This window comes from Pandoraea anapnoica, assembly GCF_902459765.1.
Lineage (GTDB): Bacteria > Pseudomonadota > Gammaproteobacteria > Burkholderiales > Burkholderiaceae > Pandoraea > Pandoraea anapnoica.
The window spans coordinates 108,652-223,994 of the sequence record NZ_CABPSP010000009.1; the positions used below are offsets into that span (position 1 = coordinate 108,652).

Genomic DNA, 115,343 nt, shown 5'->3' on the forward strand with positions numbered 1-115,343 from the left:
CGACGTGACTTCGCCATTCGTCTCGAACTGCCAGTTGCCGTCGCCCTGCGTGCCCGTGTCGTCGGAGGTCAGCGGGTGTGCAGCGAACGCGCTGAGCGGGCAGGACAGCGCGAGATACATCAGTTGCTTCTTCATGAGTCGTTCTCTTTTTTCGTATGCCGTCCCGGGCGGCACGTCAACGCATGCGCCGGGACGAAAGTGTGTGGAGGCAGCGCCCCCGCCCTATCCGGGCGGGTGGCATTGCAACTGCAATGTGTGAGGCAAGCTTTCAGGCTTCGCTCATGAATCAGAACCAGCGGCCGAAGCGGCGGATGTAGACCGTCTTCACCATCTGCGCCAGCGCAATGTACCCAAGCATCGTTGCCACGAGCCAGTAGAAGTACGAGAACGGCAGGCTGACGAAGCCGAACGCCTCGGCGAACGGCGAGTACGGCAACCAGCAAGCGATCGCAATGGCGACGGACGTCGAGAGCATGATCGGCAACGCAGGCGTGCTTTGCAGGAACGGAATCTTCTGCGTGCGCAGCAAGTGCACGACCAACGTCTGCGAGACGAGCCCTTCGATGAACCAGCCCGAATTCATGATGACCTGACCGGCATCGCCACCATGAGCGTGATACAGCGCACCCGCACCGAAGACCGTCCACATCAGCGCATAGGTCGTGATGTCGAACACCGAGGAGGTCGGCCCGATCCACAGCATGAAGCGGCGGATGTTGCTGGCGTCCCACTTGCGCGGCTTCTTCAGGAACTCCGGATCCATGCGGTCCCACGGCAGGAACATTTGCGAGATGTCGTAGATCAGGTTCTGGATGAGCAACTGCATCGCCAGCATCGGCTCCCACGGCAGGAACGCGCTCGCCACCAGCACCGAGAACACGTTGCCGAAGTTCGAGCTGGCCGTCATGTTCAGATACTTGAGGATGTTGCCGAACGTCTCGCGGCCCTTGATCACGCCCGCTTCGAGAACCATCAGGCTCTTTTCCAGGAGGATGATGTCGGCGGTTTCCTTGGCGATGTCCGCACCCGTGTCTACCGAGATGCCCACGTCGGCATCGCGCAGCGCCGGGGCGTCGTTGATGCCGTCACCGAGGAAGCCCACCGTATGGCCGTTGGCCTGCAACGCCTTGACCACACGCGCCTTGTGCAGCGGGGCGAGCTTGGCGAACACGGTCGTGCGTCCCACGACTTCGCGCAGCGTGGCGTCGTCCATCGGCTCGATGTCGGCACCGAGCAGCGGCGTGCCCGGTTCCAGCCCGACCTGACGGCACACCTTGATCGTGACGATGGGGTTGTCACCCGTGAGCACCTTGACCGTCACGCCATGCTCGCGCAGCGCGGCAATCGCCGGGGCGGCGGAATCCTTCGGCGGATCGAGGAAGGTCAGGAAACCGCACACCGTCAGCTCACGTTCGTCGGACGTCTTGTACTGCGTCTTCGTCTCGCCCGCCGGGATGTCGCGGGTGGCCACGACCAGTACACGGAAGCCGTCTTCGTTGTAAGCCTCGGCGCGCGCAATCAGCATGGCGCGGGCCGTGTCGTCGAGCGCACGCACGCCCTGCGGGGTCTTCACGTGCGTGGCCACGGACAGCATTTCTTCGACAGCCCCCTTCGTGATCATCTGATGCTCGCCGCGGTCGTTTGCGACCACGACAGACAGACGGCGACGCACGAAATCGAACGGCAGTTCGTCGATCTTGGCAAACGCGCGCGGCTGCACCGATTCGCCGATCTCGTTGGCGCGACGGATGATCGCCACGTCGATCAGATTGCGCTGGCCGCTCTGGTGATAGCTGTTGAGCCAGCCCAGACGCAGCACATCTTCCTGCTCGTCGCCCGCCACATCCAGATGCTGTTCGAGAATGATGCGGTCCTGCGTGAGCGTGCCGGTCTTGTCGGTGCACAGCACGTCCATCGCACCGAAGTTCTGAACCGAGTTCAAGCGCTTGACCACCACCTTGCGGCGCGACATCGCCAAAGCACCGCGTGCGAGGTTGGCGCTCACGATCATCGGCAGCATTTCGGGCGTCAGTCCCACGGCCACGGCCAGTGCAAACGTCAACGCGCTGACCCAGTCGCCTTTTGTGAGGCCGTTGATCATGAAGACGATCGGCACCATCACCAGCATGAAGCGGATCAGCAGCCAGCTCACACTGTTCACGCCACGGTCGAAGCTCGTCTCCACGCGCTTGTGGCTGACGACGTTCTTCGCCAACGCGCCGAAATACGTGTCGCCACCGGTGGCGACGACCACGCCCACGGCCGTGCCGCTCACGACGTTCGTCCCCATGAAGCAAACGTTGGACAGGTCGAGCAGGTTGGCATTGCCCTCGCCCGCAGCAATCGACGCCGACTTCTGAGCGACAGCACCGAGTGTGTCGTACTTCTCGACGGGCAACGCCTCGCCGGTCAGCACCGCCTGACTGATGAACAAGTCGCGCGATTCGATCAGACGCAGATCGGCCGGGATCATGTCCCCTGCCTGAAGCGTCACGATGTCGCCCACGACCAACTCGCGCATGGCGACCTCGTGACGCTCAGACTTGCCCGATGCCGACAAGCGGCGGCGCACGCTGGCCGTGGTGCGCACCATCGCCTTGAGCTTCTCGGCCGCCAGCAGCGACCGGAACTCGGAGAAGAAGCGCAGGAGACCGCTGATCGTCACCATCGTCGACAGGATGATGATGCCCTTGTAATCCTGATCGCCCGGATCGGCGAAGTAGACGTCGGTAAAGAAGCTGATCGTGACGAGCGCGAGCAGCACGAAGACAAACGGATTATTGAAGGCGCTGACGAGCTGACGTGTCCAGTGCGGCGGCTTGTCGTGCGCGATTTCGTTCGGCCCGTAGCGCGTCTGGCGCTGACCGACGTCGGCGAGCGGCAGGCCGCTGACATCGGTGCCGAGCGTGTGCAGAACCTGTTGTAGTGGTTCGGTCGCGAGACGTGCGACGACTTCGGGGCCCGAGAGCGGCAGGTCGGACGCTGTGGCGTTGTCGACGAAGCCGCGCTGCTTATGGCGGGAGCGGTGGTTATTTGTCATGACGATTTCCTGGCGCGACTTACGCTTGCCCTGAGGGGCGGAGCGGCCGGCCGGTCTCGTCAGTCGCTACCGAAGGTCATCTCTCCGGAAAAAAGCGCGAACGCACCCAGCCGCGCCGCGCAGCGCGCGGTCGGTGAAAGCAAAAAACTACGTGGATCTGGCATCGGATCGCCCGCCGGGAAGCCATACGTCAGAGGCATGGTCCCGACGGGCCACATTCGGCTACTTTCGTCTTCCATTTCGGACTCCTTATGTTCGTTGATTCGTTACGCGGGAAAACGCGCGTGGCGTCATCCGGCAGTGAGGGGTCGAATCGGTCGGCCGCGCGGCACTAGGCGTGCGCGGGCATCCCGCGAGTAGCCGCACGACGCGAGGCGTCGTCGGACCAGAACACGCGGCGCACGCTGCGCTCACCCGACAGCCGCATGACGAGCGACGTGAGCGAAGCGCGCGAACCCTGCGGGCAGTCGAGGGTGACGGTGGCGGACGCCTCGTCGCGGTCGCTCCAGCGGGTGATGCTGACGTGCGTGGCGCGCAGGCCGAGCGCGGTGAGATCGATGAACATCTGCTTGCGCAAGGCCCCGAGGGCCTCGGCCAGACAAACGATGGTCAGATGCGACACCGGTGTGGTGCGCGTCGGTTGGCTCTGGAAAGCCTGGAAGGTTTGAAAAGCTCGCATGATTTCCTCGCATGGCTGCGAAGTGTCGGTGCCGCATGTGAGCGCGCGGCACGGACGGCCGGCTCGCGAGAACGCATCGTTGCAACACACGCCACAAAACGCATGCGCAAGACGACAGCGCCCATCACAGGCACGACAGTGGAAACTTTTGCGGGAATGGCGCCGGAAACATACGCTCAGGGCGAGCGTTCAAGTGGCGCGAGACACCGCATCCTGCATGAGGACGCGGCACAGGGAAGGCTGTGGATCCTCAGGCAATCAATCGATCAAAGATCGAGGACTACTGGCATCGGAATTCACGGACTAACCCCTTAAATTGAAGACAGGGCGGATGGTAACTGAGGCCAAATTGGAGCGTCAAGCAATAAATGCTGCATCGCAAACATCTTCGGAATTCTCCTTAATACAACACCGACGTCGACCGCTCACGCCCATCCCACGGCCCTGAGCGACGACACCCCGAATTCGGCACTCCGATGTTTTGTCTATGCCCAAAGCACTTCAGATTGACAGGGATATTTCCCATACGTTATTAATAATGATTATCATTAACAAATTATTGGCATTTGTCTCAACTGCTGCATGACCGTTGTCGGCGTTCGCGCCGGTTCTGAGCGTCGTGAGTAGACCGAGCATCAGGCTGGATCATGCAAACCCCTGGCACCCTCCCCTCTACCGTCGAGATGTTGTACAGCCATCACCATTCCTGGTTGAAGGGCTGGTTGCATCGACGTCTGGGCAGTGCCGAACAAGCCGCCGACATCGCGCACGACACCTTCGTGCGATTGCTCGGCAGCGAGCGGGTCCCCGCCTCGTTCGACGAACCGCGCGCATATCTCACGACGGTTGCACAGAATCTCGTCTCGAATCACTGGCGACGTCAGAAGCTCGAACGCGCGTATCTCGAAGCGCTCGCACAGGTACCGCGCGACGTCGAATGGTCGCCCGAAACGCGCGCCATCATGCTTGAGACGCTGCTGGAACTGGATCGCCTCCTGGACGGCCTGCCGACCATCGTGCGGCAGGCGTTTCTGTATTCGCAGCTCGACGGACAAACGCACGCCCAGATCGCGGCCACGCTCGGCATCTCGATTCCGACGGTCAAGCGCTATCTCGCGAAAGCCTTGCAGCGCTGCTATTTCGCCGACTTGTCTTTTCTCGACTGAAGTTTCTCGACTGATGCCGCATCGTCAGCCCCCTCGCCCTCGGCCGTCCGGCCAACCCGACAACGCCACCGCCATGCCTGCCATTCGCTCAAGCTGGTACGACGCCACCACCGACGCCGCCAAACTACCGGCAGACGTGGCCGAGCGCGCAGTTGAGTGGCTCATCGAATTGCAGGGCGACGACGTCTCGCCGCAGACTGTCGCCGACTGGCACGCATGGCGCGACGCGCATTCCGATCACGAACGTGCGTGGCAACGCATCGAGTCTGTCAAAGGCAAGCTCGCGCCGCTCGCCGCGCCCGTGGAAGCGGGCGTCGCGCAGGCTGCGCTGGCGCCGAGCGCATCGCCTCAGCGCCGCCGCGCAGTGAAGTCGCTGGCGGTGCTGCTTTTCGCTGGTGGGGGCGCATGGGGTGTCTTGCATTCGTCGTCATGGCAACACTGGTCGGCCGACGTGCAAACCGCCGTGGGCGAGCGTCGCAAGTTGCAATTGGATGACGGCACGCAGCTCGTGCTCAACACCGACAGCGCCATTGACATCGTCTATCGCCACGACGAACGTCGCGTCAGGCTGATCGACGGCGAAGTACTGATTACGACAGCGCCGGACAACCATGTGCCGCCCCGTCCGTTTCTCGTCGAAACATCTCAGGGCACGGCACGCGCGCTCGGTACGCGTTACACCGTGCGTCAGTTCGACGACGGCACGCATGTCAGCGTGTTCAAGGGCGCAGTGGAGATTCGTCCGCGCGCCACATCCGAAAAATCGCTGATCGTGCAGGCCGGACACCACGCGCGCTACACGACGCACAGCATCTCCGAAGCCACAGAAACGCCCACGGACGACGCGACGTGGGCCGAAGGCTTCATCCTCGCGCGCAGCATGCGGCTCGGTGATTTCGTAGACGAGTTGGCGCGATACAGCAATGCATCGCTCTCGTGCGATGCCAGCGTGGCCAACTTGCGCGTGTCGGGCACGTTTCCGCTCGACGACGTCGGCAAGGTGCTCGACACACTCGGCACCACGCTCGCAGTGCGCACCGAGGCTGTCACCCGCTTCTGGGGCACCCGGGAAATCCGGCTCGTTCCGGCCTGAAGCAAGGATCGGACGACCGAATCCAGTTGCATTCACGCGGCTCAACAATTTTTTGAAAAAGGTGATCCGTTTCTGTTTTTCGCGGGTCATGGAAGTCGAGCACCACCGCTCTACTTCCACACGAAAGGTCAGATCATGGGTCACGTCCGTGGGCAGCAACAGCGCCCCAGCCAACTAAATTGGGTCCATCGCCGCACGCGGATGGCCTGCGCATTGGGCCGCATCGCCCTTGGCGCAGCCGTTGCCGCACCCACGGGCGCGGTCCTCGCAGTCGTCCTCACGCCGCTCGCAGCACAGGCCCAGAACACGGCCGCACCGGGCTCACGCGCCTTCGACATTCCCCCAGGCTCGCTCGAAGACGCACTGAGCCGCTTCGGTCGCGACGCGGGCATCATGCTGTCGTTCAAGCCCGAAGTCACGGCCGGACGTCGCAGCAACGGCCTCAAAGGCACCTACACGCCGCGTAACGGCCTCGACGCGCTCGTCGCTGGCACGGGTGTGGAAGTCGTCCCGCAATCGAACGGCAGCTTTCTGATTGCCCCTGCAAGCGGCGCAGCGAGCTTGGACGCCGCAGTCGCCCTGCCAACGACCCACGTCACCGCCACGTACGACACCGGTCTGCAACCGGCCTACGCGGGCGGCCAGATCGCGCGCGGCGGCAGCCTCGGCATGCTCGGCTCGGCCGACGCCATGGATGTGCCGTTCAGCACGATGAACTACACCGAGCAGATGGTGCGCGACCAGCAGGCGCGCACGCTGGCCGACGTCGTCATCAACGAATCGTCGGTGCGCATGCTGACCTCCAGCGGCGGATTCGGCGAAGACTTCCAGATTCGCGGCTACACGGTGTCCAGCAGCGACGTGGGCCTGAACGGCTTGTACGGCATGGCGTCTGCAAGCCGGGTACCTGCGGCCATCGTCGAGCGTATCGAAGTGCTCAAGGGACCGGGCACGCTGATGAACGGCATCGGCCCGAGCGGCAGTATCGGCGGCGCGATCAACGTCGTGACAAAGCGCGCGACGAGCGAGCCGATCACGCGTCTGACGACCACCTTCCAGAGCAAATCGCAACTCGGCGTCGAAGCCGACGTGGGGCGTCGCTTCGGCGAAAACCAGGAATGGGGCGTGCGTCTGAACGGCGTGTTCCGTGGCGGCAACACCACGCTCGACAACGGTAAACAGAACATCGGCTTCGGCTCGGTCGGCCTCGACTACACCACGCAACGTCTGCGCTGGACGCTCGACGCCTACACGCAGCACGAAGGCGACGACAACTTCCGTCCGCAGATCGGCTTCCAGTCGTCCGTCAAGAAGATTCCGGACGCCCCCTCGGGCTATCGCAACTTCTACCCCGGCAGCGAGCTGCATCTGCACGACTCAGCCGTGACCACACGCCTCGAATACGACGTGCTGCGCAACGTGACGGTGTGGGGCGCCGTGGGCTATCACTATGCCACGGCCTATCAGACGTTCCCGAGCGGCCCCGCCGACGCGCTCGGCAATTTCACCGTCATGAATTCGTATTACGACTCGTACACGCGCTCGCGCACCGGCGAAGTGGGCGCGCGCATGAACTTTAAGACGTTCGACGTCGGTCACACACTGACGGTGCAAGCGTCGCGTCTGGAACAGGACTCGGGCAATGCCTATGTGCCGGGCGCGACGTCGGTCGCCTCGAACATCTACAACCCGTCGCCGCTGCCCAGCATCGGCGCGGCGCGCACCGATGCAAAGAAGGCGTCGGAATCGGTGCTGACCAGTATCGCCGTGACCGACACACTGTCTTTCTTCAACGACCGCGTGCTGCTCACCGGGGGCCTGCGTCACCAGCGCGTTGCACTAGATAACTTCAGCACCGCCACCGGCGCGCTGACGGGCACGTACAACCAGAGCGCCGTCTCGCCGCTCGCGGGTATCGTCGTCAAGCCGCTCCAGAACGTGTCGGTATATGCAAACTTCACCTCGGGTCTGTCGCGTGGCGGCACTGCGCCCGTCGGTACCGTCAACGCCGGACAAGTGTTCCCGCCGTACAAGTCGAAGCAGTACGAAGCCGGTGTGAAGACCGATTGGGGTCCGGTCACGACGACGGTGTCGGTGTTCCAGGTGCAGCGCCCGAACGCCGTGACCGATCCGTCGGCCAACCTCTACAGCTTCGACGGCGAACAGCGCAATCGCGGCATCGAACTGTCGGCGTACGGCGAAGTCGTCAAGGGTCTGCGCCTGATGGCCAGCGCCACGTTCTACGACGCGAAGCTCACCAAGACCGCTGGCGGCACCAACGACGGCAACGATGCGAACGGCGTGCCCAAGCGCGCGTTCAATCTTGGCGTCGACTGGGATACGCCGTGGGTGCAAGGCCTCTCGCTCAACGGCCGCATCATCAACACGTCGCGCATGTACTTCAACGCCGCCAACACGCTCGAATTGCCCGCGTGGACGCGCTACGACATCGGCGCACGTTATCGCACGCGCGTCGCTGGCAAGTCGGTCGTGTTCCGCGCCAACATCGAGAACCTCTTCAACTCGAACTACTGGTTGATGAGCGGCACCTACGCCACCGTGGCCGCGCCGCGCACGTTCCTGCTCTCCGCGCAAATCGACTTCTGATGACGAACGAAATGCCGATGAGCCCCCACCGATTACATCCGTTCCGCCACCTCTCCAAGGAGACCGCAATGAAGACGACTGCCACCCACCGTATGATGCGACTGCCCCAGTTGGCCAAGTTCACCGCCGGTGCCCTCATCGCCTTCGCCGGTGCTGCGCAAGCACACCAGATCTGGATCGAGCAGCCTGCCGGTCAGAACGCCGTGATCCGCTTCGGCGAATTCGGCGAGAACCTGCGTGAAGCGTCGCCGGGTCTGCTCGACAAGTTCGTCGCGCCCACCGGCACGCTCAGCTCGGCGCAGGGCGAAAAGACAGCCGCCGCCACCAAGACGGCCAACGGCTTCGCGCTCCCGTTCAAGGCAACCGCCGGTGAATCGCTGATCGCCGAAGAGGCGAAGTACCCGCTCTTCACGTCCAAGCGCGACGCTCAGGAAGTCACGAACTGGTACCGCCCTGCGGCGCGTCTGGCGACCGACTTCTCGAAGCAGAAGCCGCAATTGACGCTCGACCTCGTGCCCGCAGGCAAGCAGGGTGAGTTCCAGTTGTTCTTCCAGGGCAAGCCGCTGCCCAAGGCGAAGGTTTCGCTCGTCACGCAATCGGGATGGGCCAAGGAAGCGCATACGAACGAACAGGGACTCGTGACGTTCGACATGCCGTGGAAGGGTGTGTACGTTGCCGAAGTCAGTCACAAGGACATGACGCCCGGTGAGCGCCCGGGTGCCAAGGGCGCCGAACGCTATCAGAGCGTGAGCTACGTGACGACGACGACCGTCATGCAGGCCGATGGCATCGAACCTCTCCCGGCTGGCCCCGCCGCCACACCCAACAAGTAAGCGACACGCATCATGGCTCAGGCTCGTCGTGCCTCGTCCGACAACGTTGGATTTCCCGAACGCTTCGTGAATATCGGGGGGCTCATCTCGCGTATCGTGGCAGCTATCGGCGGCGGTTACGCCGTGGCCGCGCTCGCGAGCGTTGCTGTACTGGCACTGCCGATGAACAAGGCACAGGCAGTCATCACCGGCGAGTTGGCGAGCTTCGCCATCTATGCCGGTGCGGTCGTCTGGGTGTTCGCCGTGCGCAGTGCATGGCGCGCCTGGGCCGGTCTGCTCATTGTCGCCGCACCGCTCGCGCTGGCCGCGTGGACGGTGGCGTCTGGCCACATGACGGGAGGTGCGGCATGACGTCCACGCCTACACCGAAAGCAAAGCCACAGGCGCGTGGCATCCGCCAGACGATGTCGGACCTGCACACGTGGTCCGGCCTGCTTGTCGGCTGGCTGCTGTACGCGATGTTCCTCACGGGCACCGTGAGTTACTTCAAGGACGAACTCTCGCAATGGATGCGCCCCGAGGTGCCGCATCAGCAGTCGTTGCCCGATCCGGCCGTGGTCGCTCAGAACGTCGGCAATCAACTCGTGACGCTCGCTGCGGGCAGCCCGCAGTGGAGCATTTATTTGCCCACCGAGCGCAATCCGGTCGCGGGCGTCTTCTGGCGCAATCCGCCTGCGCCCAAAGGCGCTGTCAGAGGTGAAGGAAAAGGTACCGATAGCGCCCCGCGTCGCACCTTCGAAGAAGCGACGTTCGATCCATCGACCGGCCAGACGCTGAAAGCGCGCGAGACCCTCGGCGGCGACTTCTTCTACCGGTTTCACTTCCAGTTTCATCCGCTGCCTGTCCTGTGGGGACGCTGGCTCGCGGGCTTCTGCGCGATGTTCATGCTGGTGGCGATCGTCAGCGGCGTGATCACGCACAAGAAAATTTTCATCGACTTTTTCACGTTCCGTTGGGGCAAGGGACAACGCTCGTGGCTCGACGCACACAATGCGCTCTCGGTCTTCGGCCTCCCCTTCCATCTGATGATCACGTACACCGGCCTCGTCACCCTCATGGCGATGTACATGCCGTGGGGTGCACAAACGGCGATCAAGACACCTATGGACCGCGCACAACTCAGCGCGCAACTCAGCGCTTTCCCACCGCCGGGCAAGGCCACCGGCGAGAAAGCGACGCTGGCACCGATTGCGCCGATGGTGCGCGAGGCGCAGGCCCGCTGGGGCGCACGAGACGTCGGTCGCGTAACCGTCACCCATGCGGGCGACACTGCGGCACGCGTGGCCGTCACACGCGGCGAAAGCTCGCGTGTCTCGATGAGTCCGCAGTATCTGCTGTTCGAGGGCACGACCGGCAAGTTGATCGACGTTCACGACGGTGTCGGTCCGGCGGCCGAAACGCGTGGCGTGATGTACGCACTGCACCTCGGGCGCTTCAGCGATCTGCATCTGCGCTGGCTGTACTTCCTCGTCAGCCTTGGCGGCACGGCGATGGTCGGCTCGGGGCTGGTGATGTGGACGGTCAAGCGTCGCAGCAAGCTGCCCGATCCGGCGCGTCCCCATTTCGGCTTTCACGTGGTCGAGCGTCTGAACATCGCAGCAATTGCGGGACTCTCGATCGCCATGACGGCCTTCCTCTGGGGCAACCGCCTTATTCCGGCGAGTGCACTCAAACGCAGTGCCACAGAAGTCGACGTGTTCTATTGGGTATGGGCGGCGACGCTGTTATACGCGCTGGTGCGCCCTGCCAAACGTGCGTGGGTGGAATTGCTGTGGATCGGCGCTGCCGTGCTCGCGCTGCTGCCGGTGCTTAACGCCACGACAACATCGCGCGGTCTCTGGCATAGCCTGACGACCGGCGACTGGGTGTACACAGGCGTGGATCTGATGCTCTGGGCCTTCGCGGCGCTGCACGCGTGGCTCGCGATTCGCACCGCGCGTCACAAGCCGAAGACGAAGCCTGCGCGTGCCACGACATCGGCCCGCACACCGCTCAGTGCGTCGATCAATGCCCCGTTGAACGAGGAGCGCGCATGAGTCACTTCGTCACTTTCACGCTCTGCCTCGCAGGCTTTGCGGCGCTGGCGATGTCGACCGAGCGTCAGCAGGAAGCGCGCTTCAAGACCGTTTCACCGACGCGCACGCGCAATGGCCGGATCGTCGGATGGACGGCACTGGCCCTGGCGCTCGGCGCATCGGTCATGCATCAGGGATGGGGATTCGGTCTGGTGAAATACAGTGGACAGACCAGCATGGCCGCCGGTCTGGTGTATCTGACGCTCATTCTGGCGGAGCGCCGTCGCCAGTCTCGCTAAGAGACTGGCCGACAGGCATCGGATAATCGCTGGGAGAGCGTCAGACGAAGATCACTCGTTCTCTTCGAAGTAGTGTCCGAACTTGACCTGCTTGGTGCGGATATAGCGTTCGTTCTCTTCGCGCACTGGAATGTCGAGCGCCACACGCTCGCTCACGGGGATGCCGTGCTTGATGAGCGTGTCGAACTTCTTCGGATTGTTGCTCATGAGGCGCACCGAACCCACACCGAGAATGCGCAAGATAGCGGCGGCGGAGTCGTATTCGCGCGCGTCGTCGGGCAGGCCGAGATCGAGGTTGGCTTCGACCGTGTCGCGCCCCTGCTCTTGCAGCAGATACGCACGGATCTTGTTGCTCAAACCGATGCCGCGCCCTTCATGGCCGCGCAGATACAGCATCACACCGCGCCCTTCTTCGGCGATCTTGCGCATACCGGCGTCCAGTTGCTCGCCGCAATCGCAGCGATAGGAGCCGAAGACGTCGCCCGTCAGACATTCCGAGTGCAGACGTACCAACGGCGGCAGCGCGCCTCCCTCGCTCGACACGTCGCCCATCACCAGCGCGAGATGCTCGTTGGCGCTGTCTTTGACGCGAAACGCGTGGGAAGTGAAGGTGCCGTAGCGAGTGGGCAGCGTTGCCGTAGCGACAAGCTCGACGCATTCGCCAACGTCGCAATTGAGCGTGGCAGAGGCAGTACCAGGGGACTTCATGTTGACGTTCGAACAGGCTGAAATTGGAGTTGCGTGCCACCCGACAACGATGGCGTGTGCTCGGAGTGTACCGCCATTTCCGAATTTCAGCCGACAGCGTCATGCAACAGACTGTTGCACGGCGCTGTCCAATCGGCCTGACGCCACGCCGACGGGGGCTGACGATATCCGCCCCGCCAGCCTCGACCGGCCGCTCCCCGCAGCGATCAGTAGTCGGCGCGCAGCGTAAGCATCACGTTGCGACGGTCGCCGTAGGTGCCGAAGAACGTCGACGGCACGCGTTCGTAGTAGTCGCGATTGAACACGTTGTTCACGTTCAGTTGCGCTTCCAGACGGCGATTGAAGCGGTACGCCACCATCGCGTCCCACACCGCATAGCCTCCTTGCGCCGAGCCAGCCGTACGATACGTCGAACTCTGGATGCGCACGCCACCGCCGACACGCAGGCCGTCGAGCCAGCCACCGAACGGGTTCGGCGAGAACTTGTACGTCGTGTACAGCTTGAACAGATGCTGCGGCTCCTCGCCGTCGAGCGTCTGACCGGCCAACGACGGATCGTTGTCGTAACGCGTATTGAGCAGCGTGTAGCCCGCGTAGACGTTCCAGTTGCTCGTCAGTTGACCGGTCAGTTCCGCTTCCCAGCCCTGGCTGCGCGCCGCGCCTGCTGCGACGGAGCCCAGCGGGTGGAATGGGTCGGCCACCGCGCGGTTGGTGTCCGTCATACGGAAAGCCGCGACGTTCGCCGTCAGACGGCCGTCGAGGAATTCGCCCTTCACGCCGAGTTCGTATTGCTGTCCGTCGCGCGGCGGCAAGCCCTGCCCGTCGAACGTGGTCGCCGTTTGCGGCGAGAAGATCTTCGCGTAGTTGAAGTACGCGTTGATCTGCTTCGTCAGCGCGAGAACGACGCCGCCGTACGGGATGAACTTGTGGTTCGCGCTCGACGACGTGCTCCACGGCGTCGCGGTCGGCAGCGTGTTCTGCGCCTGCTGCTGATACCACGCTTCGCGGCCGCCCAGCACGACGGTCAACGGGTCGAGCACGCGCACGCGCGCCTGTGCGTAGACGCCGAACTGCTGCGTATTGAGGTTATCGCCCGACGTGAGCGCCAGCGGCGGCTGGATCGACGGCGGCGAGAAGATATTGAACACGCCCATGGTCTGGCCGCCCGAGAGGCTGCGCTTCTGCGTGAGCTGATAGTTCATGCCGACCATCCACTCATGCTTGCGGCCGAACGCTTCCACCGGGCCGGAAACGTGCGAATCGACACCCAGCATGTTCTGCTCGACACGCTGAATCTGCGCCAAGTACCGGGCGTTGTACGTGGTCGGATCGATCCCCGGGCCGAGGTAGGCGTAGCGGCTGTTGTTCAGGATGTGGCGATAGTTGACGGTCGTCTGCGACGCGATGCCGCCATCGAAGCGGTGATCGAGGCGCGCGTTGACCTCCTGCATCGACGTCCACGTGTGGTTCCAGTCGGGCGCGAAGTTGCTGTTGTTCGGTGCGTTCAGGAAGCGGCGGTTGAGCAGCAACGACTGGCCGTAGTCGAACCCGTTGAGCGAGTTGACCTGATACGAACCCGAGAGCGACAGCAGCGTGCGCGGCGTGATGTCGAACTCCAGCGCGCCATACGCGAGGAAGTTGCTGTTGTTGGTGCGGGTCACCGACGCGTTGCTCGTATCGCCGGTCAGCACAGCGCGGCCGCGAATCGTGCCGCTCTGGTTGAGCGGTCCGGTTACGTCGATCATCTGACGATAATGCGCCCACGAACCGAAGCCCGTCTCGCTACGCAGCGCAAACGTATCGCCCGGACGCTTGCGCACCAGATTCACGGTGCCGCCCGGCTCGCCCGTCCCGTCGAGCAACCCCGCCGGGCCACGGAACACTTCCACGCGGTCGTACATCGACAGATCGAACTGCGGCTGGTACTGGATGCCGCTCAGGATAGACACGCCGTCGAACTCCACGCCCACGGGGTAGCCGCGCGCATTGAAGTAGTACGAGCCGTCGCCGTACTTCAGCGCGGAAATACCGGTGGTGTACTTCAACGCGTCGGTGACGGACTCCATGCCCTGATCGTCCATGCGCTGACGCGTGACGACCGACACCGAATTCGGAATGTCCTTCAACGCCTGAGGGATCTTGCCGATGGTCGTCATGCTCGACCCATACGAGCCGGACCCTTCGGTTTGCACGATGTCGCGCTGGCCGGAGATGTTCGCGGCCGGAAGCGCGGCAGCGGGTGCCGGTGCGTTTGCGTCCGTCGCAGATGCGGCGGCTGTCTGGGCATGGGCCTCTGCGGCGCTCAGCATCAGCATCAGCATGGCGACGGCGGCAGCGGACGTCAGTGCATAGTGAAACTTCGGCACCTTCTGCGACTGTCCTGCGCTTGGTGCATCGGACATGCGGCCCCGTGCGGCTTGCGTCCTGCAAGAATTCTGATTCGTTTGCATCGTTGACAACACTTCCCCTTGTTGCCGGGCTCTACCGGCGATCCAAAATTAACGTTCGTATGCTTTGTGTGGCGACCGTCCAATTCCCGCTACACTGGCGGAAATATCGCAAATGAGACTCATTACCAAATTTGCGTATGATCCGGCACAACACATTGATAGCTATGGAGAATATCGGGTTCGAAAAAGGTAAGCACGACAATAAATGTCGATTTTTTGACAATCGTCATCCAATTGGCGACATCCTGACGCGAGACCCGCATTACCCCCATGAGTGACTTCCTGCGCAAACGATTTCCCAATGCCGTGCGTCCCTTACCGCGCGATGTCTTTGCTCAGGTCACGCCCTTTCGTCACGGCGAACGGCTGATCTGGCATCGCCATCGACATGGTCAACTGGTGTTCCCTGTGCGCGGCATCGTGCGTGTGCTGACGCCGACCGCCATCTGGACGTTGCCGCCCTCGCGCGCACTCTGGCTGCCGTCGGACATCGAGCACGAACTGCATGCCGTGGGCGACGGACAGATGGGCAACATCTACATGGAGCCGCGCGCGTTCCCGTGGGACTGGACCAGCCCGACGGTCATCCTCGTCACGCCGCTGATTCGGGAGCTGGCGATCACCGTCAGCCGCGACGGCGACACCTACGGCCCCACGAGCCGTGCAGCGCTCTCGGTGCCGCCATTGATGGGTGTGCTGCACGACGCAGCTCCTGTGCCCGAACGTGGCGTGCCGGTACCGAGGGACGAGCGGCTACAGGCGATCTGCGAACATCTGATGAACGAGCCTGCCAGCAAGCTGACGCTCGACTTCTGGGGGGAACAGTTCGGGGTCAGCGGACGCACACTCGCGCGCCAGTTCCAGACGGAAACGGGCATGACATTCGTGACCTGGCGTCAGCACTTGCGCGTGTCCGAAGCGATTTCGACACTTGCACAGGGTGCATCGGTCGCAGCGACGGCGGACGCCTTCGGCTATGCCAGCCCCAGTGCCTTCATCGCCATGTTCAAACAGGTCACGGGACGCTCCCCGCAACGCTATCTCGCAGACGCCTGAGTCGGACTCGGGCGTCTGCATTCAGCGCACTCGGCGCGAATCATTCAGCGCGCATAACTCACCGGCATCCCGCCATCGGGATTCGGCAGGACGCCCATCGGCACACCGTAGATGGTCTGCAAGGTGTCGGGCGACATCAGTTCCGCAGGCGTGCCACGCGCAATCGGCTTGCCTTGCTTGAGCGCGAGCAGCGTGTCGCAAAAGCGCGCAGCCATGTTGACGTCGTGGAGCACGATCACCACGCCAAGGCCATGCGCGTCGGCCAGTTCTCGCACGAGTTGGAGGACATCCAGCTGATGCGCCACGTCGAGGGCCGAGGTCGGTTCGTCCAGCAACAGACACTGCGCCTGCTGCGCAACGAGCATCGCCAGCCACACCCGCTGACGCTCCCCACCGGAGAGCGACTCAACGAGACGGTCGGCAAAACCGAGCACGTCCGTCTGCGCCATCGCGTATTGCACGGCCTCGTGGTCATGGACGTCGAAGCGTCCGAGCGCGCCGTGCCACGGGTAGCGACCGAGCGCGACCAGTTCGGATACCGTCATCCCGGCAGCGGCGGGCGGTTGCTGCGGCAGATACGCCACACGCCGCGCAAACTCGCGTGCGCCCCACGACCCCAGCGCTCGCCCCTCAAACGCAATGTTGCCGCTCGCCGGCTGGAGCTGGCGCGCGAGCAACTTGATCAGGCTCGACTTGCCCGAGCCGTTGTGGCCGATCAGTCCGTGCACCTGTCCGGCCGCGAGTTCCAGCGTCAGTGGCGCGAGCAGTGTGCGCCCGTCTACCGCGAACGAAACGTCTTGCAAAGCGAACATCGGGATATCACTCATGAGCATTCGATGAATCTGGTTCGGCAGGTTTGTTGGGTGTCTCGACCTCGGCTTGCGGCTCACGTGATTGACGCAGCTGACCGTAGTCGAGACGAATCAGACGGTCCGCCAGATCGAAATAGCGGTCGTCGTGGGTAATGACCAGCACGCTCTTGCCGCGCGCCTTGAGCGCGGGCAGCATCTGGCGGTAGAAAACGTCCTTGAACAGCGGGTCCTGATCCGCCGCCCATTCGTCGAAGACGTAGAACGGCCGATCTTCCAGGTACGCCACCAGTAACGCGAGACGCTTGCGCTGTCCCTGCGAGAGATCGAGCGTGGAGAAGCGTCCGTCCGAGATCGTCACCTTGTGGTCGAGCTGCAGCGACTTGAGCAGCGTATGCGCCTGCGCGTCGAGCCCGTCCGGCGGCAAGCCAAGGAGATGTTCGAACAGGAAAAAGTCGCTGAACACCACGGAGAACAGTTGACGGTAGTGGTCACGCCTGGCGTCGCCGACGGGCGTACCGTCGACCACAATACGGCCCTGCTCCGGCGCATACAGGCCGACGATCAGCTTGGCCAGCGTGGTCTTACCGCTCCCGTTGCCGCCCACCAGATAAACGAGTTCGCCGGGACGGAACGTGAGCGTCACCGGTCCGAGCGTGAACACTTCGCTTTCCTGTTCGCGGAAGTAGCGATGCGTGACGCCTTCGAGCACGATCTCGTGGAACGCCGGTGCCTCGCGCGTAGCCGATGCAGGCAGCAGTTCGCGTGGCAGTTCGTTTTCGACCTGCGCGATGCGCTCCAGCGCGACGCGTGCACTGCCCAGCGACGGCATCGCCGAGAGCACGCCCTCGATCGGCATGATCATGTACAGGAACACGAGCGCGTAGCCGGACACCACCTGCGGCGGCAGGTCGACGTGACGCAGCACCACGAACAACGTGAGGCCGATGAAGGCGAACAGAATGAAGCTGCCCCAGCTGGCCGCGGCTGCATACAGCACGTATCCGCGCGTGCGCTGCACACGCACCGCCTCGACATTGCTCGCGAGACGGTCTTCGATGAAGGCGTCGCGACGGGCGCGATGCAGCTTGAGCTCCTTCGCACCGTCGAACAACGCGCGGAAATCCTTCACCAGCGATTCCTCTCGCTTGCGCGAGCTGCGCAGATGCAGCAGCGCGCGCTGATTGGCGAAGCGAAATCCCGCCGCACCGATGAAGATCGTCACCACAGCGAACAGCAGAATCTGCCACGACAGATAGCCGAGATACACGAGACATCCGGCGATCACCGCGCCCTGCATCGCCAGCACCGGCAGGTTCACGAACAGCACGACGATGGTGTCGAGATCCTGCGTGAGGACGGCAATCGCGCGGGCAATGCCATGCTTCTCGAGACTCGCGTAGGGGGCGGCACCGATGCGACGCACGACCTGCATGCGCAACGTCGCCTTCGCGCGCTGACCGAGCGACATGAAGAGCGTTTGCGACAGTGCGCGCGTGACCAGCACGATCACGCCAAGGCCGAGAAATTGCATGCCGAGCACGCCCAGATGGTCGCGCGGCGCCGTCAACGCGCGATTGATCAGCGCGACGAGACCCGCGCTTCCAAAACCGCTGATAAGACTACCGGCGAACGCAATGGCCAACGGCCATCGAGACGCACGTACCAATTGCCAGAACAAGGACATAAGAGATCTCTGTTTTTATGGGGATGTCGGGAATGTCACGCCACCTGCCGACGCAGGTGCCACAGCAGATACGGTGCGGCGATCAGCATCGCAAGCACGCCCGCCGGGAGTTGTTGCGGGAAAAGCAGATTGCGTCCGAGCCAGTCGGCGGCGATCATCAGCAACGCACCGGACACGGCCGACGCGACGGCCTGCGAGCGTCCCTTGCCGAACCCGGCCATGCGCGCCAGATGCGGCGCGAGCAGACCGACGAACGACAGCGGGCCGACGACGAGCGTCGCCACGGCGCTGAGCGTCGCGGCCAGACACCACATCCACAGGCGCGCACGCCGCACGTTCACGCCGACGGCGGTCGCCGTTGCGTCGCCCATCGGCAGCAGATCCAGCCAGCGCGACGCCAGGCACGTCAGCAACAGACCCGCCAACGACGCGACGACAGTGCCCAAAGCAATACCGGGGCCGACGATGTACGTGAGGCCAAGCATCAGCGAGCGCAGCAGGAAGGCATTCGCCGTACCGCTCGCGCTCCCGATCGCCACCAGCGATTGCGCCATGCCGGAGATCGCTACACCCGCGAGCAACATTCGTGTGGGCGAGAAACCGCCTTTGCGCGAAAGCGTGAGCATGACTGCGAGACTGAGCGCGGCGCCTGCAAAGGCTGCAACGAATAGTGCCGACGCCGACGGACCGACCATCGCGAACGTCACGATCAGCACGCCCAGCATTGCGCCGCCGCTCACGCCGAGCAGTTCGGGGCTGGCCATCGGGTTGCCGCTGATCCGTTGCAGCAGCGTGCCCGCAAGCGCTAACGCGATCCCGGCCGCTGCCGACGCCAGCATGCGCGGCAGCCGCCATTGCGAAAGCGATGCCCATGACGCGTCCGTCGCCCATTCCCAGCCGTCGAACGAACGCCCCAGATGCTGCGTCACCCAAACGAGCGCGGCCCCGAACACGAGTGCCAACGCGAGCCATCGGAACGGGTGACGCGCGCGTGCGGGCGGCGCAGCATCGGCGCTTGCCACTTCTCCGGCCCGCGTGCGGCGCAGCAGCCACAGCAACAGCGGTCCGCCAAACAGCGCAGCGGCGGCGCCTGTCGGCAACGACGCGCCGTCGAATAGTGGCAGCCACTGCACAAGTTGGTCGGTCAGCATCAGCATGAGTGCGCCGATGAACGGCGCCCAGATCAGTTGATCGCGCAGACGTCGCGCACCGGCAAGCCGCACCAGTTGGGGTCCGGCCAGACCGACGAAACCGATGATGCCGACGACGCTGACGATGCATGCCGAGAGCGCCACAGCCACCACCAGTCCGGCAGTGCGAATCCATGCGACACGCGCGCCGAGCTGGGTCATGCTGCGGTCGTCGAGCGTGAACAACGTCAGCGGTCTGAGCAGCAGCGCCGCCGCAACGACGGCCACGATCACGCGGGGCAACAGCCATCCGAAATCGTGCCAGCCGTTTTGCACCAGCGATCCGGCCCCCCATGCGAAGACACCGACGAGCGCGCGTTCGTGCGTCATCGACACCATGATCGACAGGCCGCTGCAATACAGGTTGACGATCATGCCCGCGAGAATCACCGGGATGGGGGCGAAGCGGCTACGCCACGTCAGCGCCATCACCACGGCGATGGCCGCCGCCGACCCGAACAATGCGACGCCTGAGCGCCACGCGAAGGCCACCGCAGGCAGCCAGATCGTCGCCGCCGACAGCGCGAGCGACGCGCCCGACGCCACGCCGAGTGTCAGCGGCTCGGCCAACGGATTGCGCAGCACCTGCTGGAACATCACGCCCGCGAGCGCGAGCCCGGCACCGGCGAGCACCGACATCGCCAGTCGCGGCAGCCACGCGTAGTTCACGAGCAGGCCCGACATCGTGGCAGCCGAAGCCGACGCATTCGGGTCCAGCGTCGGATGTGTGACCGCGTGCCAGACAGCAGCGAGGAACGTGCCGCTGTCGACGCCCGCCGGGCGCAGCGACAGCAACGTGATAAGCGTCAGCACCAGCGCGGGCGCGCCGACCATCATCGCGAGACGCCAGAGATGACGCACGTCGCTGGACGTCGCGGACCCGAGCGGCTTGTCGGCCGTCATCGGTTGAAACGGATTACCCGTGCTCATGCCGCCGCTCCCGTCAGGGCGACGCTCAGCGCGTCGGCCAGCTTCACCGCCGTGGGCGTGCCGCCCGTCGGCAACATCACCGGCAACTGACCGACGCGCGCCCCGCGCACGAACGGCAGCGCCTGCCACAGCGGACTCTGCCCGAGCATGCCCAGCAATCCGGGACGCGCACCGATCAGCATCGCGCGCGCCGAGGCATCCGCCCCGAGCTGCGTGTAGTCGATCTGTGCCATGCCCTCCGTATCGCTCGGACGTCGCCACGCGTTGGTCAGCCCCACAGCGGCCAGCGTCCCGCCGAACACACTCTCACGACCGAAGACGTTCGTCAGACGCGTGTCGATGGGGCTCATCAGATACACCGGTCGTTGTGTGACGCCGTGCTTCGTCAGACGATCGCGAACCTCGCTCAGACGCGCATCCGTCGCAGCCAGCAACTGCGAAGTTTGCGTCGGACGCCCCAGTGCATCGCCCAACGCCCGCGCGCGACGCAACGCAAGTTGATAGCCGTCTTCATGCGGATGGGGTGGCGGCGCGACGAATAGCGGCGCAATGCGCGCAAGCGAATCGGCGAGCGCAGCGTGCGCGGGCGTGATGACGATGAGGTCGGGACGCAGCGCCTGCACCACTTCGAAATTCGGTTGAAAGAGGAGACCGACGTCGACGACGTTGTCGGGCATCGAGGGCGTGCCCGAAAGGAGCCGATACCAGAACGGGCGCGCCGCGCCGACAGGCGTCACGCCCAGCGAGAGCACCTGCGCTGCAAGCCCCCAGTCGAGCACTACCACGCGCGGCAGACGGCCCGAGGCCGAGGAAGACGCAGCGGATGAAGCCCCGACAGGCGACGCAAGTACGCCCCCCGCCCCCATGAACGGTGCCAGCGCACCAACGCCAAACGCCGCCAGGAGGCGGCGTCGTGCGGCAAACGATTGTCGTTGCATCACCATTGATATCGGGCTGTCCCCAGAACGGTTCGCGTCGCGCCCCAGTAGCACAGCGATGACGATGTGCAATACGAGATGTATTCGCGGTTGAAGAGGTTACTGACGTTCACGGCGAAACGCCATTGCTGCCAGTCGTAGTGCACGGCGGCGTCGACCAGTGTGCGGCTCGGCACTTCGAACGTGTTGGCGGTGTCGCCAGCCGACGAACTCATGTAACGCACACCGGCACCGAATCCGAGATTGCGCAACGCACCCTCGTGCAGCGTGTAATCGGCCCAGAGCGCGACGCTGTTACGCGGCGTGAGCTGCGGACGCTTGTCCTGCGCTGTCGTGCTTTGCAGGTTGACCTGGTTGATGTACGTGTACGACGCAATCACCTTCAGATCGCGGGTGACGTTGGCGCGCGCTTCGGCTTCGAATCCGCGCGAACGGATTTCGCCCGTCTGCGTCGGGAAGGTCGGATGCGCCGGATCGACCACGCTCACGTTTTCCTGACGCAGGTCGAAAGCCGAGAGACGCAGCGACGCATCGTAGTTTTTCGGCTGATAGCGCACGCCGACTTCGTACTGCTTGCCTTGGGTCGGCGAAAGCGCATCGCCTGCGAAGTTCGTCCCCAGCACCGGCGCGAACGACTTCGCATAGCTCACGTACGGCGCGACGCCGTTGTCGAAGGCGTACGACAGTCCTGTACGCCAGGTGAACGCGCTGTTATCTGACGAGCGCTGCACACCGTTCGTGGTCGAGCGCGTCGTCGCCCAGTCTTCGCGCACGCCGAGCGTGAGGACCCAGCGGTCGTACCGCAGTTCGTCCTGCGCATACAGCCCGGCCTGACTCAGCGAATAGTCCAGCCGCGTGTTCGGACTCACGCCCGCCAGCGCGCCGTAGTTCGGATTGAACAGATCCAGTTGACCGACGACCGCACCGCCGTAGTTATCGCCTTCGAGCACGCGGCGAAAGTCGAAGCCGAAGAGCATCGTGTGTTCGACCGGACCGGTGGCGAACTTCGCCTGCGCGTTCGTATCGATCTGCCACTGGCTTACGTGCTCGAAGTCGGTGTTGCCCCACATCGCCACCGTGCGCTGGTCAGCCGCAAGCGGGCTGGTGATCGACGTCTGATAGTAGTTCTGGTCGATGTGCAGATAACGCGCGTTCTGCGAAATGCGCCACGTATCGTTGAGTTGCTTCGCGAACTGATAGCCGAACCAGTATTGCGTGCGCTGCATGCCGTCGCGATTCGAGTCGCCGAAGTACTGGTCCGGGCCGAGGCGACCGTTCGGATTGACGAACAGCGTGCCGCTGGCGGGCACCGGATTGAACAGCCCGCCTGCCGGGTCGCGTTGATAGCCCGCGAGCAAGGTCAGCGACGTGTCGCGATCCGGCTTGAACGTGATCGAGGGCGCAATCGCCAGTCGTTGATCCTTGATGGCGCTGACCTGCGTCTTGGCATCACGCGCCAGACCCACGACGCGATAGAGGATCGTGCCGTCCGGCGTCAGCGATCCACCGAGATCGAAACCGGTCTGATAAGTATCGTGATTGCCGATCTGGAGCATCACTTCGCGCAGCGGCTGCTCCGTCGGTAACTTGCTGCTGTAGTTGACGATGCCACCGGGGTTGCCCTGCCCGTACAACACGGAGGACGGGCCGAACATCACGTCGATGCGTTCCAGCAGATACGGGTCGACACGTGCGGTAGCGAAGCGCGGCGACGGGAAAATGCCGAGACCGTCGAGATAGGCGTCGATATCGAAGCCACGGGCGCGAAGCTGGTCGAAGCGCACGTCGGTCCCGTCCTGCGTATTGACGCCGGTCGTGTAGCGCAATGCCTGATCGATCGTGATCGCGCCCTGATCGTCCATTTGTGCGCGCGTGACCGTCGAAGTCGCTTGCGGCGCGGTCAATGTCGATGCGTCGGTCTTGGTGACGGTCGTCATGCGTTTGGCGACGTAGCCCCGCCCCGGCCCGTTCGGATTCTCGGCAAGTGCACTATCGCGCACTTGTGTTGCGGGCAGCGTCACTGCGCCCGCTGCATTCGCTATACCGGCTGCGCCCCCTGCCTCCGATGCATTCGTTACACCGGTCGACGGCGTCTCGCTTGCGTCCGCCGCCGTCGCGGCGTGCTGCCCGAATACCGCTGCGGCAAGCACTGCCGCCATGACCGTCATTCGTCGCCCACTGTTCGAATGGGTCGCCTTCCCCGCGTGATTTCGTTTCACTTTACGTCCGCTTCCCGCGCCAGAGCCATTCCAATAGAATGAATTAAAATAAATGAGACGCATTACTATTATCACTTGTATCTGCCACCTGAACCCCGATGGCAGTTGGTAGAATACCGGGGATGCTTTTGCTGTGAATCGCAAAAAATGTTGAGAAAAGGACAATTTTTGTCCTTTTCTCTATGCTTTGGCGTGTCGTGTCCATCTCACAAGGGGTTGCGGGACAAATGGCACGTCATCTGACCGAATGGATCGGTCCGGTTGGGAAGTCGTCATGAAGGAATTGCTGCTGCGCCGCTATCCGGAAACGCGCCGTCATTTACCGCGCGACGTCACGCTTGGGGGCATGGAATGTGAGGATGGTGAGCGCCAGCCGTGGCACCAGCATCAACACGGTCACGTGGTGATGGCGCTGCGCGGTGTGGTGCGCGTGCTCACGCCTGCGCACACGTGGACACTGCCCGCATCACGCGCGCTCTGGCTGCCGCCGAATACCCCGCACGAACTGCACGCCGTCGGACGCATGCAGTTCTGCACGATCAGCGTCGAGCCGGGCACGGTGTCGTGGCTGTGGCCTAACGCGCTCGTGCTGACGGTCGGCCCGCTTCTGCACGAACTGGCCGTCGACATGTTGTCCGACGGCCTCCACTACGCCCCCGACAGCCGCACCGCCCTCTCCATTCCTTTGCTTCTGCGTTTGCTTCGCGAGGCGGCTGCGCCCGGTGAGCACGGCCTGCCGCTCCCCAGTTCCGCGAAGCTGCTGGCGATTTGCGAGCACATGATGATGGCCCCCGCGACCGATTACTCGCTGGAGCGCTGGGGAGAAGAGCTGGGGGCGAGCGGCAAGACGCTCGCGCGCCGCTTCAAGGACGAGACGGGGATGACCTTCGGGCGCTGGTGCCAGCATATGCGGGCATCCGAGGCAATCACGCGGCTGGCGCTCGGGGCATCGGTCGGCGACGTGGCGCTCGCGCTCGGCTATCGAAGCCCGAGCGCTTTCATCGTGATGTTCAAGCGGTTGTTCGGCCGCGCGCCGCAACAGTATCTGGCCGTGGCCGAGCGCTGAGCCGAATCAGCCTCGACGCATCGCCGGATCAAGCCACCCCGAGCGGCGTGGCGCGCGAGGCAAACGTATTCCGAATCGACGCGATGGCCGCGATGGTTTCGTCGATATCCTCATCACCGATATGGCGATGCGTCACAAGTCGCAGCATCGACGTGCCACTCGCGCGCGCCAGAATGCCGTACTCCGCGAGCGCAGCCTCCCACGCACGCGGGTTCGCCTCGCGTTGCTCGCCGACACGCAAGCGCACGATGTTGCTCGTGGACGGCACAGCATCGACCAGTTGCGGGTCGATCTGCGCGAGCCCGTCCCATAGACGTTGCGCACGCGCGTTGTCGTCGGCCAGTCGCGCAACCATCGTCTCCATCGCCACTTTCCCCGCCGCCGCCATGATGCCCGCCTGACGCAGCCCGCCGCCCGTCATGCGACGGAACGTGCGCGCCTGTTCGATAATCGCATGCGAGCCGACGAGCATCGCGCCCATCGGTGCGGACAGCCCTTTCGAGAGGCAGAACGTCAGGCTGTCGCAATGCGCGGCGATCTGACCGACGTCGACACCCAGCGCCGCGGCCGCGTTGAACACGCGCGCTCCGTCCATATGGACCGGCACGCCCGCCCGCGATGCGAGCGCATGGATATCGGCCAGATACGACAACGACGGCACGTAGCCGCCGGAGTGGTTATGCGTGGACTCGACCGCGACCATCGCCGTCGGTTGCCCATAACGCGAAAAGCCGGGACGCAACGCCCCGGCCAGCTGATCGAGATCCATTTCGCCGCGCACCGATGCAATGAGCACCGGGTATAGATGCGCGAGCCGCGACATGCCGCCCGCCTCCGACTTCGCCATGTGGGCCTGCGCGTCGAGCACCGCTTCGCCGCCACGCGTGGCGTGGCAGAGCGAAGCGATCAGATTGCCCATCGTGCCGGAGACGACGAACATCGCCTCCTCTTTGCCGGTGACGACCGCCGCGAGATGTTCCAGCGCGCGCACGGTCGGGTCGCCTTCGAGGGTGTCGTCACCCAGCGACGCGGTTTGCATCGCCTCCCACATCAGTGCGGTGGGCCGGGTGACGGTATCGCTTCGCAGATCGATGAAGCGTTCGGTATTGCCTGAGGTCATGCGAACTCCTGACCGTGGGCATGGCTGCCCGCGCGCGCAGTTTCCGACTCGGCGGCGAGCGCCGCTTGCACGGCTTCTGGCGATTCGTACGGAATACCGGCGAGCTTCATGACGAGCTTGATGGCCACGGTGTTGCTGAAAACATTGATGGCAGTACGGCCCATGTCTAGGAAGGCATCGACACCGGCAATGATGGCGAGCGCTTCGATGGGCACGCCGATGGTTGTGAGCACCATCGCAATCGCCACGAGACCGCCCGACGGCACGTTCGCGCTGCCCTTGCTGGCGAGCGTGGTCACTAGCACGATCGAGAGCAGCGTCGGCATGTCGAGCGGCACGTGGTAGGCATCGGCAAGGAAGCCGACGGCCAGCGCGAAGTACATGATCGAGCCGTCGCGATTGAACGCGTAGCCCAGCGGCAGCACGACCGATGCGATGGCCTTCGGCACGCCCATCGCGATGAGCTTTTCCATGTGCAACGGCAGCGTGGCTTCGGACGAGCGCGTGGCGAACGCGAGAATCACCGGCTCACCGATGGCGCGCGTCGTCGCCCACGGCTTTTCGCCAATCGCTTTGAGCAGAATCCAGAACAGCACCAGCAGCACGCCGAGGCCGAGGTACATCGTGCCGACGAGCTTCACGAGCGCGAGAATCGTGCCGATGCCCTGCGTGGCGAACAGCCACGAGATGATCGCGAAGATCGCCAGCGGCGAGAGCGAGATGATCCAGTCGGTGAGCTTGAACACTGCGCCCATGAGCGCGTCGAGCACGCCGACGAGCGGCTTCGCGCGCTCGCCGATGGACGACAGCGCCAGTCCGAGCAGTACGGCAAAGACCAGCACCGGCAGCAGATTACTGCCGCTCATCGCCGCGAAGATGTTCGACGGAATCATCTCCAGGAAGAACTTGGTCCAGTCCACCGAGGCGGCAATCGGCTTGGCCGACGCATGCGCCGCCGCGAGATTCGCACCGAGCCCTGGGTGGAAGATCGCGTTCAGGCCGAGTCCGATCACAATCGAGACGAGCGTAGCGATGAAGAAATAGATCAGGCTGATGGCGGAGACACGGCCGAGCGCGCGCGCGTTGTGCCCCATCTGATAGATGCCGAGCGTGATCGCCGTGAAGACGAGGGGCACGACGATCATCTTCACGGCTTGCACGAAGGCAGTGCCCACAGGCATGAGCTTCGTGGCGAGCGCCGGGGCGACCATGCCGCAGCCGATGCCCAACGCCAGACCGATCAGCATCTGAATAGGTAACGGAAGGAGGCGCTTCTTCTTGCTGGCAGTGCTTGACGACATGACGACTATCTCCGGAAATTACGTGGCGTTGCGGCGCATCTGGACTGGCACGACATCACGTGCTGCGACGCGTTCAGCGTTTGCGGCTTTTGCCTGCGGGCGCCGCAGCAGGCGCGCCCGCTGACAGCGCGGCGGGCACCGCGGACGGCGCCGCAGGAGGAACGAGCGCCTGCAAGCGAGCCTGCATGGCGTGCGTGAGGTGGTCCCAGACATGGCGCTGAGCCTCCTCGGGACGCCCGGCGGCGATGGCATCGAAGATCGCGAGGTGTTCGCGAACGGCGGTGCGGGTGCGCTCGGCGTCGTAATGCGGAATGCGTTGCAGCGCCAGACCGTTCTGGGTGCGCAACGCGTGATAAGTCTCGGTAAGCCGCACGTTGTCGGCCGCAGCGAACATCGCTTCGTGGAACTGCCAGCCCACGCGCTGGGTGATGTCGACGTCGAGTTCGATGCCTTCGATCCCCTGTGCGTCGAGCGCGCGCAGGCGCACGGCGACTTCTTCCAGCGCAGGTGTCACGCCCTTTTGCGCCGCCAGCCATGCAGCCATGCCTTCGAGGGCCAGCCGCACTTCGTGAATTTCGCTCAGATCCCGCACCGACAACTGACGCACGAAGGTGCCGCGCATCGGCACGATCTCCAGCAGGCCGTCGTTGGCGAGCGCGCGAATCGCTTCGCGCACGGGCGTGCGGCTGATGCCGAAACGCTCCGAGAGCGCGCGCTCGGACAGCGCCTCGCCCGCTCGGATTTCGCCGGAAACGATCAGGTTGCGAATGGCGCTGTAAGCCGATTCGCTCAGGGCCGGGGTGCGTTGGGTCTGGTTCATAACTGGTATACCAGCAAAAAACAATTTGCCGGTCAATGACAAAATCTGTGGGACGGGGGTGTTTGCGGGTAAACGATGAGGCGGAGCCGGGCGCTCCACCTCTCGTTCTGCGAATGCCTCAGTGATCGAGGAAATGCGTGATCGCGAAGTTGAACATCTTCGGATCCTGGATGAACGCGAAGTGGCTGACACCCGGCAGGATCATCAGTTGCGCGCCCGGGATCGTGTGCGCCATGTAGATGTTGTGTTCGAGCTTGATTCCTTCGTCGTGCTCGCCGTCGAGGATCAGCACCTTCGATTTGATCGTCCTCAGTTGGGCGTCGGTCCAGTTCGGCTGTCCTTCCCACATCTTGCCGATCTGGTTCAGGAAGGCGTCGTACTCCTTCGGTGTGGACGAGAGCTTCGCGTAGTCGTTGGCCGCACGCTTGATGAACTCGGCGAACACCGGGTTCTTGTCGAAGTCTGGCTTCAGGCCGTCCGTGTTGGTGTTCACGCCGAACGCCACGATCTTGCCCACACGGTCCGGATAGCGGATCGCGAGGTCGATGCCCTGAATCGCGCCATCGCTCCAGCCCACGACGTCGGCCTTCTTGATGTGCAGTTGGTCGAGCAGCGCGATGACGTCGTCGGCCATCAGGTCATAACCGTAGGGACGGTCATCGCGTGTGCTGCGCCCATGCCCGCGCGTGTCAACGGCGATCACGAGGTGATGCGCCTTGAGCGCTTCGACCTGTTTGGCGAGATAGTCCGAGTTCGCCAGACCACCGTGCAGCAGCAGCACCGGGCGGCCGTTGCCGACCTCGGCGTTGTACAGGCGAATGCCGTTCACATTGGCGAAGCCGGTGCGGTCGAATTTGGCCGGGGCCGGGGTCGGCGGCAGCGTCTGCCACAACTCAGCGGCCGTGGATGGTGTGGCTTGCAGGGCGGCCACAACGCCCAGCATGGCCAGTAACGGTTTGAACGACGACTTGGTGATTTTCATGGTGATGAAGGTGGGGGGTGAGATGCCCGGCCACTGTATCTCTATTCGTGACTGCGAAGGTGTGAGGAAAGGGCGTACACGGACGCCTGACATTCAACGCTGCGTTGCGACGGCACTTGAGAGTTGAGCATTCGTCCGAAAACGCTCACGCATGTCTGAACCGACGATGTGCCCGGTGTTACGATGCCCCTCTATCCGTCTCGCGTATTCCGGCATGATCGACCTCCACGTACTGCCCTTCTTCCTCGCCACCGTGCTCATCATGGTGGCGATTCCCGGTCCGACGACCATCTACATTTCGACGACGAGCGCCAGTCAGGGCTTTCGCTTCGGCCTGGCGTCCTGCTTCGGCGTGATGCTCGCCACGCTCGTGCACGTAAGCTTCGCTGCGGCCGGTCTCACGGCGTTGCTGCTGGCGTCGCCGTGGCTGTTCAATGCCATCAAGTTGCTGGGCGCGGGCTACCTGGTGTATCTGGGCGTCAAGGTGGTTCGCAGCAAGCCGTCGGCGGCGGGGACGACTGCCGCACCGCAATCGCAGTCCCGCGTGCTCGGCGAAACGATCAAAAAGGGCTTCCTCGTCAATCTGCTCAATCCGAAGACGGGCCTCTTCATCGCGGCGTTCTTGCCGCAGTTCGTCACGCCATCGCTCGGTCATGTGCCGCTGCAAATCGTCACGCTGGGTTTGTTGCTGGTCCTCGTGGGAGGCGTGAGCGACACGACCTACGCCGCCCTCGCCCGCACCATCGGCCGCGCACTCGCCAACCGTAGCAAGAAGCCAGGGATCGGCAAGTACATCGCAGGCCTGCTGTATATGGGGCTGGGCATCGCGGCGCTGGCGACATCGAACGGCACGTCGAAGTAACCGCCCCCCACGCTCGTTCCTCCTAAAACCCGCTTCGGCGGGTTTTTTCTTAGTCGTCGCCGCTCGCTCCATGCCTTCGTCCGATGAGCCGGGACATGCCGGGCCTCAGGGTTTTCACGCATCAAAAAATAAACATATGTGCTATACGCTTTCGAAAATTGAACATTTGTTCAATTCGGTGTTCAGCTTTCCATTGAGTCGTCTTTCCGCCCTACCGTCTTACCGCCCCCGAGCCCCCTGACATCATGAGTCAAGCTTCTTCCAGTCACGTCTTCCATCGTCACCTGCGTCACCAGCCGCCCATCGCGGTCGGCGGTCAGGGCGTCTATCTCAAGGACGCCGAAGGTCGCGAGTACATCGACGCCTCCGGTGGTGCAGCCGTTTCGTGCCTCGGCCATGGCCATCCCGACGTCATCGCCGCCATGCACGCGCAGATCGACAAGCTGGCTTATGCGCACACCGGCTTCTTCAGCTCCGAAGTCGCCGAAGCGCTGGCCGACAACCTGATCCGCAACACCCCCGCCGACTCGGGCCTGAGCCACGTGTATTACGTGAGCGGTGGCTCGGAGGCCGTCGAAGCCGCACTCAAGATGGCACGCCAGTACTTTGTCGAGATCGGTCAGCCGCAGCGCCGCCGCTTCATTGCGCGCCGTCAGAGCTATCACGGCAACACGCTCGGCGCATTGGCCATCGGCGGCAACCGCTGGCGACGCGCGCAGTTCGAACCGCTGCTGATCGACGTCACACACGTCTCGCCCTGCTACGCCTACCGCGATCAGCGCGATCAGGAAAGCGAGGTGGAATACGGTCAGCGTCTGGCCAGCGAACTGGAAGCCACGATTCTCGAACAGGGTGCCGATTCGATCATCGCCTTCGTCGCCGAGACGATTGGCGGGGCCACCGCCGGGGTGATCACGCCGGTGGCCGGGTACTTCAAGGCGGTGCGAGAAGTGTGCGACCGCTACGGCATCTTGTTGATTCTCGACGAGGTGATGTGCGGCATGGGTCGCACCGGCACGCTGCACGCCTGGGAGCAGGAAGGTGTCGCGCCGGACATCCAGACCATCGCCAAGGGTCTTGGCGGCGGCTATCAACCGATCGGTGCAGTGCTGGCGAGCAAGCGCATCGTCGAGACGATGAGCGCTGGCAGCGGCTTCTTCCACCACGGCCACACCTACCTCGCGCACCCGACCGCCTGTGCTGCCGCGCTGGCTGTGCAACAGGTCATCGAGCGCGACGGTTTGCTCGCGCAAGTTCGTGCACGCGGTCAGTACCTCATGGACCAACTGAACGATCGGTTTGCTCAGAACCCGCACATCGGCGACGTGCGTGGCCGTGGCCTGTTCGCCGGTATCGAACTGGTGACAGATCGCACCTCGAAGACCCCGTTCGACCCGCGCTTCTCGGTCCATACGGCCGTGAAGCGTGAAGCGATGGCGCGCGGTCTTGCCTGCTATCCGGCGGGCGGCACCATCGACGGCAAGCAAGGCGATCACATCATGCTCGCGCCGCCGTTCGTCATCAGTGAAGCCGAAATCGACAAGGTGGTCGACCGTCTCGACGGTGCCATTCGGGCGGCCATCGCCCCCGCGCTACGCTGACATCCCCCCGCGTGACACGGAGCACCGACGGAGACAACGGTGTCCCGGTCATGTCGTTGCCAGCACTGTCGTCCCATACACCTTACACAACAGGGAATTCGACCATGCAGCAGAACTCGCTGAGTCAAAGCCTCAAACAGCGACACATCACCATGATTGCCCTCGGTGGTGTGATCGGCGCCGGCCTGTTCGTCGGCTCGGGCGCCATCATTGCGACCGCCGGCCCGGCGGCCATCCTCTCCTATCTTGTCGGCGGGCTGATCGTCACGTTCGTGATGTTTATGCTCGGCGAGATGGCCTCGCGCAACCCCGACGCAGGCTCGTTTTCGACCTATGCCAGCACCTATCTCGGCGAGTGGGCGGGCTTCGCCGTCGGCTGGCTGTACTGGTTCAAGTCGCTCATGACGATCACCATCGAGGCGATCCTGCTCGGCGCGATTCTCAACGAGTTTCTGCCGTGGCTACCGGTCTGGGGTGGCGCGGTCGTCATGCTAATAACGCTGATCGTGAGCAATGCCTACTCGGTGCGCTCGTTCGGTGAAGCGGAGTACTGGCTCTCGTTCGCCAAAGTCGCGACCATCGTGATCTTCATGCTGTTCGGCTTGTCGATCCTGTTCGGTCTGCAAGCGAAGATTCCTGCGCCCGGCTTCGTCAACCTCACAGGCAACGGCGGCTTCATGCCGAACGGTCTCTCGCCGGTCATTGCGGGCATCATGGTCGTGATCTTCTCGCTGGGTGGCAGCGAGATCGCCGCCGTCGCAGCCGGGGAGTCGGAGAATCCGCGCCAGAACGTGGTGCGCGCAATTCGCAGCGTGATCTTCCGCGTGCTGGTGTTCTATATCGGCTCGGTGTCGATCATCATTCTTTGCCTGCCGTGGACGGACAAGGCCAACCTGGCTTCACCGTACGTCTCGCTCTTCAGCATGGCCGGCTTCCCGAATGCTGCGCTGGCGATGAAGGCCGTGCTATTCGTGTCCTTCATGTCGGTGATGAACTCGTTCTTGTTCTCCAACTCGCGCATGCTGTACTCGCTGAGCCAGCGCGGTTATGCGCCGCCTATGTTCGCCCGCACAAACGCGCGCGGTGTGCCGATCAACGCGCTGGCCTTCAGCTTCGCGATCTGTCTGGGCATTCTGGCGGTGCACTTCGTGAGCGGCGGCGATCTGTTTCTCATGCTCGCCAAGAGCAGCGGCGCATTCGTCATGACCGTGTGGATCTTCATCATCGTGGCCCACTTCGTCATGCGCCGCAAAATGGCGCGTCAGCCGATGCAGCAGCAGGAAGCGTCGAGCTTCAAGGCGTGGTTCTACCCGTACTCGAACGCGATTGCCTTCCTCACGCTGGTGGCCGTGCTGCTCTCACAGGCGTTCAATCCGGATTCGCGCTTCCAGTTCTGGTTTATGGTCGCGACGGCGGTAATGATCGTGGGGCTGTACTTCGTGCTGCGCCGACGCCCGAACTTCGGGCTGATCAAGAACGCTCAGAGCGCTCAGTCGTCGGCCGTGTAGATGTTGAACTCGTGCAGTTGCGCGGCGCTGTTCGCCACTTCGGCCAGCGTCTCTTCGCCGCCGTGGGCGATGAGCAACTGCGCGAGGGTCTGCGCCACGGCGAGCGCAGGCAGAATCGACGGGAATAGCGACAGGCTCGTATTCGGTGCCACGATGCACGTATGGGCCTGCGTCGCGACCGGCGACAACGCACTGTCGCTCACCGCGATAACGGTCGCCCCGCGTTGGCGTGCGAACCGGGTCGTCTCCACGCTCGCCACGGTGTAGGGATGCGCCGTGAAGCACAGCAGGACATCGGTCTTGCCGATGCGCCGCATATCGTCGATCAGCGCCCCGCCCTCTCCCGAGATCAGCGTGACGTTGTCCTGAAAGGTCGACAACACATAGTGCAGGTAAAACGCCGGTGGGTACAGGCTGCGCAGACCCAGCACGTAAATGCGGCTGGCGCTACGCAGCAGATTGACGGCTTCGTGAAAACCCTTCTCGTTGCGCTTTGACAGCGTAGCTTCGAGATTCCCGTATTCGTTGGCCAGCGAATCGGCGAGCATTCGGTCGTCGCCCGAGGTACGCGAATGCTCGCGCACCTGTTCCGCGCGCTCCAGCAGCCCCGACGGCCCGGCCGAGAGCCAGTCGATATAGACGGAACGGAAATCCTCATAACTCGAAAACCCCAGCTCCCGCGCGAGACGCAGCATCGACGCCGGTTGCAGTTGCGCGCGCGCCGCGACGGTACGCATGGATTGCAGCGCGACTTCCTTCGGGGAATCGAGCACATACCGGGCCGCCTGACGAAGCTTCGGCGGCATCTCCTGGAAACGCGTCGAGATGGCCTTTTCCAGTTCGTCTTTGGTCATCGTTGTGACTCGGCGTGGGAAACAATAGAGAGGACGCAAGGAACGCCGTGCGTCACCACGGCGCGCTGCCATCTGGCCGCAGCGCAGAACGAATTTCCGATTTTATCGCTATCTGCGGCATTCCTGCGGACTCATTCCTGCCCTTAGAACTGGAACGTCTTCCCGAACACCGAAATCGTTATCGGCTGCGTCAGATCGAAGTTGCTCGAGTGGTACAGGGTGATCATGGCGTTCGCGCCCAGATCGGCGACGTCGCGCTACGCTTTGAGCGCGATGCGCGCCAACGCCTCGAAGACGTCTCGTCCGGCACCGTAGGCCGGGTCGAATTGCAGCGCATCGCGCGCGCATTTCGCCGTGATCTCGGGCGCGATGGCCAGCGACGGTCCCATCATGCTTGTCGCCAGTTGAATTTCGCAGGCACGGTTCAGCGTCCAGAGGTAGGTGAAAGCTTCCGGAATACTGCCGCCCCACGAGAGCAGGCCATGGTTTCTCAGAATCACAGCTTTCCTGTCGCCGATGCTGCGAAGCAGTCGCGGCCCTTCGTCGGCATGCACCGTCACGCCCTCGAAATCGTGATACGCCACGCGTTCCTGCAATTGCGCGCTGTAGAAATTGTCGCTGCGCAGACCGGCAACTGAACATGCGACGGCAACGCCTGCCGTGGTGTGCGTGTGCATCACGCAGTGCGCCCCCGGCAACCCCTCATGCAGCGCCGCGTGCACGGTGAATCCGGCCGGATTGATCGGGTAGTCGCTGCCGCCGAGAATGTTGCCCTGCCCGTCCACTTTGACGAGATTCAGCGGCGTCACTTCCGAGTAATGCAGACCGAACGGGTTGATCAGAAACGCAGGCGGACTGGCGTCCACCACGCGAAGCGTGATGTGGTTGTAGATGAGCTCCGTCCAGCCGAGATAGTCGAAAACGCGGTAGCAGGCGGCCAATTCGCATCGCGCCGCCCATTCGACGTCGCTCATGCCGTCCGGTCGCGTCAGCGATGCAAAAGCGGAATGTGGGGAATGTTCTTTTCTCATGGTTCTGCGTGTCTCCTGATCACCCGGAGGAGTCTACGCGTCCCCACTGCCCGCTTCGCGATTTCTGCTTAAGGGTTCGTTAAGGGCGCTTACGAATGCGCAAATCCGACGCATCGCCGCATACCCCGCATCACCGTGTCAGCGTCCGATACCAGTCGTCGACCCAGCGAATGAGGAAGGTGTGGAAACCTGTCGCTGCGGGCGACAGATCGCGTTCTTTGGCGTGATAGAGACAGATCTGCCGGATCGTTTCCGGTTTGCCGGTGCGCCGCATGACCAGGTCCTGGCTGCGGGCAAAGCCCTGCACATAGTCTGGCGCGAGCGTCACCGACAGTCCGGCACGCGCCATGCCGAATGCCGTGGTGACGTTCTCGACGATCTCGACGGGAAATACGCGGTTGTCCTCGGGCTGATCGCTGAGCATGCGCGTGACGCTGTACTCGTGATCGCGTCCGGTGGCAACAATGGCCGTTTCACGCAACACGTCCCACGGCACGACGTCGTATCGCGCAAGCGCGTGTCGGGGCGAACACCAGACGACCCACGGACTATCGAACAGCGGCGTCGCACTCACGCGATCGCCCAGTGGTTGATTTGGGCCAAGCGCGATATCGATTTCCCCGTCGGCAACCGACGACACGAGATGCTCGACTTCGACATCCGTCGGTCGAATCGTCACCTTCGGATGAAGTTCGCGATAGGCCGCGATGGCGTCAGGCAAAACGGCCGCGCAAAGTACCAGTGGCGCACCAACGCGGATGACACCGGACGCACGGTCCCGGATGTTTTTCGCCGAGCGCTCCGCCGCGTGGAGCTGCGCCATGGCGGCGGTGGCGGCCGGTAGAAAGTCAGCGCCCGCGACGGTCAGTGTGACGCGTCGCGTCGTCCGGTCAAAGAGTCGAAAGCCGACCTCGCGCTCCAGCTCGCCGAGCAACTGACTCACCGCAGACGGCGTTAGGCACACACGGTCCGCTGCGCGCGCGATGCTCCCGCAATCCACAATCGCGAGAAACGTTTCCAGTTGACGCGCATTCAGTCGGCTCAGTGACATACAAGAAATAGATACCTAAGAACCCATACTGACCGACATCGATACAATGGCGACGTCGGTATCCCGATCGGCTTTTCCGCCTGAAGCTTCTTCAGCTAAGCGGCGAATGTTTTCGAACTCAGGTTGCTCGACCAAGCATCAAGGTCCGCATAGAGCTTCGAAGGCACGCGGAACGACAAGCTCCCCGGCAACTACCTCGTTTTCGGAGTGCTCGCCTTCGCCTTCGGCCCACTCGTAAGAATGTGAGTAGCAACTATGCCTTTGCAGAGCGTGGTTGGCGAGTGTAGTAGATATCCCACTCCGATTCGTCCGTCTGCTCGAACCCGTGCCGTCGATAGAAGTCGTTCGATTGACTGCCTCGCAATGCGCCCAGGCGGATCGGCATGCCTTGTGAATCGGCATCTGCAATGATCTGCCGCAGCACTGCTGCTCCGATTCCACGTGCCTGATGTTTTGGCAGGATGTACAAGTGGTCCAGGTGCCAGTGGTCCGGTTGAGGGCGAACCAGGAAAAAGCCGACCCGAGCATCATCGGTTTCGATGAAGCGGCACAGCGCCGGGTCAAAAGACGCCAGGAAACGTTCCCGCGCACGCTGCGGGTCAAAGCGTCCGAGACGCTCCAGGCTCTCGCGCATCGCGGCGATGCGAATGCTCACCAGCAGATCAGCGTCAGATTGCGAAGTGGGTGAGAAAGTCAGATTCATTCGAAGGCAGGTTATGTCGGCCCGTAGAAGTCGTGTGGCGGAAAGCAGCCGGAGTCGAACCGACCTGGGAGCGTCTGACGCCCCCAACCGGGTTTGAAGCCCGGCCGCATCACCGGATACGGATGCCTTCCTTCAGACGAAGCAATTTCACTTGCTCGATGATGAGGTGAGCGTCCACGCGCCGCGCGAAACCGCCACCTTTGATGCCGCGACCGGCAAACATCGCGAATCACGAATCGCTACGCCGCGCCCCACTCCACCCCGGGACGCCGCACATGCCGGTCACCAACGCGGCGAGTATATCCCGCACGGTCGAAGAACTCCAGAATCTGAATCGCGCGCTTGCGCCCCAGACCCGTCGCATCCCGAAATGCCCCGGCCTCGACCCGGCCATCGCCCTCCGCGACGATGCCCGCAAGCGTCTGCACGCACGCGTCGTCATAGAACAGGTCCTTCACGATCTGATGCACCCGCCCCTGACGCGCAAGCTTGCGCAACACGGCACGCACGCGCTCCTCAGGTACGTTCAGCTCGCGCCCCATATCGCGCACCCACGGCGGATCGAACCGGCCCTGCGCCACCTTCGGCAACAACGCCTCGGCCAGCGCCGTCTCCTCGGCCGTCATTTCGACGCGATGGGTCGGCAGATGCCACCACGCCCCCGTGCGTGCCACCGCGCCCTCGCTCAGCAGCGCCTGCACGACGATGCGCCAGCGGCCCGCATCCAGCGACGGCCACGTCATGCGCCCAAGCCGCGCCGCATCGAGCCCCGGCTCGTCGGGTACGCGAGCGTGATAGTCGCCAAGCGACGCCAGCACGCGGGCACGGATCGCCTCCCACGCTTGCGGCGAGAAGGCCAGCGATTCGCCCTCACCGCCTGACAGCACAACGGCGTGCGTCGGCCAGGACCATTGCGAAGCAGGCAAACCCGTGATCGCAACGACCTGCTTGCTCGTCAGCCCGAACGGCGCCTGCGTCAGCAATGCACCCAAGCCGTTGCCATCGAGGTACTGCACTACGGCATCCAGCCACGCCAGACGCCCCGCCGAACGACGCTTGCGCTCGGGTGCTGCCGGATCGAGCACGCGTCCGCCGCCAACGGTTGCCGTCGCCTGCGGATTGCGCACGATGAAGCGATCGCCCGGCATCGTGCACACCGGCGTATCGAAGACCAGTTGCACACGCATCGACGCGCCAGGGGCGAGCGTGTCGCCCCCCAGCAGTACGGTGCGTGCCTGCACATGCGTCGTTCCTAAATGCACGTGCAGCGGAAACCATTGCGTGAGCGGCGCGCTGTCGTCCAACCAGTGCATGTCGACGTCCACATGCGTGGAGGGCGACGACAATCCCGGCGCGACAATCCAGTCACCTCGGCCAAGCTGATCGCGCTCGATGCCCGCCAGATTCAGCGCACATCGCTCGCCCGCCCTGCCCGCCTCGACCGGCCGGTTCTGCGCATGAATGCTACGCACACGCACCGGTAGGCCCTGCGGCATGACCGTGAGGGTATCGCCCACGCGCACCGTGCCAGCGAACGCGGTGCCCGTCACAACCGTGCCGTGCCCCGCCAGCGTAAAGACGCGGTCGACGGCCAGACGGAACAACGCATCGTCGCGACGCGTCGCATTGCCCGACTCACGCAACGCGTGGGCGGCCTGCGTCAGATGCTCACGCAACGTCGCCACACCGGCATCGCCCGGCGTGGTCGCCGAGACCGGCACCACGTCGGCCTGAGCGAGCGGCGTGTTCGCAAGCCACTGCGAGATTTCTTGCGTCACAGCGTCCAGACGCGCGCCGTCCACACGATCAGCCTTCGACAAGGCCACCACGCCACGCTTCACACCGAGCATCGCCAGAATGGCCAGATGCTCGCGCGTTTGCGGCATGATGCCGTCGTCGGCGGCAATGACCAGCAGCGCGAAGTCGATGCCGACCGCCCCCGCCGCCATCGTATGAATCAGCTTCTCGTGCCCGGGCACATCGATGAAGCCCAACACCTCGCCATCCGGCAGCGGCGTGTACGCATACCCGAGTTCGATGGAAATGCCCCGCGCTTTCTCCTCCTTGAGACGATCGGTGTCGACACCGGTCAGCGCGCGAATGAGGCTCGTCTTGCCGTGGTCGATGTGACCCGCGGTGCCGACGATCATGCGCGCAACTCCTCAAATTGACGCGAAAGACGCATTTCGTCATGCGCTTCGAGACAGCGCAGGTCGAGCCAGAGCGTCTGATCGGCAATGCGTCCGATCACCGGATACGGCAGACCACGCAGCGCCGCTTCGAGCTTCGCGAGCGCACGGCCGCTGCCGCGCTTGCCGCCGCCCGCCGGGGCAATCGCCAGCCCGTAGCTCGGCAACTGCTCGACCGGCAAGGCACCGCTGCCGATCTGGCTGACCATCGGCGCGGCGGTGACGGTATAGGCGTCGCCCAGCGACTTCGCCAGCACCGGCACCAGCCGTTCCGCCTGCGCGGCCATCTCGGCGCGCGTGCGCGTAAGCAGGCGCAACGTGGTCAATCGTTCCGGCAGATGGTCCGGATCGCGATACAGACGCAGCACCGGCTCCAGCGCCGCAAGCGTCAACTTGCCAACGCGAAGCGCGCGCTTCAACGGATGCTTCTTGATCTTCGCGATAAGATCCTTGCGACCGACAATCATGCCCGCCTGCGGCCCGCCGAGCAACTTGTCGCCGGAGAACGTGACGAGATCGGCACCGGCCGCAATCGTCTCCTGCACGGTCGTTTCATGCGGCAATCCCCAGCGCTCCAACGGCGTGAGCGTGCCGCTACCGAGATCGACGGCCACCGGCACGCCATGCGGCTTCGCGATCTCCACGACCTCCGACACGTCGACGCTCTTGGTAAAGCCCGTCACCTCGTAATTACTGCAATGCACCTTCATCAGCAGCGCCGTCTTCTCGCCAATGGCGTTGCGATAGTCCGCCGCATGCGTGCGGTTCGTCGTGCCGATCTCGACGAGCTTCGCCCCCGCGTGCGTCATGATGTCGGGGATGCGAAACGCCCCGCCGATCTCCACCAGTTCGCCGCGCGAGACCACAACCTCGCGACGCTTCGCCAGCGTCGCCAGCATCAGCAGCACGGCCGCCGCATTGTTATTGACAACCGTGGCCGCTTCGCCGCCGGTCAGTTCGCAGAGCAACGGGGAGATCAGGTCGTCGCGATCGCCGCGCCCGCCCGTCGCCAGATCGAATTCAAGATTGGCCGGTGTCGTGAGCGCTTGTACGACCGATTCGATGGCCGCCTCGGGCAGCAACGCGCGCCCGAGATTCGTATGAAGCACCGTGCCGGTGAGATTGAAGACGGGACGCAGCGTCGCGCGATTGCGCTCGGTCAGCCCCGCCTTGATGCGCTCGCCAAAGGCTGACGGACTCAACGCGTCGTGCGAGAGCGTGCCCGCAAGCGCTGCTGCACGGCATTCGTCGAGATCGCGACGCAACGCCGCCGTCACCTGAGTACGTCCAAAGTCGGCCACCACCGCGTGCAACTCGGACGTCCCCAACAGGCGGTCGAGCGACGGGAGATCCGCCGCGCCCGCGCGCGGGCTCCCCTGGTCGGCCACCGGCATTGCCCCGCTTGCGTCTTTCATCAGGCTTCCTCGGCGTTTTGCCAGAGCAACGGATTGCCGTTGGCGCGCGCGTATCCCGCCTCGCCCATCAACACGTCGAGCGCAAGGCTCGCGAGATCGTCGGCGACCGGCTCCACGAACGGGTCCTTGTCCTGATAGAAGATCTTGCGGTAGCTGTGGCAGTCGTCGCACGATTCGGCCCGGATGGGTGACGATGCAACGCGCTTGGCGGCTTCGTCGAGCTTCGGCCGTCCGTCCTTACCCTTGAGAAGGCCACCGTCGGCCGCTGCCACGTCGTCGCCCGAGGCTGCGGCATCGCCCGCCGTGTCGACGACGTGATACGCCACATGCTCGCTCGCTTCGCAGTGCGTGCACTTCACCCGCACCATGTGCCACTCGGTCGAGCACAGACCGCACGCCAGATAGCGATAGCCCTCATGCGCGCCGCCAATGCGAACCACGCTCGACACCGGCAACGTGCCGCACACTGGGCACACGTTGGGCACATCGAGCATCGGCACTTCGCCTGCATCGAACGTGCTGGCCACACCCGTCCAGAGCACTTGCAGCGCCGCCATGAGGAACGGCGCGCTCGCCGCATCCACGCCCTTGCCGTGACCGGCGAGCAGCGCCTGCGCGCCCGCTTCGAGCGACGCCGGGTCGGCCGCACGCACGCGATCGATCACCGCCTTCACCGCCGGCGATACCCCGGGCTGCGACGCCACCGCGTCGAGCAACGGCGTGAGCAGCGGCTGCCAGCGACCGGCATCGTAGCCACCGCTCGCAGGCACGAGCGGCATGCAGTGCTGCTGCGCCTGCTCAATTGATTCGGGGGACGGACGCTCGGCCTGAAAGTTGTCGAGCACGCGTTGCTGAGCATCGACCAGTGCGGCCATTAGTCGCAGGTAATCGCCCAGCGGATGGCCGTCGGCCAGTTGGCGCAGCCGTGCCGCACGGGCCGAAAAGACTTCGGCGCGTTGCGGCATGCGCAGACGGGGGATGGAGGTGCGATCGAGGGACTCGATCTGTCCGGGTTCGAGAATGCGTTGCAAGGTGGCCGGCCTCGTAAGAGCGTCCGGCCACCAGCGGGGCCGGACTTATTTGTTGAGCTGCTTGTACCAGGCGCGATGGTGTTTCCACGCCCAGCCGCGGGTGACGGTTCCGCGCGTCATGGCTTGCACGGAACCCTTGATCCAGATCGCCGCGTAGATGTGCGTAATGATGCCGCAAATCAACACGAATGCACACACCGCGTGTACGTCGGAGGCGAGACGGATCACCCAGATCGGGAAGTAGAACGCGAAGTACGCGCGCCAGATCACGATGCCCGAGAGCAACAGTCCGATCATGCACAACACCATCACGTAGAACAGCAGCTTCTGCCCGGCGTTGTAACGCCCGACTTCCGGCAGATTCTCTTCGCGATTGTTGAGCACGTCGCCGATGTTCTTCATCCACTCGGTGTCGCGCTGTTCGAACTTGTTGTAGCGCGCGAGCCGCATGGCGAGCCACACAAACGCCACGAACATCACCAGACCGACGAACGGGTGCAGAATCCGCGTCCACGGCCCGCCGCCGAACAGATTGGTGAGCCAGAACATCGACGGGTGAAACAACGCCAGCCCGGACAGCGCGAGCAGAATGAACGTGCCCGCAACGATCCAGTGGTTGATGCGTTCCGCCGCGTTGTAACGCTCGATCAGCCCGTCCTTACCGTGCTCATGATGATTCGAATCAATCGACATGGTCAGACCTCCTCGTGCGTGACAACGCCCTTCTGGCCGTCGGGACCGTTGCCCCTGCGGGATGCATCGTACCGACGAGCTTCCTCTTCATCTTCCTCGGTCGTTTCGTTCGGACCGGTCTTGATGTAGTGGAAAAAGCCGGCAATTGCCGTGAGCGCCATCGCAGCCACGCCCAGCGGTTTGGCGATGCCCTTCCAGAACGTCACCATCGGACTGATGCGCGGGTTGTCCGGCAGACCGTGATACAGCGACGGCTTGTCGGCATGGTGCAGCACATACATCACGTGAGTGCCGCCTACGCCTGCCGGATCGTACAGCCCCGCGTTGTCGAAGCCCCGCGACTTCAAGTCTTCGATGCGCTCAGCCGCCTGATCCTTCATGGCGTCCTTGGTGCCGAACATGATCGCGCCTGTCGGGCACGTTTTCACGCAGGCCGGCTCCAGCCCCACGGACACGCGGTCGGAGCAGAGCGTGCACTTGTACGCCTTGTGATCCTTCTGCGAGATGCGCGGAATGTTGAACGGGCACCCGGTAATGCAGTACCCGCAGCCGATACAGGCCTCTTCGTGGAAGTCGACGATGCCGTTCGCATACTGCACGATCGCACCCGGCGACGGGCACGCCTTCAGGCAGCCCGGGTCCTCGCAATGCATGCAGCCATCCTTGCGGATAAGCCATTCGAGGTCGCCCTTCGGGTTCTCGTACTCAGTGAAACGCATGAGTGTCCACGAGTCCGCCGTCAGGTCGGCCGGGTTGTCGTACACGCCGACGTTGGTTCCGACCTCGTCGCGCAGGTCGTTCCACTCCATGCACGCCGTCTGGCAGGCCTTGCAGCCGATGCACTTCGAGACGTCAATGAGTTTGGCGACGTCGCCCGTGTGCGCTTCACGCACCGAGGGCGACGGCAAGGTCGTTGCCGAGCGCCGTTTGATATCCAGTGATTGCAATGCCATGGCGCCTCCTTATGCCTTCTCGACCTTCACGAGGAACGACTTCACCTCGGGTGTCTGCGAATTCGCGTCGCCCACAATCGGCGTCAACGTATTCGCGAGGAACCCGGGCTTGGTCAACCCCTTGAAGCCCCAGTGAATCGGAATCCCCACATGGTGAACCGTCTTGCCGTCGATCTTCAGCGCGCGCAGGCGCTTCGTAACGACCGCCTTGGCCTTGATGTAGCCCCGGTTGGACGACACCTTGACCATGTCGCCCGCGACGACCCCGACTTCCTTCGCAAGCGCTTCGCCGATTTCGACGAACTGCTCAGGCTGGATGATCGAGTTCAGCAACGCGTGCTTGGTCCAGTAGTGGAAATGCTCGGTCAGGCGATAAGTCGTTGCCACATGCGGGAAGTGCTCGGCCGTGCCCATCGTCGCCAGATCGTCCGGGAACACTCGGGCGCCCGGGTTTCGCGTGGCCTTGGGTTGTTTCGGATGGAACGGGTTGTAACCCAGAGGCGTCTCGAACGGCTCGTAATGCTCAGGGAACGGGCCCTCTGCCATGGCCCCCTTGGCGAAGAAACGCGCCACGCCCTCGGGGTTCATGATGAACGGACTCATGCCACCGGCCGGATCCTCGTCGACCTTGAAGTCGGGCACGTCGGCACCGGTCCACGCCTTACCGTTCCAGTAGACCAGTTTGCGCTTCGGGTTGAACGGCTTGCCCGCGAGGTCGGACGACGCACGGTTGTACAAGATCCGACGGTTCGCCGGCCACGCCCACGCCCAGTTCAGCGTCTGACCGATGCCGGTCGGGTCGCTGTTGTCGCGTCGCGCCATCTGGTTGCCTGCCTGCGTCCATGCGCCGGCGAAGATCCAGCAACCCGACGACGTGCTGCCATCGTCCTTGAGTTCCGCAAACCCGGACAACTGCTCGCCAGCCTTGCGCGTGACCTTGGTCGGATCTTTCGGATCGACGATGTCCTTGAGCGCTCGGCCGTTGTACTCCTTGGCGAGTTCTTCGGGCGACGGGCTCTCCGGCTGGGCGTACGGCCATGACAGATTGACGATCGGGTCGGGATACTTGCCGCCCTCCGTCTTGTACATCTCGCGAAGGCGCAGGAACAGCGCCGACATGATTTCGATGTCGGTACGCGCCTCGCCCGGCGGCTCGCCACCCTTCCAGTGCCATTGCAGCCAGCGCCCGGAGTTGACCAGTGCACCGTCTTCTTCGGCGAAGCAGGTCGTCGGCAAGCGGAACACTTCCGTCTGAATCTTGCTGGAGTCGACGTTGTTGTGTTCCCCGAAATTCCGCCAGAACTCCGACGTCTCCGTCGCCAGCGGGTCCATGATGACGAGGAACTTGAGCTGGGCGAGCGCCTTATCCCACTTGACCTTGGCCGGGGTCGCGGCGATGGGGTTGAACCCCTGCGCGATGTAGCCGGTCATCTTGCCCTTGCTCATCAGCTCCTGCACTTGCAGCATGTCGTAAGGCTTGTCTAGCTTGGGCAGGTAGTCGTAGCCCCAGTTGTTCTCGGCCGTGGCGGCATCGCCCCACCACGCCTTCATCAGGCTCACGTAGAACTTCGGATAGTTCTGCCAGTAGCTCAACTGGTTCGGACGCAGCGGCTTTTGCGTGCGCGCCGTCAGATATTGCTCGACGGTCTGCTCCGCCTGCTTGGGCAACGACATATAGCCCGGCAGCAGATCGGTCATCAGCCCCAGATCGGTCAGCCCCTGAATGTTCGAGTGACCGCGCAGCGCGTTCATGCCGCCGCCCACCGCACCGATATTGCCCAGCAGCAACTGCACCATGGCACCGGTACGAATGATCTGCGAGCCGATCGAGTGCTGCGTCCAGCCGAGCGCATACAGAATCGTCATGGTGCGCGTCGGGGTGGAGCACTCGGCGATCTGCTTGTAGATGTACTCGACCTTGTCCGCCGGTGTGCCGCACACGCGCTCCACCATATCGATGGTGTAACGCGAGTAGTGCTGCTTCATCAGTTGGAACACCGTACGCGGGTGTTGCAGCGTCGGGTCGGTGAGGACGTAGCCATCCGCGCCCTTCTGGTAATCCCAGGAGGACTTGTCGTAGGTATGTTTCTCTTCGTTGTAGCCCGAATAGATGCCGTCTTCGAACGAGAACTCGTCTTTCACCAGGAAGGTGAAGTCGGTGTAGTTCTTGACGTACTCGTGCTGGATCTTGTCGTTCGTGAGCAGGTAGTTGATCAACCCGCCGAGGAACGCAATGTCCGTGCCGGTACGGATCGGGGCGTAATAGTCCGCGACCGATGCCGAACGGTTAAAGCGCGGGTCGACCACGATCAGGCGCGCCTTGTTGTGCGCCTTCGCCTCGGTCACCCATTTGAAACCGCACGGGTGTGCCTCGGCTGCGTTGCCGCCCATGATGAGTACCAGATCCGCGTTCTTGATGTCGACCCAATGGTTCGTCATCGCGCCACGGCCAAACGTCGGGGCAAGACCTGCCACCGTCGGGCCGTGTCAGACACGTGCCTGGTTATCGAATCCCAGCATCCCGGTACTGCGGATGACTTTGTGCGTGATGTACCCGACTTCGTTGCTCGACGCCGACGCGGCCAGCATGCCGGTGGTGAGCCAACGGTTGACAGTGAGACCGTCGTCCGTCTTTTCGACGAAGTTGGCGTCACGGTCGGCCTTCATCAGCTTGGCGATGCGATCGAGCGCGTCGTCCCACGAAATACGTTCCCACTTGTCGGACCCCGGCTTGCGGTACTCCGGATGCGTGAGACGGTTCGGGCTGTGGATGAAGTCGATGAGGCTGGCGCCCTTCGGGCACAACGTGCCGCGATTGACCGGGTGGTCGGGGTCACCTTCGATGTGAAAGATGCTCTTCTTCGCATTCTTCGCACCGTCGCCGTAGCTGTACATGAGCAGCCCGCAGGCCACGGAACAGTACGGACAGGTATTACGGGTCTCGGTCGCTCGCGCGAGCTTGAACTGACGGACTTCCGCCAGCGCCGCGTCGGGCGCGAACCCGAGCATTGCCAGGCTGGACCCTGCCAGCGTTGCGCCACTCACTTTGAGGAACTGGCGCCTGGACATATTAAGCATGGGGGAATTCTCCTCAAATTTTGGGTAACTTTGCGGGAGCATCCTGAGTATAGAGCAAACAAGTAATGATTTCCGTGACTTAGCACAAACCATGCCGCATATTGCGTTGTGTGCCATTGCGGCTGATTTCATGGGAACTTCCTTGACATTTTGGTATTCTGAGCGTCACTCTGGTCACCGTCCCCGGTAATGGACACATTGCCCCCTGAAGATGACGTGACGAACCTGCTCGCATGTCCGAATTGCGACACGCTCCACCGTCGCATGGACCTGCCGCCGCGCGAGACCGCTCGCTGCGTGCGTTGCCACTCGGTTCTTTACCGCTCCCCCGACCTGCGTCTGTCTCGCGTGCTTGCGCTCAGCCTGACGTGCGTGATCGTGTTCGCCATCGCCAACGCGTTCCCCATCGTCGAGATCGAGGTGCAGGGCATCTACACCGAGACGACGCTCGTGGGTGCCGCCTGGGCGCTGTATCGCGAGGGCATGTGGCTTGTCGCGCTGCTCGTGTTCGCCACGACCGTGCTGTTTCCCCTGTCGCAACTACTCGCGCTGATCCATTTGGTGACGCCGCTCTCGCTCGGCCGACGACCCTATGCGGTCTTTCAGGTGATGCGCGCCATCGAGTTCTGCCGCCCCTGGGGCATGATCGAAGTGTTCATGCTCGGGGTACTGGTTTCGCTGGTCAAACTCTCGGCCATGGCGAGCGTGCTGCCCGGTATTGCGCTGTGGGCCTTCGGCGCGCTGACGATGTTGCTCGCGCTGGTGCTGTCGTACGATCTGCGCAATCTGTGGATCGTGATCGACCGCACGCCGGACCCTGCGGTGGAAGCGCTGAAGGCGCAGAAGGCCAGCGAATCCCGGACGGTGACGCGATGAAATATCTCTCGGCCAAAGCGGCGGGACTGGTCGCCTGCCATGTCTGCGGGCGTCTGTCACGGGAAGTGAAAACCGTCGAAAAGGAGCGTTGTCCCCGATGCGGCGCAGTGCTTCATCAGCGCAAGGTCGACAGCCTCACGCGTACCTGGGCCTTGCTGATTGCGGCGGCGATCCTGTACATTCCCGCCAACGTCCTGCCCATGATGCAGACGCGTTCGTTGTTGGGTAACTCCAGCGACACGATCATGAGCGGCGTGATCTATTTCTGGACGAGCGGCGAGTACGATCTGGCCATCGTCGTCTTCACGGCGAGCATTCTGGTCCCGATGCTCAAGCTCATTGCCTTATCGCTGCTGTGCTTTACCGCGCAGCGCGGCACCCGCTGGAAACCGCACCAACGCACCAAGCTGTATCACATGGTCGAGTTCATTGGACGCTGGTCCATGCTCGACGTTTTCGTCGTCGCGCTGATGGTGGCGCTCGTAAACATTCAGTCGCTGGCCGTGATTAAGGCCGGTCCGGGCATCGTGGCTTTCGGCTCCGTGGTCGTGCTCACGATGGTGGCCTCCATGCAGTTCGACCCTCGCCTGATCTGGGATCAGATCCGCGACGACGATACCGAACAGGACGATCATGACTGAACCGAAAGACTCGCAAGACCCGAACGCCGTGCCACCGCCCGGGGCAGGCAATCTGCCGACGCCGGCCATCGAACCGCGCAAGCGCTGGGCGCCCTCGCTCGTCTGGCTGATTCCGCTGGTCGCTGCCGTCATCGGGCTGTCGCTGGTGGCCAAGGTGCTCATCGAGCGCGGGCCGAGCGTGACCATCGACTTCAAGACGGCCGAAGGACTCGAAGCGGGCAAGACCAAGGTCAAGTACAAGGAAGTCGATATCGGCACAGTCAAGAGCATCGAACTGTCGGACGACCTCTCGCACGTGCGCGTCACGGTCGACCTCACCCAAAACGCGAAGAAATTCGCCGTGAAGGACTCGCGCTGGTGGGTCGTGCGCCCACGCGTGGCCGGTGGCAGCGTCTCCGGCTTGTCGACGCTGCTATCCGGGGCCTACATCGGTGCAGACGCCGGTAAGGCTAAGGACTCCGCGAACCACTTTGTCGGACTGGAGGTGCCGCCGGTCGTCTCAACCGGGCAGCCGGGCAAGCAGTTCGTGCTGCACGCCGCCGATGTCGGCTCGCTCGATATCGGTTCGCCGATTTACTACCGTCGCATTCAAGTCGGTCAGGTCGAAGCGTACTCGCTCGATCCGGACGGCAAGGGCGTGACGTTGCGCGTGTTCGTGCAGGCCCCCTATGACCAGTACGTCGGGTCCAACACGCGCTTCTGGCACGCCAGCGGCATCGATCTGCGACTCGATTCGAGCGGCTTCCAGGTCAATACGCAGTCGCTCGCATCGGTGGTCATCGGCGGGATCGCCTTCCAGGCCCCGAGCGACTCAGGCGCTGGCGTCATGGCCAAGGCCGGGCAGGAATTCCGTCTGGCCGCCGACGAAGCCACGGCCATGAAGGCCCCAGACACACACCCGGTGCGGGTGGTGTTCCGCTTCCAGCAGTCGCTGCGCGGGCTGGCCGTCGGTGCACCGGTCGACTTCCGGGGTATCACGCTGGGTGAAGTGACGTCGATCGGCGTGGAGTTCGATCAGGCCACCAAGCAGATCAACATGCCGGTGACCGTCGACATCTACCCGGATCGTCTGCGCCGTCGCGATCCGAAGAACAGCGTGCCGCCGACGGAACTGAACAGCCACAGGATTCTCGACGCACTCGTGCAGCGTGGCCTGCGGGGTCAGTTGCGCACTGGCAACCTGCTGACCGGTCAGCTGTACGTGGCGCTCGACTTCTTCCCGAACGTCAAGCCCGCCAAGGCCGAGATGGTCGACGACATGCTGGCCCTGCCGACGGTGCCCAATACGCTCGACCAGTTACAGCTTCAGATCGCCGACATTGCGAGCAAGCTCGACAAGATTCCGTTCGACAGCATCGGACAGAATCTGGACTCGACGCTGCGCAAGCTCGACAAGACGATGGATAGTGCACAAGGGCTGTTCCGTCAGCTCGACGGCGAGATCGCACCGGAAGCGAAGGCCACGCTGGGCGAAGCGAAGAAGAGCTTCGGTGCGGCCGAGCGCACGCTCTCCGAAGATGCGCCTGTGCAGCAGGACGTCCGTCAGGCCATGCAGGAACTGACGAAGACGCTGCGCTCCCTCAACACCCTCGCCGACTACTTGCAGCAACATCCCGAAGCGCTGCTGCGCGGCAAACCGAAGGACCCGCAACCATGACGAGGCCGACCGACATGACCCGTAGCCCGCGCCTGCGTGCAACGCCGATGGACGGCGAGAGCTCCTCCTTCTCCGACCGTCCTGCCCTGCCCGCTTTTGTGGGCAAAGCAGGACTCGCCGCTGTGGCAGCCCTCGTGCTGGCGCTTGCTGGCTGTGCCTCGCCGTCTCCCACGTTCTATACGCTGACGGACGCGGGGGCCGGGACAGGTAGCGCCGCCGCAAATTCCAACGCCACCACAGGCGCGGCAGCTCCGGCAACACCGTACGCTTTGGAAGTCTCGCCCGTGGCCGTGCCCGAACAGGTCGACCGGCCGCAGATCGTCGTCACCCGTGGTGGCGGACGCGTCGATATTCTCGAGGAATCCCGCTGGGCTGCCCCGCTCAAGACCGAGCTGACGTCGACGATCTCTCGCGACCTGACGCAACGCCTGGGCGCGATGGACGTCTATGGATTGCCCCGTGCCGACGGGCTTGCGGTCTATCGTGTGTCGACGTCCGTCCAGCGGTTCGAATCGACGCCGGGCGAACAAGCGGCGCTCACCGCGGTCTGGAGTGTGCGAAAGGTGCCGGGCGATATCGTGCTGACGTGCCGCTTCTCGGGGACGGAGTCCGCAGCGTCGGGCATCGCAGACGTTGTCGCGGCGCAGCGCAAGCTCGTCGACCGTCTGGCCGACGGCATCGGCAACGCCATCGCCACCAGCGCACAGGGTGCAACGCCCCGCTGCCAGAACTAAGCCCGCTCGCACAACCCCACAGCGATCGGATGGCGAGACGGCTTCTACGCCATCTCGCCGCTTCGCGGAAGGTCAGGAAAATCCTAATGCGGATTACGCATAGATTCCGATCATTACGGATTGCGCAAACGATTACGTGATGTTTAAGATGTTCGAGACTCGCCGCACGCGTCCTCCGGCAGAGATGGGCGGCGGCGGGTCGTTATAACTCGAACATTGGAGACAAGCCATGTCCAGCATTACCGGCCTCAGCGGCATCAGTGGGCTCAGCGGTCATTTGCGCCGTACGATTGCCGTCGCCGCGTCGTTTGCCGTTGCATCCCTCATTGCGCTTCCCTCCCCGGCGCAGGCCGCCGCGATCTCCGACGGCGTCGTGAAGATCGGCGTGCTCACCGACCTCTCGGGCGTGTCGAGCGACAACGCGGGCAAGGGCAGCGTACTCGCCGCCACCATGGCCATCGACGACTTCTCGCACGATCACAAAGTCCTCGGCGCACCCATCGAGCTGGTGTCCGCCGACTCACAGGGCAAGACCGACACCGGCGCGACCATTGCCCGCGAGTGGTACGACCGGGGCAAAGTCGACATGATCACCGACCTCACGTTCTCGAACGTGGCGCTGGCCGTCGACCGGATTGCCGACGAAAAGAAGAAGATCGCACTTGTGACCGGCGCAGGATCGTCCGCCATCAGCAACGAGCAATGCACGGCACATAGCGTGCAGTGGATGTACGACACATACGCACTGGCGAACTCGACCTCGCAGGCCTTGCTGCGTCGCGGTCTGAAGTCGTGGTACTTCATTACCGCCGACTACGCGTTCGGACAGGCGCTGGAGAAAGATGCGAGCGAGATCCTGACGCGTCAGGGCGGCAAGGTCGTCGGCTCTGTGAAGCACCCGGTGAACTCGCCGGACCTGTCGTCCTATCTGCTGCGCGCCCAGACGTCCGGCGCACAGGTGATCGCGCTGGCCAACTCCGGCACCGATACGCTCAACACCGTCAAGCAAGCCTCGCAGTTCAACATCATTCAGGGTGGCAAGCAGGTGTTCACACCGCTGCTCTCGCTCATCACCGAAATCCACGGCATGGGCCTGAAGAACGCGCAGGGCATGATCCTCACGAACGGCTTCTATTGGGATCAGGACGACCGCTCGCGCGCCTTCGCGCAACGCTTTTACGCTCAGCACAAGAAGATGCCGACGATGATGCAGGCCGCCGTGTATTCGGCGGTGCTCAACTATCTGAAGGCAGTTCAGGCGGCAGGCACCGACGAGGCGGACGCTGTGATGGCCAAGCTCAAGTCGATGAAGATCGACGACCCGGTGATTCGCAACGGCCAGATTCGCGCCGACGGCAAGCTGGTGCACGACATGCTGCTGGTGCAGGTGAAGACGCCTGCCGAGTCGAAGTCGGAATGGGATCTGTACAAGATCCTGGAGACGATTCCGGCCGACAAGGCGTTCGCCCCGCTGGCCGATTCGAAGTGTGCGCTGGTGAAGAAGTAAGTGGCGACCGAGCGTCAGCCAACGTGATGCGGCAGCCCGACGCTCAGCGCTTGAGATCTGTGGCAGACGCAGTCTGCGTCTGACCACCGTCGTGCGACGGTCCCGCCGCCGGGTCTTCCACTCGACGGAACACGAGCGCCGACGCCAGCGTAATCAGCCCGACGCACACGAACGTCACGCGAAAGCCTGCAACGGTGCCGCCCACGCCAAGCTCCCCCGCCTGTCCTGCCAGATGACCGAACAGCGCCAGTAACTGGCCGCCGATGGTCACGCCCAGCCCGAGGGCGAGCATCTGCGCCATCGAAAACAGCCCGTTGCCCGCACTCGCACGACGCGTGCCGAGATCCTTCAGCGTCACACTGTTCATGGCGGCGAACTGCATCGAGTTCGCCCCGCCGAACACCGCCAGTTGCACGAGTCCCAGCCAGATCGGCCAACCCGGCGCGAATAACGCGAAGCTCGCAATCGAGCCACCGACGACCGCCGTATTCACCATCAGAAAACGCGTATAGCCAAAGCGCACCACGAGCGGCGTGACCATGCGCTTGACGACGATCCCCGCGAGGGCCACAGGCAGCATCATCAACCCGGAAGCCAGCGGGCTGTAACCCATCGCCACCTGAAGCAGCAGCGGCAGCAGGAACGGCACGGCACTGCTGCCGATCCGCGCGACGAGATTGCCCAGCAAGCCGAGACTGAAGCTGCGCGTCTCGAACAGTTCCAGCGGGAACAATGGCGTAGCGCGACGGCGCGCATAGGGCCAGTAGCCGAGCGTCGTCGCAACGCAAAGCAGCGCGAGGACGGCAGACGGTGCCCACCCGGCCTCCGGGAACGGATGATCCAACGCGAGCGTGAACGACACCATCGCCACCGACAGCAAGGCGAAACCACCCCAGTCGAAACCGGTATCGATGACTTCGTCCTTCGCAGGACGCGGCAGGTAATGACGCACGGCGAGGCTGCCGATCAGGCCGATGGGCACATTGATGAGGAATATCCAGTGCCACGACGCCACCTGCACCAGCCATCCGCCCAGCACAGGGCCGATCATAGGGCCGACCTGCCCCGCAATCGACACAAAGGCAAGCGCTGCCAGATACTCCCCGGCCGGGAATGTCCGCAGCACGGCAAGACGTCCGATGGGCAGCAGCATCGAACCGCCCGCGCCTTGCAGCACCCGCGCGACTACAAGTTGCGGCAGCGTGTGCGCCATCGCGCAAGCAATCGAGCCGAGCACGAACAGCAGGATCGCGACGAAGTAGACGCGTCGCGTGCCGAAGCGATCGGCCAGCCAGCCGGACGCGGGCGTCAGCATGGCCATCGTGAGCGAGTAGGAGACGACCACCGGCTGCATGCGCAGCGGGTTCTCGCCAAGACTCGCGGCCATGGCGGGCAGCGCCGTATTGACGATGGTCGTATCGAGCGCCTGCATGAAAAAGCCCGCCGCGACAATCCATAGCAGGGCGGTGAGCGTCTTGTCTTGCTTCATGCGGCACGGGGACGAGGCGCGGCCGTCAGCGGGCCTCGGAGAAGAATTAAGCGAAAGCCGAATTTTAGCGCGCTTCCCGGGCGCGCATCGTTGCTTGTTTTGCAGCAATCGATCCGTCCGGCGCATCACTGCGGTGAGAAAGATGCACAGAGATGCGTCGGACGAGAGCGACGATCCGGGCGTCAGGCGGTCGTATCGACGTTATTACCCGTGGGCTTCGCCGGACCCATGAGTGCGAGAATCTGCGCCTGAATCGACATGGCCTGAGAGGACAGCATAGTCATTTGCTGGAGCTTGTCCTCCGGCGGGAGACGGTCGTTGGTGCGCACCGCATCCAGCTGCTTCATCACCTTGGCGAGCATTTCCTTCAACTTCTTGATGGTTTGCGCGACGATTTCGTTACCGGAACCCGCGCCTTCCGTCTCGGTCATCGCCTGCCCCTGTTGCTTGGCGCTCTGGTTGGCGGAGCGCAGATCCACCAGCGTTTTGTCGCCCAACTGGCTCACGCCGTTGCTTTCGGCGGCATCGGAGGAGGTGCTGGCGTTGGCCTGGGCCAACTTTGCCGCGTCGTCGGCACCGGTCGACTTCGTGGCGGCGGCTTGATTGACGGTGCTGGCCGTGCCTGCCGTTTTGGCCGCCGCCTGCGCCTTGTCGGCCTGCTGTTGCTGGATATGCGACTGCCAGATCTCGAGCATGCTGGACGTCGCATTGCCCTTGGTCGGAATAATGATCGTCATGGAGCGAGGGGGTCTCCGTGGAATGAGGAAATGAGAGAAAGTAAGGATTCGAAAGTATTACGGCATATTTCACGAAATCCTTTAGCTCCCTACATCCCCCCTACCTCGCACCGCCGCAATGAAACTCAGACAAGATAGCCTGAGATGCCGTCCCACAGCAGTTTGATCGCCGTGACGACCAGCAGTCCGTAGCAAGCCCGGTAAATCTGGCGTTGATCGAGACGCGCGTGCAATCGCCAGCCCGAGAACACGCCCGCAGGGATGGCGAAAAGGCAGATCCCCATGAGCACCCAGATCGACCCCGCCGGACGAACCAGCAAGAGCCACGGCACCGCTTTGGTCGCATTGCCGACGGTGAAAAACAGGCTGGTGGTCCCGGCATACACCTCCTTGCTCAGACCCAGCGGCAGCAGATACATCGCCAGCGGCGGTCCGCCGGAGTGCGCGACCATCGTCGTCACACCCGATGCCACACCCGCCGTAATCGCCTTCGGTGTAGACCGTTCGCGCACCCCCTGCTTCGCGCCCGAGACCAGCCACAACCCCACGAACGTCAATGTGATCAGCGCCATCACGATGGAGATGGCGCGATGATCAAGCACGCGAAATAGTAAGTACCCCATCGCGATCCCTGCGAGCAATCCGGGCACCAGGCGCGCAAGGTCGGGGCGTGACCAAGTCGACGGCTTCCAGTAGCGCAGCGCAAACAGATCCATCGCGATAAACAATGGCGCGAGCAGCCCTCCCGCGCTCACTGGGTCCATCACGAACGACAGCAACGGAATGCCGACGATGGAGAAGCCGCCCCCGAAGGCGCCCTTCATGAACGAAATCAGGAACACGGCGACGAATGCCACGACGATGGTGGCGAGTGTCAATTCAGACGCGAATGGCAGTACAGACACGAAGCCTCTCCGAAGCGATGAAACCTGCGGCGTGAGGGTCATCGCCGGGATCAGGTGCGCTCAGAATGCTCCGATGTTAAAGTCGGTGCAATTAAAACATTGTTCTCGGTGCAATATATGACGAAGGCCGATTATCTGACGCTTGCCGACCGGATCGCGACGGACATTACCCAGGGCGTGCTCAAGCCTGGCGAGCGGCTTCCGCCCCAGCGCAACTTTGCCGATCTGCATGGCATTGCGGCCTCGACGGCAAGCCGCGTTTACGCCGAATTGCTCCGGCGCGGGCTAGTCGTGGGTGAGGTCGGACGGGGAACGTTTGTGTCGGGAGAGGCGAAGCGTGGCGTCGCGGCACCCGGCGAGCCGCGTGGCGTTCGCATCGATCTGGAGTTCAACTTCCCGATTCTCCCGGAGCAATCGGCGTTGATCGCGAAGAGTCTCGCGGGGCTGGAGCGACCGTTGGATCTCGAACTGGCATTGCGTCCGGCGACCAGTGGCGGCACGCTTGCCGTGCGCAACACGGCGGCGGCGTTTCTCGCGGCGGGACCGTGGACGCCATCCCCGGATCAACTCGTCTTCACCGGTGCAGGAAGGCAAAGCATCGCCGCAGCACTGGCCGCCGTCGTGCCGCCAGGCGGGCGATGCGGCGTCGAGATGCTGACGTATCCGTTTATCAAAGGCATTGCGGCGCGATTGGGCATCGCATTGGTGCCGCTGGCGATGGATGAGTCCGGTGTGCGTCCCGAGGCGATTCAGCGCGCCCACCGGGAAGGCAATCTCTCGGCGATTTACCTTCAGCCATCGATTCAAAGTCCGCTGGGGATGACAATGCCTGCGGTGCGGCGTGCCGAGCTGCTGCGCATCGTCGAAAGACTGAACATCACGGTGATCGAAGACAACGTCTACGGTTTTCTCGACGACGCAACGCCGCTCGCGGCAGATGCGCCCGACCATTGCATCGTGGTCGACAGTCTGTCGAAAAAGGTCGCGCCGGGACTCAATCTGGGATTTCTCGTGACGCCACCAAGGCTCCGGGACAGCGTGATGGCCGCAGTGCGCTCAGGGGGATGGACAGCATCGGGCTACGCTTTCGCCGCCGCGCAACGCATGATGAGCGACGGCACCGTCGATACGCTCGTGCAGCTCAAACGCAGCGACGCACGCGCGCGGCAGCAAGTCGCTGCCGCTCGCCTCTCGGGATTCGACGTGCGCACCAGCGGCAAGAGCTATCACCTCTGGCTGACGCTGCCTGCGCACTGGCGCTCGCAGGCGCTGGTGGTCGCGGCCGCCCGACATGACATCGGGCTGACGCCGTCGACCACATTTGCCGTTTCACACGGTCATGCGCCCAACGCCGTGCGACTGGCGCTGGCCGGACCGTCCATCGAATTGCTCGATACAGGATTGCGTACGCTCGCCGACATTCTGAACGCGAAGGAAGACGATTTCGATCTGACCGAATAAAGCGTCAGGCTCTGACCGCCTTATCCGCGCGATAGCCCACATGCTCGTAGCGCGCTTCGTCGTCGGTCTCTCGCGCATCGGCGGCGTCTGCACGGTCGTCGTCGGCGAGCGCATCCAGACGAATCGCTGCATGCACGAGCGCGATATGCGAGAACGCCTGCGGAAAGTTGCCGACCTGACGCCCATGCGTCGTGTCGTACTCCTCGGCCAGCAAACCGACGTCGTTGCGCAACGACAGCAACCGCTCGAACAACGCCCGTGCATCTCGCTGACGGCCGATCATCACAAGGCAATCGACCATCCAGAAGCTGCAAGCGAGGAACGCGCCCTCGCCCGCAGGCAACCCGTCGTCGACGCGGCTCGTGCGGTAGCGCTGCACCAGCCCGTCGCGCATCAGCTCGCGTTCGACCGCCTCAACGGTGCCGACCACGCGCGGATCGTCCGGGGGTAAGAACCCTACGAGCGGAATCATCAGCGCGCTGGCGTCCATCTCCGACGAGCCGTATGCCTGCATGAACGCATTGCGCTGTTTGTCGAAGCCGTTGGTGCAAACATCGGCGTGAATCTCCTTGCACAGCCGACGCCAGTGATCCACCGGTCCCGGCAAACCGAAACGCTCGGCCGACTTGATCGCGCGATCGAACGCGACCCACGCCATCACCTTCGAATACGTGAAGTGCTGACGGCCACCCCGCACTTCCCAAATGCCCTCGTCCGGCTCGCGCCACACGGTTTCGAGATGCGCAACGAGCTTCGTCTGCACTTCCCAGGTAGCGTCGACCGGCGGCAGTCCGCCGAGACGGGACTGATGCAGCGCGTCCATCACTTCACCGTAGACGTCCAACTGCAACTGACCCACAGCACCGTTGCCGACCCGCACCGGTTTCGCGCCTTCGTAGCCCGGCAACCAGTCGACCTCCCATTCCGGCAGACGCCGCTCACCGGACAGGCCATACATGATCTGCACTTGCGACGGCGCACCGGCCACCGCGCGCACGAGCCAGTGACTCCAGTCGTTCGCCTCGGTGTAATAACCGCCGAGCATGAGTGCCTGCAACGTGAGCGTGGCGTCGCGCAGCCAGCAATAGCGATAGTCCCAGTTACGCTCGCCGCCCAATTGTTCCGGCAGTGATGTCGTGGGAGCCGCGACCACGCCACCCGTCGGCACGAACGTGAGCGCCTTGAGCACGATCAGGGAGCGACGAATCGCTGACGACCATCGTCCGTCGATCTGACAGCGATTGGCCCAGGTGCGCCAGTAGCGTTCGGTATCGGTAAGTGCTGCGAGCGGATCGATCTCGCGGGGGTCGGCGTGATGCGACGGTACGCGCGACAGCACGAACGGCACCGTCTCGCCCGCCTTCACCTCGAAGCGTGCGCGCAGGCTGCCCGGCACATCCTGAATCTCGACGGGCGTGCGCATCACCACCTTGTCCGGCCCGGCGATGAGGCGCATGCCGGGTCCGGTCGGGTCGTCGGCATCGAGCGGACGCGACCACGGCACCGACGCGCCGTAATCGAAGCGCAGAATCAGTTCCATCGACATCGTCACGGTGCCATGCACGCCTTTTACCAGACGCACAAGATCGGCGGCACCATCGCGCAACGGCATGAAGTCGATCACAGCGACGCAACCCTCCACGGTCTCGAAGCGCGTCTCGAGAATCAGCGTGTCGTCGTGGTAGCGGCGTGTGGAAGTCGCGCGCGGATCATCGGGGGCGATTCGCCAGCGTCCATGCTCGGGGCCGCCGAGCAACGCGGCGAAGCACGCCGGGGAATCGAAGTACGGCCAGCAGAGCCAGTCGATGGAGCCGTCGCGCGCAACCAGCGCGGCGCTTCGGCAGTCGCCAATCATTGCGTAGTCTTCAATACGTGCCGGCATGCTCACCTCGCGAACAGGAGAGGACCAACGCCCCCGATGCCGTCACCATGCGCGATGTCGTCGCCAGTGACCGGGGGAGCGCAAGCGTATGAGGCTCAATGGTACGCGTCTCGCGGACGCAGGACCACCGTTCGGGCGATGCAATGGGCGAATTGCCGGGGATTCTGCCTGGGGTCATGCCTTCCCTCCTTACGACGTTGCGTCGGATCGGATTGATAGGGACTGGCGACCGCCTCCACTTCGCGCGCGTCGTCGAGAAATGAAGATATCGCCGGCCAGTTCAAAAACCGACCGACGACCGGAGGGGAAGTTCGCTGAAATTGCCGCTCGGTGACGTTTCGCGAGTCAACTCGCGGAGAATCCGCACTGCGGCAGCAAGACATACATCATGCCGTCACCGTAGCGCCCTCTTCCAGCGCATGCACCGCTCCTTGCGCGATCAGGTCGCGAACGTACTCGGCATCGAAGCCATATTCGGCCAACACCTCGGAAGTATGCTCGCCCAGACGCGGTGCAGGCCCGCCGGTGCACTTCGGTGTCTCGGAGAATCGAATCGGCAGGCCGATGCTGCGCGTGGGGCCATCGAGCGGATGCTGCGTTTCGACCACCATCTCGCGCGCCACGATCTGCGGATGCGTCACGGCCTCGGAAATCGGCAACACCGGCCCGACCGGCAGACCGACCGCGTCGAGTCGCTCCACCCAGCGCTGCGTCGTATCGCGCATCAGATAGGCGGTGAGGCGCTCCACGAGTTCACCGCGATTGGCGGTGCGTCCTGCATTGGTGGCGAAGCGCGGATCACCGGCGATTTCCGGTGCGTCGAGCACTTGCAGCAGACGTTCGTAATTGGCCTGATTCGCGGCACCGATGTTGATCCAGCCGTCCTGCGTGCGAAACGCCTGATACGGTGTGCTGGTCGGGTTGGCAGAGCCGAACTTCGGCGGATTCTCGCCGCTGGCGAAGAAGTTCGCCGCGGCCCAGTACATCTGCTGAAAACCCGCTTCGAGCAGCGATGTATCCACGATCTGCCCTTGCCCAGTGCGCAGCCGGTGCGCGTAAGCGGCCGAGATGCCGAGCGCCGCCAGAATGCCGGCGTTGATGTCGGCAATCGGCGAACCGGCCTTGATGGGCGCTTGCCCCGGTTCGCCCGTCACGCTCATCAGCCCCGACAGGCCCTGCGCGATCAGATCGAATCCGCCCTTGTCCGCGTAAGGCCCCGTGCGTCCGTAGCCCGAGATGGAACAGTAGATCAGCCCCGGGTTGGCTTCGCGCAACGTGTCATAGCCGAGGCCCAGCTTCTCCATCGTGCCCTTGCGATAGTTCTCGGTAACGACTTCGGCACTCGCGAGCATCTTGCGCAATACAGCCTTGCCACCTTCGGTTTTGAGATTGAGCGCGATGCCGCGCTTGTTGCGGTTGAGCATCATGAACGACGCCGACTCGCCATGCGAGAGGATCGGCGCGAAACGGCGCGCGTCGTCGCCTTCCATCTTCTCGACCTTGATGACGTCGGCGCCCATGTCAGCGAGCATCATTCCGCACACCGGGCCGGACATGATGTGCGACAGCTCGATCACCTTGACACCCTGTAGCGGGCCGCCCTTTTTTGCCGTCTCTGCTTTCGTATCGGTCATTTCAGCGGCCCTCGAATACCGGCATCGTCTTCGCAAGGAACGCACGATAGCCAGCCTGAAAATCGGCGGTGCCGAAGCACGCGAACCCTTCGTCGATCTGCGCGGGCGTGAGGGGCTTGCCGCTCACCAGTTCACGCACGAACCGCTTGTGCCAGCGCGCGACAAGCGGCGCACCGGCGGCGATGCGATCGGCCGTTGCGAGCGCCTCGCGGGTGACGTCGCTATCCGCCACCACACGCGAGACAGCTCCGATGCGCAACGCTTCCTGCGCGTCGAAGATGCGGCCTTCGAGCAGGATCTCCAGCGCTTTGGTCGGGCCGAGCAAGCGCACGAGACCGGACAGCTCCGCGTGCGCCATGACCAGACCGAGCTTGTTGATCGGCGCGCCAAAGCGACTCGACTCGCCGCAAATGCGGATGTCGCACGACGCCGCAATCTCCATACCGCCCCCCACGCAGATGCCATGAATCATGGCGACGAGCGGAACCGGGCAGTTCGTCAGCGCGTCGAGCGTGCGATGCATAAGCGCGCCGTACGTTCGAGCCTGCTCCACGTTGGCGCGATCGGTCTCGAACTCGGCGATGTCGTTGCCCGGCGCGAAGGCCTTTTCGCCTGCACCACGCAACACGATGCAGCGCACGTCGGGCGACTCGGACAACGTCAGAATCGTGTCGCCCAACGCCTGCCACATCGGCTTGGTCAACGCATTGAGCTTTTCGGGACGGTTGAGCGTGACCAGCGCAATCGCGCCGTGTCGCTCGGTCAAAACGGTCGATGTCACATTGCCTCCTGGAGTCGCCGATATGGGTATGAAGTCGGCAGATAATGATTTTTGGTATACCAATTTTCGTTAACGATAGAAGCAGACTCCATCAATTGACAAGCATCAATCGAAAAAATCAGGGTTAACGTTGAAAAACAGGCGATTGCCGATTGACGCGTTCGGCTATCGACATCAAAATTGGCATTCCAATTCCGACATCCCCGCCCATGAGCACCCCCGCTTCGCTGAACGCCGCCGCGTATGACGCCCTCAAGGCACGCATCGTGCGCGGGGACCTGCGCCCCGGCGCACCGCTGTCCGAGCGCGCGCTGTGCGACGAACTCGCGGTGTCGCGCACCCCGCTGCGCGAGGCGCTCAAGCGGCTGGCCAACGAAGGACTGGTGGAAATCTCCGAGACACGGCGGGCACGTGTGGCCCGGGTGAGCGTCGATGAAGTGGTGAACCTGCTGGCGGTGATGGCGGTGTTGGAAGGACTATCGGGCGAGCAGGCCTGCGAGAAGGCCTCGGAGGCGGACCTCGACGAACTTACCCGTCTCCAAGACGAGATGGAGTCAGCGTACGCACGCACCGATCACGCCGCCTACTTTGCGCTCAATCAGCAGATTCACCTCAGCATTCTGCGCATGGCGGACAACGGGCCGCTGGCCGAGTACTTCCACAATCTCAACGCGCGCTTACGCCACGTACGGGAGCGCCTGACACCGACGCCCGAACGGTGGCGTCAGGCCGTAGACGAACATGCGGAGATGCTGGCGTTACTGCGCCGACGCGATGGAAAGCGACTGCGCACATTGATGGAAGCGCACTTGCGCAGCAAGACCGACGCTTATGTGGCGGCCATGCTCAATGAAGGGCTCGTGAGCATGAGTCGCGCCGCCTGATAGAAGATCAGGCAGCCACGCGCCTATTGGCAAGCACCGCTGCGCACTTCGCCATCAGATGCACGCGCAGCAGTCGGCCGAGCGTAGCACCGTCGCGCTGCCGCAATGCATGCAGAATCTCGACGTGCTCTTCGATAGCGCGATCCCATTTCCCCGCGTGCAGATTGGAGCGAAAGCGCAGCGCCTGAAGCCGATGATTGACCGACTGATACATCTGCGTGAGGGCTGAATTGCGCGCCGCTGCGTTGATGCGGTCGTGAATGCGTCGATTGCAGTCGAAGTAGCCCGACAGATCGCCGTTGGCATGGCAGGCGTCCATCGCACTGTGCAGTTCCTGAATCTCGTCGATCTCGGCTGGTGTGATGCGCTGGCACGCCAGCTCACCGGCCAGCGCTTCCAGACCGCTCAGGAGTTCGAAGGCATCGGAAATATCGCTCGCGGACAACGTCACGACGCGCGCCCCGCGATTCGGCAGCAGATCGATCAGACGCTCGACAGCAAGCATCTTCAGCGCCTCGCGCAGCGGCGTACGCGACACCCCCAACTGCTCGCAAAGCGCGCGCTCGTTCAGATGGGAGCCGGGCGGCAGAACGCCCTCGGTGATCATCTTGCGCAGCCTGTCCATCACGGCAAGATGCAGCGCCTGACGGCTGATGGGTTGACTCCCGCCCATGTCTGGCGGATGAATAGCGGGGTCGCGTACGGCGTTCAATGTCACGGAGTGCATAAGCTTGCCCTGGTCATTCGTTTTAGGAAGAAAGACAGCGACTGCCTGCAAAGCACCTTCGCGGACGACGGCAAACCCGACCGAAGCCTCGCCACACGAAATATTTCGGTTTTCGATGAAATATTACGAAATATTACGAAGCCCGATTCTCGCAGATCGATGCAGTTTTGACTACGTTATGTGGTGTTTTCACTGAGTACGCGACGTGTTTGCGCCGCACCGCAACATCGCTCGGATTTTGGATACGATGTGGACAACTGTCGTCGGCAATTCACTGACGCAGCGCCCTTCCCTCTGGAGATTTGCAAGATGTTCGAGACCCAACCCGCCGTCGAGTCGCTGGCTCGCCTGCTCGCCGACACGCGCCGTGGCGACACGCCCATCGAATCGCCTGCCGCGGCGCTGCTGCCGGTCGACGCCAACGCCGCTTACGCGGTGCAATTGCGCACGCTCGATCTGCTCGGCGACACGATTGCGGCATGGAAAGTGGGCGCGAAAGCCCCGACGGACCTGCCCAATTGCGCGCCGATTCCGGCGTCGGTGGTCAGCAACGCTGGTGGCGCGCTGGCACTGAACGACTTCTTCCGCCCCGGGCTAGAACTGGAAATCGCTTTCCGCCTGGCGCGCGACATCAAGCCGGGCCGCTATGAAGAGCGCGAAGCCATGATGTTCGTGGACGACATGCTCGCCACTATCGAAATCACCGACAGCCGTTTCGCGGAGAAAGGTCTCGACAGCCGGTTTGCGCTGGCCGATCTGCAGAACAACGGCGCACTCGTGATCGGCAGCGGTCGTAGCTACGACGCGCGTTTCGATTACTCGCGCCCGAAGGCCGTCTTCTCGCTCGACGGTCGCGACATCACGCCCGCCAAGGTCTTCAACACGGGCGGCGACCCGCGCACGCTCCTCACGTGGCTCGTCAATCACAACGGCAAGCGCGGCATCACGATGCGCGCGGGCGCGATCGTTACCTGCGGCTCGTACGTCGGCATGATTCCCGCCACCGGCCCGGGAGAGCTGCGCGGCGTGATCGACGGCGTGGGCGAAGTCGCCGTGACGTTGAAGTAAGGAGAACGGCGCGTCCGAGGCATGAGCCGTCGCGACGCGCCTGCGCTTGCGAGGCGACCCGATGCGCCGCCAGCTCAGTGCTTCTCAGCGCGTCCGTCCACACCGGCCAGCATCTTCGGCGCGAGCAATGCGATGGGCACAATGCACAGGAGCCCCGCGCCGAGTGCGAACGGCAGGCTGATGCCGTGTGCGATGGCACCGATCAGCACCGGGCCGATCAGCAGCCCGAGATAAGCGAGCTTCGCCATGACGGCTATCGCTTCCGCGCTGGCCATCCCGGCACCACGCGCTACTTCGCCCGACGCCGCAAACATCACCGGCATCACGTTCGACAAGCCGAGACCTGCGAGCGCAAAGCCCGCCACCACGGCCGCCGGTTCACGCCAGAACAGCGCGAGCAACACCCCGCCGACACATAGCAAACTGCTCACGCGCAGCAAACGCGCGCCGCCCATGCGGGCACGAACGGGATCGCCACCGAAGCGACCTGCGGCCATGCCGACGGAAAACGCCGCATAGCCCGCGCCGATCCACGCGCCCTGCGCCAGGACCACTTCGCGCATGTACACGGCAGTCCAGTCGTACATCGCCCCCTCCACCACCAGACCGAGGAACGCGAGGATGCCGAAGCCCGTCAGTTTGCGATGCAGCTTGCGACGCGACACGTCGTCCAGCACGGGCGGCGGCGTGTGCTTGTATGCAGCGCCACCCGCCTCGCCCGTGTCCGCGTGCGTCACCGGGGCTTCGCCCGGCATCATGTCCCGTTGCATGAAACGCGCACCGACGACGATCACCACCGCGCAGCCGAGCGCCGCCAGTCCGATATGCCACTGTGGGGAGCCGCGATGCGCGAGCCACACTCCGCCCACCAGCGCACCGGCCATGCCCCCCAGACTGAAGCAGCCATGCAGCGACGCCATGATCGGCTTGCGATAACGCGCTTCGAGCGTTGCGGCCTGCGCATTGACGGCAACGTCGTACGTCGCGTTCGCCGCGCCGTAAAGCGCCAGCCAGCCCACGAGGCCCCAGTAACTGGGCATCGAGAGAATGAACGCGCTCGTGAGCGCCAGCGCAATGCCGGAATGCAAGGTCGCGCGCTGGCTGCCGGCGCGCCCGACCCAGCGGGCCATGCGCGACATGGTGACGATTGCGCCGCCCGCCACGGCGAACATCGCCACCGACAGGCTCGCGTCGTTCAGGTCGAACATCGCCTTGACGGTGGGCACATGCACGCCCCACGTCGCATACAGGAATCCGCTGCAAAACAGCAATGCCATCGTTGCCGCGCGCGCAGGCCAAAAGCCCGTGCGCGGCTTCGCGATTTCAGAAGTCATGGGAATTGAAGAAGTGCGGGAATTCAGGGGTGACGAGGCAGAGAACACCGCCTGGTCGTAATGAACGTTTCGATGCGCTCGACGAGCGTCCGGCGTTGCGGATCTCGCAATCGATGTTGAGAATTCTAACGCACTCTATGTGACAACGCCGTGCACTTTCGGCAACGTCGTCGCGAATCCCGCTCAATGGGGGCGTGTGCCCGCCGTCGATGCGACGGAGAAAAAAGCTGGCCGCCGCGCCACACCGGTCAAGTATGCGGGGGCAGCCAGCAGGGGAAATCGATGCCCGGATGCTTCGTTCACCGATCCAGTGAATGCGTCGCAGTCAGTGGACCACGCGTCGACGGCATTGCGACGTTCGGGCAGGCGACTCCGTTACTTTCGGTGGACGAGGCAGCACTGACAAGGCGATCCCCCATGTCGTGAGACGACGTGGCGTGCACTCTTTGGCGGGCGCACGACTTATCCACCGTTTTTGTTCACAAGGCTGTGGACAACGAACGGAGACAATGTGCCAAGCACTTGATCGGTATGGAGATTTAGACGCAGGCGATCAGACGGCGGCACCCGCAGGCAAAAGACGGGCAGGTACCGCCGATTTATCCACAGATTTTGTGTTCAAGTCTGTGGACAAGTCCTTGATGAGAGGACGCAAGTGGTTGATTCAACTCAGAGATTCATTCCGCAGCAAGCGTCGAAGCAGCACTGATCTGCTCCGGCGTCAGTGCAAATCCCTTGTTTCGTTCGCGCACCACGCGATGAATCAACTCCCACACCGTATGCGCGACGGGCGACAGCGAGCGGTTCTTGCGACGCACGAGCACGATGTTGCGCTCGAAAGCTGGCAGCAGCGGACGCACGGCAAGCGTGGAATTCTCCGGCAGCGGCAGCGCCAGCGGCGGCAGCACGCTCACGCCCAGCCCTTCCTGCACCATGCGGAAGATCGTGCTCACGTGCCCGAGCTCCTGCGTGATGGTCCCCTGCACTTTCTGCGTGGTGAGCGCGCGGTCGATCAGCGGACGGCTGCCCGAACTCTGGTTGAGCAGCACGAGACTCTCGCCGGACAGCTCCGACCAGTGCACAGCGCCTTGCGATGCCAGCGGGTGATCGTTGCGGCACACGAGACAGAACGGCTCGCTCATCAGATGCTCGGTCGTCAGATCGTCGGCACCTTGCGGCGCCACCACGATGCCGAAGTCCACATCGCCTGCGCGCACGCTGTCGAGCACAGCGCGTTGCATCTGGTCGACGAGCGCGAGCGCAATATCCGGGTAGGTGGCCTGCGAGGCCAGCAACACGCGCGGCATGAGCGTCGCGGAGATGGTCGGCGCAGCACCGATACGCACACGGCCGGTGGTACGCGCCTCCGCCCCGTGGGTCTGGAGCAACGCGATTTCGAGTTCGTCCAGCACGCGATCGAGGTTGGTGGCGAGCGTGACACCCGCATCGGTGAGCGCGACCTCTCGCGTCGTGCGATCGACGAGGCGCAGGCCGAGTTGTCCTTCGAGTTCGTTGATGCAGCGGCTGATGGCCGGTTGTGTCAGGCCGATCTCGGCGCCCGCGCGGCTGAAGTTCTTGCTGCGCGCTACGACCATGAAGACCTTGAGTTGTCTCAGCGATACGTTCATAAAGCCTGCCCGTAAGTATTCGAACTAGCCACAAATGACTCAGGCGCGCCGCCCACGGCGGCGCGCCCCCGTACGTGCTTCGATCAGGCCGCTGCCTTGACCATTTCCTCGATCACCTTCTTCGCGTCGCCGAAGACCATCATGGTCTTGTCGAGATAGAAGAGATCGTTATCCAGCCCGGCGTAGCCGGCCGCCATCGAACGCTTGTTGACGATGATCGTCTTGGCCTTGTAAGCCTCGATGATCGGCATGCCAGCAATCGGCGATTGCGGATCGTTCTTCGCGGCCGGGTTCACAACGTCGTTGGCACCCAACACCAGCACCACGTCCGTCTGACCGAATTCGCCGTTGATCTCGTCCATTTCCAGCACTTGATCGTACGGCACCTCGGCTTCGGCCAGCAACACGTTCATGTGACCCGGCATACGACCCGCCACCGGGTGAATCGCATAACGCACGCTCACGCCCTTCTCGATCAGCTTGTCCGTCAATTCCTTGAGGGCATGCTGGGCACGCGCCACGGCCAAGCCGTAACCCGGCACGATCACCAGCGATTCGGCGTTGCTCATGAGGAACGCTGCGTCGTCGGGCGAGCCGGACTTCACCGGGCGCTGTTGCTGTTCGCCCGCCGCCGCACTCGTGCCCGGCGTCGCGCCGAAGCCACCGAGAATCACGTTGAAGAACGAGCGGTTCATGGCTTTACACATGATGTACGACAGAATCGCGCCGGACGAACCGACCAGCGAACCCGCGATGATCAGCATCGGATTGTTCAGCGAGAAGCCGATGCCCGCTGCCGCCCAGCCCGAGTACGAGTTCAGCATCGAGACCACAACCGGCATATCCGCACCGCCAATCGGGATGATGATGAGCACGCCGAGCACGAAAGCGATGGCGGTCATGATGACGAACGGCGTCCAGCTCAGCGTCGTGAAGAACGCAATGCCGAAGCCGAGCATCGCAATCGCGAGCGCCAGGTTCACGAAGTGCTGGCCCTTGAACACGACCGGTGCGCCCTGGAACAGACGGAACTTGTACTTACCCGAGAGCTTGCCGAATGCGATGACCGACCCCGAGAACGTAATCGCCCCGACGAACGTGCCGATGAACAGTTCGATACGGTTGCCCGGCGGCAGCGCCTCGCCCGCCGCGACGATGCCGAATGCCGCAGGCTCCGCCACGGCCGCGACGGCGATACACACCGCAGCCAGACCGATCAGCGAGTGCATGGCCGCCACGAGTTCCGGCATCTTCGTCATCTCGACCTTGCGGGCGACGTAGGCACCGATACCGCCACCGACAACGAGACCTGCAAGGATCAGCCCCAGACCGGAGAAGTTGCCGCCCGAGAGCTTTCGCAACTCGAAGATCAGCGCCACGGTCGTCACGGCCGCAATCGTCATGCCGATCATGCCGAACGCGTTGCCGCGTCGCGCCATGCGCGGGTTCGACAAGCCCTTGAGCGCCTGAATGAAACAGATCGACGCGACCAGATACAACAGCGTCACAAGATTCATGCTCATGTCAGTGCGCTCCCTTTGCTGCCGTTTCGTCATTAGCCGCCTTGGCAGGGGCCTTATCCTTTTTCTTGAACATCTCCAGCATGCGCTGCGTGACGAGGAAGCCCCCGAACACGTTCACCGCTGCGAGCGCCACCGCCACGACACCCATCGTCTTGCCGAGGTTGCCTTCGGTGAGACCGGCGGCGAGCATCGCACCCACGATCACGATGGCCGAAATCGCGTTTGTCACGGCCATGAGCGGCGTGTGCAGCGCAGGCGTGACGTTCCATACCACGTGATAGCCGACGTACACCGCCAGCACGAAGATGATCAGATTGATCACCGTGTGATTGATCATTTCCATAACATTCCCCTTGTTTTTCTCAGGCGGCGCGAAGCACCTGACCGTCGCGACACATGAGGCACGCGGCGACGATGTCGTCGTTCGTGTCGATCACGAGCTTGCCTTCCTTGTCGATCACCAGCTTGAGGAAGTCGAGCACGTTACGGGCATAAAGCGCAGAAGCGTCCGCAGCCACCATACCGGCGAGGTTGGTGTAGCCAGCGATGGTCACGCCGTGGACTTTGACGACTTCGTCGGCCACCGACAGCGGGCAGTTGCCGCCGCCGTTGGCACCGCGCCCAGCCGCCAGATCGATGATCACCGAGCCGGGCTTCATGGCCTTGACGGTGTCTTCGCTGATGAGCGTCGGCGCAGCGCGGCCCGGGATCAGGGCGGTGGAGATCACGATGTCGGCCTGAGTGAGACGCGTGTGCACCAGCTGTGCCTGACGCGCGAGCCACGCGGCAGGCATCGGACGTGCGTAGCCGCCGACGCCCTTGGCAATCTCACGTTCTTCGTCGGTCTCGAACGGCACGTCGATGAACTTTGCGCCGAGCGATTCGATCTGCTCGCGCACGGCCGGACGCACGTCCGACGCTTCGATCACCGCGCCCAGCCGCTTGGCCGTTGCAATGGCTTGCAGGCCAGCGACACCGGCACCGAGCACGACCAGACGTGCAGCCTTCACCGTCCCGGCGGCCGTCATCAGCATCGGCATGAAGCGCTGATAGAGGTTTGCGGCGAGCATCACGGCCTTGTAGCCAGCGATGTTGGCCTGCGAAGACAGTACGTCCATGCTTTGCGCACGCGTGGTGCGCGGCGCGGCTTCGAGCGCGAAGCCGATGATACCGGCCGCCGCCATACGCGCATTGTTCTCGGCATCGAACGGATTGAGCATGCCGACGACCACCGCACCGCGACGCATCTGGGCGATCTCGGCCACCGACGGCGCACGGACCTTCAGCACCATCTCGGCACCGAACGCCTCAGCAGCGCTAACGGTCGATGCGCCCGCTGCGACATACGCCGCATCCGGTACGCTCGCCGCCTCGCCTGCGCCATGCTCCACGGTGACGCGATGTCCTGCGCTCACCAGCTTCTTCACCGTTTCCGGTGTGGCCGCGACGCGGGATTCGCCGTCGGCCGTCTCCTTTGGAATGCCAATATGCATAGTTATTGTCTCGGGGTCTGAGCCCCTGTCGTGTTGTGAAACTCAGGCCGCAGCCATATCTCTGTTGCGCGGTGCCTGCATCGAGCGACCTTCGTTGGCCGCTTCGAAGCAACGCACCTTAGTGCAGTGAATCAGATCGCACAGGAATTCCGGCTCGTAAGCGCGCAGCAGGTGCGGTTGATGTCCGTCGAGGTAGGCCCCGATCATCACCAGCTCGGCCATGCGCAACGCTTGCGCCGAAACGCCTTCGAGATACGCCAGCGGCAAATCCTGATTGCCTGTGGTGTGCAACAAACGGGTGTAGGTGTGGTTATCCCAATACCAGTCCAGACCCAGTTCGACGAATGCGTTGTTGAACGCATGCAGATGAGCATTGGCAACCGGTGCCAGAGCGGCGGGTTTGATATGCGATTCGATGACCGACATGATGGCGTCTCCCAAAATAATGATCGTCCAAACCCGCGTGCTTCTCTGGCGTGACGCATCCTCCAACGCTTTGCTGTCACACCGCCTTCATGCGGGCTGCCATTGCAGATTACGCAGCCCGACATATAAAAGACAGTTAAAGTTAATTATGCAAACCATCAACGATTACTTATACTTCCCGAAGCACATCACGCTCGTCATGCACATCGATCAAACATGAAACACGCCACACTCCGTCAGTTGAAAGTCTTCGAAGCCGTGGCGCGCCATCTGAGCTTTTCGCGTGCAGCCGAAGAACTTCACCTCACACAACCGGCCGTCTCGACGCAGGTCAAGCAACTTGAGACGCACGCCGGACTGCCGCTCTTCGAGCAACTGGGCAAGAAGATTTTCCTGACGCCGGCGGGTGCCGAGATGCTGCATTACAGCCGTGCGATCATCGCGCTCTTTCGCGAAACCGAAGAGGCAATGGATCACCTCAAAGGCATTACCGGCGGCAAGCTCAACGTGGCCGTCATCAGCGCGGGCGACTACTTCTTCCCGCGCCTGCTGGCCGCGTTCACTGCGCGCTATCCCGGCGTCACACTCAACCTCACGGTGCATAACCGCGAGGAACTGCTGCACCAGCTCACCGAAAACCTGACCGATCTGGCGGTGATGGTGCGTCCGCCTCACGAGATCGACACGATCAACGAAGCTTTCGCGCCGCACCCTTACATCATCGTGGCCCCGCCCGGCCATGCGCTGGCCGGTCAGAAGCAGATTGCGTTCTCACGGCTGACGCAAGAACCGTTCATCAGTCGCGAACGCGGCTCCGACACGTGGAATTCCTTGCAGGACGCTTTCGGTCATCGCACGCAACAACTGAAAATTGCGATGGAAATCTCCAGCACTGAAACCATCAAGCAAGCGGTGATTGCGGGCATGGGGATCAGCTTCCTGTCCGCGCACACCGTCGGCATGGAGTTGCAGACGGGGCAGTTGACGGTGCTCGACGTGCAGGGCTTTCCGGCATGGCAAAGCTGGTACGTGGTGCATCGCCGTAGCAAACGGCTTCCGCCGGTCGCGCTTGCCTTCCGTCAGTTCCTGCTCTCGGAAGGCGCAGCGCTGATCGACGGGATGATGGCCTACAAAAGCACTGTGCCGCCGCCCTCAGGCAGCGACACGAAATAGGCCACCAACGCCCTCACTGCTCCCATGCCCTGGCAGATCGCGAAGATCTGCCGAATGAAAAAGGGCGATCGGCTCAGGCCATTGCCACCCCGGCCGACCACCGTGAAATCGCTTGCGAGGTGCCGGTCAGCCGCCCATGCGGTTGGCCAGCGTGCCGAGTCCGTCGATGCTCACTTCCACCAGCGAGCCCTCTTTCATCGAGCCCACGCCAATCGACGTGCCCACTGCGATCACATCGCCGGGCAGCAGCGTCATGTCCTGCGACAGGCGTGCAACGATCTGCCACGGATTGAAGATCATGTCGGCGAGCGGGTAACGCTGGCGCTGCGTGCCGTCGAGCGTCGTAATCAGTTCGGCCTCGCGCCAGTCGAAGTCTTCGGCAATGAACGGGCCGAGGCAGCCGAAGGTGTCGAAGCCCTTGGCGCGCGTCCACTGTGCGAAGTTGCCGTCCTGCTCGATGATTTCAGCGGCCGTCACGTCGTTGACCAGCGTGTAGCCGAGGATGTAGTCGCGCGCGGCTTCCTCGCTGACGTTGCTCGCCTCCTTGCCGATGACGATGCCCAGTTCGCCCTCGAAGACGATCTTCCCGGCATACGACGCCGGGCGACGAATCACCGCTTCGGGACCGTTGAGCGTGGTCGCAGGTTTGATGAGGAAGAGCGGATGCGAAGGCGCCGCTTTGCCGAGCTTCGCGCCGAGTGCGTGAAAGTTGTTCCAGAGCGCTACGATTTTCGAGGGCTCGCACGGGCACAGCAGATCGACCGCGTCGCGCGCAATCGTCGCGCCCGTGGCGACCGGCTGATCGTAGAGATTGCCCCGATGTTCGAGAATCTGATCGCCCTGCAGCAGGCCGAAGCCGATGCGGCCATGTGAGGTCTTGAAACGGGTCCAGAGCTTCATGCGTTTGCCATTCCTGTAGCGGCCCGGCAGCACGGCAACGTTCGCCATGTGCGCGCCGGGCACGATGTCTTGAAGTCATTCACATCTGCCTCTTGCAGACACTGGGGCGCCTTCTACACGCATGGCGCCCATTCAGATTCGTCAGACCGCGCCGACTTCACGCAGCGCCGCAATCTGTTGCAGGCTGTAGCCGAATTCGCCGAGCACGTCGTCCGTGTGCTCGCCCAGCAGCGGCGAACGCTCCACGTGCGTGGGGCTGTCGGAGAGCTTGATCGGGTTGCCGACGGTGAGGTACTTGCCGCGCTTCGGGTGGTCGACTTCGACGATGGTGCCGGTCTCGCGCAGCGACATGTCTTCGGCGATTTCCTTCATCGACAGAATCGGACCGCACGGAATGTCGTACTCGTTGAGAATGCCCATGACCTCGAACTTGGTCTTCGTCATGGTCCATTGCTCGACGGTGTCGAAGATCTCGCGCAGGCGCGGCAGACGCGCGCGCGGCGTGGCGTACTCAGGATGCTCGACCCACTCAGGCTTGCCGATCACCTTGCAGATCGAGCCCCACACAGGTGCCTGCGCGATGAAGTAGATGTACGCGTTCGGATCCGTCTCCCAGCCCTGGCATTTGAGAATCCAGCCCGGCTGACCGCCGCCCGACGCATTGCCTGCACGCGGCACCGCATCGCCGAACTGGCCGTTCGGGAACTGCGGATACTCTTCCATCACACGCGCGCGCTCAAGGCGCTGCTGGTCGCGCAGCTTCACGCGGCAGAGGTTCAGCACGCCGTCTTGCATCGCGGCCAGCACACGTTGGCCCTGTCCGGTCATGGTGCGCTGATACAGCGCCGTCACAATGCCCAGCGCCAGATGCAGGCCCGTGCCGGAGTCGCCGATCTGCGCGCCCGTCACCATCGGCGGACCGTCATCGAAACCGGTGGTGGAGGCGGCGCCGCCCACGCACTGCGCCACGTTCTCGTAGACCTTGCAGTCCTGATACGGACCGGGACCGAAGCCCTTCACGGAGGCCACGATCATGCGCGGGTTCAGCGAGTGAATGTGCTCCCAGGTGAAGCCCATGCGATCGAGCGCGCCGGGTGCGAAGTTCTCCACGAGCACGTCGCAGTCGCGAATCATGCGCTCAAGCACCGCCTTGCCTTCCGGGTGCTTCGTATCGAGCGTGATCGAACGCTTGTTGCTGTTGAGCATCGTGAAGTAGAGGCTGTCCGCGTCGGGAATGTCGCGCAGCTGATCGCGCGTCACATCACCGTGCCCCGCGCGTTCGATCTTGATCACGTCTGCGCCGAACCAGGCCAGCAATTGCGTACACGTTGGCCCGGACTGCACATGCGTGAAGTCGAGAATGCGCACACCTTCGAGTGCCTTTCCCATGGTTTGTCTCCTCCTGATGCGACGGCGTTTATGTAATGGGTGCGCGAGATTCCCCCGATAGCCGTTCTGAAAGCAGCCTCACACGTGGGTCTCACCGGATCTGACGACGGCTGTCGCCTCTTCGGGCGCCATCCCATTCGTCGATTCAATCTTGTGATATACGGTATTTCATACACGATATTTTATCAACGGCTTTTTGTTGCCGATGCAATTTGCTGTGTCGCGGCATTTCATCGCCGAAATCTCTCAAATCCCTATGAATAAAGGGACCCCGCAACGCAACATCGCTCGACTTCTCCCTGCGGAATACGGGTTTACAGGCATGTGTCACCAAGATGAAATGGGGCGATGGATGGGATGGTTTTGTATCTCATTCTTTTAAATATATTGAATACAAAATACTTATCGTGTGAAGCCCTAGCCTTTCACCCCCGCTGAAAACAAAAAAGCACCGGTGCGCATAGCGCATCGGTGCTTCGTTTGCAGCTTCGGAAGATCAGGGGTCAACGTTATGCCAACGGACTCTCCCCGTCGGTTGTCAGTCCATCAACTTGCCGTGGCGGCAAGTTTGGCTTCGAGTTCGGTTACGCGCTTGCGCAACTGACGGTCTTCCTGAAAACGTGCGGTCTCGTCGCGGATCACGGCAACGATGCCGGTCACTTCGCCTGCGTCGCCGTGCAGCAGTGCGACGGTAAAGGCAATCGACATGGCGCGGCCGTCCTTGTGTGCGGCGGGCACCTTGAGCAGATCGCTGCCGTATTTGGTCTGCCCGGTTTCCATCGTCTTGGCGTAGCCTTCGTTGTGGCGTGCCCGCAGCCGGTCCGGAATGATGATGTCCAGCGGCTGACCAACCGCCTCTTCGGCCGAGAAACCGAACATCTTCTGCGCACCGGAATTCCAGAGCGTGATGACGTTTTGCGGGTCAGCCACGACGATGGCGTCGCCCACCACTTCTACCAACTGCCCGACGTCGACGGATGCACTCATGATGTCTCCAATAATCTTGTGGGGAATGCGATTGGCATGACTACCAAACATGCCAATAAAGTACATCAATTAGAGGACAACACGGTCCCGAAAATAAAAATGGGTGCCGACTCCGCTGGGAGCCGCACCCATGAACACCTTGCCTGCTTGCGAGATGCCCGCACCGCCGCCTACAGGCGACGACGGCACGTGCAACATCGCAACATTGCGTGACGGTCTTAAACCGAGCGCGACGCGTGCAGGTTAGCGATCTGATCCTTGCTGTAGCCCAACTCGGCCAGGATCTCGTCGGTGTGCTCACCCAGCAACGGCGAACCCGTGATTTCCGGCTTCAGACCCGAGAACTTGATCGGGCTGCCGACCGTCAGGTACGAACCACGTTCCTTGTGCGGCACTTCCACGATCGTGCCCGATGCACGCAGCGACGGATCGTTGGCGATTTCCTTCATCGAGAGCACCGGCGCGCACGGGATGTCGAACTTGCGCAGGATGTCGACTGCTTCGTACTTCGTCTTGTCGGCCAGCCAGGCTTCGATGGTCGCGAAGATGTCGAAGATGTGCGGTTGACGGGCTTGCGCCGTGGCGTAGTTCGGATCGCTGATCCACTCCGGCTTGCCCAGCGCGCGGCAGATCGGCTCCCAGGCGTGACCCTGAATCGTGAAGTAGATGTAAGCGTTCGGGTCCGTTTCCCAGCCCTTGCACTTGAGCACCCAGCCCGGCTGACCGCCACCGCCGGCGTTACCGCCGCGCGGCACGACGTCGCTGAACTCGCCATGCGGGTACTGCGGATACTCTTCGAGGTAGCCGATACGGTCCAGACGCTGTTGGTCGCGCAGCTTCACGCGGCACAGGTTGATGACCGAATCCTGCATCGAGACAGCGACCTTCTGGCCACGGCCCGTCTGACCACGGCCGATGATGGCCGTCAGAATACCGATCGCGAGGTGCATGCCGGTGTTGCTGTCGCCGAGAGCAGCGGCCGACACCGTGGGGGGGCCGTCCCAGAAGCCCGTCGTCGACGCCGCGCCGCCTGCGCACTGCGCCACGTTCTCATACACCTTCAGGTCGTCGTAATGGTGACCGTCCGAGAAGCCCTTCACCGAGGCCATGATCAGCTTCGGGTTGAGTTCGTTCAGGCGCTCCCACGAGAAGCCCATGCGGTCGAGGGCGCCCGGGCCGAAGTTCTCCACCAGCACGTCGGATTCGCGCACCAGCTTTTCGAGCACTTCCTTGCCTTCTTGCGTCTTCGTGTCCAGCGTCAACGAGCGCTTGTTGCTGTTGAGCATCGTGAAGTACAAGGCATCGGCGTCGGGGATGTCGCGCAGTTGGTTACGCGTGACGTCGCCCGAACCCGGGCGTTCCACCTTGATCACGTCAGCGCCGAACCAGGCCAGCAGCTGGGTACAAGCCGGGCCGGCCTGCACGTGCGTGAAGTCGATGATCTTGATTCCTTCGAGGGGTTTGCTCATGTCATGTCTCCTTGATTGACTCGGCTCTTACTTTTTCATCGCCGCGCTTTGCGGATTCAGGTTCGTCAGACGACCGCTTTCGGTGCCTGCGGATTCATCGATCACGGCGTTGATCAGGACCGGCTTGCCCGAAGCAATGGATTCTTCGAGGGCCTTCGTCAGCTCAGCCGGCGTGGTCACGTTGTAACCAATGCCACCGAACGCTTCGATCATCTTGTCGTAGCGCGCGCCCTTGACGAACACCGTCGGGGCCACGTCCTTGCCGCCCGTCGGGTTGACGTCGGTGCCGCGATACACACCGTTGTTGTTGAAGATGATGGTGGTGATCGGCAGCTCGTAACGGCAGATGGTTTCGAGTTCCATTCCGCTGAAGCCGAAGGCGCTGTCGCCTTCGATTGCCACGACCGGCAGTCCGCTCGTGACTGCCGCGCCGATGGCGAAGCCCATACCGATACCCATCACGCCCCACGTGCCCGAGTCGAAGCGCTTGCGCGGCTGGTACTGATCGATGATGCTGCGCGCGTAGTCCAGCGTGTTCGCGCCTTCGTTGACGAGGTTGATGTCCGGATGCTTCTTGAGCACGTCGCGGATCGCGCCGAGTGCGCTGTGGAAGTTCATCGGCGACGGGTTTTGCGCAAGCGTCTGCGCCATCTTCGTCAGGTTCTTGTTCTTGCGCTCGGCGATAGCGCCTGTCCACTCGGCGGACGGCTTGCCGAAGTTGGCATCCACACCGGCGAGCAGCGCCTTCACGCACGAACCGATGTCACCGATCACCGGGGCGGCGATCGCGACGTTGCTGTCGATTTCCGTCGGCGAGATGTCGATCTGCACGAACTTCTTCGGTGCGGCACCCCAGGTCTTGCCCTTGCCGTGCGCGAGCAGCCAGTTCAGGCGTGCGCCGATCAGCACGACAACGTCGGCTTCCTGCAGCACGAACGAACGTGCGGCGGCCGCAGATTGCTCATGCGTGTCTGGCAGCAGGCCCTTGGCCATCGACATCGGCAGGTACGGAATGCCGGTCTTTTCGACGAGCGCGCGGATATCTTCGTCGGCTTGAGCGTAGGAAGCGCCCTTGCCCAGCAGAATCAGCGGACGCTTGGCGCCTTTGATCACATCGAGTGCGCGCTGGACGGCGTCCTGCGCCGGGATCTGACGCGGTGCGGCGTCGATCACGCGGATCAGCGAATCCTTGGCCTTCTGTGCGTCGATGGTCTGCGACAGCAGCTTGGCCGGCAGATCCAGATAGACGCCGCCGGGGCGACCCGACACGGCTGCGCGAATCGCGCGGGCAAGGCCCACGCCGATGTCTTCGGCATGCAGCACGCGGTAAGCCGCCTTGCAATACGGCTTGGCCGCATTGAGCTGATCCATTTCTTCGTAGTCGCCCTGCTGCAGGTCGACGATTTCACGCTCGCTCGAACCGCTGATGAGAATCATCGGGAAGCAGTTCGTGGTGGCGTTGGCGAGTGCCGTCAGGCCGTTCAGGAAGCCAGGCGCGGACACCGTCAGGCAGATGCCCGGCTTTTGCGTCATGTAGCCAGCGATCGCGGCGGCGTGGCCGGCGTGCTGCTCATGGCGGAAGCCGATGAAGCGCAGGCCTTCGGCTTGCGCGAGGCGAGCCAGGTCGGTGATGGGAATCCCCACCAGACCGAAGATGGTGTCGATGTCGTTCGCTTTCAGGGCATCGATGACCAGATGGAAGCCATCGGTCGTTGCTGCCTCGGACACGATGTTCGCGTGTCGGCTATTGTCTTCGAGCGTCTCGTTTTCCGCCTTGCCGACTGGCACGGTCATCGCAATGGACATAATTCTCTCCTCCAATTTTTCCGGTTTCAGTGTTGCGTCGTCTTGTCTGACGATTAGTGGGTATTCCTGTACTGCTTCTCTGCTTGCTCACCCGGCCGTGCAACCGAACCCGCGAGGGCCCGGGTTGCACGCCGGTTAAACATGTTGCTAATCAAGCCAGCCAATCTGCCTCTAATTAGTACTGCTCAACGTCTAGATGACGTATCGAACTTGCTTTACGTGGTGCTGCGGCTCAGGTCCGCGGCTTTCACGACCGGCTCGCTCGACTCCGCCTTGTAGTCGCTGGCGTAACGCTGTGCCAGACGGGCACGCATCGGCTTCAAGACGAACAAGGCAAGGAAGGCGGCGAAGGCGTTCATGGCGCAAGCGACCATGAAGACAGCCTGCCAACTACCGGTCATCGAGGTGATAACACTGGAGAACGGCACCAGCAAGGCAGCGGTCCCCTTCGCCGTGTACAACATCCCCGCGTTGGTCGCGGCATACTTCGAGCCATACGTATCGGCGCAGGTTGCCGGGAACAAGCTGTAGATCTCACCCCAGGCGAAGAACACCAGGCCGGTCAGCAGCACGAAGGCCACCGGATGCTGGCCGTACTTTGCCAGTGCGTAGATCCCCACGGCTTCCATCGCGAAGGCGATGAACATCGTGTTCTCGCGACCGATCTTGTCCGATATCCAGCCGAACACCGGACGCGTCACCCCGTTGAGCACACGGTCGATGGCCAGTGCAAAGGTGAGTGCGGGCAGTGTGAGACCGAGAAGCGAGACAGGTGCCTGATCCAGACCGTAGTCCTTGGCGATCGGGCCGAGCTGTGCCGTTGCCATCAGACCGCCGGCGGCCATCAGCACGAACATCAGATACATCAGCCAGAACACCGGGGAGCGCATGACTTCCGTCGGCTTGGCGTTGTAGCGCATTGCGCCCGGCGCCAGCTTCTTGAGCGCTTCGATCGATGCAGGCGGACTGGCGAGCGCCAGACCCAGTACCAGCACGATGATCCCCTGCCCCAGCCCGAAGGTCAGGAAGGTGTTCTCATAGCCGCTGGACTTGATCATGTTGGCGATCGGTACCACGGTCAGTGCCGAACCGGCGCCGAAACCGGCAGCCGTAATACCTGCGGCAAGACCACGGCGGTCCGGGAACCACTTAAGCGCGTTACCCACGCAGGTGCCATACACCGCACCGGCGCCCACGCCGCCCACCGCCGCTGCGAAGTACAGCATCGGCAGCGAGGACGCATAGGCATTGAGCACCCATGCGATACCGCACAACAGACCACCACCGACCACCACAGGGCGCGGGCCGAACTTGTCGACCAGATACCCTTCGATCGGCACCAGCCAGGTTTCCGTCACGACGAAAATCGTGAACGCCACCTGAATGGCCGTACGGCCCCAGTGATACTTCTCATCGATCGGGTTGACGAACAGCGTCCACCCATATTGCAAGTTGGCGATCATCGCCATGCAAATCACGCCGAACACGAGCTGAACCCACGGGCTCGCGAACACGGATTGCTTACCGTGTTGATTTGTCGTCTCCACTTGTACCTCCTCCATCGGTTTTCAGTTGTTTGGCAGCTTCACAACAACAACACCTTCCGGATGGGGTCTGTGCCCCCTGGGTATGCTTTACGAGGTCTATGCCTCGTCGACTTGTCTCTGATGCCTACGGGAGTCCATTGCGTTTCCCGTAAATATACCGAACGAAATATACGATATATCAGATATAAGTCAACACTAATTTATTGCTGTCCTCGTTTTCCACCTCGCGTGCCGAAGTCGTTTTCGTCCATTGCATCGAAAACAACTACGGCACGCGAGGCACTGTCCTAAGTGGCGGCTAGATACAGTAACGCAACTGTAGGACGGAGCGGCGCAACAACGCAATGCGAAAACACTAAGGAGTTAACCTGATCCGAGAACCTTGCCCAACAAGGCGCTCAGGCCTTTTAGATCGGGCTCCTTGCGATTTTTTAAAACGAGCACAAGGCGATATTTTTGCTAATTCTTCTCACAACAAGACATCCCCCCCTACGCTCACCACTCTCTGTAACACGCCGTAATAATTCACTCGCGAGCGGTCGCCGGACATTTCACAAGTGCAGTTCATGACCGCAAAGCTCACACATGCAGAAGCCCTTTTTTCGGGCCTCTGCGGGGAAACCATGAGGGCAAAAGGGCGATCAAGGCTTGGCGCTATTCTTCTTGTGATATACGATATACAACATTTGGTATTAGAAGAATCAGAAGAATAAAGCGGCCAGTACCAGGCCCGGGTTTCGATTGACCTTTGGAGGGAGAGACTTCATGAAGATTTGCATCTATGGCGCCGGTGCCATCGGTGGCTATCTCGGCGTGCAACTCGCGCGCGCCGGAGCCGATGTCAGTCTGGTGGCACGTGGACCGCACCTCGCGGCCATGCGCGAGCACGGACTCAAGTTGCTCATCGATGGCGAAGAGCGCGTCGCCCACTTGCGTTGCACTGACGATGCGCGCGAACTCGGGCATCAGGATTACGTGATCATCGCCCTCAAAGCGCACTCGGTACCGTCGGTACTCGACGCGATGCAGCCGCTGATCGGCCCGAACACGGCCGTCGTCACGGCCGTGAATGGCATTCCCTACTGGTACTTCTATAAGCACGGCGGCGCGCTCGAAGGCACGACGCTGGAGAGCATCGACCCGGGAGGCCGTCAATGGCGCGAACTCGGCCCGGAGCGTGCGATCGGCTGCGTGGTGTATCCGGCCACGGAAGTCGTCGCGCCAGGCGTGATTCAACACGTCTACGGCAACAAGTTCCCGCTGGGAGAAGCCAGTGGTGAGCGCACCGAGCGCGTCGAAAAGCTGTCGCAAATGATGATCGCGGGCGGGCTCGACGCGCCGATCCGCGAGAACATTCGCGACGAAATCTGGCTCAAGCTCTGGGGCAACCTCTGCTTCAACCCGATTTCGGCTCTCACTCACGGCACGCTCGATATCATCGCCAGCGATCCGGGTACGCGTGCCATTGCGCGCGCCATGATGCTCGAAGCCAAAGCCATCGGCGACAAGTTCGGTGTGCATTTCCGCGTGGACGTCGAACGTCGCATTAACGGCGCCGGCGCAGTGGGCGCGCACAAGACGTCGATGCTGCAGGATCTGGAGCGCGACCGCGCGATGGAAATCGACCCGCTCGTCTCCGTCGTTCAGGAGATGGGACGCCTGGCCAACGTGCCGACGCCCACGCTCGATGTCGTGCTCGCACTGATCAAGCAACGTGAGTTCATGACGAAGCCGGATGCCGTGGCGGCCGCACAGGAACGTCTGGCCAAAGCGGCTTAACAGAGCAGCACAACAAGACCGCGCAACAAGACGGCATGCCGTAAGCGTTGTTTGTTTGAAACACCTGATTGCAGGGCACCGTGGCGTGCCCTGCCCGAATCGGCACTGACTATATATATAGAGGGCGATGCGACGGGTTCGAAAATCTCGTCGCCAGCCCCACCCCGCAAGCGCTCATTCGTGCCGCCACCGGACCTCCGGTCGCGGCCGATTTTTTGCCGGAAACCTCGGCGCAGTATGGCCGATGCAGGGAATAACGGCTGTGGTTTCGCGGCAACGCAATAATGTCCGTTTGGTCCACCCCTAAAGCAGCACCCGAATCACTGAAAACTGCGTGCGCCACTGGCGTCCCGAAATCCGCACCCTTGCAAGCCAGACGGACATCCGAGGAGGTTCATCGCCATCATCGATCCCACAAGCACTATCGGAAAAAGAGACAAATCCGAGACGTGTAAGCGCAGTGAGACCTAAAGAACGTCCCGAAAAACGATAAATTTTGATATTCGGTATGTGGTATATCTTGAGACTTGTTGCGGCGCGACATACAATGCAAAGCAAGTTCTCCCCCACATTACGACCCGTCAACCTTTATCTGGAGTCTCACCATGTTAGTCGCTGCCCTTACGCTTCTCGCCCTGGCTTCTGCCCTCGCCGCCGGTGTTGCAATGGTTCATCTGTTCGTCGCTCTGCCCGCCAAACTGCTCGAAAAGGCTGAAACCAACGGCCGTTTCGCCTATCTGGCAGAAACCACGCAGGCAAACGAATCGGGTAAACTCGTCACGAAGCCGGCAACCATCGTAGGGCAGCAAGCATTGCGCCTCTGAAGGGGCCGTAATACCTAGGAGACTATTGCATGTCCCTGATCACCCCAACTCCGGTGCGCGTGACGCCACTCGCACTGGAGCCGATCGACACCACCACGAGTTTTCGTAATCAGGCGTATGCGCTGCTGAAAAAAGCCATCGCCGATGCCGATATTTATAACCAGAAGGACGAAATTCGCCTGGACGAGCGTCAGCTCATCCAGGTACTTGGCGTTTCGCGCACACCGATTCGCGAAGCCATGACCTTGCTGGAACAAGAAGGTTTTCTGCGCACGGTGCCGCGCCGGGGCATCTTCATCATCCGCAAGACCAAGCGTGAAATCGTGGAAATGATTCAGATGTGGGCTGCCCTGGAAGGGATGTCTGCGCGTCTGGCCACGCTGAACGCGAGCGACGAAGAAATTGCCAAACTGCGCCACTTGTTCGACGAGTTCGTGAATGCACCGCCGACGGATCATATTGAAGAGTATTCGGACGCGAACATCGACTTCCATCAGGCGCTGATCAATCTTGGCGGCTCGCAAGCCATCGCCAACACGATCAAGAACCTGTTCATTCACGTGCGCGCCATTCGTAAGGTGACGATTGCTCAGAACGACCGGGCAGCTCGCTCGATTGTCGATCACCTGAAGATCATCACCGCGCTCGAAAAACGCGATACGGAACTCGCCGAGAAGCTCGCACGCGACCACACCCTCGGTCTGGCCGCGTTCGTCGAAGAGCACTGCGACTTCCTCGAATAAGCGCTTGATCCGGGTTTGATGCCTTCACGACGCGCTCACCGCGCGTCTGCGAAAAAGCCAGTGATATGGAAGTGTCACTGGCTTTTTTTCTACCTCCCTTCCCGCCTGTCACGCCCACCGGCATTGACTTTCCGGATTCGGGTAAACGATCCCGCGAAACCGCTTGCCTCGGTATTGCACGTATACCGTATATGATATATCGTGTTTCACATACTGACTGAAGGTTGACGAAGTCAGCAACGGGCGAGAGGCCGAGCCCGTGCGGCATATGGTGGGGGCTATGTGTCGCACGCTCATCCGGCGTCGCGCTGATCGACTAGACCCGAGAAGCATCGTCGTATGTGACCAATGGGTCTCTCGCCCCGGGGCAGGACAAGAACATATAACCACCCTCAGGCGCACCGTTCCCCACAGTGCGCCAAACAGGAGACATCAGCCATGCGCGAGGCTTATTCCATCGCGACGGTGCAAGCGATTCTGGACCATCATGCAGCTCAGGAAGGCCCCCTTCTGCCGATCCTCCATGATGTTCAGGAAGCTTTCGGCTACGTTCCCCCGGATGCCGTATCCGTCATTGCCAACGCCCTCAATCTGTCACGCGCTGAAGTGCATGGCGTGATCACCTTCTATCACCATTTCCGCACCACCCCGCCGCCGCGACACGTCATTCAGATCTGTCGCGCGGAGGCATGTCAGAGCATGGGTGCCGATGCGCTCGTGGCGCACGCAGAACGCGCGCTGGGTTGCGCGATGCACAGCCACAGTGGCGATGTCGCACTCGAACCGGTGTTCTGTCTGGGTCAGTGCGCTACGTCTCCCGCGATCACGATCGACGACAAGCTGCACGCGCGCGTCACCCCCGAGAAATTCGACCGTCTGGTCGCCCGCGCCAAGGAAGCCGTATGAGCCAGTCCACCACGTCCACCAAGACGGCTGTGCGCCTCTATCTGCCGCGTGACTCTGCCGCACTCGCCCTCGGTGCCGACGAAGTCGCGGACGCCATCGCCACTGAGGCCGCTAAACGCGGCATCGAGATCGAGCTGGTCCGCAACGGCACGCGCGGCATGCTCTGGCTCGAACCGCTGCTCGAAGTCGTGACTCCAGCGGGTCGCGTCGCCTATGGGCCTGTCGAAGTCGACGACGTCGCCGCCCTGTTCGATGCGAACGTCACCGCAGGCGGCGATCATCCGCTCGCGCTCGGTCTGACCGAAGAGATCCCGTATTTCAAGAAGCAGGAACGTCTGACGTTCGCACGCGTGGGCATCACCGATCCCGTTTCGGTCGACGACTATGTCGCGCACGACGGCTATCGCGGCCTGCGCAACGCCCTCGCACTGGACCCCGCGACCATCGTCGCGCAAGTGACCGAATCGGGCTTGCGCGGACGTGGCGGCGCAGCATTCCCGACCGGCATCAAGTGGAAGACGGTGTTGAACACACCTGCCGCGCAGAAGTACATCGTCTGCAACGCCGACGAAGGCGACTCGGGCACGTTCGCCGACCGCATGCTGATGGAAGGCGACCCGCTCGTGCTCGTCGAAGGTATGACGATTGCTGGCATCGCCGTGGGCGCCACGCGCGGCTACATCTACGTGCGCAGCGAATATCCGCACTCGATCGACGTACTCAACGAAGCCATCGTCAACGCAAACAAAGCGGGCTACCTCGGCGAGAACATTCTCGGCTCGGGCCACGCGTTCCATCTCGAAGTGCGCAAGGCCGCCGGGGCTTACGTCTGCGGCGAAGAAACGGCGCTGCTCGAAAGCCTCGAGGGCAAACGTGGCGTGGTGCGGGCGAAACCGCCGCTGCCAGCCATCGAGGGTCTCTTCGGCTTGCCGACGGTCATCAACAACGTGATTTCGCTCGCTTCCGTGCCGATCATCATGGACCGTGGCGCGGAGTTCTATAAGAACTTCGGCATGGGACGCTCACGCGGCACCCTGCCGATCCAGCTCGCTGGCAACATCAAGTACGGCGGCCTCATCGAGAAAGCCTTCGGCGTGACGCTGCGCGAGATTCTCTACGACTACGGCGGTGGCGCCATCACCGGTCGCCCGCTGCGTGCGGTGCAAGTCGGCGGCCCGCTCGGCTCATACCTGCCGGAATCGCAGTGGGACACCCCGCTCGACTACGAAGCGTTCGCCGCGCACTGGGCCGTGCTGGGTCACGGCGGCATCGTGGCGCACGACGACACCGTCGATCTCGCCAGGCTCGCCCGTTACGCGATGGAGTTCTGCACCATCGAATCGTGCGGCAAGTGCACGCCGTGCCGCATCGGTTCGACGCGTGGCGTCGAAGTGATGGACAAGATCATCGACGGTCGCGACCGTCCCAAGCAAATCAAGCTGCTGCGCGACCTGTGCGACACGATGCTTAACGGCTCGCTGTGCGCGATGGGCGGCATGACGCCCTACCCCGTGCTGTCTGCGCTGAATCATTTCCCAGAAGACTTCGGCGCGGCCGAATCGTCGAACTTGCCGACCAAGGCCGCCTAGGAGACCCCCGATCATGATGGATCCGATGTTTGAGAAGGATTACGGCACCCCGCGCCGCGAATCGACGAAGGAAGTCACGCTGGAGATCGACGGCGAACAGGTCACCGTGCCTGCGGGCACGTCGATCATGCGCGCGGCGTCCGAGGGCGGCGTGAACGTGCCCAAGCTGTGCGCGACCGACTCGCTGGAGCCGTTCGGCTCGTGCCGTCTGTGTCTGGTGGAAATCGAAGGCCGTCGCGGCTTCCCGGCATCGTGCACCACACCGGTCGAACCGGGCATGAAGGTCCGCACGCAATCGCCGAAGCTCCAGGAGCTGCGCAAGGGCGTGATGGAGCTGTACATCTCCGATCACCCGCTGGACTGCCTGACGTGCGCCGCCAACGGCGACTGCGAGTTGCAGGACATGGCCGGGGTGACGGGCCTGCGCGAAGTACGTTACGGCTTCGACGGCGCGAACCACTTCGACAGCGAGAAGGACGAGTCGAACCCGTACTTCACGTACGACGCCTCGAAGTGCATCGTCTGCAACCGCTGCGTGCGCGCCTGTGAAGAAACGCAGGGCACGTTTGCACTGACGATCTCGGGACGCGGCTTCGAAGCGCGCGTGTCGGCGGGGCAGGACCAGGCGTTCATGGATTCGGAATGCGTATCGTGCGGCGCCTGCGTGGCTGCCTGCCCGACCGCTACGCTGCAAGAAAAGTCGGTCATCCATCTCGGTCAGGCCGAGCACGCCAAGATCACAACCTGCGCCTATTGCGGCGTGGGCTGCTCGTTCAAGGCGGAGATGAAGGGCAACGAAGTCGTGCGCATGGTGCCGCACAAGGACGGCCAGGCCAACGAAGGCCACGCCTGCGTGAAGGGTCGCTTCGCCTGGGGCTACGCCACGCACAAGGACCGTATCCTCACGCCGAAGATCCGCAAAAAAATTACCGATCCGTGGCAGGAAGTGTCATGGGACGAGGCGCTCGACTACGCCGCGTCGGAGTTCAAGCGCATTCAGGCCAAGTACGGCCGTGACTCCATCGGCGGTCTGGTGTCCTCGCGCTGCACGAACGAAGAAGACTACCTCGTGCAGAAGCTGGTGCGCGCCGCGTTCGGCAATAACAACGTCGACACCTGCGCCCGCGTGTGCCACTCGCCGACCGGCTACGGCCTGAAGGCGACGCTCGGCGAATCGGCCGGCACGCAAACGTTCAAGTCGGTCGAGCATTCGGACGTGATTCTCGTGATGGGTGCGAACCCGACCGACGGTCACCCGGTGTTCGGCTCACGTATGAAGAAACGTCTGCGCGAAGGGGCCAAGCTGATCGTGATCGACCCGCGTCGTATCGACCTGGTCAAGAGCCCGCACATCAAGGCCGACTATCACTTGCAACTGCGTCCGGGCACGAACGTCGCCATGGTCAACGCACTGGCGCACGTGATCGTCACCGAAGGTCTGATGGCCGACGCGTTTATCGCCGAGCGTTGCGAAGATCGCGCTTTCCAACAATGGCGCGACTTCATCGCCCGTGCAGAGAATTCGCCGGAGGCGACCGAAGCCCACACCGGTGTGCCCGCCCACCTCGTGCGCGGCGCAGCCCGTCTGTACGCGACTGGCGGCAACGCTGCGATCTACTACGGTCTGGGCGTGACGGAACACGCACAAGGTTCGACGACGGTCATCGGCATCGCTAACCTCTCGATGCTCACCGGCAACATCGGCCGCGAAGGCGTGGGCGTGAACCCGCTGCGCGGTCAGAACAACGTGCAGGGTTCCTGCGACATGGGTGCCTTCCCGCACGAACTGCCGGGCTATCGTCACGTGTCGGATTCGAGCGCCCGTGCGCTGTTCGAAGCCGAATGGGGAGTCGAGCTGCAATCGGAACCTGGCCTGCGTATTCCGAACATGTTCGACGCGGCGCTCGCGGGCACCTTCATGGGCCTGTACTGCCAGGGCGAGGACATCGTCCAGTCGGACCCGAACACGCAACACGTCACGCATGCGCTGGAGCAGATGGAGTGCATCGTCGTGCAGGACATCTTCCTGAACGAAACCGCGAAGTACGCGCACGTGCTGCTGCCGGGTTCGTCGTTCCTGGAGAAAGACGGCACGTTCACCAACGCCGAGCGTCGTATCTCACGCGTGCGTCAGGTCATGCCGCCGCGCGCCGGTTACGCCGACTGGGAAGTGACGATCCAGCTGGCGAAGCGTCTGGGCTACGAGATGAACTACTCGCACCCATCGGAAATCATGGACGAAATCGCGCGTCTCACGCCGACGTTCACGGGCGTGAGCTACGAGAAGCTCGACCGTATGGGCAGCGTGCAGTGGCCGTGTAACGAAGAAGCACCGGACGGCACGCCCGTCATGCACATCGACGAATTCGTGCGCGGCAAAGGCAAGTTCCTCATCACGCAATATGTGCCGACGGACGAAAAGGTCACGCGCCGTTTCCCGCTCATCCTCACGACCGGGCGGATTCTGTCGCAGTACAACGTCGGCGCGCAGACGCGCCGCACGGACAACAACAACTGGCACAGCGAAGATCGTCTGGAGCTTCATCCGCACGATGCCGAGGAGCGTGGCATCAAGGACGGCGACTGGGTCGGCATTCAGAGCCGGGCGGGCGAGACGGTGCTTCGCGCAATCGTCAGCGACCGCATGCAGCCGGGCGTGGTGTACACGACGTTCCACTTCCCGGAGTCGGGCGCGAACGTGATCACCACCGACAACTCGGACTGGGCGACGAACTGCCCCGAGTACAAGGTGACGGCGGTGCAGGTCACGCCGGTGGCGCAGCCGTCGGAGTGGCAGCGTCAGTACTCGGACTTCAACCGTCAGCAGGAAGCGTTCCTCGGACACGACCAGACGACGGCGGCCAGCGCAAGCTGAGTCGGCAATCAGGCACGCGACGGCGCCGGTCGAGCGACCGCACCGCCGTGTGCCGCCACGGACAATCCGCGTCCATCGTCGGAAGCGCACAGTGCCGACGAGCTTCGCCGTCTATTGCCAACAGACGGCGCGGCGGACGCGAGATTGGCCAAGCGAACCGGTGCAACGCATCGACAGAGAACGATCACAGGGGACAAGACAGATCATGGACACCGACAATCTGGTCAAGATGGCCAATCAGATCGGGGATTTCTTCGAGACGATGCCCGATCGCGGCGAAGCACTCGAGAACATCGCCGGCCATCTGCGTCGCTTCTGGGCGCCGCGCATGCGCATGACGATTCTGGAACATCTGGAGACAACGGACGGGCATGGCATGCGCGAGATCGTCGTGGCCGCCATCACCACGCATCGCGCCGAACTCTGGCCGCGTGGCTGACATTCATCAAGACTTATCGGTGGGACGCGAGGTCCGGCCGTGACATCAGGCGCCGTCGTGGAAACGATTGCGCCTGATGTCGTTGGGATACGCCATTGCCGCTTCAGGCCCCCAGCTTGATGAGCACCGCACCGCCGACGACCAGACCGCATGCCACGAGACGCCGCGCGTTGAGCTTCTCCCGCATGAACAGCCAGCCCAGCAGCACCGCAAAGATGGCGCTCGATTCGCGCAGCGCCGACACCACACCCATCGGCAGATATTGCAGCGCGAAGACCACCATGCCGTAAGCGCATTGCGCGACCACGCCGGCACCCAGCGCTTCTGTCACCCGGCGGCGCGGTGCGAGGAACATGCCGCGCCATCCGCCCCGCCACTTCCACACCGCCCCGACCAGCGGCACGCTCGCAAACAAGTACGCCCAGGCGATGTACGCGAAGCCGTTTCCACCACTGGTGTTCGTCAAGCGAATGCCCAAGCCATCCACAATCGTATAAGCCGCAATGAACACCCCGGTGAGCAACGCGGCAGGCACGCTATCGCCGGACAGACGCCGCCCGCGCAACGCGAGCGTCAGAATGCCAGTACAAATGCATGCGATGCCGACCACCGCAATCCAGCGCGGAAGTTCGCCCGCGAGCAACAGCGCCGCCCCCGAGATCAGCAGCGGCGAGATGCCACGCGCGATCGGATAGATCTGTCCGAACTCGCCCACGCGATAGGCGCGAATGAGCGCCGCCGTGTACGCCACCTGCGCACATGCGGACAGCAGAATGAGCGGCCAGACCTCGACCGGCGGTATCGGTAGCAACGCAATGCCGACGACAGCGGTGAGCAACTGCGGCACGGCCATCATGCCGACTTGCCAGAGACGATCAGGACTCGCGTGAAGGAAAGCGTTCCAGGTAGCGTGCATCAGTGCCGAGAGCAGCACGAGGAGCACGATGGGGGTGGTGGTCATGTCAATCGGACGCAGCAGTGGTGTGTCGGAAAAGGGATGACAAGGGGGCTGAGAATGGCGCTAACAGTGGCATGCCGACAGCACGGGTGTCAGCGACCCAAAGTTGTCCACACCCTTTGTGGATAACCCACTGGATAACCTGACATCGACTTCTGAGTCGCCCCGTGAACAGGGGCTGTCAAGAGCCTTGCTCAAAAAACGGTCAGCTGAGGAACAAATATTCGGCTTGACGGTCCGCCCCCTCCCTGCTCAACGGCCCGCCTTCTCGCTTGCCGACACATGGGATGACATCTCGGCATCCTTCTCAGTTTGGGGCGGCGGGCACGCTGCGCTTTCAGGCCTCGGGGGCAGGCGACTGCGGCGTAGCACGCAACGCCGCGATCACCTGGCTCTGGCCCATGCCAGCTTCCGGCGACTTCTGCAGTGCCAGCAGATAGCGCTCACCGAACTCGTCTTCTGCGCCGCCGGTACGACGGAACAGCCTGGCGGCTTCGTCGGCCAGTGCAATGCCAGCCTCAGCCAGCGGCGGCTCCTGTTCTTGCCACTCGTCGAGCGCAACGATCAGGCGCGAGACCGGATCGAGCCAGCGGAACCAGGGGTCTTCGGTGAACAACTGGACGAAGCGGCCGGTCGGCACCGCGCCGAAAACCCCTTCGTATTGCTGACGGTCATAGTCGATCAGCACCTTGTGCTGGGCAAGCAGTGCGGCGCGCAACGCCTGCAGGGCAGCGATCTGGGCGGCACTCGCCGGTGTGGTTTCGGTCGATTCGGTCATCTCTGGCACCGGGTTACGTCAGAAAGGATAGGAAACAGAATTGGAAAGCGTCTGACACGCACTTTAGGACTTAGCCCATAGCCAACAGACGTCTGGATCACGATACTACACGGGTCTCGCAAACACCTCGCGAGACCAGGCTTTCACTTCCCCGTGGGAGGCCTGCTTCCTCACCCGCCAACCCGGCGGGTTTTTTTTGCCCGGACGCTGCCTCCGCGCACTTCGTTTATCATCGGCAGCGCCCTGACCTCCCCCACTCCACGTGGCTCACGTTCCGATATGACTCTTCCCCTGCGTCCCAAGACCATTGGCGTGATGGGTTCCGGCAAACAGCCGTGGCCCGAACTTGCCGTGCCGCTCGGCCGTGCGCTGGCGCTCGCTGGCTTTCACTTGCTAACTGGCGGTGGACAGGGGGTGATGACGAGCGTGAGTGAAGCGTTCTGCGCCGTGCCGCAGCGTATCGGTCGTAGCATCGGCATCGTGCCGACGGAGGCAGTCGGTGGCACGGATGATGCCAACGAAGGGCAGACGGGCGTGCCCGGTACTTTTCGCGCGGTGCCCGGCTATCCGAACCCGTTCGTCGAAGTGCCGATCCTGAGTCCGCTGCCGCGCCATCTGCCCGACGCACCGCCCGGGACCCTCTCGCGCAATCACATCAACGTGTTGTCAAGCGATGCCATCGTCGCCCTACCCGGCAATCACGGCACGCGTAACGAAGTCGGGCTCGCCGTGCACTACGGCAAGCCCGTGATTCTGTTCGGGGAGAGCGAGCACTTCGCGGACATGCCCGCGTCGCTCGTGAGAACGGTATCCCTCGATACCGTGATGGACTTCGTCAGAACGGTACGGTGAGCTTCGCGTCGATGGAATGGAAGCGATAGGACCAGCCAGGCGGGCCGCTCGCTGCGGGCATCCACGGCGCGTTCAGACGCTGCATCACCGACAAGTCGAGCTTCGACGTCCCCAGATAATGCGTGTGACTCAGCCCCACCTCAGCGTAACTGTCGTAGGTGTGGATCGCGTTCGGATCTTCGGTGCGACTACGGTTGTAGCGCAGCTCGACGCCGGTCGTCCCGTTGGACGTCACATCGAACGCGCGGCGCACACGCCATTGGAGCGTCTGCGTCTGCGTGGTGCCCGTCGCAATCTGATCTGTGGCGGCATTGGTGGAACCGGTAATGCCGACGGTCCAGTCGGCGTCGATGGGCAACGAATAGTTGGCCGTCAGATCGCGGTTGGTCGCGTCACGTCGCGCATTCTGCAAGTCCTGACTGAGCTTCGTGTCGAGCTTGCCGTACATCCCCAGCGGGTTGTTCATCAGCAGATTCGCGGTGCCCTGCATCTTGCCGGTGGTCGTCATGCCGCTGTTGTTCATACCCACGCTGAACTGATACGGACGGTCGTTGAGCACCTGAAGCCCAATAGCGCCCTCGCCCGGTGTGCGGCTGCGGGTGGCGACGAAAGGCAGTTGGTCGTCGCGCACCACGAGACCGTGACGCATCAGCATGCGGATGTTGCGGTTCGCCAGGCTCTCGTGACGCGGCATGCCGCGCAAGCACGACGCACGTGCGAGAAACGCGTTGGGCGGTGCGACGTCGGGCAATGGCTGCGGCTCGGTGGTGGCGGCAGTAGCGCCTGAGGCCACAGCATCGATATCGACGGCATGGATCGCGGTGCCGTCCGCGCTCAACTCCGGCGCGACGGCAAACTCGCCTGCAGGCAGTGGCGGCGAAGGCGGAGTCGGGGAGACAACCGGCGTCGTGTCCGCAGTCTCGGCAGAGGCGGCACTCGCGTCGGCTGCTGCGACGGTTTGTGACGGATCGGATGATGCGGATGGGTCGGCAGCGGGGCTGGCCGTGTTGGGCGTTGCAGCCGCAGCCGCAGCCGCATCGGTCGCACGCTTTGCAGCCTCACGGTCGACAGCTGCAGCGATCGCGTTCGGATCGTCGCCAGCGAACATGGCAATCGGATCAGTGGACGCCCCCGGGTCCTGCACCACTGGTGGTGCGGGAGGTGGTGGGGGCGGCACGAAATACTGAGGTGCCAGTCCGCGGTCCCACAGTCCGTAGGACACAGCATTCCGCTCAGTGAAACATGGCGGATTGGGATCCGAGAAGAGAGATTGTGCGTGCGCGCCTACCGGGATTCCGGCACTCAGACACGCGGCCAGCAGGAGGCGACTCCGCACGACCGGCTTTACTGACATTCGACACCTGAAAATCCCACCCCGCACCGTTGCCGTCCGCAAGCGTCGCGCACCGCTTTCGACATGAGGGGGTGATGTAGCGACAAGGCGCTATTTTACGTCGATCCGATGACGCTCTGCCAGTCACGAAACACCCAAAATCCCCGGGAACTCTTTCATCGGATTGCCACTCATATCGCGTGACTTCCCCTGTAGTGATTTTTGCCCGCCTCGTGCGGGCGTTTTATTTTTCGATTCCACATCGCGAAAAAAACCCGGGAAGTGGGTTCCCGGGCAATGGTCGATCGCCATGGAGGGGCGACCGAGGGGGGCCAGCCGATGCCGCGTCCCGATCCGGACGCAGCACCGTCGTCATCACGGCAATTACTTCTTCTTCCCACCTTTTCCGCCAGCAAGGAAGCGCTCGTTGTACTCGTCCATGAGCTTGCGCACCGTCGCACCGATCTGGATGTAGTCCGGTTCGTTGAGGTTGGCGAGCGACACCCGGCCCGAGGGGTGCAACGTACCGAAGCCGCGCCCCGGCAACAACACGACGCCGCTTTCCTTGGCCAGACGGAACAGCACTTCCGACGGATCGATGTTCTTCATGAACCAATCCACGAACGACTTGCCGTAGATCTTCGTGCCCAACACCTCAAGATCGAGGATGTTGTAGTAGTCGACGGCCGTCGGCCCGGTTTCTTCCGAGATCCCCGCCGCGCGATACATCACGGCCTTGCGGCGGCGGATGATGCGCTTCACGGCATGCTTGTACGCATCCGGCTCATCCATCAGGCAGAACAGCGAAAAGAGCGCCATCTGCACCTGCTGCGGCGTGGACAAGCCCGCCGTGTGGTTGAGCGCCACAGCGCGGCTATCGGCCACGAGACGGTCGATGAACTTGAGCTTTTCCGGTTCCGTTGTGATCGACGAATAGCGTGCGTTGAGCCCTTCACGTTGCGCCTTGGGCAGTTTGGCGATCTTGTCGTCGAAGACATTCTTCTCGTGCGTGGCAATCGCCCCGAGACGCCAGCCCGTCGCCCCGAAATACTTCGAGTACGAATACACGAGGATGGTGTTGTACGGTGCAATCGCGAACAGCGAGCGGAAGTCGTCGGCAAACGTGCCGTAGACATCGTCGGTCAGGATGATCAGGTCCGGGCGCTTCTTGACGATGCCAGCGAGATGTTCGAGCGAGGCGTCGTCGAGCTTCACCGACGGCGGATTGCTCGGGTTCACGAGGAAGAACGCCTTGATCTTCGGATCGAGCAGCTTGTCGAGCTCCTTCTTCGAGTACTGCCAGCCCAGATCGGGATCGGCATTCAGATTCACTTCGTGAAGCTGGTAGTCGGCCAGTTCCGGGATCTCGATATACGGCGTGAAGATCGGCATACCCAGCGCAATCGAATCGCCTGCTTGCAGCAGATGGTTCGTCTTGAGCGTGTTGAACAGATACGTCATGGCTGCGGTGCCGCCTTCGACCGCGAACAGGTCGAAGTTGCCCACGAACGGATGACGTCCGACCATCTCGCGACGCAGGTACTTCGCCGAGATCTTTTCGGTATTGCGCAGCATGCGGTCCGGCACCGGATAGTTACAACCGAGAATGCCGTGCACCATCTCCGTGAGGAAATCCTCGACCACGAGCCCCATCTGATCGCGCACGTACGAGATCGATTTTTCGAGGAACTTCACGCCCGGCGCGTGCTGGTTCTCACGGGCGAAGTCCTGCCAGCGGGCTTCCACGCCCTTGCCCGGCGGAATGCCGCCCACGCCTTCCGGCATATACGTGAACTGGCGCTCGGCTTCGGACAGCGCGAACAGCCCCAGTTGGAAGAAGCCATGGCGCGGTTCGAGCGCCAGGAAGTTCGGGTTACCGCGACCGGCGTTGAGCATCGAGCGCTGCGCGCCATTTTCCTGTGCGAGTTCGATCAGCGTGTCCTTGAATTCGAACGGGCTGAGTTTGGCGAGTGCGTCGAGTTCCTTCGATTTCATAGCAATTTCTCCATGAACAACCACTTACAACCCATAGCGATGCCGTCTTGCGGGGGCAGCGACGGACGATCGGGACGAATGCATCAATCTGATAAAAGCAATAGAGGACGGTCGTGGCCTCAGGTCAACGACACCACCAGCGGTCCGAGCAGCGTGAGCAGCACGTTGGCGATGGCGTAGGTGATGGCGAACGGCACGGTCGGCACGTTGCTCTCGGCCTTGTCCAGAATTTCGCCGAAGGCCGGGTTCGCACTGCGCGAGCCGGACAGCGCGCCGGCCAGAATCGCGACGTTGTCGTAGCGCAGCACATAGCGTCCGAACAGATACGTGAGCAACAACGGCACGATGGTGACGATCACCCCGGCGACGAAGATCGAGATGCCGCTTTGCTGCAACGTCTGCCAGGCTTGCGCACCGGCGGAGAGCCCCACGCAGGTCACGAACGTCGCCAGCCCCAACTCCTTGAGCAGCGAGCTTGCCGCAAGCGGCATTGCGCCGAACGTCGGATGCTTGCCGCGCAGCCAGCCGAAGACCAGACCCGCGAGCAGCGCACCGCCACCGCTACCCAGCGTGAGCGGAATGCCGCCGACCTTGACCACGATGTAGCCGATCAGCAAACCGACGACGATACCGATGCCCATGTACACGTAGTCGGTCTTCACCGAGTACGCGACCGGATAACCGGCTTCCTTGGCGGCACGTTGCACGTCGCTGTCTGCGCCGTACAGCGTGACCACGTCGCCGTGATAGATGATGGTGTCGTCGAGAATCGGCAGGGGCTGCCCCATCCGCATGATCTTCGCGATGTACACGCCATGCTTGACGTCGCGCTCCACGCCAGCCTTGAGTTCGCCGAGCGTCTTGCCGTTGCCGCCCTTGCGCGCGAACACGACTTCCTGCATGCGCAGTGCGATATCGAGATCGGCTGACGGATGTTGTTCGTCACCGAGCAGACGCCAGGCCTCGGTGGCCGCTTCACGTCGACCGATGAGCATGACGTCGTCGCCCGCTTCGAGCACGAGATCGTCGGTCGCGATGATGATCTTGCCGTTACGGCGCAGCCGTTCGATGGTCACGCCATCAGTCAGTTGCCTCTCGATCTCGATCACGCGCTTGCCCGCGCCGGTCGTCACGCGATAGACGCGGCCCACGAGTGCCGGCAGCGAATCGACCTGATCGGCGGAGAGCGCCGCGCGGCCACCGGCCATTTCGAGTTCGGCCTTCTTGGCGTCTTCCTTGAGCGTGCGCCCCATGAGCTTCGGCACGAGCGACGCGCACACGATGATCGCGCCCAGACTGCCGAAGATGTACGTCACCGCGTAGCCGATGGCGACTTCGGATTGCAGGCGCTTCACTTCGTCCGCCGGGAGACCGAGGCGCGAAATGGCGTCGCCCGCCGTGCCGATGATGGCGGACTGCGTGAGACCACCGCCCGCCACACCCGCTGCGAGGCCCTTGTCGAAGCCGAAGATCTTCGCGCAGATCAGCACCGTAACCAGACCGGATGCAGCGAGGAACACGGCCATACCGATCTCACGCAGCGTTTTGCGCGAGAGCGAGCTGAAGAACTGCGGACCGCTTTCGTAACCCACGGCGTAGATGAACAGCGCGAACATGATGCTCTTCACGCCAGCGTCGACTGAAATACCGATTTGAGAGACGACTACGGCAACCAGCAGCGAGCCGCCCACGCCCCCTAGCTGGAACGAACCGAACTTGATCGCCCCGATAGCGTACCCGAGGGCGAGCGACAGAAAAATCGCGACCTCCGGGACATGATTAAGAATCGTATGCACCAGTTCCACGGCAGAACCTCCGTCAAAAAGATGAATGCGGCCACTGGCGGGGGGGCCAGCGCCGACTCGCTAACGCGAAAACTGATGGGCGACGAAAACCACCGCCGGTCCCATGAGCGGCAGCAGCACGTTCGACAGGGCGTACGTCACCGTGTACCCCACGACCGGCAATGCGCTGTTCGCGGTTTGCACCACTGCGCTGATGGCAGGCGTGCTTGCCTGCTGACCCGCGATGGCGCCGATCAGAATCGGGCCATCGATGCGCAGCAACTTGTGGCCCACCCACAGCGACACGAGCGCCGGAATGAGCGAAACGCAGATCCCCACGACCGGCAACGCCATGCCGTGTTCGCGCAGCAGCACCGCCGCCTGCGGCCCGGCCGACAGGCCGACGCACACCACGAACACCGCCAGTCCGAGGTCTTTGAGCAATTCGTAAGCGGCCGGCGGGAACGTGCCCCACGTCGGCCGACGCGACAGCAGCCAACCGCTCGCCAGCCCCGAGACCAGCGCGCCACCGCCCGAGCCGAGCGTCATCGGCGCGCCGCCGATGTGCACCGACAAGTGTCCGATGCAAAGGCCGACGATCAGCGCGAGGCCCACGAAGACAAGGCTTGTCTTGTTGCCGTACGGCACGGATTTGCCCATGACGGCGCCCGCGCGTTCGACGTCTTCCTGCAGGCCTTGCAGCGTCACCACATCGCCGCGCTGGAGCGGGATTTTGTTGAGCGAAGGCAACTGCATGCCCATGCGTTTGACGGATTTGACGAACACGCCGTGGCGTAGCTCGACCGGCGCTTCGCGTCGCAGATCGGCGACCGTGCGCCCTTCGGCTTCCTTGTTCGTCATGATGAAATCGCGCTCCACGAGCACGATGTCGCTCGTCTCGGTGCCCGCGACTTCCGGGCCGATGAGCGCGTGCGCTTCGAGCATGGCGTCGCGACGGCCGACGAGCAGCAGCTCGTCGTTGGGTTCCAACGTGAGGTTCTGAGCGACGGCCACTTGCGTCGCGGCGCGGCGTACCCGCTCGATGGCGACACGGCCGTCCAGCGCGGCTTCGAGCGCGGCGACGGTCAGTCCGGGGTGCGCCACGCGATAGCTTCGCCCAACGAGATCGGGCGCGGCCGGCGCACCGAGTTCGTCACCGTTCTCGTCTTCCATTTCCTTGGCAAGACGTGCACTGTCGGCTTTCAGATCGATGCCGAGCAAGCGCGGGGCGAGCAGATTGGTGAACAGGACGATGGTGATGAGGCCGAACACATAGGTCAGCGTGTATGCCGTGACGACGTTGGCCTGCAAGGCCTTGAAGGCTTCGGGATCGAGTCCGAGGCGTCCCAGCGCTTCGATGGCCGTGCCGACCATCGCCGACTCCGTTGCCGCGCCGGCCGCAAGGCCGCCCGCCGTGCCCGGATCGAGACTGAGGAATTTCACGGCCAGCATCACGATGCCGAACACGAACACCACTTCGATGATGGAGAGCACGCCGAAGCGCAGGCCGCGCAGGTTCAGGTTCTCAACGAACTGCGGACCGGCAGAAAAGCCCATCGCGAATATGAACAGCGCAAAGGCGAAATCCTTGAGCGAGCCTTCGACCATGCAGCCGGTCTGTCCCACAAGCAATGCAACAAGCAGCGCGCCGCACACACCACCAAGCTGAATCGGGCCGAACTTGATTCGCCCGAGCAGTTGGCCCAGGACGACGCAGACGAACACGGTGATCAACGGCACAGCATCGAACAGCGGAACTGAACACTGCATACGGGCTCCTGCCACATGTCGCACTTCGGCGACGGGCTACCGCACTTCGCGGCATACGTCCGGCATACGAGACTTCAGAAAACGACAGATCGTCGTGGCATCGGCCACGCCGATCGGGAGACAGCAGACCGTGTATCGGTCGTACGTTTTGCACCTGTGCGGGAACCGCCAGGCGTTTATGTAGAGAGGGCGCACACGGCGCACTTATTACCTGCGCACACTGCGCGATCGTCGCGCAATCAGGTAGCACAAGTAATTAAAATTACGCTATCTGCGACTGTTCCGCATTTCGAGGTGACGCGGTGTGGGCATAGTGTTGTTCAACGTTCCGGACGTGTCAACAGGTTTCGCGTAAGGTCTCAACCTTGTGCGCGTCAAGCCCACAATTCCACCCACTATGTCGGAATCCTGATTAATAGTCGACGAACGTCGACCACACGGGCAGAGCGTCGACGCCTCCGGCAAAATCGCACGATCGCGCCTTCGCGAATGAGGAAAATCACAGAGAGGATAGATGAAATTTTTTCAAGTCCCGCGACAGGATGTCACGGGAGTACCCCAGCCGGAACGCGCGAAAGCCGTCGCCATCGCGTGACGGATAGCGTATGACGTCGTAGGACGATGGACGAGGGTGTTACTTCGGCGCGCGGATTTCGTGGATGGTGCCCGGCCCCCAGCCAGTGGCGTCCCACTTGCCGTCGCGCAGCGTCCATTCATGGACACCGGTCTCTTCCCAGTGCGGCGGGGTGTAACGCATGCCGGGGCGCTTGGCTTCCATGTGTCCGTCCACCCAGTCGTAGCGGCCGTCTTTCCATTGCCAGTAGCCCGGCACCCAGAACTCACCCTTGGGCGCGGCGTGCGGATCTTCGAAGCGCGGCGGCGGTGGGCCACGTTGCAGCGTCACGTCGGCCAGCGCAGGCAGGCTTGCCAGGCACAACGCGGCCACCAAGGCGTGACGGCGATGTGTGGCGAAGAAAGTCATGACAGGCCTGATGAACGTGACAGGTGCGACGATTGAAAGCGACGAAGACGACATGCGCAGACTTTCAGTGAAGACAGAGAAGTGACACATTGTACCGTCCGCTTACCCGCATCATCAGTCCACATCGCGTGCGATGCGCGTCATGACGTCACGAAACCTTATAATCGGCGCACTCACAACCTGCCGCCCCGTGCGGATTCCGACGGTGCCGCCATGAACGGCTGCCGCAACACTCACTCATGAACCCTGCCCCTGCGGCCGCCGGTCACCGGCAATTGCTTCGTCTGGCGGTGCCGATCGTGCTCGCCAATCTCACCCAGCCCCTGCTCTCGGCCGTGGACACTGCCGTGGCCGGTCATTTGCCGGGCCCGGCTTTTCTGGGCGGTGTCGCGCTCGGCGGGCTGCTGCTCAACCTGATCTTCTGGGGCTTCTCTTTCCTGCGCATGGGCACGACCGGTCTGGCGGCGCAGGCCTTCGGCGCGCGAGACGCACAACGGCTTCGCGACACACTCGCCCGTGCGCTGGCGCTCGCCTTCGCCATCGGTGCGGTGTTGCTCGTGTTGCGCGTGCCGCTGGTATCGCTGGGCGTCTCGTGGCTCGGCGGCAGCGGGCAAGTGCAAGCGCTGGCACGAGAGTACGCCAGCATTCGTATCCTGGCCGCGCCCTTCGCGCTCGGCAATTACGTGGTGCTGGGCTATTTGCTCGCGTGTCAGCGTGTGCGTCAGGGGCTGGCGGTGCAAGTGTTCATCAATGTGGTGAACATCGTCGCCGTACTCGCATTCGTTCGCGGCTTCGGCTGGGGTGTGGCGGGCATTGCATGGGCGACGGCGCTGGCCGATCTGCTCGGCTTCGTGCTGGGCGCGTGGCTGCTGTGGCTTGCGCGCACGCCCGGTCTGCCGCCGTTGCACATGGCCACGCTCGTCGAGCGCGCAGCGCTCTGGCGTCTGCTGCGCCTGAATCTCGACATCTTCCTGCGCACGCTGTTTCTGCAACTCGCGTTCGCATGGTTCGCACGCGTGGGGGCGCGTCTGGGCGACACCACGCTCGCCGCCAACGCCCTGCTGCTCAACTTCCAGACGTTCATGGCTTACGGTCTCGACGGCTTTGCGCATGCCGCCGAAGCACTCGTAGGCGCGTACGTCGGGGCACGGCAACGGCAGGCGCTGCTGCATGCGATCCGGCTCTCGCTGGGATGGGCGCTCGGGTGCGCCGTGGCGTTCGCGCTCGTCTACGCGATGGCAGGTGGCGCGATCATCGATGCGCTCACCGATCAGGCGACGCTGCGCGAAACCGCACGCGAATTCCTGCCGTGGGCGGTGCTCTCGCCCATCGTCGCCGTCTGGTGTTTTCAACTGGATGGTGTCTTCATCGGCGCGACGCGTACGCGCGAATTGCTCACGTCGTCGCTGATCGGCCTGCTGGTGTTTGGCACGGTGATGCCCTTCACGCTGGCGGCATGGGGCAATCACGGCTTGTGGGTCGCGCTGATGGCGTTCCTCGCCACGCGCGGTGTCGTGCTGGGCGTGCTGCTGCCGCGCATCTGGCGCGGCATGCCCCATCAAGCGACTTGATTCAGACGATCTGAGGGGATGGGCCTCCGAAGGCCCGTCCATTCACAGCGTGGCCTGCCGCGGCCTCAGCCACGAATGCAAGCCAGCGCCGCCGCGTGCAGTTCGGCGTTGGCGGCCGCCAGCACCTGTCCCTGCGACGTGAGCGTCAGCGGCTTGCCTTCCCAATCGGTAATGACACCCCCGGCCGCCTCGACCACCGGCGCGACAGCCAGATAGTCGTACGTCTGCAAGCCCGCTTCCATCACCAGTTCGATGTGCCCGCTCGCGAGCAGCCCGTAGGCGTAGCAATCGCCGCCGAAACGACGACGGCTGACCGCCTTCGTCAGGCGTTCGAATTGGGCATATTCCGCCGCATCGAAAATGTCGGGCGACGTGGCATAGACGGTTGCGTCAGCCAGCGTGGTGACCGGGCTCGTCGCACACAGCTCGCCACCGAAGCGTGCTTCGCGCACACCCGCAGCGGCGTCGTTCACACCCACCCAGCGCTCGCCCGTGGCAGGCATATCGATCACACCGACGACCGGGTGGCCGTTTTGCAGCAGCGCGAGCAACGTGCCCCACAGCGGATGCCCCGTGATGAAGCTGCGCGTGCCGTCGATGGGGTCGACCGACCAGACGAACTCGGCGTCCACACCGGTTTTACCGAATTCCTCGCCCCAGATGCCGTGCGACGGATAACGCGCTGCGATCTTCTCGCGCAGCGCTGTCTCGACTTCGCGGTCGGCAATCGTGACGGGACTTTCGTCGGCCTTGTCGTCGACCGCAAGACGACGGCGGAACCAGCCCATCGACAGCGGGCGGACAGCGTCGGCAAGCGAGGCGGCGAACGCCGCATATTCGGCAACAGCGGGAACGGACGACATGCACGAATCTCCTGCAAAGGCGCCGCAAGGTGCGGCAATTGGTGAAATCACTCGGCGAATCGCGATGATACGCGTTCGCCAGTGACGCGGCGACGACATTCGGCGCGCAAATATACCTCGCAGGCCGTGCGCCGGGAGTGCCCAATACTGGTGCAAATTTGCTATGCTCGCGGCCTGATTTGCCCCCTTTCACAGGACTCCCATGCTTTCCGGTCGCGGCGTGATGCTTTCCGTATCGGCGTCTGTCATGTTTTCCGTCATGCCCGCGCTCGTAGCGCAATTGTCGCCCCTCTCGGGACTGGACGTCTTTGCATGGCGCATCCTGCTCACCCTGCCCGGCACGCTGGTCATCGTCACGGCGTTGCGCCGCTGGGAAATCGTCGGCAGCACGTTCTCGCACGTCTTTCACCGCCCCGCGCTGCTCGGCGCAGTCCTGTTGTGCGCCGCAATGCTGGCCATTCAGCTCTGGCTGTTCGTCTGGGCACCGCTGCAACAGCGCATGCTCGACGCCTCGCTCGGTTACTTCCTGCTGCCGCTCACGATGGTGCTGGCGGGACGCACCGTCTACAAGGAGCGCCTGAGCCCGTTGCAGACGGCCGCCGTCGTCTTCGCCGCGCTCGGCGTCGCGCATGAACTGTGGGCGACGCGAGCGCTGTCCTGGGTGACGGCCGTCATCATGTTCGGCTACCCGCCCTACTTCCTGCTGCGCCGCCGTCTGCATCTGGACGCCCTGAGCGGCTTCATTCTGGAGATGCTCGCGATGACACCGGTCGCCATCTTCCTGGTCTGGCACGCGTGGGCGCAGAACGCGCCGGTCCTCGCCGAGCCGCGTTTCTGGTTCTGGCTACCCGCGCTGGGGCTGCTCAGCGCGAGCGCGCTCGCCAGCACGTTCGCCGCCGCACGGGTGTTGCCTATCGGGCTTTACGGCATTCTTGGCTACGTGGAGCCGGTGCTGCTGTTCGCCGTCTCGATCACGTTGTTGGGTGAGCCCTTCACCGAGCGCGGGCTATGGACGTACGTACCGATCTGGATCGGTGTGGCGCTCATTGTCTTCGACAGCGTGCGCACGCTGCACCGCCAGCGGTTGCGTCGCCCTACAGACGAGACGGCACCGTTGTAAGGCTCGCTGTCGGGCTGGCTGTGGGTTGTTGGGCACGACGTCATGCAAGGCAACATCGGCGCGTTATACTCGCGAAAGCTTGTACGACAACGACTATGAAAAATCTCGCCAGAACCGCCATTCTGCTTTCCTCGGGGCTTCTCACGGTGACGCTGTCCGCCTGCGGCACGTCTGCACCGCTGTTCACTGCCGACGGACGCGCCACGCAGCAAATCCAGTGCTCCGCCACCAATTCGGGCGACTGCGACCAGCGCGCCCGAACACAGTGCGCGCAAAAGGGATACGACATCCTCACGCGCGACGTGAACGGTGGCGTCGCCAATCTCGTGATCGCCTGTCACCCGAGCTAAGCGCACCTCTCACAGCTCGCGTCTCACCGACGTTTTGACTGCCGGCACCGCGCCTCACCCGGGCGCGCGCCGGCCGTTGGCATTCCGATGGGTTATTGCGCGCGGTCAAAGTCCCTCCCCGAGTCTGGGATGACTTTCAAGGCATGCGGTGCGAGAATGGGGTGAGTTTTCCCGATTGCCGCACGCATTTTCAGCCCCAAGAGGACACCATCATGTACGAACGCATTCTGGTTTCGATCGACGGCAGCACGCCCTCGAACCGCGCCATCGACGAAGCGGTCAAGCTCGTTGCACTCAGCCAGGGCAAGATTCGCCTGGTCTCGGTCGTGCCGTCCCTCGCCAACGCCTACGCCGCCGGGGCCTACAGCGGCTTCGTGCCCCTGGAGAGCCAGGAGTCGTTCGAGAAGGAAACGGACGAGATTCTGGCCAATGCAAAGGCCGAACTGCAAAAGCGCGGCGTCGATGCCGAGACAAAGCTAATCACGCTCGAAGCGGGCACCGACGAGATCGCCGACGCCGTGCTGCGCGAAGCGCAAGAATGGAACGCCGATGTCATCGTGCTCGGCACGCACGGACGTCGCGGCATCAACCGTCTGCTGCTGGGCAGCGTGGCCGAAACGCTGCTGCGCATCACCACGGTGCCTGTGCTGCTGGTCAAGGCCGCCGACAAATAACTTCGAAAACACGCCGACCGCAGACCTGACGTCCGCACAACCGACTCGCCACCCCCAAAGGCATCGGCAGTCCGGAAAGGCCGCTACGTCAGGCGAAGATAGGTCGGACGACACTACGGCACGCGCCCCCGCGTGCCGTTTTGCTTTCAGCGGATCCCAGCGCGCATGAACGACTGCACGAACTGACGCTGAAACAGCAGGAATGCGATGAACAGCGGCGCGGCAGTCATGAGCGTGGCAGCCGTGATCAACGACCAGTCGATGCCCTGATCCGTCGCCGCAAACACCTGCAAACCGACCGTTAGCGGGCGCGTCTCCACCGAGTTCGTCACGATCAGCGGCCATAGGAAGTTGTTCCAGTGGTGACTGATCGACACCAGCGCATACGCCACATACACCGGCCGTGCAAGCGGCACGTACACCCGCCACAGCACCTGCCACGCGTTAGCGCCCTCCACGCGCGCAGCATCGTCGAGCTCGCGCGGTACCGTCTTGAACGCTTGCCGCAACAGGAAGATGCCGAACGCCGACGCGAAGTACGGCAGCGCAATGCCTAGAATCGTGTCGCGCAGCCCCATCCACGCGATGGTGCGGTAGTTCTCGACGATCAGCACGTCCGGCATGACCATCAGTTGCAGCAACACGATCATGAATGCCACTTCGCTGCCCCGGAACGTGAAGCGTGCGAACGCGTAGGCGGCCAGCGTGGCGAGCACGATTTGCGCCGCGAGGATCACCGTCACCAGCACGAACGTATTGATGAGATAGCGCCCGAACGGCGCGGCCTGCCACGCGTGAACGAAGTTCTCCAGCGTGAGCGGCGCGTCGAGCACGAAGCGCGTGGCGTAGGCGGACGGATGAATCGCGCTCCAGACACCGTAGAGCAGCGGCAGCAGCCACAGCAGGCCGAGCAGCCATGCACCGGTCACGTCGAGCAGGTTGGCATGCCCCGTCGCGGAGAACGCGGGAAGCGACGCGCACGCTTTGCCCGCTCGGGCGGATGCGTTCGAGGTCCCTGTATCGGAAGAGGGATTGGCAGAGGTCGTCATTGGTAATGCGTACGTGAGTCGAGCAGACGGAATTTCACGAAAGCGACGATGGCGAGCAGCGTAAGCAGCACCACCGTGAGCGCCGCCGCATACGACGTATCCCAGAAACTGAAAGCCACCTGATAGATGTAGTACAGCAGCAATTGCGTGGCGTTATCGGGACCACCGCGTGTCATCACCACCACGTGATCGACCAGACGGAACGCATTGATGACCGCGTTGATCACCACGAATACGGTCGTGGGCATCAGCAGCGGCCACTGCACGCGACGGAAGAACTGCCAGCGCGATGCCCCTTCGAGCGCCGCCGCTTCGGCGAGCGTCGGCGAGATCTGCTGCAACGCGGCCAGATAGAAGATCATGAAGAAGCCCGCTTCCTTCCAGATTGTGACGACCATGAGCGCGGGCAGCGCGGTGCCCGGCTGTCCGAGCCAGTTGTGATCTCCCCAACCGAACGCCTGTGAGATCTGCGCGATGAGACCGTACTGCGGCGTGTAGAAGAAGAGCCAGATGTTCGCTACGGCGATCATCGGCAAGATCGCTGGCGTGAAGTACGCCAGACGCAGCAGCGCGCGCCCGGGCACCTGACGGTGCACCCACAGCGCCATGACGATAGACAGCACGATCGCCACGGGCACCGTGATCAGTGCGAACAGCAGGTTATTGCGCAGCGCCTGCCAGAAGACAGGATCGTCGACGAGCGCCTGATAGTTCTCGGCACCGACGTACACGGACGACGCCCCGGCGCGCGCCGTCGAGAATACGCTATGCCATAGCGTAGCGACTGCGGGATAGTGGGTGAAAGCGACCAGCAGCACCAGCGCCGGTAACAACAGCAGCCAGGGCACCCATGAAGCGGAAGAACGGTTCATCGTCGGTCCATCGGTTCAGCACCCGGGGCCGGGCCCCGGGGTTCTACAGACTAATTCACTTCCCGCATCAGCGAGCGTACGGACGCAGAATACGATCCGCTTCACGCTGCGCATCGTCCAGCGCCTGCTTGGGTGACTTAGTGCCGGTGAGCGCCGCTTGCAGGCCGTCGCTCAGCGCCTTCGTCACGCGCTGGTTGTCGTGCGTCGAGAACTCGGCAACGCTCACGCCGAGTTGATCGCGCGCCACAGCCGCGGCGGGCACCTTCTGCACGTAAGCCTTCATCGCCGGGGTTTCCCACGCGGCCGGAGTCACGGCGACATAACCCGTGTCGATACCGAACTGCGCGGCTCGTTCAGGCGTGGTGGCCCACTTGATGAACGTCATGGCCGCCTGCTTTTCTTCCGGCGTCGACTTCTTGAAGACGTAGAAGTTACCGCCGCCCGTCGGGCTGCCGCCGCGCACCTTCGCCGGCATCTTGCCCACGCCGAACGGGAACGACGCATTGGTGCGGATGTTGGTCAGGTTGCCGGTCGTCGTGTAGATGATCGCGGTCTTCTTTTCGAGGAAGTCCTTCGGCGTGGTGCCCCACTCGATTGCCCCGGTCGGCATGACTTTGTACTTGGTCGTGAGGTCGACCCAGTATTGCAGCGACTGCACGGCTTGCGGCGCGTTGAGGAACGTCTTCGTACCGGCGGGGTTCATCAGTTCGATACCCGCCGGCGTGGTGAACGCCTGGAACAGCCAGTAGGCAAATCCCACGGACGGCACCTTGATGCCCCACTGCGTCACGTTGCCCGAAGCATCACGCTTGGTCAGCTTCTGCGCATAGCTCACGAGTTCGTCCCAGTTCGCCGGGGCGCGGTCCGGATCGAGACCCGCTTCGCGGAAGGCGTCCTTGTTCCAGTACATCACGATGGTCGAGCGCTGGAACGGCACGCCCCAGGTGTGACCGTTGATGCGCGAGTTCAGCATCAGCGCCGGGTAGAAGCTGTCGAGCCACTGCTTGTCGGCGGCCGTGTTGGCAATGCTGTCGATGGGCACGACGGCGTCTTCGTCGATCAGCGTAAAGACGTCGGCGGCGGCGAGCACGGCCAGTTGCGGCGGCGTGCCTGCCTTCGCGGCGGTCAGCGCCTTGACGACCGAATCCTGATACGAACCGGCGTACACGGGCTTGATCTTGATGCTCGGATGGTCCTTTTCGAAGTCCGCCACCAGATCGTTGATGATCTTCGTGACCGGGCCGCCCACGGCGACCGGGTAATAGAACTGGAGCTCAACCGGCTTCTGTTGCGCGATGGCGTGGCTCGTCAGACCGCTGAATGCCAGCGTGGCCAGACTGGCCGCAAACGTTTTCAGAATCGTGCGTCGCATGTTCCTGGGTTCCCCATGAAAGCGTAGTGGTGATGTGACTGGTAGTGAAGATTGGCTGCACGGCCGTGTGTCCGACCGATGCTGGCCCCGCCCTGATTAGGCGTGTTGTTCCGGCATCAGCGCCATGGCCTGCATAGTTTGCGGGGCTTGCGGCGACGTGGCGTCCGGCGTCTGTTCCGCGACGAGCGATGCAGGCGACGCTGTCGACGGTACGATCTGTGGGCTCACTTTCAGCGTTACCTCGGCCACGCGCTCGCCCGAAGTCGCGTCGAACAAATGCTGATCGGCGGCATCCCACTGCAAGCCGATGGCGTCGCCCGGCAGGAACGGCCGATGACCCGGCACGCGCGTGGCAATCTCGCCCGCGTCGCCGAGTACACACGCGACAAGCGTGTCCGCGCCCAGATACTCGACGGCGCTCACCGTCGCGAGCACCGCGCCCACAGCGGTCGGCGCGACAGCGCGAACGTGTTCCGGACGCAGTCCGAGCAGCGCGGCGTCGCGCGAACCGGCGGGCGCGAGCGCAGGGCCGGTCTGCCCGGCGGGCACGAGCGCATCGCCATGACGCACCAGCTTGAGCAAATGCATCGGCGGCGTGCCGATGAAGCTCGCGGCGAAACGCGTCGACGGCGTGGCGTACAGCGTGTGCGGTGCACCGTGCTGTTCGATCCGGCCGTGGCGCAGCAGCACGACCTGATCGGCCATGCTCATCGCTTCGGTCTGATCGTGGGTGACGTAGATGAGCGTCATGCCGAGCTGCTGTTGCAGCGCGCGGATTTCACGACGCATTTCCTGACGCAGTTGCGCGTCGAGATTCGAGAGCGGTTCGTCCATCAGGCACACGGACGTCTCCGCAATGACCGCGCGCCCCAGCGCCACACGCTGCTGCTGGCCGCCCGACAGCTGCGACGGCTTACGGTCCAGATATGGCTCCAGCCCGAGCAACGACGCCACACGGGCGAGGCGTTGCGGGTAGTCACGCGTTGGCTCGCGACGCACGCGCAGGCCGAACAGCAGGTTTTCGCGCACGGACAGATGCGGGAACAGCGCGTACGACTGGAACACCATCGAGAGCTTACGACGCGCCGGCGGGAGCGCCGTGACGTCGTCGCCCCCCAGCAGGATGCGTCCGCTCGTCGGCGTATCGAGACCGGCGATCATGCGCAGCAGTGTCGACTTACCGCAGCCCGACGGGCCGAGCAGAACGACCAGCGAGCCCGCGTCGGCAGAGAAACTCACATCCTGGAGCGCGTGTGTGTCGCCCCACTGTTTGCTGACGGATTCGATGACGAGCGATGACATGAGCGAATATGCGCTGGCCGCGCAAAGACGGCCGGATCGGAAAAACCCGACCTTAACCGGCTATCGATGGCAGTTTGATGACATCGTGTGCACCAGTCCTGGCGCGGCTCTCGCGGGACAGGAATGTCAGGCATCCGATCAGTTGACCGAGGACGTGCAGGCCCGTTGCCGCTCCCATCGCGTGAGAATTCAGGTATCCGAACGAAGGTCGCACACGCTTGCGAAAGCGTGTGCGACTTCATGAACTTCCGGGATGTCGGGCGTCGGGAGACGACGCCTGAGTGATGGCGATCAGGCCGCTGCCTGACGGCGCTTGGCGCGCAGCAGCGCCTTGGAGATGATGCGAGTCTCGGAAGTCGCGGCACCGGTGCGACGCGCCACGGCGTCGCGGAAGAAACGGCGCGTCTCGTCGGCGACGGTCTCGCGCTCGTTGTCCATCGTGAGGATGTGATAGCTCTCACCAAGCAGGCATTTCTGCTTCACTTCCGACGACACGCCGTTGTACACGATGCGCGCGTTGTGCGGGCTGGCCGTATCGTCATCCACCGCATGAACGATGAGGCAATCCGCCGTCACACGATCGAGACGGTTGCGAACGTGAGAAGCAAGCCGTCGCGCGTTATACAGATGCTCGATGGGGAGCGACGCCGAGCCGATTTCCGAGGCGTCGTGCAGCGACATGGACTTCTCGACGCGCGCGCGCAGCCGTTCGTTCTTCAGCCCGAACGGCGCCTTTTCGTAATAACGATAGCGATTGCCGAACGGCAGGTGATACAGCAAATCGAGCAGCGGATACGCAAGCGGAATGGTCCAGCCGTCGTACACGAGCGTGACGGCCAGCACCGAGATCGCCGTGACGTCCGGCTCCTCTTCGGCCACGGCCAGACTTAGCGTCGCGCCCATGCTCAGCCCGCACAGCGAGACGGTTTCGTGCGTATCGCGCAACTCGCGATACTTCGCGCGCGCGGCAGCGATCCACTCGCGCCAGTGCGTGCACGGCGAGCCGAGGCCGTAGCCTTCGATATGGGGCACCGACACGGTGTACCCGTCGCGATGTAACGCCTTGGCGACCGGACGCATTTCGAGCGGTGTGCTCGACAGTCCCGGTAACAGCAGCACGGCGTGTTCGCCGCCCTTGTAGAAAATGTCTTGTTGAAACATGGTCAAACCCCGCCGGAGACGACAGGCGTCTCCGAAACTTCGCAAACGTCGCGCCGGTCAGGCGTGCTGGCCTTCAATTCACTCGTATTGCTGGTCGTGCTATCAGAACGGTTGGCCGTGGATGCCTGCGACAGCGTATGAAGCGACGTCACCGGGCGCACCGTCGGCCCCGAGTGCAGCCGCAGAATCACATAGGTTCCCACATGCGCGCGGAAATGCTGAAGCTCGCAGTGGATCAGGTCGTAGCCACCGTCGCGCGTACGCACGCGCAAGTTGTAAGCGCCGTGCGGCGGCGGCTCGACGTCGAGCGAGAAAAGGCCCGCCATGCGCTTCGCGTCGTCCGGATGCAGCAGTGCGCGCAGCCCCTCGCGCTTGGCGAGCTCCGGTGTCACCCCCGTCTCGCGACGGAAATGCTCATCGATGAAGACGTAATGCGAGGCCGGGTTCGCCAGATAAAAGATCGAGTCCAGATGCTTCGTCAGGTACGTCATGAGGGCGTTGCCCAGTTGCACCGAATCGGTGAGCACCATGCGCTCGTTCTCGGCGCGCAACAGCATTTCGTATCGCGTTTGCGCCACCTCGGCGATGAGCTCGGCGCGATATTGCGCGCGACGCAGCCGCTCGATCAACGCCACGGCGAGCGGCGTAATCATCAGGAAGCCGGTGACGATAAGCACATCGCGACGATCCAGTTGGGCAACGTCGCGAAACGGCGGCACGAAGAAGAAATCGAAAATGGGGATGCTGATGACCATCGCCATGATCGCGGGCCCCAGGCCCCAGACGAACTCGACGATGATGGCCGCGCAAACGAAAAACAGCCCTGGCATCGAGTGATCGAGCACCGGATGCAGGAGGCTGCGAACAAGAAACGCAGCAAGTACCACCATTAACGCACCGACATACCGCTTGGCGCCGGGCTCCGCCCAACGTCGGGCGTTTCTGATATCCATGATTCACCGCCGACGTTTGCCGACGCTCAATAATCCGAGGTTGTGCACTAAAGGGCGGCACACCTGTTACAAAATATTACGGATTATCGCACGTCCGCTCTTGACGTTCGGGGGCATCAAACCCTAATTCAGTCGCGCCTTAACAACATGGGAACGGCGAATCCAGCACTGGCGCGGCTGTGCGGCCAGTGCCGGTTCGGTTGACAGGGAAATACCGGTGACAAAACTCGACAAAACCCTGCAAATCAAAAGGATACGGGGCCTTTTGGGGGACGCTATTTGCGGATTTCGGAGCCTTCAGCGCAGCATGGAAGACATCGCGGAGAGGCAGTTGAGCATGCGAACGGCCGCCTCGACGGTGGGCGCTTCGAACTGCAATGTCACGCCGTCGACGCGCTCCAGCGTCGGCCATTGACAGAAGAGATCGGCCAGCGCCGTGGTCTGGGTTTGCAGACGCACTTCGACCGGCGTTTCCACCTTGTAGGTATGCCACTTGCGCGAATCGGCCAGCGACACTTTCGCGGCCTCGCGAATCAGGTCGCACGACTGCGCCGGGTTGAGCGTCATGCCGCTGCCCTGCCCCCACGCCGACTTCGTCTGCACGAAATGGGCGGACGGGAAGATCGGTTGCGTCTCTTCAACGAACACGTCGTCGCCGCTGGCCATGACCACCGGCACGCCGCGCTCGCCTGCAAGCGCGCCGTAAATCATCGCTTCGCCCGCTTCCACGCCGCCCAGCCACACGCGCGCGAAGGCGAAGCTGTTGATGGTGTGGGCCAGAATGCCAGCGCTCTGCGCCTTGCCGTGAAAACCGATCATGAACATCGCGTCGCAACCGGCTTCCACGCCAGCGGCCATACTCAGATAGCGCGGCTTGCCCAGCACCAGACGGGCGCGCGGGTCGAGTTCGTCCGGCAGCAGATTGCGGAAGCTTCCGTGCGAGTCGTTGACCATCACCTCGGTCGCGCCGCCCGCGAAGGCACCTTCGACGGCGGCATTGGCCTCGCGTGTCATCCAGCGGCGGGCGAGTTCGTATTCGCCGTTACCGGCGCGCGTCTGTTCGGCGTGAAAGACGCCGGCCACACCTTCGATGTCTGTGGAAATCAGGATTCGCATAGTGTCAGCAATGTCTCAGCAATGTCTCGGCAGTGTCATCGATGGGGTTTCCCGGGCTCGCCGGACTGCACCGGGCTGTATTCAAAGCGTCGCCCAGTCGGGCAATACGTCGGCCAGCGCGCGTCGCACGTGACCATCACGTCCAAGGACCGACTCGGCGGCAAACAACGCATGCAGGATGGCCTGCTCGGTAGCGTCGGCCGTCGCCTGGAAAATCGGATCGAGTAACGCATCGGGCACCAGCGCGGCTGGCGCGACACGCCCCAGCGCGTCGTGCGGCACCGTGTAACCGGTGGTGAAGGCGAGTGCGACGTCACCGCTGCCGTGACCGTAGACGGAGCCGGTGCGGGCCAACCCTGCTCCGGTGCGGGTCGCAACGCGGCGCAACTGGCGCGCGTCGAGCGGCGCGTCGGTGGCGACAAGCATGATGATCGAGCCGCGCTCGGGCGCTGCGCTCTGCTCAGGCTGGGCAAGGCGTTCGTCGAGCACCGGGCCGACGTGGCGTCCGTCAATCGTCAGTTGCGAGGGGCGTCCGAAGTTCGACAGCACCAGCACGCCGACGGTAAACGTCGCCCCAGCCGTCTCCACCACGCGCGACGCCGAACCAATCCCGCCCTTGAGGCCAAAGCTGGACATGCCTCGCCCCGCCCCCACTGCGCCCTGTGCGAACACCGGCGACGCATTCGCGAGCGCCTGCGCGTAGTGCGCGTCCGAGACGGCGAACGCCTGCATATCGTTGAGGTAGCCGTCGTTGCATTCGAACACGGTCGGGTTCAGCGACGGACCGCCGCGTCCGATATCGGGGTTCGCGGCAATGGCGGCGCGCAGTTGCCCCAGCACGACCTGACTGACGGAGAAGGTGTTGGTGAGCGCCAGCGGCGCTTCGACTACGCCGAGCTCTTCGATCTGCATCAGACCGACGCTCTTGCCGAAGCCGTTGATCACGGCGGCGGCAGCGGGAATCTTGTTGCGGAACGGGTCCCAGCGGGCGTGGGGGGCTGCGGCGTCGGGCGCGCCGCCCGCGTCAGCCGTGGAGGCCGGTGTCGGGCACACGACCGTGACACCGGTCTGCACCGGACCGTCCTCAAGGGTGACCTGCCCGACGAACACGCCGGGCACATCGGTGATCGCGTCGCGCGCCCCGGCGGGCAGTTGCCCCACGTGAGGCGCGCCGAACAAGGCTTCGCGAAATTCTGACGGGGGCATGGCTTCGCGCTCCTGCGGGAATATCAGTGCCGGTCGAGCTTCGGATCGAGCGCGTCGCGCAGACCGTCGCCCAGCAAGTTGAAGGCGAGCACGGTCAGGAAAATGGCCAGGCTCGGGAAGATGGCAATGTGCGGGGCGTTGACCATGTCGGCGCGCGCTTCGTTAAGCATTGCGCCCCACTCCGGCGTCGGCGGCTGTGCACCCAGACCGAGGAACGACAGGCTCGCAGCCGTGATGATCGACGTACCGATACGCATCGAGAAGTACACGACGATGGACGACACCGTCCCCGGCAGAATGTGCCGCATGATGATCGTCCAGTCGGACGCCCCGATGGAGCGCGCCGCTTCGATGTACGTGAGATGCTTGAGCACCAGCGTGTTGCCGCGTACGAGGCGGGCGAACGCCGGAATCGAGAAGATGGCCACCGCCACGATCACGTTGATCATGCCGTTACCCAGCACCGCCACCACGCCGATCGCCAGCAGAATGCCGGGGAATGCGAACAGCACGTCGGAGATACGCATGACGATACGATCCCACCAGCCTTCGTAATAACCGGCCAGCAGACCGAGCACCGTACCGATGACCGCCCCGAGCGCGACCGAGCCGAAGCCGGCGGCGAGCGAGATCCGCGAACCGGCGAGCACACGGCTGAAGATGTCGCGGCCGAGCGAGTCGACGCCGAACCAGTGCTTCGCCGACGGTCCGGCATTCAGCGCGTCGTAGTCGAAGAAGTTCTCCGGGTCGAACGGCACGAGGTGCGGCGCAAGCATCGCGACGACGACCAGCGCCAGCACAAAGACCCCGGCGACCATGGCGATATGTTGTTTCTTGAACTTGCGCCAGAATTCGCGCCACGGCGTGCGGACGCGGCTGTTGCTGGCGGCAGCCGCGTTTGCGGCCGTTGTCGGTTGGCTTGCGCTCATTGTGCTTGCCTCACTTGTAGCGAATGGTCGGGTTGATGACGGCGTACAGCACGTCGACCACGAGGTTGATCAGAATGAACTCAAGCGAGAACAGCAGCACCAGCGCCTGAATCACCGGGTAGTCGCGCATCTCGACCGAGTCGATCAGCAGGCGTCCGAGTCCGGGCCAGTTGAACACCACCTCGACGACGATCGAGCCGCCGAGCAGAAAGCCGAACTGCAACCCCATCATCGTGACGACGGGGATCATGGCGTTACGCAGCGCGTGCTTGAACACCACGCGCATTTCGTTGAGGCCCTTCGCACGCGCGGTGCGCACGAAGTCCTCATGCAGCACCTCGACGAAGGCCGAACGTGTGAAGCGCGCCATCACGGCGGCCACGGCCGCGCCCAACGTAATCGAGGGCAGGATGTAGCTCTTCCACGAGTCGGCGCCGATGGTCGGCAACCAGCCGAGCTGCACCGAGAAAATCTGCATCAGCAGCATGCCCAGCGCGAACGCTGGGAACGAGATGCCGGAGACGGCGAAGGTCATGCCCAGCCGGTCGGGCCAGCGATTGCGCCACACCGCCGAGGCCACACCCAGTCCCATACCGATCACCACCGACCACACCATGCTCACCAGCGTGAGCCACAGCGTCGGCAGGAAGCGGCTGGAGATCTCTTGCGAGACCGGCTGCTTGCTTCGCATCGACAGACCGAAATCGCCGCGCACGGCGTTCGTGATGAAGGTCGTGAATTGCGTGAGCAGCGGCTTGTCGAGGCCGAGATCCTGACGCACCAGCGCCACGGTCGCCTCGTCCGCCTGCGGACCGGCCGCCAGGCGCGCCGGATCACCCGGCAACATGTGCACGAAGGCGAACACCAGCACTGCCACGATCAGCAGCGTGGGGATCAGGCCGAGCAGGCGTTTGAGAAAGTAATTGAGCATCGCAGTCTTGCCGAACGTCTTGCCGAAACCATGTCTTGCGGTAGACCGCGCCGCCAGCGTCGAAACTGCTTGGCTGGACCGGGCGGCGCGGGGAACATCACACTCACATCGAACGCATATCGCACGCGCCGTCCCGGCATTCCGGGGCGCGCACGCGCCACGCGATTACTTCATCGAGATGTCGGTGAAGTTGAACGAACCGTCGGGCATCGTGTACACGCCAGTCAGGTTCTTGTTGCGTGCGTACAGCAGCTTTTCCGTCACGAGGAACGCCCAGGGCGCGTCGTTCCAGATCTTCTGTTGTGCGTCCGTGTACAACTTCGTCTTCTCGGCACGGTCGGTCGTGAGCAGCGCCTTGTTGAAGTCCGCGTCGACCGCTTCGTTCTTGTAGTACGCCGTGTTGAACAGCTTCGGCGGGAACGATTCCGAGCTCAGCAGCGGGCGCAGTGCCCAGTCGGCTTCACCCGTCGACGACGACCAGCCCACGTAGTACATGCGCACCGGAGCCTTGTCGGGGTCCGGTGCGGACTCGACCAGCTCGACACGCTGACCAGCTTCAAGCGCGCGCACTTGCGCCTTGATGCCGACCTGTGCCAGTTGCTGCTGCACGAACTGGATCACCTTCTGCGCAGTGGTGTACGTATAAGCCGACCACAGTGTGGTCTCGAAACCGTTCGGGTAACCGGCTTCCTTGAGCAGTTCCTTGGCCTTGGCCGGGTTGTACGGCCACGGACCGGTCTTCGCTGCGTAGTCGACGCCCTTCGGCACCACACCGTCGGCCGGCGTGGCGTAACCTGCGAAGGCCACCTTCACCAGCGCTTCCTTGTTGATGGCGTAGTTGATGGCCTGACGCACGCGCACGTCGTCGAACGGCTTCTGCTTCGTGTTAAAGCTCACGTAGCGCTGGATGATCGACGGACCGGCGATCACGTCCACCTTGCCGCTCGCCTTCAGGCCGTCTGCCTGTTCATACGGCACCGGGAAAGCAAAACCGGCTTCGCCCGTCTGCATGACGGCCGCGCGCGTGTTGTTGTCCACCACCGGCTTGAAGGTGATCGTGTCGACCTTCGGATAGCCCTTCTTCCAATAACCGTCGAACTTCTTCACCTTCACGTAATCGGTGCGGTTCCATTCGACGAACTCGAACGGACCGGTGCCGACCGGGTGCGAAGCGATGTCCTTACCGTACTTCTTGAGCGCTTCGGGCGAGATGATCACGGCCGACGGGTGCGCGAGCGTGTTGATGAACGGCGAGAACGGCTCCTTGAGCGTGAACTTCACCGTGTGCGCATCGACGGCTTCCGTCTTGGCGATTTCCTTGTACAGGTTGTAGCGCTTGAGCTTGTTCTCCGGGTTCGTCACGCGGTCGAAGTTCGCCTTCACGGCGGCGGCGTCGAAGTTCGTGCCGTCCTGGAACTTCACACCCGACTTGAGCTTGATCGTGTAGACGAGACCATCCGGCGAGACCGTGTAGCTATCGGCCAGCACGTTGATGAGCTTCATGTCCTTGTCGAAACCGAACATGCCCTCGTAGAACGACTTGGCGACGGCTTGCGACAGCGTGTCGTTCGCATCGTACGGATCCATCGTCGTGAAGGTCGATTGCACGGCCATCACGACATCCTTGGCGGC

The 115,343-nt window shown here is 63.0% G+C and carries 96 protein-coding genes and 1 tRNA gene (2 of these 97 only partly in view); 33 read left to right on the forward strand and 64 right to left on the reverse strand.

Going from position 1 to position 115,343, the window contains the following annotated elements; all coding sequences use genetic code 11:
* The 4 genes from PAN31117_RS15765 to PAN31117_RS15780 form a co-directional block, all read right to left on the reverse strand.
* A protein-coding gene (locus tag PAN31117_RS15765; RefSeq protein WP_150739007.1) for a transporter crosses the window boundary here: on the reverse strand, window positions 1-135 show its 5' end (the start). Its footprint begins 600 nt before the window's first position; only the first 135 of its 735 coding nucleotides appear in the window; it begins with the start codon at window positions 133-135; its stop codon lies beyond the left edge, outside the window.
* A 151-nt stretch (window positions 136-286) separates the two neighbouring features.
* The gene (mgtA, locus tag PAN31117_RS15770; RefSeq protein WP_150739008.1) at window positions 287-3,040 is read right to left on the reverse strand and encodes a magnesium-translocating P-type ATPase; all 2,754 of its coding nucleotides are present in this window, start codon (window positions 3,038-3,040) and stop codon (window positions 287-289) included.
* A 59-nt stretch (window positions 3,041-3,099) separates the two neighbouring features.
* Entirely contained in the window at window positions 3,100-3,279 is a 180-nt protein-coding gene (locus tag PAN31117_RS15775) for a hypothetical protein (RefSeq protein ID WP_150739009.1), read from the reverse strand.
* A 92-nt stretch (window positions 3,280-3,371) separates the two neighbouring features.
* Window positions 3,372-3,719, reverse strand: a complete 348-nt coding sequence (locus PAN31117_RS15780; protein ID WP_150739010.1) for a hypothetical protein — start codon at window positions 3,717-3,719, stop codon at window positions 3,372-3,374.
* A gap of 647 nt (window positions 3,720-4,366) precedes the next feature.
* On the opposite strand from PAN31117_RS15780, the gene PAN31117_RS15785 reads away from it, so the two are divergent.
* The 7 genes from PAN31117_RS15785 to PAN31117_RS15815 all read left to right on the forward strand — a co-directional run bounded on the left by PAN31117_RS15785 (window position 4,367) and on the right by PAN31117_RS15815 (window position 11,732).
* Window positions 4,367-4,885: a sigma-70 family RNA polymerase sigma factor gene (locus PAN31117_RS15785; protein ID WP_150739011.1), complete on the forward strand. Its 519-nt coding sequence runs from the start codon at window positions 4,367-4,369 to the stop codon at window positions 4,883-4,885.
* Window positions 4,886-4,958: 73 nt separating this feature from the next.
* A complete protein-coding gene (locus tag PAN31117_RS15790; RefSeq protein WP_246189114.1) occupies window positions 4,959-5,978 on the forward strand; it encodes a FecR domain-containing protein in 1,020 nt (339 codons plus the stop codon).
* Between the two features lie 135 nt (window positions 5,979-6,113).
* Window positions 6,114-8,585, forward strand: coding sequence for a TonB-dependent receptor (locus PAN31117_RS15795; RefSeq protein WP_150739012.1), 2,472 nt, complete (start codon window positions 6,114-6,116; stop codon window positions 8,583-8,585).
* 92 nt (window positions 8,586-8,677) lie between these two features.
* Window positions 8,678-9,418 (forward strand): DUF4198 domain-containing protein, encoded by a 741-nt coding sequence (locus PAN31117_RS15800; protein WP_150739128.1) that lies wholly within the window; start codon window positions 8,678-8,680, stop codon window positions 9,416-9,418.
* Window positions 9,419-9,430: 12 nt separating this feature from the next.
* Window positions 9,431-9,769, forward strand: a complete 339-nt coding sequence (locus tag PAN31117_RS15805; RefSeq protein ID WP_150739013.1) for a DUF3649 domain-containing protein — start codon at window positions 9,431-9,433, stop codon at window positions 9,767-9,769.
* Window positions 9,766-11,454, forward strand: coding sequence for a PepSY-associated TM helix domain-containing protein (locus PAN31117_RS15810; RefSeq protein ID WP_150739014.1), 1,689 nt, complete (start codon window positions 9,766-9,768; stop codon window positions 11,452-11,454). The genes PAN31117_RS15805 and PAN31117_RS15810 overlap by 4 nt, the downstream gene beginning before the upstream one ends.
* The gene (locus PAN31117_RS15815; RefSeq protein ID WP_150739015.1) at window positions 11,451-11,732 is read left to right on the forward strand and encodes a DUF3325 domain-containing protein; all 282 of its coding nucleotides are present in this window, start codon (window positions 11,451-11,453) and stop codon (window positions 11,730-11,732) included. Before PAN31117_RS15810 ends, PAN31117_RS15815 begins: the two co-directional genes overlap by 4 nt.
* A gap of 51 nt (window positions 11,733-11,783) precedes the next feature.
* Here the strand turns inward: PAN31117_RS15815 and ribA are convergent, their stop codons facing one another.
* The gene (gene ribA / locus PAN31117_RS15820; protein WP_150739016.1) at window positions 11,784-12,440 is read right to left on the reverse strand and encodes a GTP cyclohydrolase II; all 657 of its coding nucleotides are present in this window, start codon (window positions 12,438-12,440) and stop codon (window positions 11,784-11,786) included.
* Window positions 12,441-12,646: 206 nt separating this feature from the next.
* Window positions 12,647-14,842, reverse strand: coding sequence for a TonB-dependent siderophore receptor (locus PAN31117_RS15825; protein WP_174990988.1), 2,196 nt, complete (start codon window positions 14,840-14,842; stop codon window positions 12,647-12,649).
* 318 nt (window positions 14,843-15,160) lie between these two features.
* Between PAN31117_RS15825 and PAN31117_RS15830 the strand changes: the two genes are divergently transcribed.
* Complete coding sequence (locus tag PAN31117_RS15830) at window positions 15,161-15,946, forward strand: AraC family transcriptional regulator (protein WP_150739018.1); 786 nt, start codon at window positions 15,161-15,163, stop codon at window positions 15,944-15,946.
* Window positions 15,947-15,990: 44 nt separating this feature from the next.
* Here PAN31117_RS15830 and PAN31117_RS15835 read toward each other — a convergent pair whose 3' ends face one another.
* From PAN31117_RS15835 to PAN31117_RS15855, 5 genes are read right to left on the reverse strand one after another with little or no spacing between them, the layout of a single operon-like run.
* Window positions 15,991-16,773 (reverse strand): ATP-binding cassette domain-containing protein, encoded by a 783-nt coding sequence (locus PAN31117_RS15835; RefSeq protein ID WP_370855763.1) that lies wholly within the window; start codon window positions 16,771-16,773, stop codon window positions 15,991-15,993.
* Window positions 16,766-18,442, reverse strand: coding sequence for a cyclic peptide export ABC transporter (locus tag PAN31117_RS15840; protein ID WP_150739020.1), 1,677 nt, complete (start codon window positions 18,440-18,442; stop codon window positions 16,766-16,768). The genes PAN31117_RS15835 and PAN31117_RS15840 overlap by 8 nt, the downstream gene beginning before the upstream one ends.
* A 35-nt stretch (window positions 18,443-18,477) precedes the next feature.
* The gene (gene fhuB / locus PAN31117_RS15845; protein WP_150739021.1) at window positions 18,478-20,562 is read right to left on the reverse strand and encodes a Fe(3+)-hydroxamate ABC transporter permease FhuB; all 2,085 of its coding nucleotides are present in this window, start codon (window positions 20,560-20,562) and stop codon (window positions 18,478-18,480) included.
* The gene (locus PAN31117_RS15850) at window positions 20,559-21,500 is read right to left on the reverse strand and encodes an ABC transporter substrate-binding protein (protein WP_174990989.1); all 942 of its coding nucleotides are present in this window, start codon (window positions 21,498-21,500) and stop codon (window positions 20,559-20,561) included. The genes fhuB and PAN31117_RS15850 overlap by 4 nt, the downstream gene beginning before the upstream one ends.
* Window positions 21,500-23,659, reverse strand: a complete 2,160-nt coding sequence (locus PAN31117_RS15855; RefSeq protein WP_246189115.1) for a TonB-dependent siderophore receptor — start codon at window positions 23,657-23,659, stop codon at window positions 21,500-21,502. Before PAN31117_RS15855 ends, PAN31117_RS15850 begins: the two co-directional genes overlap by 1 nt.
* A 334-nt stretch (window positions 23,660-23,993) precedes the next feature.
* Here PAN31117_RS15855 and PAN31117_RS15860 point away from each other — a divergent pair, with 334 nt between their 5' ends.
* Entirely contained in the window at window positions 23,994-24,785 is a 792-nt protein-coding gene (locus PAN31117_RS15860) for an AraC family transcriptional regulator (RefSeq protein ID WP_150739024.1), read from the forward strand.
* A 28-nt stretch (window positions 24,786-24,813) separates the two neighbouring features.
* Here the strand turns inward: PAN31117_RS15860 and PAN31117_RS15865 are convergent, their stop codons facing one another.
* From PAN31117_RS15865 to PAN31117_RS15880, 4 genes are all read right to left on the reverse strand, one after another.
* The gene (locus PAN31117_RS15865) at window positions 24,814-25,905 is read right to left on the reverse strand and encodes a threonine aldolase family protein (protein ID WP_150739025.1); all 1,092 of its coding nucleotides are present in this window, start codon (window positions 25,903-25,905) and stop codon (window positions 24,814-24,816) included.
* A complete protein-coding gene (locus PAN31117_RS15870; RefSeq protein ID WP_217429662.1) occupies window positions 25,902-27,206 on the reverse strand; it encodes a dicarboxylate/amino acid:cation symporter in 1,305 nt (434 codons plus the stop codon). Before PAN31117_RS15870 ends, PAN31117_RS15865 begins: the two co-directional genes overlap by 4 nt.
* Before the next feature lie 73 nt (window positions 27,207-27,279).
* Window positions 27,280-28,026 carry a GntR family transcriptional regulator gene (locus PAN31117_RS15875; protein ID WP_150739026.1) on the reverse strand — a complete coding sequence of 249 codons (747 nt, stop codon included), beginning with the start codon at window positions 28,024-28,026 and terminating at the stop codon, window positions 27,280-27,282.
* 118 nt (window positions 28,027-28,144) lie between these two features.
* Complete coding sequence (locus PAN31117_RS15880) at window positions 28,145-29,008, reverse strand: alpha/beta fold hydrolase (RefSeq protein WP_217429663.1); 864 nt, start codon at window positions 29,006-29,008, stop codon at window positions 28,145-28,147.
* 151 nt (window positions 29,009-29,159) lie between these two features.
* Between PAN31117_RS15880 and PAN31117_RS15885 the strand changes: the two genes are divergently transcribed.
* The 3 genes from PAN31117_RS15885 (at window position 29,160) to PAN31117_RS15895 (ending at window position 32,979) form a co-directional block, all read left to right on the forward strand.
* A complete protein-coding gene (locus PAN31117_RS15885) occupies window positions 29,160-29,870 on the forward strand; it encodes a LysE family translocator (protein WP_150739027.1) in 711 nt (236 codons plus the stop codon).
* 245 nt (window positions 29,871-30,115) lie between these two features.
* Window positions 30,116-31,471: an aspartate aminotransferase family protein gene (locus PAN31117_RS15890; RefSeq protein ID WP_150739028.1), complete on the forward strand. Its 1,356-nt coding sequence runs from the start codon at window positions 30,116-30,118 to the stop codon at window positions 31,469-31,471.
* 104 nt (window positions 31,472-31,575) lie between these two features.
* The gene (locus PAN31117_RS15895; protein WP_150739029.1) at window positions 31,576-32,979 is read left to right on the forward strand and encodes an amino acid permease; all 1,404 of its coding nucleotides are present in this window, start codon (window positions 31,576-31,578) and stop codon (window positions 32,977-32,979) included.
* On the opposite strand, the gene PAN31117_RS15900 is transcribed toward PAN31117_RS15895, so the two are convergent.
* From PAN31117_RS15900 to fdnG, 11 genes are all read right to left on the reverse strand, one after another.
* On the reverse strand, window positions 32,961-33,833 hold the full coding sequence (locus PAN31117_RS15900; RefSeq protein ID WP_150739030.1) for a MurR/RpiR family transcriptional regulator: 873 nt from the start codon (window positions 33,831-33,833) through the stop codon (window positions 32,961-32,963). The two genes, PAN31117_RS15895 and PAN31117_RS15900, sit on opposite strands and share 19 nt — an antisense overlap.
* 257 nt (window positions 33,834-34,090) lie before the next feature.
* Window positions 34,091-34,864 carry a class II aldolase/adducin family protein gene (locus PAN31117_RS15905; RefSeq protein WP_150739031.1) on the reverse strand — a complete coding sequence of 258 codons (774 nt, stop codon included), beginning with the start codon at window positions 34,862-34,864 and terminating at the stop codon, window positions 34,091-34,093.
* A 130-nt stretch (window positions 34,865-34,994) separates the two neighbouring features.
* A complete protein-coding gene (locus PAN31117_RS15910; protein ID WP_150739032.1) occupies window positions 34,995-35,915 on the reverse strand; it encodes a LysR family transcriptional regulator in 921 nt (306 codons plus the stop codon).
* A gap of 253 nt (window positions 35,916-36,168) precedes the next feature.
* Window positions 36,169-36,618, reverse strand: a complete 450-nt coding sequence (locus tag PAN31117_RS15915) for a GNAT family N-acetyltransferase (RefSeq protein WP_150739033.1) — start codon at window positions 36,616-36,618, stop codon at window positions 36,169-36,171.
* A gap of 35 nt (window positions 36,619-36,653) precedes the next feature.
* A tRNA-Sec gene (locus PAN31117_RS15920) sits at window positions 36,654-36,749 on the reverse strand.
* 108 nt (window positions 36,750-36,857) lie between these two features.
* On the reverse strand, window positions 36,858-38,768 hold the full coding sequence (gene selB, locus PAN31117_RS15925; RefSeq protein WP_150739034.1) for a selenocysteine-specific translation elongation factor: 1,911 nt from the start codon (window positions 38,766-38,768) through the stop codon (window positions 36,858-36,860).
* Window positions 38,765-40,222, reverse strand: coding sequence for an L-seryl-tRNA(Sec) selenium transferase (selA, locus tag PAN31117_RS15930; RefSeq protein ID WP_246189117.1), 1,458 nt, complete (start codon window positions 40,220-40,222; stop codon window positions 38,765-38,767). Before selA ends, selB begins: the two co-directional genes overlap by 4 nt.
* Window positions 40,222-41,253 carry a formate dehydrogenase accessory protein FdhE gene (gene fdhE / locus PAN31117_RS15935; protein WP_150739035.1) on the reverse strand — a complete coding sequence of 344 codons (1,032 nt, stop codon included), beginning with the start codon at window positions 41,251-41,253 and terminating at the stop codon, window positions 40,222-40,224. The genes selA and fdhE overlap by 1 nt, the downstream gene beginning before the upstream one ends.
* Window positions 41,254-41,298: 45 nt before the next feature.
* Window positions 41,299-41,946 carry a formate dehydrogenase subunit gamma gene (locus PAN31117_RS15940; protein WP_150739036.1) on the reverse strand — a complete coding sequence of 216 codons (648 nt, stop codon included), beginning with the start codon at window positions 41,944-41,946 and terminating at the stop codon, window positions 41,299-41,301.
* A gap of 2 nt (window positions 41,947-41,948) precedes the next feature.
* The gene (gene fdxH, locus PAN31117_RS15945; protein ID WP_150739037.1) at window positions 41,949-42,899 is read right to left on the reverse strand and encodes a formate dehydrogenase subunit beta; all 951 of its coding nucleotides are present in this window, start codon (window positions 42,897-42,899) and stop codon (window positions 41,949-41,951) included.
* Between the two features lie 9 nt (window positions 42,900-42,908).
* Window positions 42,909-45,977 carry a formate dehydrogenase-N subunit alpha gene (gene fdnG / locus PAN31117_RS15950; protein WP_150739038.1) on the reverse strand — a complete coding sequence of 1,023 codons (3,069 nt, stop codon included), beginning with the start codon at window positions 45,975-45,977 and terminating at the stop codon, window positions 42,909-42,911.
* Window positions 45,978-46,193: 216 nt separating this feature from the next.
* On the opposite strand from fdnG, the gene PAN31117_RS15955 reads away from it, so the two are divergent.
* From PAN31117_RS15955 to PAN31117_RS15975, 5 genes are all read left to right on the forward strand, one after another.
* On the forward strand, window positions 46,194-46,853 hold the full coding sequence (locus tag PAN31117_RS15955) for a paraquat-inducible protein A (RefSeq protein WP_246189118.1): 660 nt from the start codon (window positions 46,194-46,196) through the stop codon (window positions 46,851-46,853).
* The gene (locus tag PAN31117_RS15960; protein WP_150739040.1) at window positions 46,850-47,494 is read left to right on the forward strand and encodes a paraquat-inducible protein A; all 645 of its coding nucleotides are present in this window, start codon (window positions 46,850-46,852) and stop codon (window positions 47,492-47,494) included. The genes PAN31117_RS15955 and PAN31117_RS15960 overlap by 4 nt, the downstream gene beginning before the upstream one ends.
* Window positions 47,487-49,151, forward strand: coding sequence for a PqiB family protein (locus PAN31117_RS15965; RefSeq protein WP_150739041.1), 1,665 nt, complete (start codon window positions 47,487-47,489; stop codon window positions 49,149-49,151). Before PAN31117_RS15960 ends, PAN31117_RS15965 begins: the two co-directional genes overlap by 8 nt.
* Before the next feature lie 14 nt (window positions 49,152-49,165).
* Window positions 49,166-49,885: a PqiC family protein gene (locus PAN31117_RS15970; protein WP_174990990.1), complete on the forward strand. Its 720-nt coding sequence runs from the start codon at window positions 49,166-49,168 to the stop codon at window positions 49,883-49,885.
* A gap of 229 nt (window positions 49,886-50,114) precedes the next feature.
* On the forward strand, window positions 50,115-51,392 hold the full coding sequence (locus tag PAN31117_RS15975; RefSeq protein WP_246189119.1) for an ABC transporter substrate-binding protein: 1,278 nt from the start codon (window positions 50,115-50,117) through the stop codon (window positions 51,390-51,392).
* A gap of 43 nt (window positions 51,393-51,435) precedes the next feature.
* On the opposite strand, the gene mdtD is transcribed toward PAN31117_RS15975, so the two are convergent.
* The 3 genes from mdtD to PAN31117_RS15990 all read right to left on the reverse strand — a co-directional run bounded on the left by mdtD (window position 51,436) and on the right by PAN31117_RS15990 (window position 54,523).
* Entirely contained in the window at window positions 51,436-53,007 is a 1,572-nt protein-coding gene (gene mdtD / locus PAN31117_RS15980) for a multidrug transporter subunit MdtD (protein ID WP_150739043.1), read from the reverse strand.
* 56 nt (window positions 53,008-53,063) lie between these two features.
* Window positions 53,064-53,618, reverse strand: a complete 555-nt coding sequence (locus tag PAN31117_RS15985) for a FlxA-like family protein (RefSeq protein ID WP_150739044.1) — start codon at window positions 53,616-53,618, stop codon at window positions 53,064-53,066.
* A 125-nt stretch (window positions 53,619-53,743) separates the two neighbouring features.
* Entirely contained in the window at window positions 53,744-54,523 is a 780-nt protein-coding gene (locus PAN31117_RS15990; protein WP_246189121.1) for a sulfite exporter TauE/SafE family protein, read from the reverse strand.
* A 117-nt stretch (window positions 54,524-54,640) separates the two neighbouring features.
* Between PAN31117_RS15990 and PAN31117_RS15995 the strand changes: the two genes are divergently transcribed.
* Complete coding sequence (locus tag PAN31117_RS15995) at window positions 54,641-55,984, forward strand: aminotransferase-like domain-containing protein (RefSeq protein WP_150739046.1); 1,344 nt, start codon at window positions 54,641-54,643, stop codon at window positions 55,982-55,984.
* 4 nt (window positions 55,985-55,988) lie between these two features.
* Here PAN31117_RS15995 and PAN31117_RS16000 read toward each other — a convergent pair whose 3' ends face one another.
* The 3 genes from PAN31117_RS16000 to PAN31117_RS16010 form a co-directional block, all read right to left on the reverse strand.
* Window positions 55,989-57,866 (reverse strand): glycoside hydrolase family 15 protein, encoded by a 1,878-nt coding sequence (locus PAN31117_RS16000; protein ID WP_150739047.1) that lies wholly within the window; start codon window positions 57,864-57,866, stop codon window positions 55,989-55,991.
* Between the two features lie 386 nt (window positions 57,867-58,252).
* The gene (locus tag PAN31117_RS16005) at window positions 58,253-59,500 is read right to left on the reverse strand and encodes a CaiB/BaiF CoA transferase family protein (protein ID WP_150739048.1); all 1,248 of its coding nucleotides are present in this window, start codon (window positions 59,498-59,500) and stop codon (window positions 58,253-58,255) included.
* Window position 59,501: 1 nt separating this feature from the next.
* The gene (locus PAN31117_RS16010) at window positions 59,502-60,281 is read right to left on the reverse strand and encodes an enoyl-CoA hydratase/isomerase family protein (protein ID WP_246189122.1); all 780 of its coding nucleotides are present in this window, start codon (window positions 60,279-60,281) and stop codon (window positions 59,502-59,504) included.
* Window positions 60,282-60,490: 209 nt separating this feature from the next.
* On the opposite strand from PAN31117_RS16010, the gene PAN31117_RS16015 reads away from it, so the two are divergent.
* Window positions 60,491-61,165 carry a GntR family transcriptional regulator gene (locus PAN31117_RS16015; RefSeq protein WP_150739049.1) on the forward strand — a complete coding sequence of 225 codons (675 nt, stop codon included), beginning with the start codon at window positions 60,491-60,493 and terminating at the stop codon, window positions 61,163-61,165.
* 7 nt (window positions 61,166-61,172) lie between these two features.
* Here the strand turns inward: PAN31117_RS16015 and PAN31117_RS16020 are convergent, their stop codons facing one another.
* The gene (locus tag PAN31117_RS16020) at window positions 61,173-61,892 is read right to left on the reverse strand and encodes a GntR family transcriptional regulator (RefSeq protein ID WP_150739050.1); all 720 of its coding nucleotides are present in this window, start codon (window positions 61,890-61,892) and stop codon (window positions 61,173-61,175) included.
* Window positions 61,893-62,201: 309 nt separating this feature from the next.
* Between PAN31117_RS16020 and PAN31117_RS16025 the strand changes: the two genes are divergently transcribed.
* Entirely contained in the window at window positions 62,202-62,960 is a 759-nt protein-coding gene (locus PAN31117_RS16025) for a 2-keto-4-pentenoate hydratase (RefSeq protein WP_150739051.1), read from the forward strand.
* Window positions 62,961-63,034: 74 nt separating this feature from the next.
* On the opposite strand, the gene PAN31117_RS16030 is transcribed toward PAN31117_RS16025, so the two are convergent.
* The 6 genes from PAN31117_RS16030 to PAN31117_RS16055 form a co-directional block, all read right to left on the reverse strand.
* Window positions 63,035-64,294 (reverse strand): MFS transporter, encoded by a 1,260-nt coding sequence (locus PAN31117_RS16030; RefSeq protein ID WP_150739052.1) that lies wholly within the window; start codon window positions 64,292-64,294, stop codon window positions 63,035-63,037.
* 677 nt (window positions 64,295-64,971) lie between these two features.
* Window positions 64,972-65,922, reverse strand: a complete 951-nt coding sequence (locus PAN31117_RS16035; protein ID WP_150739053.1) for a LysR family transcriptional regulator — start codon at window positions 65,920-65,922, stop codon at window positions 64,972-64,974.
* A gap of 83 nt (window positions 65,923-66,005) precedes the next feature.
* A complete protein-coding gene (locus PAN31117_RS16040) occupies window positions 66,006-67,445 on the reverse strand; it encodes an NAD(P)(+) transhydrogenase (Re/Si-specific) subunit beta (RefSeq protein ID WP_150739054.1) in 1,440 nt (479 codons plus the stop codon).
* 1 nt (window position 67,446) lies between these two features.
* Window positions 67,447-67,788 (reverse strand): NAD(P) transhydrogenase subunit alpha part 2, encoded by a 342-nt coding sequence (locus PAN31117_RS16045; RefSeq protein ID WP_150739055.1) that lies wholly within the window; start codon window positions 67,786-67,788, stop codon window positions 67,447-67,449.
* A gap of 19 nt (window positions 67,789-67,807) precedes the next feature.
* On the reverse strand, window positions 67,808-68,938 hold the full coding sequence (locus PAN31117_RS16050; protein ID WP_150739056.1) for a Re/Si-specific NAD(P)(+) transhydrogenase subunit alpha: 1,131 nt from the start codon (window positions 68,936-68,938) through the stop codon (window positions 67,808-67,810).
* A gap of 42 nt (window positions 68,939-68,980) precedes the next feature.
* Window positions 68,981-69,364: an HAD family hydrolase gene (locus PAN31117_RS16055; RefSeq protein ID WP_150739057.1), complete on the reverse strand. Its 384-nt coding sequence runs from the start codon at window positions 69,362-69,364 to the stop codon at window positions 68,981-68,983.
* 216 nt (window positions 69,365-69,580) lie between these two features.
* On the opposite strand from PAN31117_RS16055, the gene PAN31117_RS16060 reads away from it, so the two are divergent.
* Window positions 69,581-70,537, forward strand: a complete 957-nt coding sequence (locus tag PAN31117_RS16060; RefSeq protein WP_150739058.1) for a LysR family transcriptional regulator — start codon at window positions 69,581-69,583, stop codon at window positions 70,535-70,537.
* A gap of 126 nt (window positions 70,538-70,663) precedes the next feature.
* Here the strand turns inward: PAN31117_RS16060 and PAN31117_RS16065 are convergent, their stop codons facing one another.
* The 6 genes from PAN31117_RS16065 to oxlT all read right to left on the reverse strand — a co-directional run bounded on the left by PAN31117_RS16065 (window position 70,664) and on the right by oxlT (window position 78,650).
* On the reverse strand, window positions 70,664-71,437 hold the full coding sequence (locus PAN31117_RS16065) for a fumarylacetoacetate hydrolase family protein (RefSeq protein ID WP_150739059.1): 774 nt from the start codon (window positions 71,435-71,437) through the stop codon (window positions 70,664-70,666).
* A 141-nt stretch (window positions 71,438-71,578) separates the two neighbouring features.
* A complete protein-coding gene (gene frc / locus PAN31117_RS16070; protein WP_150739060.1) occupies window positions 71,579-72,826 on the reverse strand; it encodes a formyl-CoA transferase in 1,248 nt (415 codons plus the stop codon).
* 546 nt (window positions 72,827-73,372) lie between these two features.
* Entirely contained in the window at window positions 73,373-73,813 is a 441-nt protein-coding gene (locus tag PAN31117_RS16075; protein WP_150739061.1) for a PAS domain-containing protein, read from the reverse strand.
* A 218-nt stretch (window positions 73,814-74,031) separates the two neighbouring features.
* On the reverse strand, window positions 74,032-75,282 hold the full coding sequence (gene frc / locus PAN31117_RS16080; protein ID WP_150739062.1) for a formyl-CoA transferase: 1,251 nt from the start codon (window positions 75,280-75,282) through the stop codon (window positions 74,032-74,034).
* Window positions 75,283-75,309: 27 nt separating this feature from the next.
* Window positions 75,310-77,088: an oxalyl-CoA decarboxylase gene (gene oxc, locus PAN31117_RS16085; protein WP_246189123.1), complete on the reverse strand. Its 1,779-nt coding sequence runs from the start codon at window positions 77,086-77,088 to the stop codon at window positions 75,310-75,312.
* A 215-nt stretch (window positions 77,089-77,303) separates the two neighbouring features.
* Window positions 77,304-78,650: an oxalate/formate MFS antiporter gene (gene oxlT / locus PAN31117_RS16090; protein WP_150739063.1), complete on the reverse strand. Its 1,347-nt coding sequence runs from the start codon at window positions 78,648-78,650 to the stop codon at window positions 77,304-77,306.
* 750 nt (window positions 78,651-79,400) lie between these two features.
* On the opposite strand from oxlT, the gene PAN31117_RS16095 reads away from it, so the two are divergent.
* The 7 genes from PAN31117_RS16095 (at window position 79,401) to PAN31117_RS16125 (ending at window position 87,790) form a co-directional block, all read left to right on the forward strand.
* Window positions 79,401-80,414: a 2-dehydropantoate 2-reductase gene (locus tag PAN31117_RS16095; RefSeq protein ID WP_150739064.1), complete on the forward strand. Its 1,014-nt coding sequence runs from the start codon at window positions 79,401-79,403 to the stop codon at window positions 80,412-80,414.
* A 605-nt stretch (window positions 80,415-81,019) separates the two neighbouring features.
* Window positions 81,020-81,238 carry a hypothetical protein gene (locus tag PAN31117_RS16100; protein ID WP_150660378.1) on the forward strand — a complete coding sequence of 73 codons (219 nt, stop codon included), beginning with the start codon at window positions 81,020-81,022 and terminating at the stop codon, window positions 81,236-81,238.
* A gap of 29 nt (window positions 81,239-81,267) precedes the next feature.
* Window positions 81,268-81,981: a GntR family transcriptional regulator gene (locus tag PAN31117_RS16105; RefSeq protein WP_039399646.1), complete on the forward strand. Its 714-nt coding sequence runs from the start codon at window positions 81,268-81,270 to the stop codon at window positions 81,979-81,981.
* A gap of 438 nt (window positions 81,982-82,419) precedes the next feature.
* Window positions 82,420-82,887, forward strand: a complete 468-nt coding sequence (locus PAN31117_RS16110) for a formate dehydrogenase subunit gamma (RefSeq protein ID WP_039399648.1) — start codon at window positions 82,420-82,422, stop codon at window positions 82,885-82,887.
* Complete coding sequence (locus PAN31117_RS16115) at window positions 82,884-84,476, forward strand: formate dehydrogenase beta subunit (protein WP_150739065.1); 1,593 nt, start codon at window positions 82,884-82,886, stop codon at window positions 84,474-84,476. Before PAN31117_RS16110 ends, PAN31117_RS16115 begins: the two co-directional genes overlap by 4 nt.
* Window positions 84,477-84,489: 13 nt before the next feature.
* Window positions 84,490-87,351: a formate dehydrogenase subunit alpha gene (fdhF, locus tag PAN31117_RS16120; RefSeq protein WP_150739066.1), complete on the forward strand. Its 2,862-nt coding sequence runs from the start codon at window positions 84,490-84,492 to the stop codon at window positions 87,349-87,351.
* Window positions 87,352-87,556: 205 nt separating this feature from the next.
* The gene (locus tag PAN31117_RS16125) at window positions 87,557-87,790 is read left to right on the forward strand and encodes a formate dehydrogenase subunit delta (protein ID WP_039399652.1); all 234 of its coding nucleotides are present in this window, start codon (window positions 87,557-87,559) and stop codon (window positions 87,788-87,790) included.
* A gap of 103 nt (window positions 87,791-87,893) precedes the next feature.
* Here PAN31117_RS16125 and PAN31117_RS16130 read toward each other — a convergent pair whose 3' ends face one another.
* Window positions 87,894-88,751: an EamA family transporter gene (locus PAN31117_RS16130; protein ID WP_150739067.1), complete on the reverse strand. Its 858-nt coding sequence runs from the start codon at window positions 88,749-88,751 to the stop codon at window positions 87,894-87,896.
* Between the two features lie 334 nt (window positions 88,752-89,085).
* Window positions 89,086-89,526, reverse strand: a complete 441-nt coding sequence (locus PAN31117_RS16135) for a hypothetical protein (RefSeq protein ID WP_150739068.1) — start codon at window positions 89,524-89,526, stop codon at window positions 89,086-89,088.
* A 279-nt stretch (window positions 89,527-89,805) separates the two neighbouring features.
* On the opposite strand from PAN31117_RS16135, the gene PAN31117_RS16140 reads away from it, so the two are divergent.
* Entirely contained in the window at window positions 89,806-90,378 is a 573-nt protein-coding gene (locus PAN31117_RS16140; protein ID WP_246189124.1) for an SLOG cluster 4 domain-containing protein, read from the forward strand.
* On the opposite strand, the gene PAN31117_RS16145 is transcribed toward PAN31117_RS16140, so the two are convergent.
* The 5 genes from PAN31117_RS16145 to PAN31117_RS16165 all read right to left on the reverse strand — a co-directional run bounded on the left by PAN31117_RS16145 (window position 90,362) and on the right by PAN31117_RS16165 (window position 98,242).
* Complete coding sequence (locus tag PAN31117_RS16145; RefSeq protein ID WP_150739069.1) at window positions 90,362-91,600, reverse strand: ShlB/FhaC/HecB family hemolysin secretion/activation protein; 1,239 nt, start codon at window positions 91,598-91,600, stop codon at window positions 90,362-90,364. The two genes, PAN31117_RS16140 and PAN31117_RS16145, sit on opposite strands and share 17 nt — an antisense overlap.
* 495 nt (window positions 91,601-92,095) lie before the next feature.
* Window positions 92,096-93,706, reverse strand: coding sequence for a bifunctional aspartate transaminase/aspartate 4-decarboxylase (locus tag PAN31117_RS16150; protein WP_150739070.1), 1,611 nt, complete (start codon window positions 93,704-93,706; stop codon window positions 92,096-92,098).
* 119 nt (window positions 93,707-93,825) lie between these two features.
* Window positions 93,826-95,511: an aspartate-alanine antiporter gene (gene aspT, locus PAN31117_RS16155; protein WP_150739071.1), complete on the reverse strand. Its 1,686-nt coding sequence runs from the start codon at window positions 95,509-95,511 to the stop codon at window positions 93,826-93,828.
* 60 nt (window positions 95,512-95,571) lie between these two features.
* Window positions 95,572-97,260, reverse strand: a complete 1,689-nt coding sequence (aspT, locus tag PAN31117_RS16160; protein WP_150739072.1) for an aspartate-alanine antiporter — start codon at window positions 97,258-97,260, stop codon at window positions 95,572-95,574.
* A 634-nt stretch (window positions 97,261-97,894) separates the two neighbouring features.
* Complete coding sequence (locus PAN31117_RS16165; RefSeq protein WP_174990991.1) at window positions 97,895-98,242, reverse strand: YXWGXW repeat-containing protein; 348 nt, start codon at window positions 98,240-98,242, stop codon at window positions 97,895-97,897.
* A gap of 239 nt (window positions 98,243-98,481) precedes the next feature.
* On the opposite strand from PAN31117_RS16165, the gene PAN31117_RS16170 reads away from it, so the two are divergent.
* Window positions 98,482-99,813, forward strand: a complete 1,332-nt coding sequence (locus tag PAN31117_RS16170) for an MATE family efflux transporter (protein WP_150739074.1) — start codon at window positions 98,482-98,484, stop codon at window positions 99,811-99,813.
* Between the two features lie 65 nt (window positions 99,814-99,878).
* Here the strand turns inward: PAN31117_RS16170 and hisN are convergent, their stop codons facing one another.
* Window positions 99,879-100,676: a histidinol-phosphatase gene (gene hisN, locus PAN31117_RS16175; protein WP_150739075.1), complete on the reverse strand. Its 798-nt coding sequence runs from the start codon at window positions 100,674-100,676 to the stop codon at window positions 99,879-99,881.
* A 202-nt stretch (window positions 100,677-100,878) separates the two neighbouring features.
* On the opposite strand from hisN, the gene rarD reads away from it, so the two are divergent.
* From rarD to PAN31117_RS16190, 3 genes are all read left to right on the forward strand, one after another.
* Window positions 100,879-101,796, forward strand: a complete 918-nt coding sequence (rarD, locus tag PAN31117_RS16180; RefSeq protein ID WP_150739076.1) for an EamA family transporter RarD — start codon at window positions 100,879-100,881, stop codon at window positions 101,794-101,796.
* 95 nt (window positions 101,797-101,891) lie between these two features.
* On the forward strand, window positions 101,892-102,146 hold the full coding sequence (locus tag PAN31117_RS16185; protein WP_150739077.1) for a hypothetical protein: 255 nt from the start codon (window positions 101,892-101,894) through the stop codon (window positions 102,144-102,146).
* A gap of 212 nt (window positions 102,147-102,358) precedes the next feature.
* Entirely contained in the window at window positions 102,359-102,820 is a 462-nt protein-coding gene (locus tag PAN31117_RS16190; RefSeq protein WP_174990992.1) for a universal stress protein, read from the forward strand.
* 146 nt (window positions 102,821-102,966) lie between these two features.
* Here the strand turns inward: PAN31117_RS16190 and PAN31117_RS16195 are convergent, their stop codons facing one another.
* The 11 genes from PAN31117_RS16195 to gsiB all read right to left on the reverse strand — a co-directional run.
* Window positions 102,967-103,869: a carbohydrate ABC transporter permease gene (locus PAN31117_RS16195; RefSeq protein WP_246189125.1), complete on the reverse strand. Its 903-nt coding sequence runs from the start codon at window positions 103,867-103,869 to the stop codon at window positions 102,967-102,969.
* Entirely contained in the window at window positions 103,866-104,741 is an 876-nt protein-coding gene (locus PAN31117_RS16200) for a carbohydrate ABC transporter permease (protein WP_150739079.1), read from the reverse strand. Before PAN31117_RS16200 ends, PAN31117_RS16195 begins: the two co-directional genes overlap by 4 nt.
* 67 nt (window positions 104,742-104,808) lie before the next feature.
* Complete coding sequence (locus PAN31117_RS16205; protein WP_150739080.1) at window positions 104,809-106,113, reverse strand: ABC transporter substrate-binding protein; 1,305 nt, start codon at window positions 106,111-106,113, stop codon at window positions 104,809-104,811.
* A 96-nt stretch (window positions 106,114-106,209) separates the two neighbouring features.
* Window positions 106,210-107,415, reverse strand: a complete 1,206-nt coding sequence (locus PAN31117_RS16210) for an ABC transporter ATP-binding protein (RefSeq protein WP_150739081.1) — start codon at window positions 107,413-107,415, stop codon at window positions 106,210-106,212.
* A 291-nt stretch (window positions 107,416-107,706) separates the two neighbouring features.
* Window positions 107,707-108,576, reverse strand: a complete 870-nt coding sequence (locus PAN31117_RS16215) for an alpha/beta hydrolase (RefSeq protein WP_150739082.1) — start codon at window positions 108,574-108,576, stop codon at window positions 107,707-107,709.
* A gap of 2 nt (window positions 108,577-108,578) precedes the next feature.
* Window positions 108,579-109,529, reverse strand: coding sequence for a DUF4118 domain-containing protein (locus tag PAN31117_RS16220; protein ID WP_150739083.1), 951 nt, complete (start codon window positions 109,527-109,529; stop codon window positions 108,579-108,581).
* Window positions 109,530-109,826: 297 nt separating this feature from the next.
* Entirely contained in the window at window positions 109,827-110,645 is an 819-nt protein-coding gene (locus PAN31117_RS16225) for a M55 family metallopeptidase (protein ID WP_150739084.1), read from the reverse strand.
* An 81-nt stretch (window positions 110,646-110,726) separates the two neighbouring features.
* Window positions 110,727-111,851 carry a DmpA family aminopeptidase gene (locus tag PAN31117_RS16230; RefSeq protein WP_150739085.1) on the reverse strand — a complete coding sequence of 375 codons (1,125 nt, stop codon included), beginning with the start codon at window positions 111,849-111,851 and terminating at the stop codon, window positions 110,727-110,729.
* 23 nt (window positions 111,852-111,874) lie between these two features.
* Window positions 111,875-112,780 carry a glutathione ABC transporter permease GsiD gene (gene gsiD, locus PAN31117_RS16235; protein ID WP_150739086.1) on the reverse strand — a complete coding sequence of 302 codons (906 nt, stop codon included), beginning with the start codon at window positions 112,778-112,780 and terminating at the stop codon, window positions 111,875-111,877.
* Between the two features lie 10 nt (window positions 112,781-112,790).
* Window positions 112,791-113,711 (reverse strand): glutathione ABC transporter permease GsiC, encoded by a 921-nt coding sequence (gene gsiC / locus PAN31117_RS16240; RefSeq protein ID WP_150739087.1) that lies wholly within the window; start codon window positions 113,709-113,711, stop codon window positions 112,791-112,793.
* Between the two features lie 165 nt (window positions 113,712-113,876).
* Window positions 113,877-115,343, reverse strand: partial view of a glutathione ABC transporter substrate-binding protein GsiB gene (gene gsiB / locus PAN31117_RS16245; RefSeq protein WP_150739088.1) — the 3' portion only. It continues 93 nt past the right edge of the window; only the last 1,467 of its 1,560 coding nucleotides appear in the window; its start codon lies beyond the right edge, outside the window; its stop codon occupies window positions 113,877-113,879.

What these genes read in the sequence shown, in the direction of transcription:
- mgtA (WP_150739008.1), bottom strand. Translation starts at nt 3,040, where the DNA reads ATGACAAATAACCACCGCTCCCGCCATAAGCAGCGCGGCTTCGTCGAC.
- PAN31117_RS15775 (WP_150739009.1), bottom strand. Translation starts at nt 3,279, where the DNA reads ATGGAAGACGAAAGTAGCCGAATGTGGCCCGTCGGGACCATGCCTCTG.
- PAN31117_RS15780 (WP_150739010.1), bottom strand. Translation starts at nt 3,719, where the DNA reads ATGCGAGCTTTTCAAACCTTCCAGGCTTTCCAGAGCCAACCGACGCGC.
- PAN31117_RS15785 (WP_150739011.1), top strand. Translation starts at nt 4,367, where the DNA reads ATGCAAACCCCTGGCACCCTCCCCTCTACCGTCGAGATGTTGTACAGC.
- PAN31117_RS15790 (WP_246189114.1), top strand. Translation starts at nt 4,959, where the DNA reads ATGCCTGCCATTCGCTCAAGCTGGTACGACGCCACCACCGACGCCGCC.
- PAN31117_RS15795 (WP_150739012.1), top strand. Translation starts at nt 6,114, where the DNA reads ATGGGTCACGTCCGTGGGCAGCAACAGCGCCCCAGCCAACTAAATTGG.
- PAN31117_RS15800 (WP_150739128.1), top strand. Translation starts at nt 8,678, where the DNA reads ATGATGCGACTGCCCCAGTTGGCCAAGTTCACCGCCGGTGCCCTCATC.
- PAN31117_RS15805 (WP_150739013.1), top strand. Translation starts at nt 9,431, where the DNA reads ATGGCTCAGGCTCGTCGTGCCTCGTCCGACAACGTTGGATTTCCCGAA.
- PAN31117_RS15810 (WP_150739014.1), top strand. Translation starts at nt 9,766, where the DNA reads ATGACGTCCACGCCTACACCGAAAGCAAAGCCACAGGCGCGTGGCATC.
- PAN31117_RS15815 (WP_150739015.1), top strand. Translation starts at nt 11,451, where the DNA reads ATGAGTCACTTCGTCACTTTCACGCTCTGCCTCGCAGGCTTTGCGGCG.
- ribA (WP_150739016.1), bottom strand. Translation starts at nt 12,440, where the DNA reads ATGAAGTCCCCTGGTACTGCCTCTGCCACGCTCAATTGCGACGTTGGC.
- PAN31117_RS15825 (WP_174990988.1), bottom strand. Translation starts at nt 14,842, where the DNA reads ATGTCCGATGCACCAAGCGCAGGACAGTCGCAGAAGGTGCCGAAGTTT.
- PAN31117_RS15830 (WP_150739018.1), top strand. Translation starts at nt 15,161, where the DNA reads ATGAGTGACTTCCTGCGCAAACGATTTCCCAATGCCGTGCGTCCCTTA.
- PAN31117_RS15835 (WP_370855763.1), bottom strand. Translation starts at nt 16,773, where the DNA reads ATGAGTGATATCCCGATGTTCGCTTTGCAAGACGTTTCGTTCGCGGTA.
- PAN31117_RS15840 (WP_150739020.1), bottom strand. Translation starts at nt 18,442, where the DNA reads ATGTCCTTGTTCTGGCAATTGGTACGTGCGTCTCGATGGCCGTTGGCC.
- fhuB (WP_150739021.1), bottom strand. Translation starts at nt 20,562, where the DNA reads ATGAGCACGGGTAATCCGTTTCAACCGATGACGGCCGACAAGCCGCTC.
- PAN31117_RS15850 (WP_174990989.1), bottom strand. Translation starts at nt 21,500, where the DNA reads ATGCAACGACAATCGTTTGCCGCACGACGCCGCCTCCTGGCGGCGTTT.
- PAN31117_RS15855 (WP_246189115.1), bottom strand. Translation starts at nt 23,659, where the DNA reads ATGGCGGCAGTGCTTGCCGCAGCGGTATTCGGGCAGCACGCCGCGACG.
- PAN31117_RS15860 (WP_150739024.1), top strand. Translation starts at nt 23,994, where the DNA reads ATGAAGGAATTGCTGCTGCGCCGCTATCCGGAAACGCGCCGTCATTTA.
- PAN31117_RS15865 (WP_150739025.1), bottom strand. Translation starts at nt 25,905, where the DNA reads ATGACCTCAGGCAATACCGAACGCTTCATCGATCTGCGAAGCGATACC.
- PAN31117_RS15870 (WP_217429662.1), bottom strand. Translation starts at nt 27,206, where the DNA reads ATGTCGTCAAGCACTGCCAGCAAGAAGAAGCGCCTCCTTCCGTTACCT.
- PAN31117_RS15875 (WP_150739026.1), bottom strand. Translation starts at nt 28,026, where the DNA reads ATGAACCAGACCCAACGCACCCCGGCCCTGAGCGAATCGGCTTACAGC.
- PAN31117_RS15880 (WP_217429663.1), bottom strand. Translation starts at nt 29,008, where the DNA reads ATGAAAATCACCAAGTCGTCGTTCAAACCGTTACTGGCCATGCTGGGC.
- PAN31117_RS15885 (WP_150739027.1), top strand. Translation starts at nt 29,160, where the DNA reads ATGTCTGAACCGACGATGTGCCCGGTGTTACGATGCCCCTCTATCCGT.
- PAN31117_RS15890 (WP_150739028.1), top strand. Translation starts at nt 30,116, where the DNA reads ATGAGTCAAGCTTCTTCCAGTCACGTCTTCCATCGTCACCTGCGTCAC.
- PAN31117_RS15895 (WP_150739029.1), top strand. Translation starts at nt 31,576, where the DNA reads ATGCAGCAGAACTCGCTGAGTCAAAGCCTCAAACAGCGACACATCACC.
- PAN31117_RS15900 (WP_150739030.1), bottom strand. Translation starts at nt 33,833, where the DNA reads ATGACCAAAGACGAACTGGAAAAGGCCATCTCGACGCGTTTCCAGGAG.
- PAN31117_RS15905 (WP_150739031.1), bottom strand. Translation starts at nt 34,864, where the DNA reads ATGAGAAAAGAACATTCCCCACATTCCGCTTTTGCATCGCTGACGCGA.
- PAN31117_RS15910 (WP_150739032.1), bottom strand. Translation starts at nt 35,915, where the DNA reads ATGTCACTGAGCCGACTGAATGCGCGTCAACTGGAAACGTTTCTCGCG.
- PAN31117_RS15915 (WP_150739033.1), bottom strand. Translation starts at nt 36,618, where the DNA reads ATGAATCTGACTTTCTCACCCACTTCGCAATCTGACGCTGATCTGCTG.
- selB (WP_150739034.1), bottom strand. Translation starts at nt 38,768, where the DNA reads ATGATCGTCGGCACCGCGGGTCACATCGACCACGGCAAGACGAGCCTC.
- selA (WP_246189117.1), bottom strand. Translation starts at nt 40,222, where the DNA reads ATGAAAGACGCAAGCGGGGCAATGCCGGTGGCCGACCAGGGGAGCCCG.
- PAN31117_RS15940 (WP_150739036.1), bottom strand. Translation starts at nt 41,946, where the DNA reads ATGTCGATTGATTCGAATCATCATGAGCACGGTAAGGACGGGCTGATC.
- fdxH (WP_150739037.1), bottom strand. Translation starts at nt 42,899, where the DNA reads ATGGCATTGCAATCACTGGATATCAAACGGCGCTCGGCAACGACCTTG.
- PAN31117_RS15960 (WP_150739040.1), top strand. Translation starts at nt 46,850, where the DNA reads ATGAAATATCTCTCGGCCAAAGCGGCGGGACTGGTCGCCTGCCATGTC.
- PAN31117_RS15965 (WP_150739041.1), top strand. Translation starts at nt 47,487, where the DNA reads ATGACTGAACCGAAAGACTCGCAAGACCCGAACGCCGTGCCACCGCCC.
- PAN31117_RS15970 (WP_174990990.1), top strand. Translation starts at nt 49,166, where the DNA reads ATGACCCGTAGCCCGCGCCTGCGTGCAACGCCGATGGACGGCGAGAGC.
- PAN31117_RS15975 (WP_246189119.1), top strand. Translation starts at nt 50,115, where the DNA reads ATGTCCAGCATTACCGGCCTCAGCGGCATCAGTGGGCTCAGCGGTCAT.
- mdtD (WP_150739043.1), bottom strand. Translation starts at nt 53,007, where the DNA reads ATGCGCCGGACGGATCGATTGCTGCAAAACAAGCAACGATGCGCGCCC.
- PAN31117_RS15985 (WP_150739044.1), bottom strand. Translation starts at nt 53,618, where the DNA reads ATGACGATCATTATTCCGACCAAGGGCAATGCGACGTCCAGCATGCTC.
- PAN31117_RS15995 (WP_150739046.1), top strand. Translation starts at nt 54,641, where the DNA reads ATGACGAAGGCCGATTATCTGACGCTTGCCGACCGGATCGCGACGGAC.
- PAN31117_RS16000 (WP_150739047.1), bottom strand. Translation starts at nt 57,866, where the DNA reads ATGCCGGCACGTATTGAAGACTACGCAATGATTGGCGACTGCCGAAGC.
- PAN31117_RS16005 (WP_150739048.1), bottom strand. Translation starts at nt 59,500, where the DNA reads ATGACCGATACGAAAGCAGAGACGGCAAAAAAGGGCGGCCCGCTACAG.
- PAN31117_RS16015 (WP_150739049.1), top strand. Translation starts at nt 60,491, where the DNA reads ATGAGCACCCCCGCTTCGCTGAACGCCGCCGCGTATGACGCCCTCAAG.
- PAN31117_RS16020 (WP_150739050.1), bottom strand. Translation starts at nt 61,892, where the DNA reads ATGCACTCCGTGACATTGAACGCCGTACGCGACCCCGCTATTCATCCG.
- PAN31117_RS16025 (WP_150739051.1), top strand. Translation starts at nt 62,202, where the DNA reads ATGTTCGAGACCCAACCCGCCGTCGAGTCGCTGGCTCGCCTGCTCGCC.
- PAN31117_RS16030 (WP_150739052.1), bottom strand. Translation starts at nt 64,294, where the DNA reads ATGACTTCTGAAATCGCGAAGCCGCGCACGGGCTTTTGGCCTGCGCGC.
- PAN31117_RS16035 (WP_150739053.1), bottom strand. Translation starts at nt 65,922, where the DNA reads ATGAACGTATCGCTGAGACAACTCAAGGTCTTCATGGTCGTAGCGCGC.
- PAN31117_RS16040 (WP_150739054.1), bottom strand. Translation starts at nt 67,445, where the DNA reads ATGAGCATGAATCTTGTGACGCTGTTGTATCTGGTCGCGTCGATCTGT.
- PAN31117_RS16045 (WP_150739055.1), bottom strand. Translation starts at nt 67,788, where the DNA reads ATGGAAATGATCAATCACACGGTGATCAATCTGATCATCTTCGTGCTG.
- PAN31117_RS16050 (WP_150739056.1), bottom strand. Translation starts at nt 68,938, where the DNA reads ATGCATATTGGCATTCCAAAGGAGACGGCCGACGGCGAATCCCGCGTC.
- PAN31117_RS16055 (WP_150739057.1), bottom strand. Translation starts at nt 69,364, where the DNA reads ATGTCGGTCATCGAATCGCATATCAAACCCGCCGCTCTGGCACCGGTT.
- PAN31117_RS16060 (WP_150739058.1), top strand. Translation starts at nt 69,581, where the DNA reads ATGAAACACGCCACACTCCGTCAGTTGAAAGTCTTCGAAGCCGTGGCG.
- PAN31117_RS16065 (WP_150739059.1), bottom strand. Translation starts at nt 71,437, where the DNA reads ATGAAGCTCTGGACCCGTTTCAAGACCTCACATGGCCGCATCGGCTTC.
- frc (WP_150739060.1), bottom strand. Translation starts at nt 72,826, where the DNA reads ATGGGAAAGGCACTCGAAGGTGTGCGCATTCTCGACTTCACGCATGTG.
- PAN31117_RS16075 (WP_150739061.1), bottom strand. Translation starts at nt 73,813, where the DNA reads ATGAGTGCATCCGTCGACGTCGGGCAGTTGGTAGAAGTGGTGGGCGAC.
- frc (WP_150739062.1), bottom strand. Translation starts at nt 75,282, where the DNA reads ATGAGCAAACCCCTCGAAGGAATCAAGATCATCGACTTCACGCACGTG.
- oxc (WP_246189123.1), bottom strand. Translation starts at nt 77,088, where the DNA reads ATGTCCATTGCGATGACCGTGCCAGTCGGCAAGGCGGAAAACGAGACG.
- oxlT (WP_150739063.1), bottom strand. Translation starts at nt 78,650, where the DNA reads ATGGAGGAGGTACAAGTGGAGACGACAAATCAACACGGTAAGCAATCC.
- PAN31117_RS16095 (WP_150739064.1), top strand. Translation starts at nt 79,401, where the DNA reads ATGAAGATTTGCATCTATGGCGCCGGTGCCATCGGTGGCTATCTCGGC.
- PAN31117_RS16100 (WP_150660378.1), top strand. Translation starts at nt 81,020, where the DNA reads ATGTTAGTCGCTGCCCTTACGCTTCTCGCCCTGGCTTCTGCCCTCGCC.
- PAN31117_RS16105 (WP_039399646.1), top strand. Translation starts at nt 81,268, where the DNA reads ATGTCCCTGATCACCCCAACTCCGGTGCGCGTGACGCCACTCGCACTG.
- PAN31117_RS16110 (WP_039399648.1), top strand. Translation starts at nt 82,420, where the DNA reads ATGCGCGAGGCTTATTCCATCGCGACGGTGCAAGCGATTCTGGACCAT.
- PAN31117_RS16115 (WP_150739065.1), top strand. Translation starts at nt 82,884, where the DNA reads ATGAGCCAGTCCACCACGTCCACCAAGACGGCTGTGCGCCTCTATCTG.
- fdhF (WP_150739066.1), top strand. Translation starts at nt 84,490, where the DNA reads ATGATGGATCCGATGTTTGAGAAGGATTACGGCACCCCGCGCCGCGAA.
- PAN31117_RS16125 (WP_039399652.1), top strand. Translation starts at nt 87,557, where the DNA reads ATGGACACCGACAATCTGGTCAAGATGGCCAATCAGATCGGGGATTTC.
- PAN31117_RS16130 (WP_150739067.1), bottom strand. Translation starts at nt 88,751, where the DNA reads ATGACCACCACCCCCATCGTGCTCCTCGTGCTGCTCTCGGCACTGATG.
- PAN31117_RS16135 (WP_150739068.1), bottom strand. Translation starts at nt 89,526, where the DNA reads ATGACCGAATCGACCGAAACCACACCGGCGAGTGCCGCCCAGATCGCT.
- PAN31117_RS16140 (WP_246189124.1), top strand. Translation starts at nt 89,806, where the DNA reads ATGACTCTTCCCCTGCGTCCCAAGACCATTGGCGTGATGGGTTCCGGC.
- PAN31117_RS16150 (WP_150739070.1), bottom strand. Translation starts at nt 93,706, where the DNA reads ATGAAATCGAAGGAACTCGACGCACTCGCCAAACTCAGCCCGTTCGAA.
- aspT (WP_150739072.1), bottom strand. Translation starts at nt 97,260, where the DNA reads ATGCAGTGTTCAGTTCCGCTGTTCGATGCTGTGCCGTTGATCACCGTG.
- PAN31117_RS16165 (WP_174990991.1), bottom strand. Translation starts at nt 98,242, where the DNA reads ATGACTTTCTTCGCCACACATCGCCGTCACGCCTTGGTGGCCGCGTTG.
- PAN31117_RS16170 (WP_150739074.1), top strand. Translation starts at nt 98,482, where the DNA reads ATGAACCCTGCCCCTGCGGCCGCCGGTCACCGGCAATTGCTTCGTCTG.
- hisN (WP_150739075.1), bottom strand. Translation starts at nt 100,676, where the DNA reads ATGTCGTCCGTTCCCGCTGTTGCCGAATATGCGGCGTTCGCCGCCTCG.
- rarD (WP_150739076.1), top strand. Translation starts at nt 100,879, where the DNA reads ATGCTTTCCGGTCGCGGCGTGATGCTTTCCGTATCGGCGTCTGTCATG.
- PAN31117_RS16185 (WP_150739077.1), top strand. Translation starts at nt 101,892, where the DNA reads ATGAAAAATCTCGCCAGAACCGCCATTCTGCTTTCCTCGGGGCTTCTC.
- PAN31117_RS16190 (WP_174990992.1), top strand. Translation starts at nt 102,359, where the DNA reads ATGTACGAACGCATTCTGGTTTCGATCGACGGCAGCACGCCCTCGAAC.
- PAN31117_RS16195 (WP_246189125.1), bottom strand. Translation starts at nt 103,869, where the DNA reads ATGACGACCTCTGCCAATCCCTCTTCCGATACAGGGACCTCGAACGCA.
- PAN31117_RS16200 (WP_150739079.1), bottom strand. Translation starts at nt 104,741, where the DNA reads ATGAACCGTTCTTCCGCTTCATGGGTGCCCTGGCTGCTGTTGTTACCG.
- PAN31117_RS16205 (WP_150739080.1), bottom strand. Translation starts at nt 106,113, where the DNA reads ATGCGACGCACGATTCTGAAAACGTTTGCGGCCAGTCTGGCCACGCTG.
- PAN31117_RS16210 (WP_150739081.1), bottom strand. Translation starts at nt 107,415, where the DNA reads ATGTCATCGCTCGTCATCGAATCCGTCAGCAAACAGTGGGGCGACACA.
- PAN31117_RS16215 (WP_150739082.1), bottom strand. Translation starts at nt 108,576, where the DNA reads ATGTTTCAACAAGACATTTTCTACAAGGGCGGCGAACACGCCGTGCTG.
- PAN31117_RS16220 (WP_150739083.1), bottom strand. Translation starts at nt 109,529, where the DNA reads ATGGATATCAGAAACGCCCGACGTTGGGCGGAGCCCGGCGCCAAGCGG.
- PAN31117_RS16225 (WP_150739084.1), bottom strand. Translation starts at nt 110,645, where the DNA reads ATGCGAATCCTGATTTCCACAGACATCGAAGGTGTGGCCGGCGTCTTT.
- PAN31117_RS16230 (WP_150739085.1), bottom strand. Translation starts at nt 111,851, where the DNA reads ATGCCCCCGTCAGAATTTCGCGAAGCCTTGTTCGGCGCGCCTCACGTG.
- gsiD (WP_150739086.1), bottom strand. Translation starts at nt 112,780, where the DNA reads ATGAGCGCAAGCCAACCGACAACGGCCGCAAACGCGGCTGCCGCCAGC.
- gsiC (WP_150739087.1), bottom strand. Translation starts at nt 113,711, where the DNA reads ATGCTCAATTACTTTCTCAAACGCCTGCTCGGCCTGATCCCCACGCTG.